Source organism: Longispora albida DSM 44784 (assembly GCF_000379825.1).
GTDB lineage: Bacteria > Actinomycetota > Actinomycetes > Mycobacteriales > Micromonosporaceae > Longispora > Longispora albida.
In genome coordinates this window covers 1-110,762 of record NZ_KB903837.1, presented here as the reverse complement: position 1 = coordinate 110,762, position 110,762 = coordinate 1, and the positions used below count along the sequence as shown (strand labels likewise).

Genomic DNA, 110,762 nt, shown 5'->3' with positions numbered 1-110,762 from the left:
CCGAGCCCGAGGCGGTCACCGAGCTGGCCGGGCTGTGCGGCGGGCTGCCCCTGGCCCTGCGGATCACGGCGGCGCAGCTCGCCGAGCAGCCGGGCATGACCGTCGCCGGACACGTCCGGCGGCTCCGAGACGGCGACCGGCTGGCGGCGCTCGACCTCGACGAGGACCTGTCGGTGCGGGTGACCTTCGAGCACTCCTACGCGGTGCTCAAGCCCGAAGCCGCCCGGCTCTTCCGGCTGCTCGGCCTGCTGCCGGGGCCGGACTTCAGCGCCAGGGCCGCCGCCGCGCTCACCGGGCAGGCCGGCGCACGGGCCGACGCCGAGACCTCGCGGCTGCTCGGGCTGCTCGTCACGGCACACCTGCTGGAACGGCGCGACTCCGGCCGGTACGCCTTCCACGACCTGATCCGGCTCTACGCGAGCGCGCTGGCCGAGACGGATCCCGAGCGGGAGGCGGCGATCGGGCGGTACTACGAGTGGTACGTCCGCTCGGCCGACGCCGCGGCGTGGCTCCTGTCCCCCGACCGGTTCGCACTGTCCGTTCCGGACAGTTTCCGGAGGGAGGGCCAGGTCGAGCACGCCGATCACGTTGAGGCGCTGGCGTGGTGCGACGCCGAGGCAGACTCGTTTCTCGCCGCCGCTGTCTCGCCGCCGCCCGGCACGGATCCCCAGTACATCTGGCTGCTGGTCGAGAGCGTCCGGTTCTATTTCCTTTACCGGCGGCTCCTCGCTGCTGGCCTGACCCTGTCAGAGGCCGGCCTCGCCGCGGCACAGCACACGGACGATCCGCAGGTACGTGCGGCGATGCACTACAGCGTCTCCGTGAAGTACCAGCTCCAGTACCGGTTCGCCGAGGCCGAGCCGCACTTCCTGGCCGCGCTGGAATGGATCAGCAGGACCCAGCTCACGACAGCCAAAGCCATCTACCTCAAGGCGCACGGGATCAGCCTCTACCTCCAGGGCAGGCTGGCCGAAGCCGCCGAAAGCCAGAGTCAGGCGATTCCCCTGTTCGCGATGAACGCGGAGGATCGCGACGGGGTGGCCGTCACCGAGAGCGTCCTGGCTTTCACGTACACGTTCCTCGGCCGGTATGCCGAGGCCATCCCCTTGGCCGAACACAGCATCCGGGTCATCTCCGAGCTGCGCCCCCAGCTCCTGCCCTCCCACGCCGCGATGCTGGCCCAGATCCACATGGAGGCCGGCCGTTCCGGCGAGGGCATGGCCTGGCTCGCCCGGGGGCTCGCTGCGGCCGAGCAGTTCGAGAACAGCACGGCGGCGACCGTCGCCATGGTCTCGATGGCCGCCTGTCATGTCCGGGACGGCAGACCGGAGGAAGCTCGCCGCGTCCTGGAGGGCATTCTCGCCCAGGAGGCCCGGTCGCGGAGCCTGGTCACCGATTCGGAGGCGCGCACGGCTCTGGCGAAGGCCCTCTTCGCCCTGGGCCAGCCGGAGCAGGCCGTGGCCCAGGCCGAGGAAGCTGTCCAGGTCACCATCCACAACCCGGTGTTCCAGTGCGTGGCCCGGGCCGCGCTGGCCGGGATCCTGCTCGGGACGGGGGACCGGGAGCGGGCCGCCGAGCAGGCCAGGCTCGCTGTCGAGCACCAGCGGGTCACCGGGCACCGGATCGGCCTCGCCCAGAGCCTCGTCGTGCTGGGCGAGGCGACCGGCGACCAGTCCTGTGTGGAGGAGGCGCGGGCGATCTGCGCGGAGATCGGCGTGCCGTTCTCGACCGCCCGCTGGGCGCTGCCGGGCGCCGTTCAGACGGAGTAGCGGGCGCGCTGGCCGATCACGTCGTAGCCGAGGGAGCGGTACAGGGCTTCGGCGCCCGGGTTGTTGGTGGCGACCATGAGCAGCACGGAGGTCTCCCCCGCCGCCAGCATCCGGTTGTGGGCTTCGAGGAGGAGTGCCCGGCCGAGGCCGTGGCGGCGCCAGCCCGGTACGACGCCGGCCTGGCTGATCGCGGGGTCCGGCGAGCAGGCGACGAACCCGGCCGGCTCGCCCCCGGGCGACCGGGCCAGCAGCGACCAGGCCGGGGCGAAGTCGTCGGGATCGCTGATCCAGTCGATCCAGTACTCGGCGGTCCAGCCGGGGAAGCCTGGCCGGTCGGCGAACGAGTTCGTGTAGGCGTGGAAGAAGTCGTGTTCCCGGCCCGGCTGCCATTCCTCGAAGGTGACGCCGGCCGGGACGGATACCGGTTGCTGGGCGGTGAGGGCGCAGGTCATCACGAGCTCGCCGAAGGTACGGGTCAGGCCATGCCGCTCGAAGAGCTGGCCGGCCTCAGGGGTCCACGCCTCCGTCTCGGCGACGCCGGGCAGGCCCCAGGCCATGATGTGGCTGCCGAGCCCGGTACCGCGACGGGCCGGGTCGACCTGCCCGGTGAACCCCGCCGGGCGGGCACCGGCCGAGGCCACGAGTTCCGGGCCGTCGAAGGCTCCGATGGCCCGGCCGCCGTCCGCGAAGTACCGGCTGCGGAGGAAGCCGGGGTCCGCAGACATCGGCAGCCCGCCGTCGGCCGCCAGGCAGCGGCTCGTCAGCGAGGCCAGGGCCGGGAGGTCGGCAGGGGTGAGCGTGCGCCACTGAGCGGTCATGCCGGGCACGCTAGGCGAGCGGGCTGCGGCCCGCGACTGGTTTCCGGGCCGGCTCCGAGGGGAAACAGCAATCTGATCGTGACCGGGGTGACGGGAACGTGATCGAGGCCAGCCGTTCACGTGACCCTCGGCTCATAGGCTCGGCCCCAGTACGAGGACACCGGCACGCGTTGGGAGGTGCAGCCCATGCTCCGCATCCTGTTCACCGTCGCCGACCTGGCGGCGGTCAGTGTCGCGCCAGAGCCGGACCCGGCGATCGAGGCGCACTACGCCCGGCGGCTGCTGGCCGAGCCCGGCCCGACACCGCTGGACGCGTGGCGGAGGCGGCTGCGCTCCGGCAGGTACGAGAAGAAGGATTTCTGGCCCCAGATCCAGGCGAGAGTGGCGGCAGACCGTGGCACCCGCACCCGTGCCCTGCTGGACGGCGGCGTGGCGCAGCTGCTGCGCACCCTGCATCCGATGGTCCGGTGGACCTCGCCGGAGCTGTGCGTGCCCTCGCCCGGCGGCGTCTACCGGGAGATCCAGCTGACCGGCGGCGGCCTGCTGCTCCAGCCCTCCGTGTTCTGCTGGCGGCAGCCTGAGCTGTCCGGCGACGGCACGCTCGTCTACCCGGCCAGCGCCGAACCGGCCAGCGAGGCTGCGGGGCTCAGCGGCCTGATCGGCCGGACCAGGGCCGTCATCCTCGGCATCCTCGCGGCCGGCGGGGCCAGCACCACCGAGCTGGCCCGGCAGACCGGCATGTCGGCGGCCTCGGCGAGCCAGCACGCCGGCATCCTCCGCGCGGCGGGAGCGATCAGCACCCGCCGGGCCGGCCAGTCGGTGCTGCACACCCTGACACCGCTCGGCGAGGCGATGGTCAACTCCGCCGACCGGCGGTAACTCCACTCCGGACACGAACGGACCCCCTCCGGCTCCTGGCCGCTGGAGGGGGTCCGTCCTGAGAGGAGATTACCGTCTGACGCCTTACGCGTTACGCCTTGACGTAGACCTGCGTGAGGTTGACCTGGTTGTACAGCGGGCTCAGGTACGCGCCGCCGACCTTGGAGCCGACCAGCTTGTAGCACTGGGTGTACGTGAGCGGCACGACCGGGGCGTAGTCCTTCATGAGCTTCTGGTCGAGCGCGGCGTACTTCGGGGCCGCGGCCTTGCGGTCCGCCTCGAGCGACAGCTTGGCCAGCTCGTCGTTGATCTCCGGCACGTCCAGGTACGAGAGGGTCTGGTTGCCCTCCGCCCGGATCTGCTTGCCGTCGAACAGCACCCGCAGGGTGGCCGCGCCGTCCGGGAAGTCCTGCGCCCAGCCGTTGGAGATCAGGTCACACTTGGTGTCCTTCTTGCCGACGGTGTCGGAGTAGGTCTTCGTGTCGATCGGGTTGAGCACGATGTCGAAGAGGCCCTCACGGGACAGGCTTTCCTTGATCGTGTTCGCGGCGATGGTACCGGTCGGCGTGTTGCCGAAGCACAGCGACAGCTTCTCGACCTTCTTGCCGTTCAGCGCCTGCTTGGCCTTCGCCAGGTCGCCGCTGACCCCGCCGTCGTAGGCGTTGTAGTTCTGGTAGCCGGGGACGATCGGGGCGAGCAGGGTCGTGGCGGGCTTGGCGACCTTCACGCCGCCCAGCGCCTTCACGTAGGCGTCACGGTTCATCGCGAAGTTCATGGCCCGGCGCACGTTCACGTCGGGTACCCGCTGGGTGTTGATGTACATGTAGGTGACGAACGGCGTCGGGCCGTCGATCACGCGCTTGGACATCTCGGGGTCGTTGGCCACCGTCGTGATGTCGGCCTGGTTGACCTGGGAGGACATCACCGCGAAGGCGTCCTCGCCCTGGCTGGCCTTGATCCGGTTGGTCTGGTTCTGCCGGTTCGGCGTCCAGTCGAACTTGAACTGGTCGACGTACTGGTGCCGGGCCGGGTCGGTCTTCGGGTCCCAGTGCGGGTTGCGCTCCAGGATCATGTACTGATCCTTCTTCGCTTCCTTGCGCTTGTACGGGCCGGAGGCCACCCAGGTGTCCTCGTACTTCTCCTTGGTGTCCTTGCCCTGCGGAGTCGGCGCCGTCGACGGGTACGCCGCGATGAACGGGAACTCCGGGTGCGCCTCGGGGAAGGTGAAGATGATCGTCTTGTCGTCCGGGGTCGCGATGCCCGGCACGTTCAGGTTGCCGTCAGCCGGGCCCTTGTACTCACGCTTCGGGTCGAGGGCGTCCGGGATGTACTGCATGCCCTGCGCGCCCTGCGCCCCGAACTGCCGGGCGATGCCGTACTTGATGTCCTTCGAGGTGATCGGCGTGCCGTCCTCGTACTTGATGCCGTCGCGGAGGGTGTAGGTCCACTTCTTGCCACCCTCGGACTGGACACCGGTGTTGGTGGCCAGGTCGCCGACCAGCTTCAGCGGGCCGCCGCCCGGGTCCTCGACGAAGGTGGTCAGCATCCGGTACATCAGGTGGGTACCGACGGCCAGCTCGTCGGAGGAGTACATCTGGTTGGGGTCGAAGTGCGAGAACTCGCCGTCCTCCAGCCAGAGGATCGTGCCGCCCTTGGTGGCGCCCTTGACGTCCGGGGCCGGTGTGACGGCCTCGCCCTTGGTGTCGATGATGATCGGCTCGGCGTTCGGGTTGGGCTTGTTGTTGCCCTTGCCGTCGTTCGTCGTGGTGCCGCAGGCGCTGGCCGCGAGACTCACGGCCAGCAAACCCACGGCGAGGATCTTGGAGCTGTGCCGCATCGCGGCCCTCCCTGGTTCTCGGTGACGTTGACTTCTGTCACTGAATCTAGGGAATCACCAAGGTGGACAGAAAGACCTTTCACTCCCAGCCTTACTGTCAATAGTGCATAACGTTTAGCCGTCCAAGATGGACTCGATGCGGCGCCGGGGAGATCTCAGGGGCGTGCCACTTCGATAACGGCCTCCTTGTCGGTCACGTTCTGCACGGTGACCTTGAAGCCGGCGACCTCGGTCTGCTGGGAGACCGGCATCGAGACCTCCTGGCCCGCGACGCTGACGGTGGCCTTCTCGTCCTTGACCCCGACGAACTTGACCTCGATGCCCAGCACGCTGGCGGTGGCGTCGACCCCCCGGTCGAAGGTGATTTTGCACTTGTTCAGATCACAGCTCGTCTTGGCACCGTCGGTGGAGGAGCTGCACGCGGTCAGGGCGAGGATGGTGGCGGCGATTGCTGCGGCCATGGCTACACGTGTCTTCACCCAGCCCAGCGTAAGGTACGAACGTGACAGCCCGCACCGAGCCGACCAACGTGCGGCTGCCGGTCCCCGAGATCAGCCCGCTGCGCAGGATGGGCAGGCGGGTGCTGCTCGCCCTGTTCCTGCTGCTCCTGATGTTCGTCACTGTCGCGCTCGACCGTTCCGGGTACAAGGACAGCGCCGACGGGGAGGTGTCGCTGCTCGACGCCCTCTACTACGCGACGGTGAGCCTGTCGACGACCGGGTACGGGGACGTGGTGCCGGTCAGCGACACCGCCAGGCTGGTCAACATCCTGATCGTCACCCCGCTGCGGGTGATATTCCTTGTCGTCCTGGTGGGTACCACGTTCGAGGTGCTCACCGAGCGGACCCGCCAGCAGTGGCGGCTCGACCGGTGGAGGGGCACGTTGCGCGGGCACACGATCGTGATCGGCTACGGCACCAAGGGCCGCAGTGCGATCGACACCCTGGTCAGGGACGGCGCCGACCCGGGGAGCGTCGTCGTGGTCGACAGCAGGCACGAGCTGGCCAAGGAGGCCGCCGCGCAGGGCTACGCTGGCGTCACCGGGGACGCCTCCCGGTCGTCGGTGCTCCGGCAGGCCGGGATCGAGGACGCCTCCAGCGTCATCGTCGCCACCGACCGCGACGACACGGCCGTCCTCGTCACCCTGACCGCGCGGCAGCTCAACCCGAAGGCCGTGATCGTGGTGACCGTCCGTGAGGCGGAGAACGCTCCGCTGATCCGGCAGAGCGGCGCGACGTCCGTCATCACGTCCTCGGAGGCCGCCGGGCGGCTGCTGGGCACCGCGATGCTCAGCCCGGAGATCGCCGACACCGTCGAGGACCTGCTCATCCCCGGCATCGGCCTGGACATCGTGGAGCGCGACCCGCGCGCTGACGAGGTCGGCCGCTCACCTGCCGACTGCCCCGCGCTGATCGTCGCGGTGATCAGGGAGGGCCAGCGCTTCCACTACAACCAGGTCGAGACCATCAACGCCAGGGACCAGCTCGTGGTCATCACGGCGTAGGACCATCTTTCGTGTACCGGAGCAGGAGCACGTCGCCGTCGGCCAGCGCGTGGGCGAGGCGCAGGCCGTAGGGGGCACCGGGGGCTCCGGCGGTGATCCGGCCCGAGCCGGGGCCCGCGAGCTGCGGCGACAGGGTCAGGCACAGCTCGTCGGCCAGCCCTGCCGTGGTCAGCGCGCCCATCAGCTGCGGCCCGCCCTCACAGAGCACGGCATGGCCGCCCAGGTGTTCCATCGCCGCCGGCCACTCCACACTGGACTCTCCGCACGGCACCACGTCAGCGGTACGGGACAGCGCGGCGCGCCGGGCGGCCGGTGCCGCCTCGTGGGTGAGGACGAGGGGCCGGACGGGGGCCTCGGCGAAGGCCGGCAGGTCCGGGTCGAGGTCGAGGCTGTTCGACACGACGACGAGGCGCGGGTACTCGACCAGGCCGTGGTCCTGCCGCCACGTCCGGCGGGCCGGGTCGAGCCGCAGCGCACGGTACTGCTCGCGCCGCAGCGTACCGGCGCCGACGAGCAGCAGGTCGCACACCATCCGCAGCACCCTGAACACGCGCTTGTCGGCCGGGCCGGACAGGCCGAGCGAGGACCCCTCGACGTCGACGGCCCCGTCGAGGCTGCTGACGAAGTTGACCCGGATGCCGGTCCGCCGGGGGTAGAGCTCCGCGAGCCGGGTGTCGGTGATCTCCTCACCGGGGACAAGCATGTGCATTCCGAGCATTGTGCCAGGCTGGCCGGCCGGAACGACCCGAGCTGGGTAAAGATGATCACATGCATGTGACCCATGAGCCCGATGTCGGGCGCTTCGCCGGGCAGGTACTCCCCTGGCTCGGCCAGGACCCCGTCCGCAACAACGTGGCCTCCGTGATCGTCCAGAGCCGTGCGGAGGGGCAGGTACCGGTCGAGAACGGCGCGGTGTGGCTGTCCGTCCGCGACGGGGCCGGCGAGCTGGCGGCCGTCGCGGTCCGTACGCCGCCGCTGCACCTGCTGATCTCTGGCTGGTCCGAGGCTGCCGCCGGCCCGCTGGCCGAGTGGTACGCGGCTTATGACCCGGCGCTGACCGCCGTGGGCGGGCCGGTCGAGTTGTCCGATGCCTTCGCGCTCCGGTGGAACGAGCTCACCGGGGCCGTGGCCGGCAACCCGCAGAACTATCGCGGCTTCCGGCTCGACGAGGTGATCACGCCGAAGAACGTGTCCGGCACCCTGCGTAAGGGCGAACTGTCCGAAGAGGAGCTGATCCTGGGCTGGGTCGGCGGGTTCTTCGCCGAGGCCGCCCCGCACGAGGACCCTGCGGGCCTGCTGTCGACGGTCCGGCGCAAGCTCGAAACCGGGGCAATCGAGATCTGGGAGGACGGCGGCGAGCCGGTCTCCATGCTGTGGACCAGCGCACCGGCCGCCGGCGTCGTCCGGATCAGCGGGGTGTTCACCCCGGCCGCGAACCGTGGCCACGGGTACGCGAGCGGGATGGTGGCCGCCGTCAGCGAGCAGGTACTCGCCAGCGGGCACGTGCCATCGCTCTTCACCGACCAGGCGAACCCGACCAGCAACAAGATCTACCAGGCGATCGGGTACCGGCCGGTCATGGACACCCGGCTGTGGATGTTCAGTGGGCGCTGAGTACGCGCGACGCGAAGCCGGACCCGCCGACATCCGGGCCATGCAGGCCGCAGCGCAGCGGACGTGGACTCCGGGGCAGCGGCGGCACATCGGCGACCTGGCGTGGGGGCTCCGGTACCTGGGCCGCGCCGCGCTGTGGACGGCGGCGGACGGCGAGGTCGCCGCGTGGGCCATCGCCGGCGACTCCCTCTACGCCCCGGCCGGACTCGCCGGGGAGGTGATCGGCTGGCTCGGCGAGCCAGAGATCACGGTGCTGGAGACGGAGGAGCACCTGACGGCGGCGCTGGAGGAGGCCGGGTACGTGCGCCGGGACGGCGGCCCGTTCTTCCTCCACTGTGCGGTGGAGCTGGACGGGCTGCCGGAGCTGACAGTGCCGGAGGGGTACGAGATCCGTGCCGTGCGGCCGGACGAGGCCGGACAGCGCGCCGCCGCGCACCGGGCGGCGTGGCGGCCTGCCCGGATCGGTGCGCTCATGGTGCCGCCTGCCGACCTCGGCGCCGGCGAGTCCTCGATGACCACGGAAGCCTGCCAGTCCGTCATGGACACCTGGCCGTACCGGGCGGACCTCGACCAGGTGGCCGTCGCACCGGACGGCTCGTTCGCGGCCTTCGCGCTGGGCTGGCTGGACGAGGTGAACAAGGCCGGCGAGCTGGAGCCGGTCGGCACAGTACCCGGCCACACCCGGCGCGGCCTCGCCTCGGCGGTCAGCCTGGCGAGCCTGCACGCGATGCGGGCGGCCGGCGCGACCCGTGCCGTCGTGTACCCGCGCGGCGACGAGGCGTACCCGGTCGCGCGGAAGGTCTACTTCGGACTCGGTTTCGAGCCGGTGGCGAGGACGGTCACCTACGTGAGGGCTACGTGAGGGCCCAGAGTTCCCAGCCGGACGGGTAGCCGGTGCTCACCTGGTACACGATGAAGGGGTTGAGCTTCTCCTCGCCGTGGAACACGATCGGCAGTGAGCGGATCGCCAGGCCTGCCCTGGTGAGGCGGTAGGGGCGGCCGGGAGTGAACCACCCGCCGCCACTCACCACCCAGCCCCGGCCGTCGTGGCTGATCCGGTACATCTCGCCGGGGGTCATCCAGTAGACGTAGGCCCCGTCGCCGTCCAGCCGGAGGCCGGAGATCCGGTCGCGCTCGCCGTCCGTGAGGGTGTCGAGGGTGCCGAGGGCGGTGGCAGTGCTCAGCATGGCTCCTCCTGGTGCCGCAGGTGCCCCGGGGGCGATGGTGGCCGCCCCCGGGGCTGTCGCTGACGCGCTGGCGCTAGAGCGTGATCGACCAGGTGTCGAGCACGCCGTAGTCGCCGGGGCCGTAGTCGGTGACCCGGAGCTGCCAGGTCCCGGCCGCGGCCGAGCTCACCGGCACGCTGTACGTCCTCGTGCCGCCGAACGGGTTGCAGGGGTAGTTACCGGTGCCGGCGTACTTGACCGCGTAGGCCACGCCGTTCGGCGCGATCAGGCTGATCCCGAGGTCCTCGGCACAGGTGTGCTGGATGGTGACGGACAACTTGACCGGCGAGGTGGCCTGGCCTGTGGCGTTGGACGTGACGGGGCTGAAGATCCGGTTGTCGAGGATCTGGTAGTCCGTCGGGTTGGTGAACGTCCGGCCGCCGCCGGTGCCGTTGACGGTCAGGCTGTATGCGGCCGAGCGGGTCACCGACCCGGTACCGGTCACCGTGATGCTGTAGGTGCCCTGCGCCACGCCCGCTCCGACCTGGACGGTCATCGTCGAGCTGCTGCCCGACTGGACCTGGGCCGGGTTGAAGCTCACCGAGACGCCGGACGGGGCGCCGCTGGCCGACAGGTTCACGGTCTGCGGGTTGCCGGAGGTCGTCGTGGTGCTGACGGCCGACGTCACCGACGCGCCCGGGTTCGCGCTGCCCGAGGTGGGGCTGAGCGCGACCGAGAAGTCGTTGGTGGGCGTCGTGCCCGTCACCGTCAGGCTGTAGGTGGTGCTGTGGTCGGCCGTGCCGTCACCAGCGATGGTGATCGTGTACGTGCCGGAGGCCACCGACGATCCAACCTGGACGGTCATCGTGGAGTTGGCACCCGACTGGATCGACGACGGGCTGAAGCTGACCGTCACGCCGGACGGCTGGCCGGAGGCCGACAGAGCGACCGTCTGGGCGCTGCCGGACGTGATGACCGTCTTCACCGTCGACGTCACCGAGGAACCGGCGTTGACACTGCCGGACGACGGGTCCATCGAGATGGAGTAGTCGTTGGCCGGGTTCGGGTTGGTGCCGACCGCCGTCTTCCACAGCGTGTACGCGATGCCGTCCGCGCTGCGGTTCAGGTGGGTGGCGCTGATGTTGTTCGTGGTGTCACAGGACTGGTGGTAGCAGGGGTCGTACGCGGCGTTGGCCGTGCCGCCCCACTTGCTGGCCTGAGCGCTGGTCTTCCGGGCGCTCGCACCCGCCGCGTACCCGGAGGACGGGATCCCGGCGTTCTTGAACGAGGCGTCGTCGGAGCGGCCAGCGCCCTCGACGTTCTCCTCCGGCTGGAGGTTCAGCGAGTCCCAGTACTCCTTCATCGGCGCCGACTGCGTCGTGCTGATGTTGTTGATGAAGTACCCGCCGTTGGTCGAGCCGATCATGTCGAAGTTGTAGTACGCCTTGATCGCGGTCCGCTGCGCCGACGTCAGGTTGTTCACGTAGAACTCGGAACCGTTGAGGCCCTGCTCCTCGTCCGTCCACCAGCCGAACCGGACGTGCTTCGTCATGGTCGGGTTGGCGGCAGCCAGGTTCAGCGCGACCTCCAGCAGCGCGGCGGAACCGGACGCGTTGTCGTTGATGCCCGGCCCGGCCGACACGCTGTCCAGGTGCGCGCCGAACATGATGACCTGGTCGGACGGGCCACCGGGCCAGTCGGCGATCAGGTTGTTCGACGGGTAGGTGCAGCCGCTGTTGCAGTACTGCTCGGTGACCGTGAAGCCTGCGGCTTCGAGCTTCTGCTTGATGTAGGAGACGGAAGCTGTGTAGCCGGCCGAGCCAGCCCGCCGGTTACCGCCGTTGTTGCTGGCGATCGTGCTGAACTGGGTCAGGTGCGCCTGCACCTTCGCCACGTCGATGTCCGGCGCGCCCGGGTTCGGGTTGCCGTTGCCGACCGTCAGGCTGTACTGGACCGTCCGGGTCACGGAACCGGTACCGGTGACCGTGATGGTGTAGGTCCCGGCTGCCGCGCCCGATGTCGTCGAGACGGTCATGGTTGAACTGTTACCGGACTGCACCGACGTCGGGCTGAAGCTCACGGAGACGCCAGAAGGCGCGCCGCTGGCCGACAGGTTCACCGTCTGCGCCGAACCGGAGACGGTCGAGGTGTTCACAGTGGACTGAACGGAGCTCCCCGGCTGCACCGTACCCGAGGACGGGCTCAGCGACATCGAGAAGTCGTTCTGGTTCGCCGTGCAGGTCGCCTCGCCGGACTGGGCGCCGAGGCTCACCGCGTCCCAGGCCGCCTTCACCTTGGCGTGCCAGGCGCAGGTCGAGTCGAGGTTCTTGGCGGCGGCGAGGGTGTAGAGCCGCCACTTCTGGTACGTCATGCCGGAGGTCTTCGACAGCATCGCGTTGTAGAAGATCTTGCCGGCGTTCTGGATGCCGATACCGGTGACGGAGCTGCTGTTACAGGTCGGGCTGTTCGGCTTGCCGTTGCCCGGCGCGCTGCCCTCGGCCAGCAGGTAGAACCAGTGGTTACCGACGCCGGCCGCGGCGTGCACGGAGGACGGCAGGCTGCTGGAGTAACAGTTCGGGTGGCCGGAGATCTTCGCCGGCTCGTACATGTACCGGATCGGGCCGTTGCCCTGGAGGTTGATCTTCTCGCCGACCTCGTAGTCCGGGGTGTCGTTCGGGTTGTTCAGGTAGTGCTCGGTCAGCGCGCCCCACACGTCGGCGACGAACTCCTGCGAGGGGTGCCCGGAGATGCCGCCCGGCGTCTTGGCGTCGAGGCCGTGGCCGTACTCGTGGGCCACGACGTCGATGCCGGTGATCCACTGGTTCTGGTTGTTGTAGCCGAAGACGACACCGTCGGAGTTGCTGGAGTGGCCCCAGTACGCGTTGATGTCGTTCAGCCCGACCTCGGCGTCGGCCCACGAGCCGTTGCCGTCGAGGCCGTTGCGGCCGTACCAGTTCTTGAGCATGTCCCACTCGCCGGCGCCGGCGTACATCACGTCGACGCAGCCGGAGACCTTGTCGGTCTTCGAGGACGAGCCCCACACGTCGTCGGAGTCGGTCATGACGGCGCTGGTGCTGTAGTCCGCGCACTCCAGCTTGGGGCGGTTGGGGTCGGTCATCCGGTACGAGCCGCCGGAGTTCGTGGTGCCGATGGTCAGGTTCGAGCCGTTCCACGCGCCGGTACCGGTGCCGCCGGCCACCAGCTCCTGCTCGTGCGCGACCTTGCCGGACTGGGCGTCGACGTAGACGTACTTGTGGCTGGAGGCCAGGTGCGTCTCCTCCTTGCCGTCACCGTGGTCGTGGTCGGCCTTGCCCTCGCCCCAGACCTCCACTTCCCAGGCGAGGACCGGCTGCGGCTGGTTCGTGGCCAGCACGACGAGCTGAGGGGTGCCCGCCTGCTGGACCTTGACCAGCTTGCCCTTCGCCGTGGCGGACGCCTGCCCGCCGGCCACCTTCGGGGTGACGCCCACGTTGATCGCGGCCTCGCTCGCCGAGGCGGTGCCCAGCACCTTGCCCTCGCCGTCCGTGGTCACGACCGCGTCGCCGCCGACCACGCGCAGGCCGCGGTAGGACCGCTCGTACGACACGTAGTACAGGTCACGGCTGGCGCTGCCGCTCCGGGCGACCCCCCGCCGGTCGAACTGCTCGTGGATGCCCTTGCGCAGCGAGTCAAGCCCGCTGGATGCCGCCCGGTCAGCGGCCGACACGGCGACGGTCACCGGGTCCGGCACCGCGATGGCCGCAGCCGGCGTACCCGTGTTCAGGGTGAACGCCGCTGCGCCGCCCGCGACCACTGCCAGGGCTAACCCGGCAGTGGCCGCGGATACCACGGCTTTGCGTCTCATGTGCGTGCTCCTTCAGCTCATACCGCATTGGGTACGGTTAGCTGGAGCTAACAAGAGATCGAACATTGCCGAAACGGGGAAAACCCTTGCCCCACCCTTGTTCCGGGCGTGTACGGAGAGTGTTGAGCCTCCCTTAAGGACCGCTTCAGCGAATCCTATGGATACCGGCTGGTACGACCCGGTTGGGCGGTGCAATCACTCGCACCGGCCCGGCCTGCGGGCGACGGATCTTGCACGGAGAGTGATGGGAGTTGTTCCGCCCGGGCCCACTCCCGGCGCATCACGCCTGCCAGGCTCGCGTTCACCACGAGGCGGAACGCTCCGGCGATCAGGAACGGTGCCGCCAGGCCCAGCCAGCTCGCCAGCAGCCCGCCGAGCAAGGACCTAGCTACCCTGATGGCATGCAGCGACGGATCTGGATACCTGTGGTGGTGCTCGTGGCTCTCGTCGCCGGGGCTGCCGGTGCCGTGTACGCGCGGGTTCCGCAGTGGATCGTCTCCGGGCACGCGTGCAGTGACGCCGAGGCCGCGTTCGCCGCGTCGCTCGGGCGTGATCCGATCCTCGTCCAGCCCCCACAGGGGATCTCGCCGATCCGGCAGCAGCCGCACGAACGGTCCTTCCAGCCGTGCGAAGGCAACGCCGACAACCGGTACTACGGCGGCGCCAGCCTCGGCTTCGACCTCCCGAAGGGCGCCAGCCCCTCGGTCGCGGAGATCGAGTACCACTACCGGAGCCTGGCGACAGCGCACGGCTGGCAGGTCACCAGGCCAGCCCCCGGCGAGCTCACCGGCCAGAAGACGATCGACGGCACGGCTGTCGTCTTCCACGTCCTCGGCCTGACCCCGCCCGGGAGCCGCAAGCCCCACGAGACGGCGTACTGGGTCGAGCTCCGCTACGCCGGTCTCGGCTCGACCCGGTACCTGCTGACTCTCGAGGACACGTTCCGCTGAGCCTGAGCACCGGGTCAGCGGCGGACCACCCAGTCGCGGTCGCTCTCCCGGCCGTTGCCAGCGACGACGAGCAGCAGTGTGGAGTCCACCGGGCCGAACCTGGTACCGGAGACGAGCGTGCAGCGCAGCACCCGCGCGCCCAGCAGATCCCGGTAGTGGACGAGGACCTGCGCGTCGAAGGCTCCCGTCGCGTCGGCCGTCACCTCGACCGGGGTGGACTGGCCGGCGGACCAGGCCAGCCGGACCTTCGCCCCTGGCGGGAACTGGCTGCCGATCCCCCGTACGACCTCACCCGGCTGAGCCACGCCGGCCGAGAGCTTCAGGACGGGCTGGAGGACCACGACGGGCGTGCTGGCCGAATTGTTGGCGGGCACCGGGTCTGGAGTCACCGACGTCACCGACGCGGTCAGCACGGTGTCCACAGCGGACGATGCTGGCAGTGTCACGGTGAAGGTCCGGGCCTCGTCCGGTGCCATCGTGCCGAGGTCGCACAGGGTCGCCGTGCAGCCGGGCGGGAGCACGGGCGGCGTCAGACCCGGCGGGAGGGCCAGCGTCAGTCTCACGCCCTCGAACGGGATCTGCGAGCCGTTCCGGACGGTGATGGTCACGACGATCGGATCGCCGCCGACGTAGCCAGGCTTCGGGACTGCCGGGGTCACGCTCACCGCGAGATCCCGGGTCGGCGGGCCGACCGTCACGCGGGTCTGGGCCGAGTTGTCGGACGGGTCACCGTCCTCGAAGGAGCTTCGCGCGGAGCCGGCGACCGGATGCACGCCTTCGAGGATGCCGGAGACGGTGATCCGGACCGTGACGGCCGCGCCGGGCGGGATGGTGCCCACGGCGCAGGTCAGGCCGGTGCAGGCGCCCTGGGTCGGTACGACCATGATCTCTTTGAGGCCGGTCGACGGCAGGGTGATCGTCGCGACTGTCGCCGGTGCCGGGATCAGGCCACGGTTGGTGATGGTCAGGGTCACCGTGCTCGTGCCGAAGAACGGGATGCTCGGCGGGTCGGGCGTGATCGTGGTGTGCAGGTCGGCCATCCGCCGGTACGCGGGCTGGCTCGCGCCGCCCTGCCAGGTGCTCCACCGGGCAGGGGTGCCGCCGCTGGCGGGTACGAGATAGATCGTGGCGCTGGACGCACAGCCATCGCGCGGGGCGGCAGCGACGGCGGCCCCGTCCGCTCGCAGGCCGCAGCTCGGATAGCGGGTGAAGGCGATGTCCTGCCCGTCGGGTGACCAGGCCGGCTCGGAGGCGTTGGAGAACTCGCCGCCGAACGGCTGCCGCGCGTCCGTGCCGTCCGGCTTGGTCACGCAGAGCAGCTCGTCGCCGTAGTCGAGCGCGTAGACGATGCGCTGGGCGTCCGGCGACCAGGCCGGGTTGATGTCGTTCTCGGCGGCCCCGGGGCAGCCGTCGCCGTCGACCAGGATGCCGATGTCGCGCTGCTCGTTGACCGTGATCAGGTCAGAACTCACCCTCGTCAGCGTCGCGACCCAGAGGTGCTGGCTGGAGTACGTGCTGCGGTAACGGACGCGGATCACGGCCGTGGCGCTCGTGCCGTTGCGGTTGGTACAGCTGACGACGGTGCTGCCGATCGGGAACACGGAACCAGCGGGCTTGTCGCAGGTCGCGGGCTGGTTGACCTCGTAGTGGACGGCCATGCCGCGCGGGTCGTCGGTGAGATAGTCGCCGGCGTAGATGAGGACCTGGTCCTCGCCGACGTTCCGGTCGGCGACGGAGATGGTGATGAGCTGCGAGTACTCCCGGTCCTCGACACCATTGACCAGATACGTCAGGCGGCAGTGCAGGATCGAGCCCACCACGGCCGGCTCCGCCAGCCGCAGCCTGGGCGTCATGGTGACGGTCTCACCCGGGTAGACGTTGCCGATCTCCGGCGGGTGGAACGTGACGGTGAGGCCGTTGTCGCAGTACGAGACCCTGCCGGTGATCGTGCTCCCGGGGGCCGGCGTCGGCGCCGCGCGCTTCGTCACGTCACCACCGCCGCCGTCCGGCAGGCTGATCCGGGTGATGACCTCGCCGGTTCCGCCCTGGGAGACGTACCGGCTGGCTGCTGGCGGGTCGAGATAGGTGTCCGAGCTGGAGTACGTCCGGCGGATGAACGCGATCCGGGTACCGTCCGGCGACCAGGCCGGCGAGAAGTCGCCGTCGTAGCGGAGGTACTCCGGCGGGTACGGGACCTCGCCCAGCACCTTCTTGTCGGCCACCCGGATGATCTGCACCACCGATGGCAGGCCGCTGTTGCCGCCGATCGTGTACGCGATCATCGTGCCGTCCGGCGACCAGGACGGGTCGCGCTCGTTGCGCTCGTAGTCGGCCGGGACGCCGGTCAGCGGCACGGGATTGCGGCCGTTGGCGTCGGCGACCATGATCCGGTACGCCTCACCCGGCGTGTCCTCCGTGTAGGCCAGCCGCTGCCCGTCCGCCGACCAGTCCGGGTCCTGCTCGTCGAGGCTGGGCCGCTGCGTGTGGTTCCGCTGGTCCCTGGCACGCGGATCGGCGCTCCAGATGTCACGGTTGTCGCCGGAGGTCTCCTCTGTGTAGGTGACCTCCTCGAACTCCATGCCATACCACCAGCGGATCTGCCAGGCCGGGCTGTGCTCGGCGGCACCGGCCCGCTCGGAGATCACCCGCCGCGTCACACCGTCCACTGTGGTCGACCAGATGTCGCCGGCCGGGTCCTTGGCCCGGCTCACATAGGCGATCTCACCCTTGGTCGGAGCCCACGACGGCTGCTCACCCGTCACGACCTTGGTGACGGCCCCGCCTGCGGCCGGCATGGTCACGACGTCGGCACCCCGGGTGAAGGCGATCCGCGCGCCGTCCGGCGACCACGACGGCTGCCCCTCCGGCGCGATGTCACTGGTCAGCCGGGCCGGCACCAGCGGAGTGGCCGCGAAGGGCGCGACGGTGAAGAGATCACCGCCAAGGTCCTGCCGGGTGCTGGCGAACACCAGTTTCGTACCGTCTGGAGACCACGACGGCCAGCTGTCGTCCCCGGGATCCTGCGTGACCTGCCGGCGCTGCTCCGGGTTGGCCACGTTGACCAGCCAGATCTCGAAGTTGCCCGTGGCGTCGGAAGAGTAGGCGACCCACCTGCCGTCCGGGGACAGTTCCGGGTGCCGCTCGATCGAGTCGTTGTTCGTCAGCCGCCTGGCCGGGCCCTCGACGGTGTTGAACCACAGCTCGCCGTCCCGCTCCACCCCGCCGTCCGGCACGCGCCCGGACACCCACACGAGCCCCGCCCGTCGCCACGAACCCTCCGCATCGGGCGTGCCGAAGCTGTAGCCCACGACACCGTTGCCGTCCTCGGCCCGCAACTGCGTCGAGGCGTAACTGGTGTAGCCGAGCCGGTACGGAGTACCCACCACGTCCGCCGCCCTGGCAGGCCTGGCCGACGGCGGGAGCAGCGGAGCGGCCACGAGGGACGCCAGCATCGCGGCGGCGATCACCATTCGTGTCCGGCGCATGGGCCACCCTCCCGCTTCTCCCAGTACGGCACGCTCATGCTGCACTCGGATCACGGGCCGGACAGGGGGCGACGGGACGGCCCTTGGGGTACCACCTCCTGCCCCTCCGGGCAGAGCTGGCTGGGGTTGGGTGGAGCCGTCCTTAGGCAGGTTCGCTTTGGCGTTCCGGCGCGGGGCGCCTCCACGCCAAAGCGAACCGGACGGCTCCACCCAACCCGTGCCCGGGCGCCGTTGGCCGCACGACGCCTGCCGGCGCTTCACGGTCAGCCCTGTGGTGGCTGGGCTGGGGGCCTGTGGTGGCTGCTATCCCAGCATCTTCGCTGCTTTGTCCAGGTAGGACGCTGGGTCGGCCTCGTGGTAGCCGCGCTCGGACGGTTCGATGCGGTCCAGGAAGCCGGCGTAGATCTGGGCCTGGTGGAGCGGGGCCACGGGGCGGAGGAGGTCCAGGGCCCGTTCGGGCTCGCAGCCGGGGACCGCAGCGCGCCAGGCTGCCGACCACGCGGCGAGGATGGGCTCGGGGTCCGGTACGTCCTCTGTCATCCGGAGCGCGTCGAAGCCGGGGTGGCCGACGAAGCTGTCGCCCCAGTCGAGGACGATGTCGTCGCCGCTACCGCCGCGCAGGTTGCCCGGGTGGAAGTCACCGTGCACGAGCGTCTCGGGGATGCCGCAGTCCACGACGGCGGCCAGGCGCTCGTCGAGGCCGTCCAGGAGGCTGAGGTCCCCGTCCGGCAGGCCGGCCTGGGGGCCGTACTGGGTGGTGGCCGCCCGGATGCGGGCGGTCAGCGGGGCGCTCCGCCGGTCGGGTACTCCGAGTTCCAGCAGCTCGCCGGCCTGGCTCGCGGCGCGGGCCTGCATCGTGGCGTGCCGGGTCAGGAAGGCGGCCCGGTCGGCGGCGGTCGCGCCGTACCTGTCCTCGCCCGCCACGTCAGCCAGCAGCATCCGGCCGGCGTCGGCCCCGATCAGCTCCGGCCCGTAGCCGGGCTGGTGCCTGGCGAGCCAGCCGAGCACGGCTGCCTCGTGGTGGAAGAAGGTCGGTACCTCTTTCAGCCAGACGCGCCCGGCTCCGGCCACGCTGTCCAGGCGCCAGATGCTCGACAGGTTCCAGGTGCGCATCTGGGTGGCCTCGAAGCCGCCGATCAGGTCACGAGCCCAGGTCAGCGAGCGGGCCGGGCCGCCGGGCCTGGCGTAGGGCGCGCGCAGCGGATGGTCGGACACGTCGATCTCCACCGGGGTCAGCCCGTCCGGCCGGGGCGAGGAGCAGGCGGCCAGGTAGCTGACCTCGCCGCCGGGCTGGGCCGGGCCGTGGCTGAGCAGCCGGAGGATGGTGACGTCGAGCCCGTGGAGCTCCCTGGCGGCCGCGACGGGTTCTGTGACCTCCTGCCACCACGGCATGACGGTCTCGAAGGGCGGCAGCGCGCCCCAGGGTTCCCCGTCGAGCGCGGCCAGGATCAGCGTGACTGTGCGCGTCATGGCCGCTGACGCTATCGGCTCCGGGGGCTCGTGTGCAGCAGTGTTTCGGCTCGGAGTTCCCCGGGCAGCGGGGCGTTCCGATGAACGTGGTACCGGTTTGGCACGATGGGGCGATGACGGAGAGCGAACCGGTCGGCCTCGTCCTCGGCACCGCCGACGCGACACCACTGACCTTCTGGGTGGCAGTGCAGCCGGGGGCGTACCTCCAGCTCGACGATGTCGTGGTCACCCGGCGTGAGGTGCCAGGCAGGGATCCGGTCGCGATCTCCGGGGTGGTCACGCAGGTCAGGGCCCGGCACGAGGGCGCGCAGTTCGAGTCGGACGTGTTCGCGATCTCCGCCGGGCAGCTGCCGGCCGAGGTGCAGGAGGCTGCCGAGATCACGACGACGCGGGTCGAGCCGGAGGTGTACGTGCCGCCCCGCCCCGGCAGCACCGTGTTCCGCGCGACCGGCGACGAGCGCGCCTCGGCCCTGTACTTCGACCGGATGGAACGCCGGATCCCGATGGGCCTGGGCCGCGACGGCGCCCCGGTGTACCTGAACGCCGACTTCCTGGACGGCACACGCGGCGCACACGTCTCCATTTCCGGCATCTCGGGCGTGGCGACGAAGACGAGCTTCGCGACCTGGCTGCTGTACTCGGTGTTCCACTCGGGCGTGCTCGGCGCCGAGGCGGTCAACACGAAGGCGCTCATCTTCAACGTCAAGGGCGAGGACCTGCTGCTCCTCGACCACCCGAACGCGAAGCTCGACGACGAGGCGAGGTACGCGGCGCTCGGGCTCAGGCCCGGCCCGTTCAAGTCGGTGGCCGTGTTCGCGCCGCCGCGCGCCGGGTCGGCGGCCGGCACGCCGGACGTGGCCTGCCGGACGACCGGGGTGGATGCCTTCTACTGGACTCTCGAGGACTTCTGCACGTCCCGGCTGCTGCCGTTCGTGTTCGCGGACGCTGATGACGAGCGCCAGCAGTACACGATGGTGGTGCATCAGGTGACAGCCCACCTCGCGCGGTCAGCGGTGCCGGCTGACGGTGGCATCGTGATCGACGGCCAGCGGCTCGGGTCCTACGAGGACCTGGTCGACTACATCTGCTCGCAGCTGTCCGATGAGGACGCCCGCGGGACGTGGGCCGGGTCGGCTGTCGGGCTGGGCACGGTCAACGCGTTCAGCCGCCGCCTGATCGGCAGCAAGAAGGACCTGTCCCGGCTGATCCGCGGTGACCTGCCGCCGCGCCGCGCGCACGGGATCGACACGACCGACGCGCAGGTCAGCGTCGTCGACCTGCACAATCTCCCCGACCGGGCGCAGCGGTTCGTCGTGGGTGTCACGCTGCGGACCGAGTTCGAGCGCAAGGAGAAGGCAGGCACGGCCAAGCCGCTCCAGTTCGTCGTGCTGGACGAGCTGAACAAGTACGCGCCGCGCGAGGGCACCAGCCCGATCAAGGAGATCCTGCTCGACATCGCCGAGCGTGGCCGGTCCCTCGGCGTGATCCTGATCGGCGCGCAGCAGACCGCGAGCGAGGTCGAGCGGCGGATCGTGGCCAACTCGGCGATCCGGGTGGTCGGGCGGCTCGACCCGGCGGAGGCCTCGCGGCCGGAGTACGGCTTCCTGCCGGCCTCGCAGCGGCAGCGGGTGCTGCTGGCCAAGCCGGGCACGATGTTCGTGGCCCAGCCGGAGATCCCGGTGCCGCTGGTCGTCGAGTTCCCGTTCCCGTCGTGGGCGACCCGGCCGAGCGAGGCCGGTTCCCCGCCGGAGACCACGCACCGGTCAGCCACGCAGAAGGCCGATCCGTTCGCCCTGGCCGGCGACAGCACCGACGACATCCCGTTCTAGGCATCGCACAGCGACGGCCCGGCTCCAGGAGAGCCGGGCCGTTTGCTGGTCGCTACGGCCTGCCGCAGGCCTTGCATGGCTGGCGGGTGTCGAGGTTGTACCCGATGGCGGCGATCCCCAGGCCGACGCCCCACGCCAGGTACCCGGGCACGGCCACCCAGAAGAACGCCAGCGGGAACGGGTCGGCCACGAAGCTGCCCGAGACGGTCTCGACGGTCAGGTAGCCCAGTACGACGGTGAAGTAGACGGTGATCCCGCCGGCGAGGGCGTAGGCCGGGCCGAGGACGAGCCAGCGCTGGACCTTCCGCCCAGCCAGGAACGGTACCCACCGGGGCCAGACCCGCCCGAAGTCGTGCACGAGCGCCAGCGGCAGCAGGGTACCGGCGAGCACGAACCCCACCTCGAACACCACGAGCGCCACACCCTGCTCCAGCGGGATCTCGCCCCACCCGACCACGACCTGTGCCGCGATCCGGACGAAGCAGGCCGCGATGGCCCCGTACGCGCCCCACCACGCCCACCTCGGCCGGCGTTCCCTGACGACGGCGCGGCGGCTGCACGCGGCACAGTGGACGCGGGCGTGCTGGATGGCGGCCCTGGCCAGCAGGCCAGCCCCGATCAGGCACGCGGCCCGGCTGGCGGCGGCGAGCGGGTCGATCTCGGGGCCGAGGCCGGGGATCAGCCCGTACACGACGTCGAGCAGGAACAGCGGGCAGGAGAAGACGAGCGCGGCGACGAGGGTCCACGCGACCGGCCGCGCCGCCCGGTACCGGAGAAGAAACGCCGACGTGGCAGCTGCCAGGCACAGGCCAGCGGCCCACCAGCCCCGCGCCAGCAGCAGGTCGCCGTCCGGCCGTGCCACCAGCACGGCGGCGTATCCGGCGAGCCAGCAGCCCGCCAGCAGGTCTCTCTTCGCGATCATGCTGTCAGCCTGCCGGGACGGCGGCACGAACTGATCACCCTGAGCAGGGGCACTGTTCCCCCGGAGGAGGGAGCCCGTCCATTGACTCGGGTGGATCGGCTACGGAACCATCGGTGCCGGTTCGGGGGACTGACGAAGACAGCCGAGGAGCACCATGTCCCTCCACACAGCACTGAGGACGTTCGTCTCGCTCGCGGTGATGGTGGCCGCGACGGTGACAGTGGGCGTGTTCACTGCCGGCACCGCGCACGCCGACGCCTGCTACACCTGGAACAGGACCCTCACGCAGGGCACGTCCGGCGGCGACGTCACCACCCTCCAGATCCGCGTGGCCGGCTGGATGAGCTACGGCGAGGTCCTGTCGATCGACGGCTCGTACGGCCCGGCGACCACCAACGCCGTCCGGCGCTTCCAGGCGGCGTACGGGCTGGCGGCCGACGGCGTCGCGGGCCCAGCCACCTTCGCGAAGCTCTACGAACTCCAGGACGACGACTGCACCCCGGCACACTTCGCCTGGTCCGAAGTGGACGGTGGCTGCGGGCAGGGCGGCTACTCTGGCGGCAGTGTCAGCGCCGCCACCGTCCAGTCGAACCTGATGCGGGCTATGTGGCGGGCTGAGGCACTGCGCAAGCAGCTCGGCGGGTACCCGCTGACGGTCACGTCCGGCTTCCGCAGCAAGGCCTGCGACGCCTCGGTGGGCGGCTCCGGCAGCGGGCAGCACACGTACGGCACGGCTCTCGACCTGGTGTCGGGCAGCGTCACGCTGTGCCGGATCGCGCAGCAGGCCCGGTACGCGGGCTTCAACGGCATCTTCGGCCCCGGATACCCGGACCACAACGACCACGTCCACGTCGATATCCGGTCGAGCCGGTCCTGGTCGGCACCCAGCTGCGGGATCTGATGACGATGCGGTGCCGCCTGACACCCCGGTCAGGCGGCACCGCATCGTTTCATCGCACCGCGCCGACGTGGCGAGCGATCCGCTCGGCGAGTTCCTCTTCTGCTCCAGGCGACGGATGATTGGCCACTGCGAAGCTCGCCAGCAGGACGAAGCCGGAACACGTCACCCATCCGGATCAGGGGGAGCTGCAAACACTGCTGAGCACGACAGCTCCATTCCCGGCCAGATATTCAACGAGACTCGCATACTCACTCTCCGTGATCTCTCCTCACACGTTGCGGGGGCGGACTCCCACCGGGTAGCGGAGTTCGACCTCGTCGAGTTTGGTGTGGGCTGCCTCGTGCAGGTCGATGCCGAGCCGCATGGCGAGTTGCGAGAGGTAGATGAAGACGTCGGCCATTTCGGAGCTGACCCGGGCCGCGGCCTCCGGGTCGGTCATCACGGCCGCCGACTTCTCCGGGCTGAGCCACTGGAATTCGGCCACAAGCTCGCCCGTCTCCCCCGCGAGCGCCATCACCAGGTTCTTCGGGGTGTGGTACTCCTCCCATCCCCGGTCGGCGGTGAAGGCGCGCAGCCGCGCGTGAAGGCGCTCGGTGTCGGTCATGTACCGATCTTCCGCCACGGGTACGCGCGGCCGCACGGCCGGGGTCCGATCATGTGTTCAAAAAACATCGGCGTGCCTGCCGATGGTGATCGACACCGATACGGCACGATGGCAGGCATGAGGCCGGTATCCGCATGAAGATCCTCCACACCTCCGACTGGCATGTCGGGAAGGTCCTCAAGGGCAACCCCCGGGCCGAGGAGCACATCCGGGTACTCAAGGAGCTGGTCGACCTGGCCGACGCCGAGCGGCCCGACCTGGTGATCGTCGCCGGCGACCTCTACGACACCGCAGCACCGAGTGCCGAGTCGCAGCGGATCGTCATCCGGACGCTGAGCGCGCTGCGCAGGCGGGCCGGCGCGGTCGTCGCCATCGCCGGCAACCACGACAACGGCGCTGAGCTGGAGGCTCTGCGCGGCTGGGCCACGGCGGCCGGGATCGACATCCGGGGCGCGGTCAGCCGTGACCTCGTCGTCACGGGTATCACGGAGGGCGGCGAGCCGTGGCGGTGCCTGGCGCTGCCGTGGCTGTCGCAGCGGTTCGCGGTACGGGCGACGGAGATGTTCGACCTGACCAGCGCGGAGGCCGACCAGCTCTACGCCGACCACGTGGGCCGGCTGATCACGGAGCTGACCAAGGACCAGACCGCCGACTCGGTGAACCTGATCACCGCGCACCTGACCGTCGTGGGCGGGCGGCTCGGCGGCGGGGAGCGGGAGGCGCACACGATCGCGCAGTACGCGGTCCCGACCACCCTCTTCCCCGCGAGTACTCATTACGTCGCTCTCGGTCACCTGCACCGCCGCCAGGAGGTACCCGGACCGTCGAAAGTGCACTATTCGGGCAGCCCGCTGGCGATCGACTTCGGCGAGGCGGACAACACGCCGGGTGCCGTGATCGTGGAGGTCACGCCCGACACCCCGGCCAGGGTCCGCGCGGTACCGATGACGCAGGCCAGGGAGCTGCGGACCGTGCGCGGCACGCTCGAACAGCTCCGCGAGCTCGACACGGCCGACGCCTGGGTGCGGGTATTCATCACCGAGAAGCCCCGGGCCGGCCTGCGCGAGGAGGTGCAGGCCATGCTGCCGAACGCGCTCGACATCCGGATCGACCCCGAGGTGCTCGCCGACGCGGCCCGCACCCAGCGGTCCGTCCGGGCCGGGCGGAGCGCGCGTGAGCTGTTCCGCTCGTACCTGACGGAGCAGAACCACGACGACCCGGCCGTCGCGGACCTGTTCGACAAGATCTACACGGAGATGCACTGATGAGGCCGCTGCGGCTCGACGTGGCGGGCTTCACCGTGTTCCGCGAGCACGCGACCCTCGACCTGACCGGGGCCGACCTGTTCGCGCTGGTCGGCCCGACCGGCTCCGGCAAGTCCACGCTTCTCGACGCGATCTGCTTCGCGCTGTACGGCACGGTGCCGCGCTGGCCGCGCAAGAGCGTGTCGGGCGCGCTGGCCCCGTCGAGCGCCGAGGCCAGGGTGCGGCTCGTCTTCGAGGCGGCCGGGCAGCGGTACGTGGCCTCGCGGGTCGTGCGGCGGGTCGGCAAGCAGGTGCAGACCAAGCACGCTGGGCTGGAGCGGCTGCATCCCGGCTTCGATCTGTCCACTCTCGACACCGGGCTGACGGACGAGCAGCTGGGCGAGGTGCTGGCCGGCACGCCCGCCGAGATGGACCGGGCTGTCGAGCAGGCTGTCGGGCTGCCCTTCGAGCAGTTCATCACGTGCGTGCTGCTGCCGCAGGGCGCGTTCGCCGAGTTCCTGCACGCCACGCCGGCCACCCGGCAGCAGATCCTGGTCAACCTGCTCGGCCTCGGGGTCTACGACGAGATCCGCGAGCGCGCCAACAGCCGGGCGCAGGAGGCCGACGCCAAGCTGCACGCGATCGACTCAGTGCTGTCCGGCGACGTGCCGGGCGACGACCAGATCGCCCAGGCCACGGCGAGGCTCGCCCAGCTCAGCATGCTCGCGGCTGAGGTCGACACCGCGCTGCCGGCTCTCTCGACCGCCGAGCAGGCGGCCACCACAGCAGCTCAGGACCTGCGCAGGGCAGAGGAAGAGCTCCGGGCCGTCGGCGGCATCCAGACCCCGCCCAACCTGACCCATCTGGATGTACGCGCGACGGAGGCCATCGAGGCCCTGCGGCGCGCCGACCGCGAGGTCAGCGGCGGTGAGGCGGCCGAGGAGGAGCTGCTCCGCGCCCGGGACACGGCCGGCGACCCCGCCGTCCTCGCGAAGCTCCTCGACGCCTACGACCGGGCCGACGAGATCCCGGGTGAGATCGACCGGCACGCTGCCGCTCTCGCGGTCGCCGAGCAGGCACATGGCGCCCGGGTGTCCACAGTGGAAGAGGCAGCCCTCGCGGTCCGGCAGGCCGAGGCGGCCCGGGACAAGGCGCGGGACGCCGAGCTGGCCGCAGCGCTGCGCGGGCACCTGGTCACGGGCGAGGACTGCCCGGTATGCGCGCAGCCAGTGCACTCTCTGCCGCAGGTACAAAACAGTGAGAGGCTGACCGAGGCTGACCGCAGGCTCTCAGCGGCCCGGGCCGCGCACGGCGAGGCCGAGCGGGTGCTGCGGGAGTCGGACCGGGAGCTGACCACGCACCGGGCGAATCTGGCCGGGGCGCGGGAGCGGATGGCGAAGGCCGAGGCCTGGTTCGCGGGCAAGCTGGACCGGGCCAGCGCGGCCGAGGCTCTGGCCGCCGCGCAGGATCTGGCCAAGCGGCTGGAGGCGTCCGGCGTCGAGCTGCGGAAGCTGCGGTCCTACCGGCAGGCTGCCCAGAACGAGGCTGACGGCGCGCGCGCGGCCGTGCAGCGGGCCTGGGGCGACTACGACCGGGCCCGGGACTCGGTCGCGCGGTACGAACCCCCGGCACCCGATCGCGAGAACCTGCCCGGCTCCTGGCAGTCGCTGACCGCCTGGGCCGCCGACCGGACCACGGGACTGACCGCGATCCGGGAGGCAGCCCTGGCCGCGTCCGGCTCGGCGGCCGAGACCCTGACGGCGGCACGCTCCACAGTGGAGGACCTGTTCCGGGCGGCGGCGGTGCCGACGAGCGGGCAGTACGTCCGGGACGCGGCCGTCGCCGTCGAACGCGCCTCGGCCGCCGTCGACCGGCTCACCGAGGCGGCCGAGCGGGCCAGGCAGCTCCGCGAGCAGCGGGCCGGGCACGAGGCCGAGGCCCGCACGGCCCGGGCCCTCGCCCAGCACCTCACGGCGACCAACTTCAAGCGCTGGCTGCTGGAGGAGGCGCTGGACCAGCTGGTCGACGGGGCTTCGGCGCTGCTGCTGGAGCTGTCCGGCGGGCAGTACGAGCTGGGCCACGACAAGGGCGAGTTCTTCGTCGTCGACCAGTTCGACGCCGGCCTGCGCCGGACCGTGCGCACCCTGTCCGGCGGCGAGACCTTCCAGGCGTCCCTCGCCCTGGCCCTCGCGCTGTCCGAGCGGCTGTCCGGCATGTCGGAGACCTCGGCCGCCCTGGGCTCGATCATCCTCGACGAGGGCTTCGGTACCCTCGACGCGGCCACACTGGACACTGTCGCCGCGACCCTGGAGAACCTCGCGGCGCGCGGGGACCGGCTCGTCGGCGTCGTCACGCACGTACCCTCGCTGGCCGAGCGGATCCCCGTCCGGTTCGAGGTCAGCAAGTCAGCTGTCAGCGCGACCGTGAAGAGGGTCGGATGAGCCTGTACGTCGACACCTGGGACCCCTCGTACGGCTCGTCGCTGTCCGGCGACGAGCGCTCGGCCTCGGAAGTCCGGGTCGACACCGAGGTCGAGGAGGTGGAGTGGGAGCCGGTCAGCCCGCCGTCCGTCGCCGAGGCCCGGCTCATCCGGCTCGTCGACGGCGTCCGGCGGATCGACGGCCGGGTCTGGCGGGACGCCGGTGACGGCGGGCCGCCCCACCTGGGCATCGCCGCCTCGTACGCGGCGGGCGTCGTCACGTGCGACCTGGCAGCCGGTAGTGCCACGCTCGGCACGCCGCTCCTCGAACGCGGCGTGTTCTCGGCGGCCCAGCTCGACATCCCGCCGATCCGTGGCGCCGTCTACACCTCGTACCCGGCCAGCAACGGCGACCAGGAGTACCTGGTCGCCGCCATCCAGGACCGGCTGCGCAAACTGGAGATCAAGGCGGCTGCCGACGCCGGCTCCGACCACGACCTGATCATCGTGGACGGCCCGCTCGGCGGGCGGGCGGCGCTGCACCGGGCCCTCGGGTACATCAAGACGCACCGGACGCAGTACCTGCCACCGGCCCAGGTGGCCATCGTCGGGCGGCTCACGCCCGGCCAGCGGACCCCGATCTTCAAGCTGTCCGGCGTGTGGGAGCGCTACACCTGGTACCTCCAGCTGCCCGGCGGCGACGGTTCCCCGTGGGCCGGCGTCGTCCGCGTCGAGTGCCAGCCTGGCCTCCCCGTCGCCGACGTCGTCGAGCTGGCCGGCCTGTCGGCGGTCACGCTGCCCAAGCTGGCGTCCAGCCCGTACAAGGATCCGCGCGCCCCGCAGAACCTCCTGCCGATCGGCGGGCTCGAACGCCGGCTGCGCGCCCTGCTCGGCGACGCCCGGCTCCTGCACCGTTCCCTCCGCCTGGCCGTCCAGCAGGCAGGCTGAAAAGGGTCACCAGGAGGGGTCGACCGGCTCGTCCGAGCGCCAGACCACGGGGCGGGTGGCGGCAGGTTTACCCAGAAGCAGGACCGCCGCGAACACGCCGATGGTGATCAGGAACGCCAGAGGGCCACGGGACAGCTGCGCTTTCGTACCCTGGCTCGGGATGCGTTCCAGTTCTGGGTCGACGATCAGGGTGATCCGGTCCCCGACCGGGGTATCGCAGTCGCTGACGCGCTTCGGGTGCATGCGCCCGTCCGGCAGGCGGACCACACACTGCCGGACCCGGATGGTCTTGCGGCGCCCGGCTGCCTCGTCACCGCCAGCGAGGTGGAGATACCAGTCGCTGACCACCGTCGCCTCGACCTGGACGCCACGGTCCAGCAGAACCTGCGCGCGTAACGCCTCGGGCGCCAGGACGAGTATCAGGATCATCAGCAGCCATGCCACGATCACCTGGCCACCGCTGCTGGTCACAGCATCCAGCAGCTTCGTCAGTACCCCGGCGGCGCAGAGGCCTGCGACGATCGCCAGGAGCTTGGAGACGTACACGAACAGGCCAGCCTCGGCCGCCGCAGCCGCCAGCACGCCACACAGCACCCCGACCCGGGCCAGGAACCACATCTAGGACCTCACTGGGACCTTCGCGCCGACCGTGCGGTTGCGGCCGGTGTCCTTCGCCTCCAGTACGGCGATGCTGGCCTGCTCGACGGCATCGGTCACAGTGGACGGCTGGCTGGCCTCCACCACGCCGACGCACACAGTCACCACGCCGCTCGGGTTGCCGCAGTGCTCGATGCCCAGCGCCTCGACGGCCAGCCGGACCTGCTCGCCGGCCGCCATCGCGCCGGGCAGCCGCGTGCCGGGCAGGAGGACGGCGAACTCCTCCCCGCCGTAGCGGTACGTCCTGGCCGCCGGGACGGCCTGCCGGATCGCCTGGCCGACCTTCCGGAGCGTCTCGTGGCCCGCGAGGTAGAGGTAGTGCGCGTTGTAGGAGTGGAAGAGGTCGAGATCGATGAGCAGCAGGCTGTACGGCTCTCCGGCGTCGTGCGCCCGCGCGTGGTCCGCGTCGAAGGCCGCGCTGTTCGGCAGGCCGGTGCGCTGGTCGGTGAGGGCGGCCCTGGCGAGCCGGCGGTTCTCCGACTGGAGCTGCTCGACCTGGGCGGCCAGCCGGTCGGCCTGCTGGTGGCGCGCTTCCTCCCAGTCTTCGAGGCCCGGGTCGTAGACGACCGTCCTGGAACGGCCGAGGGCCTTCGCCCGGTACATCGCGAGATCCGCCTCGCGCAGCAGCTCCTGCGGCAGGCGGCGGGGGCGCACGAGCGCGACACCGGCCGACATGGCCGGACTGAACTCCTCACCCGGCTCACCCGGCAGGCGGAGTGGCACGCTCACCGCGCTGAGGATCTCGTCAGCCGCAGCCCTGGCCTCCTCAGCGTCCGACCGGTCAAGCAGCACCAGGAACTCGTCGCCACCGAACCGCGCTGCTGTGCCCCGGCCGTCGACAGCCCCCGCGATCCGGGCGGCGATCTGCCTCAGCACCTCGTCACCGGCCACGTGCCCGTGATGGTTGTTCACGTACTTGAACTGGTCGAGGTCCAGGAACATCAGCACCGGCCCCGGCCCCGACTCGTGTGCACTGTGGATCGCCTGCTCCAGCCGGGGCAGGAACCCCATCCGGTTGGCCAGGCCGGTGAGCGGATCGGTGTTCAGGCGGTCGCCGAGCCGGTCGGCCAGCTCGGCCCACGCCGTCACGTCGGAGGCGGTGACCACCAGCCCGCCGATCTCCGGATCGGCGCTCAGGTCACGGATCACGAGATCCACGCGGCGGTCGGCGGAGCCGCCGACCGGCACCGCGCACGTGCACCGCGAGACCTCGCCCCGCCCGGCCACCGCCATCAGCAGCGTGGCGACCCGTGCGGCGTCGGCGGCCACGACCAGCTCCGGAAACCGGCCGGAGACACCGCCGGGTAAGCCGAGCAACCGGCCGGCCGCAGGCGAGGCCCACCGCACCCCCAGGTCACCGGGGTCGACGACCAGGACGGCGGCATCACCGGCTTCGAGGACTGCGTGATGGAGACCCGGCATCACACCAGTCTATGGATGGACCGCCACGACCGTCCAAGGTCGACACCGCGCGCCGCCCGTGCGTAACAAAAGGTACAAGTAACCTAAGTTTGGGAAACGTACGCGTAAAGTTGTGCCCACGATTGCCGTCACCTTCGCGCCATCATGTCGTTTCCCAATTTGGGAGGTACATCATGTACGCGTTCGTGCACCACGACAACCACGGCCACTTCCTCGACGTCCGCACGGACTGCCGGCGCTGGCAGATCCCGCTGGACGACACCGAGTCCGACTGCATCTCCGCCGTCCTCACGGGGGTGTACCCGCCCCCGCCAGCCGACCTGACCGGCCTGCGCCAGCTGCTCTTCGACGTGACCGGCCGCGACCCGCTGCGCTGACCACCAGCAAGATCTCCACCAAGATCTTGAACCATCGTCCGAAGTGGAGGACGCGCCCACGGTCCCGGGCGCTCCACCTTCCTCCAGGACGGCACGACAACGCGTGGCGTGAGACCCGCCGTGGCCAAGGCCAGGAAACGGCAGGTCCCGCTGATACCTTCTCCCAGGTGAGACCCCGTTCCGCACGGCCGGGCCGCCTGTCGCCGGGCCGCCGCATGGCCTGCCTGCTCCTCGTCGCCGCGCTCGTGGCTGGCTGCACGAGCGCACCTGACGCCCGGTGGTCCGGCCCGCGTGAGCCGGGCGCGCCGCTCGTCTGGGGCCCGTGCCGCGACATCCGCCAGGTACGCAACGCGACCGTCGAGTGCTCGACGCTGACCGTCCCGGCCGACTGGTCCCAGCCGGGCAGCGGGCAGATGCTGCACATCGCGCTGATCCGGGCCAGGGTCGCCGGGCAGCGGGACCGGATCGGCTCGCTCGTGATCAACCCGGGCGGGCCCGGCGCGTCGGGAGTGGACTACGCGGCGTACTTCGCCTCCGCGGCCCCCGAGGAACTTCTCCGCCGGTTCGACATCGTCGGCTTCGACCCGCGTGGCGTCGGCCGGTCCTCGCCGGTCACGTGCCTCCCGGACCGGTTCAAGGACGAGTCGGCGGCCGCCGAGCCGGACCCGGTGACCCAGGCGCAGTTCGACGAGGCCGTCCTGATGGCCCGGCAGGTCGCCCGGTTGTGCGCACCAGTGGCCGGGCGCAGGTACTCGACCCGGCAGACCGTGTACGACGTGGAGGCGATCCGGGCGGCCCTCGGCGACGAGAAGCTCACCTACCTCGGGTACTCCTACGGCACGCTGCTCGGGGCCGTCTACGCGCACCAGTACCCGTCGCGGGTCAGGGCTGCCGTGCTCGACGGGGCCGTGGATCCCGGGCAGGACTTCGTCACCGCCAGCGAGGGGCAGGCGGCAGGCTTCGAGCGGGCGTTCACCAACTTCGCGGCCTGGTGTACCGAGACTGCCGTGTCCTGCCCGATCGGGCCGGACGCCAAGGCCGCCACGATCGCGCTCATGGACTCCGCCCGCCGGAAGCCGTCCGCCCATCAGGGCAGGCAGGCCACCGCCGGCTGGATCCTGCTCGCCGTCCTCGCTTCCCTGTACCAGCGGGCGGACTGGCCCATCCTCGCCCGTGCCCTGGCCGACCTGCGAGCCGGCGACCCGGCCCGCCTTTTCCGGATCGCCGACACGTTCTACAGCCGCGACCCCAGCGGCCGCTACACCAACCTCATCGACGCGAACCTGGCCATCAACTGCACCGACGAGGGCCAGTCGTCCACAGTGGAGGACATCCGGCGGCTCCAGGGTTCCTGGCGGGCCAAGTACCCGCTGTTCGGCGCGAACCTCGCCGTCAGCCTGCTGCCCTGCGCCCTCTGGGGCCCCGGGCGCGATCCCTACGAGGCCGGGCCGGCCGCCGGAGCCCCGCCGATCCTGGTGATCGGGACGAAGGGCGACCCGGCGACGCCGTACGAGCAGACGGCCAGCCTGGCCGCGCTCCTCGGCACCGGCCGGGTGCTCACCTGGGAGGGCGAGGGCCACACCGCGTACCCGGAGACCGCCTGCGTCAACGACACCGTCCACCAGTACCTCATCGATCTCACCGCCCCGGCCAGCGGCAGGTCCTGCCCGGCCCGGTGAGGCCGCCCAGCTCCCGATAGGCTCAAGATCATGATCTTCCGTGACGCGGTACCCGCCGATCTGCCAGCCATCCTCGCCCTCATGGCCGACGACATCCTCGGCGCCTCCCGCGAGATACCGTGCGGCCCGCAGCACAAGAAGGCCCTCGCCGACATCACCGCCGACCCGCGCAACCGGATGATCGTGGTGGAGCGCGAGGGCGAACTGATCGGCTGCGCCCAGCTCACCTACATCCCCGGCCTGAGCCGCAACGCCTCCGAACGCGCGCTGATCGAATCCGTCCGGATCCGCTCCGACCTGCGCGGCCAGGGCCTCGGCCAGCAGCTCTTCGAGTGGCTGATCGCGGAGGCCACCGCGCACGGCTGCACCCTCGTCCAGCTCACCACCGACAAGAGGCGCACGGACGCCCACCGCTTCTACGACCGGCTCGGCTTCACCAAGAGCCACGAGGGCTACAAGCTCACAGTCGGCTAGCCGACAGCCAGGGCCCGTGAGCACATGAGACAGTGCTCGGTAGCACGTCCACAACTCCATCGTTCGTGATCACAACGGATGGCCCTCACTTCTGGGGGAGAGGTCTGTCCGCATCACGGCCGATGGAGAGGAACGACGTGAAGAGAACAACCGCACTGCTGCACATTTTCCAGGGCTCCGCACTACTCGGCGGGCTCACCGGCCTCGCCTCGTGGGTGCGCGACCACGACGCCGTCTCCGCGGTCATCGTGACCGGCGGGACGACGGGCAGCGCCATCCTCCTCGGCCTGGCCATCGCGGCCTTCCTCGCCGGGGAGACGAGATAGCACCACCAGCGACCGCCCCCGGCCCGGCGCCGGGGGCTCGCCGCTTCTCGCCCCCACCCCATTCAGCTGCGCGGCCGATTCCGGATTCCGCCACCGCGGCTATCCTCCGGGGATGAGTTCAACCTTTGTCCTAGATGGAGTGACGCCGGTCAGCCGGCTCGGATACGGCGCCATGCAGATCACCGGCCCGGGCTGGTACGGCGAGCCCGCCGACCGGCCGGAGGCCATCCGGGTGCTCCGTCGCGCGGTCGAGCTGGGCGTCAACCTGATCGACACCGCCGACTCGTACGGGCCGCACATCTCCGAGGAGCTGATCGCCGAGGCCCTGCACCCCTACCCGGAGGGCCTGGTGATCGCCACCAAGGGCGGGCTGACCCGGCCCGGCCCCGGCCAGTGGGCCCGGCACGCCCCGCCCGGCGAGCTGCGCGGCCTGGTCGAGGGCAGCCTCCGCCGCCTCAAGCTGGAGCGCATCGACCTGTACCAGCTGCACCGGATCGACGTCCGCTACCCGGCGGAGGCCCAGTTCGAGGCGCTGGCCGAGCTGCGCGCCGAGGGCAAGATCGGGCACATCGGGCTCTCCGAGGTCACGGTGGCCGAGATCGAGCTGGCCCGCTCCATCGTCCCGATCGCGACCGTGCAGAACATCTACAACCTGCTCCAGCGGGACTGGGAGGACGTTGTCGACCACTGCGCCGCCCACAACATCGGCTTCTTCCCCTGGCACCCGATCGCCACCGGCGAGCTCGCCCGGCCGGGCGGCCCGCTCGACGCCATCGCCAGGGAACACGAGGCCACCCCGGCCCAGGTCGCCCTCGCGTGGCTGCTCCAGCGCACGCCGGTGATGCTGCCGATCCCCGGTACGTCCAAAGTGAAGCACCTCGAGGAGAACATGGCCGGCGGAGATCTCAAGCTCTCGGCCGCGGCGGTCGAGACGCTCGACAACCTCTGAGCCAGGTTCGCGGCCCGGGCTGTTGTCCCGGGCCGCGCAAGGTCATACTCGCGGGCATGGCGATTCGCGCGCAGTTCACGATTGCCCTGCTGCTGCTCGCTTTCGGCACGGCGGTGCTGGCCATGCCGGCGAGCGTCGAGGGCACGGCCGTGCTCAGGATCAGCCCCGGTCATGAGATGTCCGTTGTGGACGCGATCGGCATCGTCCCGCTCGCCGTCGGCGGTACGTGGCTGGAGGTCCTGATCGTCCTCCGCTTCCCCCGGCTCCACCTCGGGCCCCGGACGACCCTGACACTGGGCTTCCTGGCCGGCCTCGGCCTCGGCCTGGTCCTCGCCTCCGTCTACCAGGGCTTCTGGTGGTGGGCACTGGGCGCGGGCCTCTTCGCCGCCGTACTGGCCGGCCTGACAGCCCGGGCGCTCACCACAAGCGAGCCACCCGCTCCGGCGGAGCCACCACAGCCGGAACAGGCGGCAGAGGAAGACACCGATTCCCCGGTACAGGAGGAAAAGCTTTTGACCTGAGTTCGTGGCTTTTGTTCTGCTGGCTGGACGGAACCTTCCAGCGAGACGCTGGGGTCGCCGGCCTCGGGATCTTGCGCTAGATTCCCGCGGTGGCTGAATTCGTACTGGTGGCGGGCGCGTGGCTGGGATCGTGGGCGTGGAGCGAGGTGGTTCCCGAGCTACGGGCGGCGGGCCACGGCGCGCACGCGCTGACGCTGTCGGGGCTCGCCGACAAGCGTGGCGTACCCGCCGGGCAGCAGACCCACGTCCAGGACATCGTTGACCACGTCGAACGGCTGGACCTGCGCGACGTCGTCCTTGTGGGGCACAGCTACGCCGGCATCCCCGCCGGGCAGGCCGCCGAGCTGATCGGCGATCGCCTCACCCGGGTGGTCTTCGTCGACTCCAACGTCCCGGCTGACGGTGCTTCGTTCGCCTCCAGCTGGTCAGAACGCGGGCAGGCGATGCTGACGGCTTCCCTCGCCGGGAACGGGGGCTTCTGGCCGCCGTTGACCGAGGCCGACTTCGACGGGCAGGGCCTCACCGGCGAGCAGATCACCCGGATCGTGGAAGGTTCGACGCCGCAACCGGGTGCCACCCTGACCGAGGCGGCCAGGTTGCCACGGCCGCTGGGCGAGTTCGCGGTGACATACGTCAAATGCCTGCTCAGCGGAGCGGCACCGAGCGACGACGTGGCAGAACTGCTGGCCAGCGAACACTGGCAGCTGGTCACGATGGACACCGGTCACTGGCCGATGTTCTCCCAGCCACGCGAACTGGCCAAGCTCCTCGTGGACGCGGCCGATGCGTGACTGGTGCCTGTAGGTGAAGGCCGGGGGCGTAGCCTGCCCCCGGCCTTCGTGATGCCACCCAATTGCGCACCCCAGCACGTTTAAACGCGCGGATCAGTCTGCTCATACGCCGCGTCTTACCGTTGAGACCATGCGCCCCTGTGGCGGGCGCGGTAGGAGTCGAACCTACATCTCGGCGTCAGTGAGTCCTCGCGTGCTCGATCTGGAGTTCGGCGGCGAATGCTGAATCTGGAGCGATAGTCTGAGTTTCATCACGGCCGCCTCTACCGGCTTGGGCTACTCAGGCGTGGAATGCCCGAGGGTGGAGTCGAACCACCAGCTGACACCGTGTCTGGTCAGGCTGAACGTCTCAGTTTCAGCTTGCTGGCCGCCAGTCCGGCGGCCCTGCCCCGCGCTCCCGCGGGGCGTCCATATCGGACTACCTGAACAGGTACCCGAAAACCTTCTCGCCGACCTGGCGGTCGGTGACCTCCGTGTTGTTCGCCTCCTCACGGGCGAACTTGACGGCGTGCTGGAGCTTCTCGACCCGGTCGAGCAGCTCGGAGACCCGCTTGGCCGGCAGCGCACCGGAGAACTTGACCGTGGTCCAGTACCCGACGGCGATGTCCTCGTAGTACACCTCGACCTGGGCCGGGTGCTTCTCGGTCGCCTCGGCCTTGACGTGGTTACGCGGCACCTTCTTGGTCCGGATCGTCTTCACCGGCTCGGTCGACCAGCAGTCGGCGGAGTCGTTGAACGACCACGACTCGGCGGCGTCGAGCACCGGCAGCTTCTTCACGAACGTGTGCAGGTCGGTGAGCTGCTTCTCCAGGAAGAGCAGGTAGGTGACCGGCACGTCCGACAGCAGGACGCGGTCGTCGACACGGACGTCGGCCCTGGCCACGGCGTTGGTCGCGTCCTTGGAAGCCGTCACGTCGAAGAGCTTGGCCAGCCCGGCCCCGACCTGGCGGAGCACGTCCTCCGCGCGGGTCTGCACCTTGGTCGACTCCGGCGGAAGCTGCTCGCCTTCCTCATCCTTCGGCTGGTACGTCCGGGAGATGCCGGACAGCAGAGCCGGCTTCTGCACCGCGTGGTGGGCCTCGGTGAGGTCATGAAAGGACTTGCTCTTGATGCCCTTTTCAACGGCGATGATCTGATTCAGCTTTGCCACGCCCGGAACCCTAGGCGACACATCCCTTACCCCGCAACGGAAATCAGCTCAGCGCCCGGCGGCCCGGGGCCTTGCGGGCCGCGCGGAGCACGTTCCAGATCATCGACGGTCGCTTGAGGACGGACGGCGGAAGCACCATCTGCTGCACGCCGGTGAACGCCTTGCGGACATCGAGGTCGACCTGTGCGGCGAGCTGGATCTGACGGGAGTACTTGTTGAGCAGGCCGATGCCGCGCGGGCGGTCGCCAAGGGTCTCCGGGTACGCGAAGTCGCCGCCGGACGCGAACTGCCACGGGGTCGCGATGATCTCGGCTGCGCGGCGGTAGAAGGCGGCGGACAGGGCCGGTGACGGGGAACGGTACTCGTCGAGCAGCTCGCCGAGCGCCACCGCCTCCAGAGCCGCGCAGGTCATGCCCTGGCCGTAGATCGGGTTGAAGCTGCAGATCGCGTCGCCGAGGGCCACGTACCCGCCCGGGACCCGGGTCACGTCCTCGAAGTGGCGGCGGCGGCTCGACGGGAAGGAGTAGCAGGTCAGGTCGGACAAGGGTTCGCAGGAGCCGAGGAGGCGGGCCGGTGCCGGGTGCGGCAGGCTGCTGGCGTGCTCGGCGAAGCCAGCCTCGTCCTTCGGGTACGCGCCGTGCCAGCCGCCCAGCGAGATCAGCCAGCGGTCGCCCTCGATCGGCAGGACGAGCCCGGCGCGCTTGCCGCCCGGCGCGGTCGGCATGACGAACACCGCCTCGCCCTCGTGCAGGTCGCCGGGCGAGCGGCGGTAGAGCTGCGTGGCGTACCCGACGCCGATCTTCACCTCGGAGACGGCCGGGCCCCGGTACCCGAACGCGGCCAGCCACCGGTCCGACCGGCTGCCCCGGCCCGAGCAGTCGACGACCAGCTCGGCTGGCAGGACACTGCCGTCGTCGAGCCGGACGCCGGTCACCTGGCCGGACTCGCCAGCCACCAGGCCGGACACCGCGACCTCGGAACGGATCTCCACCTGGGAGCCCTCCAGGAGCCGCTCGCGGAGGGTCAGCTCCAGCAGCGGGCGGCTGAAGGACAGCAGCCGCATGCCGGTGGCCGCACGGGGCCAGATGATGCCGTACCGGTAGATCGACAGGTCCTGCCCGGGGTCGAAGTCTGTCGCTCCCTCGCGTACCAGGAAAGAAAGCAGGCCGGGGAAAAGACCGTCGAGAGCGCGCTGACCGGCCAGGAGCAGCACATGCCCGTGCGCGCCCTGCGGGACGCCGCGCCGGGGCACGGCCTCGGCCGGCAGCGTGTCCCGGTCGAGCACGACGACCTGGTCGAACCGGTCTGTGAGCACCCTGGCTGCTGCGAGGCCGGCGATGCCAGCTCCGATAACGACTGCCGTCCGCATCGGTCCATCTTAGAGCGAGCGGAGGCAGGCACAGGCACCCGCGCGAGGGAGCTGCGCGGGTGCCTGTGCCGCCGGTTCCTACTTGTGCTGCGGGCCCAGCACGCCGGCCTTGTGCGCCTTGAGCACGGCGTCTGCCTCGGCCTGGGTCAGCTTGCCGCTGGACACCGCCGCCTTGAGCCGCTCGTTCAGCTTCTCCTCGCGCTTGGCGTCGTGCTGGCCCCTGAGCTTCTCCAGCGCCGCCTTGAGCTGGTCCTCGGTGACGCCGAGTTCCTTGGCGAGGTTCTTCAGGTGCTCCTCGCGATCGCCCTTGCGGATGTTCTTCATCGCCGCCTGGACCTTGTCCTTGTCGATCCCGAGGGCCTGAGCCAGCGCCTCGGCGTCCGCGCCGCCACCCTTACCCGGCCGGCGGTGCTCGGCCGCGATGCCCGGCTTGGCCGCCGGCCGGTCGCCGTCCGCTGACCAGGCCACGGCCGGGACCGCGAGCGCCGCGGCGGCAACTGCGCCAATACCTACCGTTACCAGGATCTTCTTCTTCATATCTCTCCCTGGGTGAGCGTCCTGCACTCATCGTGACCCGGGTGCCTGTGCCAGGCCTGAGCCGAACCTGGGAACTTTCTATGTGCGCTCCCAGCCTCCTGGAGGGGCCCCGACCAGCGCTTTCAGCACCGGCGAGCAGTCAGTACCCGCTGGAAGATCACTGACCTGACCGTCCCCGACCTCGATCACGCGCCACCGGCCGTCAGAGTGCTGGGCGACATCCGTGGTCACGAACCGGCGGCCGAAAACCTGGACACAGTCACCGATCGCGGCGAGCTCCGGCACAGGATGACCGGCTGGCGTGTCCGGGTGCGGGCCGACCAGAACCGGCTCCCCGTCGACCCACCACACGCGGGCCTCAGCCGCCCGGCCGCGCTCCCCGCGCAGATCCTCGAAGACCCGGAGCACCAGCCCACCGGCCAGGTCACCGGCCTGCAACTCCAGGAACCGGGCAGCTGTCCCCCGCACGGCCCCGCCGTCTCGGAGGTCGGGAATGAAGCAGGCCGCCGCCCACTCGTGCTTGCGGGACTTCACGTAGTCCTTGACCAGGCCAGGGCCGGGCGGGAGCCGCAGGGCGAGCGCTCCAGCCTCCCCTGCGGTCACTGGCGCCGGCAGCCACACGCTGGCCGGCGTGACATCCGCGAAGGTCTCGTACCAGCCGGGCAGCTCGTGAGCGGCCTGGTAGCCGGCGGGCGTGACGACGAGGCGGCCACCCAGAGCGGCGTCGAGGCCTGCGTAGCGAGCCGAGGGGACCATCCAGCCCCGGTACCAGAACGGGCCGGTGCCGGCTGGGACCCGGCGGATGGCGGCTCCGGGATCGCCGGACAGCAGCGCGTCGTGGTCGACCAGGTGAACCGTGCCGCCGAGGTCACGGACGGCGGCAGCCTCCGCCGCGAAGTGGGGGTCGGTGCGGCGCGGGTTGAGCGGGTCGGCGCAGTACAGGAAGGTGCCTGGCATGGCGGCCAGGATAGCCGCGGAGCGCGAGTTCCGAAGTGGACCTCCAGGCGGGGCGGCGTTGCGGGGGGAAAGTGGATCTAGTAGGTTTCCGGGCACGCCGTTGAGTGAGAGAGGAGGTCAGAACAATGTCCGATGTTCTGCGCCCCTCCCGCGTTCCGGCGTCTACGCGGATCTGACCGGGGCGTTCGCTTTCCGGAGGTTCCACCATGACCGAACTCGTCATGCCCCACGCCGATGTTGTTTTCCGCCAGCTGGCCGCTGGTGAGGAGGATCTGTTCGACTCCATGCCCGATCCGCTGCCCGAGCTGCGGCAGGTGGGATACGCGGACGGGATCGCCGGCGGCGGGTACGTGCCCGAGCGGACCTGGGTCGCCATACGCGATGGCAAGGTCGTCGCCAGGGCCGCGTGGCTCCTGCCGCCTGGTTCGTCCGGCTCGCCGTGGCTGGAACGCTTCGACCTGGCCGCCGAGGCCGAGGTGGGCGCGGCGTTGCTGCGTAGGGCACACGAGGCGCTGGGCGGCCCGCAGAAGTACTACGCCGCCCTGCCCGCCCACTGGCGACGCCGGCCCGAGGTGCTCGCCGTCGCGGGTCCCCGGCTGGAGGCCGCCCGGCTCGCTGGGCTGACCGAGGGCGGGGAGCGGGTGCGGTTCTCGTGGGCTGGTACGCCGCTGCCGGAGGCTTCGGGCCGGTACACGGTCCGCCCGGCCACCGACGCCGCCGAGATCAACGCGCTGGTCGCCAGGATCGCCGAGCCCGACGTACTCACCGGAGCCGAGATCGCCCAGGCTGCCGGCGGCGTCGACCTGGCGGCCGATCCGCTGGCCTGGTTCAGGGGGCCGGTCGGCAACTGGCTCGTCGCCCTCGACGGCGGGGAGCCGGCCGGCCTGGCCGGGACGGCGGGAGACGTCTGCTATCCGATGCTCGGGTACCTCGGCCTGCTCGATCCGGGTGCGCGCGGCGACCTGCTGGTCGAGGCGGTCAGGGTGCTGGAGGCTGGTGGCGCCCGGGAGGTCGTCGCCGACGTGGACGCGCATCGCGTGCGGGTACTGGCCGAACTGGAAAGGACCGGATTCCGGCGGCTGCGCTGCCGCATCCTCTTCGAACCGGCCGAAGTCCACTAGGGACTAATCGCGAAGGCAGCCGCGGCCTGGCCACGGCTGCCTTTCCCCGTGCTGCGGGGTCAGCGCAGTCCTGACGTGTGGTCGCGGTGGCCCTGGCCAATGCGGACGTTAATGGGGAAATCGCGACAGAAGTCCCGCATGCGGCGGGCGGGGACCCGGCTATTCCGGTGCCGCTATTCCGTAGCCTCTTCAGCCGGTACCAGCGTCAGGCTGATCGAGTTGATGCAGAAGCGCTGGTCGGTCGGCGTGGCGTAGCCCTCGCCCTCGAAGACGTGCCCGAGGTGCGAGTCGCAGGTGGCGCACCGGACCTCGACGCGCCGCATGCCGTGCGAGGTGTCCTCGATGTAGCGCACCCGGTCCTCGGCGAGCGGGGTGTAGAACGACGGCCAGCCGCAGTGCGAGTCGAACTTGGTCTCGCTGGTGAACAGCTCGGCACCGCAGGCCCGGCAGCTGTACACGCCGCGCGTCTTCGTGTCGGTGTACTCGCCGGTCCACGGCGCCTCCGTACCCGCCTGGCGGAGCACCCGGAACTCCTCCGGGGTGAGCCGCTCACGCCATTCAGCTTCAGTACTCGGCAGTTTGTCCATACCCACAACCGTATGCGACGCGGCCACCAGAATCCTTACGTGCCGGTGAAGGCCCTGCGGTATGCCGAGGGCGAGGTGCGCAGCGCCCGGGTGAAGTGGTGACGGTACGTGACCGGGGACTCGAACCCGACCATCGCCGCGATCTCCTCCACGCCCAGGCCCGGCGACTCCAGCAGCGGCAGGCTCGCCGTGATCCGCTGGGCGATCAGCCACCGGATCGGGCTGGTGCCGGCCCTGGCCGCGAACTGGCGCTGGTACGTGCGCGGCGCCAGGCACGCCACCCTGGCCATGTCGGCGAGGGTCAGCGGGCTGGACAGCCGGCCCAGTGCCCAGGCCATGCTGGCGGCGATCGGGTCGCCGGGGCCGGGCTCCGGTACGGCGGACTCGATGAACTGGGCCTGGCCGCCCTCCCGGTGCGGCGGGATGACCAGGCGGCGGGCGACCGTGTTCGCGAGCTTCGCCCCGTGGTCCTTGCGGACGATGTACAGGCAGACGTCCAGCCCGGCGGCGCTGCCGGCTCCCGTGATGACGTCGTCCTCGTCGACGTAGAGGACGCCGGGGTCGACTGTCACCTGCGGATAGCGGCGGGCCAGCAGGTCCGCGTACCGCCAGTGGGTCGTGGCCCGGCGGCCGTCCAGCACCCCGGCGCCGGCCAGCGCGAAGGCACCCGAGCAGATCGACACCAGCCGGGCCTTCGTGGTCCGGAGGGCCGCGACGAGGGCGGGGTGCGGGTCGGCGCGCACGTCGGGTACGCCGGGAATGATGATCGTGTCAGCGGCGGCCAGCACCTCCGGGCCGTGATCGGCGGTCAGGGCGAATCCGCCGACCGCCCGCATCGGCTGGCCGGGCGTGGCCGAGCAGACGTCGAGGCTGTACCAGGGGCCGCCGATCTCCGGCCGGGGCAGCCCGAACACCTCCACCACCACGCCGAACTCGAAGGGCGTCATCCCTTCGTACGTCCACACGGCGACCCGGTGCGGCCTGCTGCTGATCTTCATGTGGCCAGATGTTAGCGGTACCGGGCGTTCGCGCCACTGTCTGGCCGCCCGGCCGCCCGGAAGACTTCCCGGTATGACGACACCGGTTACCGCACACCCCGCCGCCGCTCCCGCCGACGCCTTCCGTCACTTCGCCGGCAAGCTCGCCTACGAGACCGACCCGGCCGACGTGGCCCAGGCGCTCAAGAACGGCGAAACCGACTTCGTCCTCGTCGACACCCGCGCGAAGGGCAACTACACGAAGTCACACCTGCCGGGCGCGATCCACCTGGGCGAGATCACCGAGGAGAGCCTGGCCGCGATCCCGGCCGGCACGCTGATCGTCACGTACTGCTGGGGCCCGGCCTGCAACGGCTCGACCAAGGCCGCCATGAAGATCGCGGCGCTGGGCCGCCCGGTGAAGGAGATGATCGGCGGCTTCGAGTACTGGGTACGGGAGGGCTGGGCGACCGAGGGCAAGCGCCCGCTCGACGCCCGGGCCAGCACGCCGAAGCCCACCGACCTCGGCCTGTACTGCTGATCGATCTTCGCAGTCCCCGGTTTGTCGTAGGTGGCCACTAGGCTTTCCCGCATGGATCGCAGGACGGGGATCGGCCAGACCATCATGGACAACGTCGCGCTCAACCGGGCGCTGCTGGCCCGCCAGCTGCTGCTCGGCCGGGCGGAGCTGCCGGTGCTGACGGCTGTCGAGCGGCTGGCGGGCCTGCAGGCCCAGGCTCCCAACCCGCCGTACACCGGGCTGTGGGCGCGGCTGGCGGGCTTCCACCAGAGTGATCTGTCCACTCTGGTGGAAAGCAAGGAGATCGTCCGGCTGACGCTGATGCGGGGCACGATCCATCTCGTCTCCGCCGCAGACGCGCTGGCCTGGCGGCCGCTGATCCAGCCGGTGCTGGACCGGGCCTTCCGGTCGACGTACGGGAAGTTTCTCGAGGGCATCGACTGGGATGACATCGCGGCCGCGGCGCGGGAGCTGGTCGAGGAGCAGCCACGGACCATCGCCGAGCTGGGCCCGCTGCTGGGGCGGCGCTGGCCGGACCGTGACCACCGGGCGCTGGCCTCCGCGGCCCGCGAGCGGCTGGCGCTCGTGCAGGTCCCGCCGCGCGGGCTGTGGGGGGTCAGCGGCCAGGCCGCCTTCACGACCATCGAGTCCTGGCTTGGCAAGGCACCCGAGGCCGGTTCGCTGGACGACATGGTCCTGCGCTATCTCGGGGCATTCGGCCCGGCGACGGTGAAGGACGCGCAGGCCTGGTCGGGGCTGACCAAGCTCAAGGAGGTCTTCGACCGGCTCCGGCCACGGCTCGTGACGTTCCGGAGCGCCGAGGGGGCCGAGCTGTTCGACCTGCCGGACGCGCCACGGCCGGACACAGCTCCCCCGGTGCTGTTCCTCGCCGAGTTCGACCAGATGCTGCTCGCCTACGCCGACAAATCACGGATCATGGCCGACAGGTACCGGATGCCGATCTTCGGGAAGAACGCTGTCATCCGCGCGACGTTCCTGGTGGACGGCATGGTCAGGGGCATGTGGCGGCTGACAGGGAAGAAGGGCCTGGCCACGCTGCTCGTCGAGGCGTTCGAGCCGCTGACGGCCGGCCAGGAGAAGGCACTGGCCGCCGAGGGCGAGCGGCTGATCGCCTTCGCCGCGCCCGAGGCCACCACGTCCGAGATCGTGTTCACGGAGGCGTCGTCATGACTGTCCTGATCGCTGTCGCTGGTTCCGCACCGGGTATCGGGAAGACGACCTTGTGCGACGGGCTCGCCGCGCACTGGTCCGGGCTCGGGCTCCGCGTCGATCATTTCCGCGAGGAGGAGATCCTCAGCCGGCCAGAGTTCGCGGCGCTCGCCGCCGAGTTCAGGGAGACGGGCCGGATCGCGCCTGCCACGATCCTGTCCGCGATGGCCGGCCATGTCGAGGCGGTGCTGGCCGACCCGCCCGACGTGCTGCTGACCGACGCGCTCGCGCCCTTCACGGCCTCACTGGTCGCGTGGGGGCACTCCGAGGCCGCGATCAGCAGCTTCCTGTCCAGCCTCAGCTCACTGCTCACCCCCTTGAAACCCGCCATCGTGTACCTGGACGGGAAGCCGCCGGCCGCCCCGGCCCGCGCGATCGAGCGCGAAGGCGACGGCTGGTGCGAGGCCCTCGAACGGGAGCGGGCGATCACGCTGGCAGGGCTGCGCGCCCAGCCCTGGGAGCTGGTCGTCGTGGACAGCACGGCAGGCGACCCGCTCGGGACGGCCGCCGGTGCCCTGGTCTCCCACGTCACCGGCACGACCGACTTCTACTGCGACGAGGCGCTCAGCGGCCGGACACCCGTGAAGGTCGTCGCCGAGACGGACGACGTGCTCGCCTTCCACCACACCCGGCCGTACTGGCCCGTGCACATCGTCGTCGTACCGAAGCGGCACGTCCCGTCCCTTGTGGACCTTGGTGACGCCGGAGACGAGGGGCTGCTCGCCGTCCTCGCGGTCGTCCGGCAGGTCGCCGGCCAGGTCAACCGGGAGCACGGGGCGGCGTCGGTCCAGACGAATCTGGGCAGGTACCAGGATTCCAAGCACCTGCACTTCCACGTCAGCTCCGGCGCGCCGATCCGTTAGCTCTCCAGCAGCGCGAGGAGCTTGGTGACCGTGTTCCAGTTGCGGGCCGTGGCGACCACGCCGGGGGCGTAGCGCTTCTTCTGGCCGACCAGCTCGGAGAGCTTCGTCGCGCTGATCCCCTCCGGGTACCAGGAGTAGATCTCGCGGGTGCCGAAGGCGAAGGTGTTCGGCAGGTACTCGTCGCGGTCGATGTCGGCGAAGCGCTCCGGCTCCGGCGGGGCCGACAGGAAGGTCACGAGGTACCGGGAGCCGTTCTCGGCGGCCTTGTCCGGCATCGGGTTCGCGTCGATGACCCGGTGCAGGTCGGCTGCTGTGAGGACGAGGCAGCCGACCTCGTGGCCGAGTTCGCTGGCGATGCCCTTCTCCAGGGCCGCGGCGAGCCTGGCCGGGTCGGTCTCCTCGCTGCCGAACACCGCGTTGCCGCTCTGGAGCAGGGTGGCGGGCTCGGAGTACCCGAGGGCGGCCAGCAGCCTGCGCAGGTCAGCCATCGCGATCTTCTTGTTGCCGCCGACGTTGATGCCCCTGAGCAGGGCCGCGTACCGGGTCATCACTTGATCGTAATCGGGGTCTTCTTCTCGTCGAACCAGTAGTTGCCGGTCCACTCGTTGCCGTTGCCGTGCTCGTACGAGGTGACCGGCCCGTGCCGGCCGCACTTCGGGAAGGGCTCGACGCCCATCTTCGAGAAGGCGTTGTTGAGGTACCGGACGTTCTTCGCGTACGGGAAGGGCTTGCTCTGCACGCTGCCGGCGTAGGTGCAGTAGGAGCCGCCGTGGAAGTAGTTGTCCTCGACCAGCACGTCCTCGACGAGCTCGAAGTTCCCGTACAGGGACAGGGCCGCCGAGCAGCCGTCGACCGGGCACTCGACCCGGTTGTGCCGGATGACCATGCCCTTGCCGCCGTGGAAGCCGATCCCCGACAGGTGCCGTCCCTCGGACGAGCCGCCGGGCGAGGTCGTGATGATGTACGAGTCCTCGATGACCGTGTTGGACCGGGGGTGCGCGCCGGAGAACCCGCCGTGCAGGTAGCAGCGGCGGCAGGTGAAGCCGGTCCAGCCGATCAGCCACAGCTTCAGGTCGCCCTTGCCGTCGATCTCGACGTCCTCGACGAGCACGTTCTTGTAGGTGCCTTCGAGGTCCGTCTTGACGCCGCATCCGACCGCGTTGATCTTCGTCTTGCGGATCGTCACGTTGCTGGTCTTGATGGTGATGCAGCCGGTGACCTCAAGGCCTTCGATCACGGTGCCGGACTTGGTGACCGTGATGCTGCCGGAGGGCTTGAGCGCCGTGCCCTTCGGGACTCCGGTGTTGGCCTCGCTCGGCCAGTAGTCCAGTGCGGACGCCGGGGGCTTGGCCGTGCCGGAGGGCTTGGGGGAAGTACTGGGCTTCGTGCCCACCGAGCCCTTGCCCGACTCGGAAGGCGCGGGGGCCGCGCCGTTGCCCGGCCGGCTGTCCGGTGTGACGGTGGCCGACTCGGCCGCACCGGGCAAACCCGTGGAATCATCTTTCAGTACCAGATAAACACCCGCCGTCGCGGCGACTGCGAGAATCGCGGCGACGGCGCTGGCCCAGATCCAGAAATTCCGGCTTTTGCGGTCTCTGTGCGCCGGCGGCGGCTCGCTGGCGGGGTCTCCGTTATCACCGGCGTGAATTTCACTATCCACGGCCGCCAAGCCTACGGCACACCCGCCAGATCAGCGAAGCTGCTGCTTCTGGACTTTACCGAGTGCGTTCCTGGGCAGGTCAGCGACGATGCGGACCTTGCGCGGCCTTTTGTGTACCGACAGCTGGCCGGCCACGAAATCGATCAGTTCCCTTTCTGTCACGTCCTCGCCGACCACGTACGCGACGATGGCCTGACCGAGGTCGTCGTCGGGTACGCCGATCACGGCCGCCTCGCGCACCCGGGGGTGGCAGAGGAGCGCGTTCTCCACCTCTCCGGCCCCGACCCGGAAGCCACCTGTCTTGATCAGGTCGGTGGAGGCGCGGCCGACGATCCGGTACTGCCCGTCCTCCACCGCCGCGATGTCCCCCGTCGGGAACCAGCCGTCCACAGTGAACGGAGACGGCCGGTTCAGGTACCCGCCGAACAGCGTCGGCCCGCCGATCTCCAGCTCGCCCTCGGCGGTCAGCCGGGTCAGCACGCCGGGCAGCGGGGTACCGACGTGGCCGGGGCGGCGGTCGCCGTCAGCCCGGGCGCTGATCGTGATCAGGGTTTCCGTCATGCCGTACCGCTCGACGGGCCGGTGGCCGGTCAGCCCTTCGAGCGCGGTGAACACAGTGGACGGCAGGGCGGCGCTGCCCGACACGAGCAGCCGGGCCGGGCGGAGTGCCGCAGCGGCGGAAGGCTCGGCGCAGACGCGGGACCACACCGTGGGTACACCGAAATAGAGGGTGCCCTGGGCCTGGGCGTATGCCTGCGGCGTGGGCTTGCCGGTGTGCACGAGCCGGGAGCCGGTACGCAGCGCGCCCAGCACACCGAGGACCAGGCCGTGCACGTGGAAGAGCGGCAGTCCGTGGACGAGCGTGTCGCCGGCGGTCCACTGCCAGGCCCCGGCCAGGCCGTCGAGCCCGGCGGCCAGCGCGTCGAGGCCCAGCCGCACGCCCTTGGGAGCGCCGGTCGTGCCGCTGGTGTAGAGGAGCAGCGCGGCGTCCGGATCTTTCCCGCCGGGCAGCTCGGTCACCTCGGTGCCGTCGATGAGCAGGCCGGCTCCGGAGTCGGTGAGGATGTGCTCGCGTTCGAGCGGGCCGGAGTCGGGCGGGATCGGCACGACGGCGACGCCGGCCAGGATCGCGCCGGTGATGGCGGCGATGGTGTCCAGATCGGGGCGGGCGATGACCGCGATGGCCGGCGCGAGCGGCGTGCGCTCGGCGCGCTCCCGCAGCCGCGCCCAGGAGACCTGCTCACCCCCGGCCCGGACGGCGTCCGGCTTGTCAGGGAACGTCCCGTTCAGGGCGGGCAGGAAGTACTCTCGGCTCGTGATCATCAAGACCTGCCTCTTCGGGGATCTGGACCCCTACATTCTGTACTCCGTGCTCCGGCTGCGCTCCGCCGTGTTCGTCGTCGAGCAGAACTGCGTCTACCTGGATTTCGACGGCCGCGACACCGAGCGGGGCACCCGGCACGTCTACGCGGGCGAGGCCGGGGAGATCGCGGGTTACCTGCGGGTGCTGGAGGAGCCGGACGGGACGCTGCGGATCGGCCGGGTCGTGGTCGATCCGGCGTGGCGGGGCAAGGGCGTGGCCGACGGGCTGATGGAGGCGGCGCTGGCGACGGGGCCAGGCCGGACTTTCGTCCTCAACGCGCAGACCGGCGCGGTCAAGCTCTACCTGCGGCACGGTTTCACCGTCTGCGGGCCGGAATTCCTGGAGGATGATATCCCGCACGTTCCCATGATCAGTAATGCGCCCAATGTGGACAGCCTCACAATCGCTCCGTCCTTTTAGGACTTGACCACTGGATCGATGCCTGTAAGGGTCCGGCCGGCATCCTGGCCGGGGTCGTGACCACAGCCGCCGGGCTGCTGCTGTTCGGCAAGGGGCACGGGGCCTCGGTCAGTGCCCCGCCGTGGGCGGCCGTCCGGCCCTACGCGATCGTGCTCGGGCTGGTGTTCCTGATCCGGATGCTGCCGTTCGCAGGCGTTCCGGTGTCGGCTCTGGCGATCAAGGCCGGCGGCGTGTCCTTCGCCCCGCTGAGCTCGCCGGGGCTGGCGCTCGGCGCGACGGTGCTGATCCTCGGCGGGGGCAGGCTGGCCGGGCCGGCGTTGAAGGCGACGGTCCTGCGCGGGTACAAGCCGGTGCTGGCCCTGGCCGGATTCACGGTGATGGCCCAGCTCATGGTGGGCAGCGGCATGATCCAGGCGATCGGGGCCGCGCTGCCGTCGTCGAGCGTGCTGGCGCTGGCCGGGGCCGCGCCGCTGCTCGGCATGGTGTCCGGCTACCTCACCGGGTCCAATGTGGGTGGTAACGCGCTCATGATGACCATGCAGACCACACTTGGTACCGGGGTGGGCGAGCCGCTGGCCTTCGCCGCCATCCAGAACAGCACCGCCGGGCACGCCGTGTTCGCGTCGATGCCGATCGTGCTGCTCGTGCTGGCCATCTCGGGCGGCGCGCGGGACGGCGAGGAGCCGGAACTCGTCCGGTACGGCCTGCGGATGGCCGCCCTGGTCGCCGCCGTGACCGTGGCGGCCAGCCTGGCGCTCGTGACGCTCGGCTGACCGCCCCGGGTCCGCTACGGAAGAGCCGCGACGATCTCGGCCAGCGGGCGGCGCCGGCCGGTGTAGAACGGGATCTCCTCACGGACGTGACGGCGCGCGTCCGAGGCCCGCAGGTGACGCATCAGGTCGACGATCCGGTGCAGCTCGTCGGCCTCGAACGCCAGCATCCACTCGTAGTCGCCGAGCGCGAAGCTGGCCACGGTGTTGGTCCGGACATCCGGGTACTCACGGGCCATCTTGCCGTGCTCGGACAGCATCGCCCGCCGCTCGTCGTCCGGCAGCAGGTACCACTCGTAGGAGCGGACGAACGGGTACACGCAGACGTACTTGCGCGGCTCCTCGCCCGACAGGAACGCCGGGATGTGGCTCTTGTTGAACTCGGCCGGCCGGTGCAGCGCGAACTGCGACCACACCGGGGTCAGCACCCGGCCCAGCTTCGTGTGCCGGAACGCCGCCCACGCGTCCTGGATGGTGTCGCTGTCCGGCGCGTGCCACCAGACCAGCAGGTCGGCGTCGGCCCGCAGCCCGGAGACCTCGTACGTGCCCCGGATGGTCAGATCCTTCTCCGCGAACTGCGCGAAGACCTCCTCCACCTCGGCGGCGGCTTCCTCACGGAAGGCCGGCAGCGGGGCGGTGGCCTTGAACACCGACCAGGCGGTGTACCGGATGGTCTCGTTGAGTTCCTTGATCCGGGAAGCGTTCGGGTTGGTCATACCCCCATCTTGCCCGGTACGCCCCGGCGAGCCCCCGCCGCCTCGCCCCGCTGTGACGCGGCGGCTCAGGTACGCAGCGCGGCGAGCATCCAGTCCCAGTGGTCGTGCCGGGACTCGCGGGGCGGCCAGCCGTTGATCCGGCTGATCAGCCGCCAGTACCGGTCGACCCGCTGGTCGGAGCCCTCCTCGATCTGGCAGGCGAGCCAGGCCCGGAACTCGGGCGTGTCCTGGCCACCGTGCCCTTCCAGGAACAGCGCGACCAGCTCGGTGACGATGGCCTGCCCCTCGGGGCCCGCCGGGTCGACGCCTGCCTCGACAGCGGCGACGCTGCGCTCGCCGAGCTGGGCACCGGCCCTGGCGCAGCCCTCGTACGCCGCCTGGTGCTCGCCGGACTTGCGGGTGTCGTTGTGGACCTGCGCCATCCGCCGGACCCGCGCCCGGAAGCCCGGGTCGGCGACCAGCTCTGCCAGCTCGATCCACGCCTCGGCCTGGTCGGCGGTCGGGTCGTCGGGCAGCTCCGGCACGACCCCGCGGAACTTGGCCGCGAAGTCGGGGTGGATGTCGAGACCGTCGAACGTCTCGTCGTGGAAGTTCTCGATGATCCGCTTGCGTTCCACAGCGGACAGCTGAGCCAGCTTGCTCATGAGGTTGATCTCCTTCGGGTCTGATCCCCGCTTGGCGACCGCCCGCAGCACGGCCCGGCGCAACCGCAGCACGTTGATCTGCGCGCCGATCGCCTCGGCGTGCAGTGCCGCGACCTCGGCGATACTCCGCTCCCGGTCGAGCACCGTGCGGATGTCGGCAAGGCCGAGGCCGAGCTCCCGCAGGGTGCGCACCAGGTCGAGGCGCGCGAGGGCGTCCAGGTCGTACCGGCGGTAGCCAGCGTGGCTACGGCCGGCCGGCGGCAGGAGCCCGGTATCGGAGTAGAACCTGATCGTCTTGACCGGCATGCCGGTCCGCCGGGCCAGGTCCCCGATGCTGTAGAACTCCTGCTCGCCGTCCATGCGACCACCCTCCGGTCTCCCGCCGGTGGAGAGTCAACACCATCCTCAGTGGAGAATCTGCTCGGCTGCCCTCCCGGCCGACCGGACGCAGGCCGGGATGCCCACTCCGTCGTACGCCGCGCCGGCCAGGGCCAGCGGCAGGCCGGCCAGAGCCTCGCGGGCCCGGCGGACCCGGTCGAGGTGACCCGGGGCGTACTGCGGCAGCGCCCCGCCCCAGCGCCGGACGGTCGCGTCGACCGGTACCGGGAGGTCGCGGCCCAGCAGCACGGCCAGTTCGGTGCGGACCAGGCTGACCAGGTCCCCGTCGGGGCGCTGGAGGACCCGCTCGTCGCCGTACCTGCCGACCGAGGCCCGGACGAGCGCCAGGTCCGGGGCCGCCAGATGCGGCCACTTCTGGTCGATGAAGGTGACGGCCTTGGTGGCGAAGCCCTCCGGCGCCGGTACGAGGAAGCCCGACAGCTCCGGCATGACCACCCCGGGCAGCGCCAGAGCGACCAGCGCGACGCTCGCGTAGTCGAGTACGCCGACCTCGGCGGCCGCCTCCGGGCTCACCTCGTGCAGTAGCCGGGCGGCCGGGCGGGCCGGGACGGCGAGGATCACGGCATCGGCTTCGAGGGTTTCCGGGGACCGCGTGGCCCCGATCACGAGCCGCCAGCCGCTGGCCGTCCGATGCAGGCCGCGCACCGGCAGGCCGAGGCGCAGATCGGCGCCGGCCGCGTCCACCAGGGCGCTGACCAGGGCAGACATCCCGCCCTCGATCGTCCCGAAGATCGGCTTGGGGCTCGGTGCCGCCCCGGCTCCCGCAGCGAGGCCGGTGGCCGGGCCTGCACTCGTACCCAGCGCGGCGCGCACGGCACCGGCCAGCGTGTCATGAGTCCGGGCGGCAGCCGCCAGCGTGGGCAGCGTGGTCGCGAGGGAGAGCCCGTCGGCCCGGCCCGCGTACACGCCACCGAGCATCGGGTCGACGAGCCGGTCGACCACCTCCGAGCCGTACCGCGCCCGGACCAGCTCCCCCACCGACACGTCCTGCCCGGCCGCGAGCAGCGGGCCGGTCGTCGCCGGCTCCGGCGTGGCAGTGGCCACATCCCCGAGTGCCGAAGTGTCCGCGGGCACACCGACGAGCGTCCCGGCCGGGATCGGCAGCAGCCGGCCACCGAGGGCGAGCGCCGCCGGTACCCGGGCCGGGTGCACGACCGCCAGGCCCAGCTCGGCCGCGAGGTCGGCGACCGCAGGGTCCCGTACCAGGAAAGCCTCGGCACCAGCCTCGACACGCACCCCGGCCAGCGAACCCGCCCGCAGCTTCCCGCCCGGCTCGGGCGCCTGCTCGATCAGCGTGATCCGGCACCCGGGGTCGCGCTGGCGGAGCCGGTAGGCGGCCGTCAACCCGGCGATACCCCCGCCGATGACTACGACGTGTGCCAACCCGACCTCCTCGCGTAACGAAAAGCCACTAGCCGACCGCCCTCGGATGGATCAGACTCGGAGTGTGAATATCGCAGCTCTAGCCCATGATCCATTGACGCCGGCCGCCGAGCTGGCCGCCGCGGTCTATTCCTGCGAAGACCCTCTGGAGCTCCCCGTCATCCTCGGCCTCGCCGAGCACCGGGACGCCCAGGTCCGCCAGGCCGTCGCGGCGCAGCTGCCACTGCTCGCCGACCCCAAACCACAGTCCGTGATCACCGCGCTGCTCCGCCTGACCAGCGATCCGTCCCCCGACGTGCGGGACTGGGCGTGTTTCGCCCTCGGTACGCAGTGTCCGGACATCGACACCCCCGAGCTGCGCGACGCCCTCGCCGCCCGGCTCACCGACCCCGACAACGAGACCCGCTGCGAGGCGCTGTTCGGCCTCGCCCAGCGCCGCGACTCCCGCGCGCTGCCCGCCCTGCACAAGGCCCTGGCGGGCGACAGCGTCTGGCTGATGGAGATCGAGGCCGCCGGAGCGCTCGGCGACCCCAGCCTGCACACCCCGATCCGCGGCCACCTCGACGGCTGGGCCCCGGCCGACGTCGGCCGGGTCTGCGCGGCCCTGCGGCTCACCGACCCCGACGGGCCCGGCGAGGACCTGGTCGAAGGACTCGCCGACTGGTATTCCCACGGTGGCCCCCACCCCGACGAACCCCAGCCCTACTGGTGGGGCATCGCCCTCACCATGCTGAACCTCGCACCGCACCGCTCCGTCGAACTCGCCACGGCCGTGGCCCGGAAGCTGACCGGAGACGAGGCGGGACTGCACGCCCTGCACAACTCCGGCCTGGCCTCCGACGCCAGGGAACACGGCTGGACCTGAGGCCTTACAGCCCGGCGTGGACCAGGTCCACGACCCGCTTGAGCACGTCAGGATCGTTGTCCGGCATCACGCCGTGACCGAGGTTGAACACATGCCCCGGCGCCTTGGCGCCCTCAGCGAGCACCCGGCGGACCTCGCGCTCCACCACGTCCGCCGGAGCGAACAGGACAGTGGGGTCCAGATTTCCCTGGACCGCGTATCGGCCGCCCAGCCGGGCGCTGGCGACATCCAGCGGAGTACGCCAGTCCACGCCGACCACGTCCGCGCCAGCCTCACCGATCGCTTCCAGCATGTGCCCGGTGCCCACTCCGAAGTGGATACGCGGCACGCGCAGGCCGTCGAGCACCGCCGCCGAGTGCGGCATCGCGAACTGGCGGTAGTCAGCCTCCGACAGCGCGCCAGCCCACGAGTCGAACAGCTGGATCGTCCGCGCGCCCGCAGCGATCTGCGTTTCCAGGAACACCCGCGCCATCCGGGCCAGCTTCGCGCACAGCGCGTGCCAGACGTCCGGAGCGCCGTACATCAGCGTCTTCGTGTTGACGTACGTCCGGGACGGGCCGCCCTCGACCAGGTAGCTGGCCAGGGTGAACGGGGCGCCGGCGAAACCGATCAGCGGGGTGTCCTCGCCCAGCTCACGGACGAGCAGCCGGACAGCCTCCGTGATGTACGGCAGGTCCTCGGGGCTCAGCTCACGGATCGCCTCGACGTCGGCCATCGTGCGGACCGGGCTGTCGAGCACCGGCCCGACGCCGGCCTTGATGTCGATCGGCACCCCGGCCGCCGCCACCGGCACGACGATGTCGCTGAAGAAGATCGCGGCATCGACACCGTACCGCCGGACCGGCTGCAAGGTGATCTCCGTGACCAGCGCGGGGTCCCGGCACGCGTCGAGCATCCGGTTCCCTGACCTGATCTTCTTGTACTCCGGCAGCGAGCGGCCAGCCTGGCGCATGAACCACACCGGGGTGTGCGAGGCGGGCTCGCGGCGTACCGCGTTCAGGAAAGCACTCATCCCGGCCATCGTCGCATGAGCCGCCCGCGTCGGCGCGGCGTGCCCCCGGCCGGCCGTGGCGTACGCCTATGCTGCGATTCATGGCGCAGACGACCGCGCTCCCCGATCCGTTCCGCCGGGCGGTCGAGGGGCTCAGAGCGGTACACCCCCGCGCCGAGATCCTGCTCGAGGAGATCGTCGCTCCCAAGAAGCTCGCGCCGTACGCCTTCGCGCTCAGCGCGACCGTGCTCCGCAAGGACGAGGAAGTGGCGACCGGCAGGCTCGTGCTGCTGTACGACCCGGCGGGTCACCCGGCATGGGAAGGCCAGCTCCGGCTGGTCAGTTACGTGAGTGCCGACGTCGAACCGGAGATCGCGGCCGATGTCCTGCTCCCGGAGGTGAGCTGGAGCTGGCTGATCGACGCCCTGACGGCCGCCGGGGCCGGGCACGTCGCGGCGGGCGGGACGGTCACGCAGACCCTCTCCACCCGGTTCGGCGACCTGGCCGGTGAGCCGCCGGCCGCCGACGTCGAGCTGCGGGCCTCGTGGACGCCGCTCGACCCGGACGGGCTCGCCTCGCACCTGGAGGCGTGGTGCGTGCTGCTGGCCTCGACGGCCGGGCTGCCGCCGCCGGGGGTCGCCTCGCTGCGGTGAGGCCCGGGGTACCCGTGTGATGTGCGGCACAGCGCGCTGATCGTCCTAGGGGGCTGGGGTGATCGCGGGCTGGACGGCAGCCGGGGCCGGTCGGATCCGGGTACAAAATTCGTAGTTAATGACAAACGGGCCGCGCCGGGAGGTCCGGCAGCGGCCCGAAACGGTCTGGGGCTGGTATTACTTCAGGAAGCTGTAGCCGGCGTCCTTGCAGGGCTTGTCGAGATCCACCAGGATCTGGGCCGCCTTGCCGTCGGTGCCGCCGAGGGCAGCGAAGAAGTCGTCGACGAGCTTGAGGCACTTCTCCTGCCCCTCGCTCTTCTTCTGCGCCTTCTCCAGCTCGGACTTGGCGGTGCTGAGCTGGCTGGTCAGCTCGCTGACCTTCTTGTCACGCTCGGAGATCGTCGTCTTCTGGGCCGCGATCTCCTTCTGGGCCTTCGAGTTCGCGTCGGCCTTGGAGATCAGCAGACCGCCGAGCACCGCGACCAGGATGAACAGCAGGACGACGAAGCCGGCCAGGATCGGGGTGGCCTTGCTCTTCTGCGGGGCCAGCTGCCCGGGCGGTGCCGACATCGGGACACCGGACATCGGCACTCCGGACATGGGCGCAGCCGACATGGGCTGAGCGGACATGGGCGCGCCGGAGACGGGCGGGGCGGAGAACTGCTGGGGGAACTGCTCCTGCTGGTACTGCGGGTACTGCGGGGGGATCGGTGCCGGGCCAGGCTGGTACGGCTGCGGGGCCTCAGGCTGGGTCATGCTCAAGCTCCATTGTGGTGAGAGGTCGCGAGAGCGGATGGCCGCCGCTCCCCCGTGACGCTCATTAATGAGCGCACATCCGCCCGGCGCTGACAATAGCGCTTCTGGTTACCGACATTTTTATTTCGTGTACGGCTCCGCCTGATTGCACGGCGTGCGCATCTGGTCCAGGATCCCTTGCGCCGAAGCGCGCTTCGCTTCGTCCTGTGAGGTCACAGCGTCGAGGAACTGGAAAGTCAGCTTGAGGCAGGTCGCGACGACGCGCTTCTGCTCCTCCAGGTCCTTTCCGGTGTTCTGCGAGCCGGCCAGCTGCTGCTTCGTCTTTTCCAGATCACTCTTGGCCGTATTGAGCTGCCCGGTCAGCTCGGTGATCTTCTGTTCCTTCTGTGCGACGGTATCTGCCTTCTTCTGCGCCTCCGCCGCGTCGCCGGCCTTCACGAAGTACATGCCCGTCATGACGGCGGCGATCAGGAAGAACACCGCGCACAGGATCGCGAGGACGCCGGTCGCGCGGCTGCGGCCAGGCAGCCTGACCGCGGTGCCGTACCCGGTGACCGGGGTGCCGGAGATCGGCGGCCCGGAGTACATGGGCGGGGTGCTGGCGGTGGTGGGGACGCTGCTGGGCTTGCCCTTGCCGGCCGCCGGCGGGGTGCTCGCGGCCGGCGGGGTGACCGGCCACACGCCCGGCTGCTCCGGCGGGAAGACGGCCGCGCTGTCCTGGGCGGCACCAGCCTGGATCACACCCGCCGTGTTCACAGTGGACTGCTCGCTGTCGGCCCCGCCGGCCGGCACGTAGATCGTCGCCTGCTCCCCGCCCTCCCTGAGGAACGGGTGCCCCATCACCGCCAGGTCACCCTCCGAGGCCGGCGGCTTGCTGGCCTGGTAGATGGTGGGCTGCTCGGAGTCCTCCGGGCGGTAGATGGCCGGGGGCTCCGGGGTGTATCCACCGGCAGGCTCGGGCTTGGACATGGGGGCTCTCCAGACACACGACGGCACGCAGTGCGGGGCCACACCCTAACCACCCCGCGCAAGCCCCATAAACTGCTCGGATGGCCGATGACCACCCGTCCCCCACGTACCCGCACGACGCCGAGCAGCCCCACCACACCGCGCTCCTCACCGAGCCCAGGGACGGCACCCCGGAACCGATCACCGATCCGGCCGGTCTGGCGGCGTACGTGGCCAGGCTGCTGGCGGGCACCGGCCCCGTGGCGGTGGACGCCGAGCGGGCCTCCGGGTACCGGTACGGGCAGCGGGCGTACCTCATCCAGATCCGGCGGGCCGGGGCTGGCACCGCGCTGGTCGACCCGATCCCGCTGGCCGGGGACTTCGAGCCGCTGGCCGAGGCGCTGACCGGCGTCGAGTGGGTACTGCACGCGGCGAGCCAGGACCTGCCGTGCCTGGCCGAGCTGGGCCTTCGGCCGTCGAAGCTGTTCGACACGGAGCTGGGTGCGCGGCTGGCCGGGTTCGAGCGGGTCGGGCTGGCGGCGCTGACGGAGTCGCTGCTCGGGTACACGCTGGAGAAGCACCACTCGGCCGCGGACTGGAGCAGCCGTCCCCTCCCGGAGTCCTGGCTGACCTACGCCGCCCTCGACGTGGAACTGCTGGTCGAGCTGCGCTACGCCCTCGGTACCGAGCTGGAACGGCAGGGCAAGCTGGCCTGGGCAGAGGAGGAGTTCGCGGCCCTGGCCAGCGCGGCCCCGCCCGCGCCGCGTACCGACCCGTGGCGCCGCACCTCCGGCATGCACAAGGTACGAGGCGCCCGGGCGCTCGGCCGGGTCCGGGCACTGTGGACGGCCCGCGACACCCTGGCGGCGAAGCGGGACACCGCCCCCGGCCGGATCCTGCCCGACGCCGCGATCGTCGCCGCCGCGCAGCACGACCCGAAGAACGAGGCCGAGCTGTTCGCACTGCCGGCCTTCGGGGGCCGGGCGACCCGCAGGCTCGCCAAGCTCTGGCTGGACGCGCTGTCGGACGTGCGAGCGCTGTCCGACAAGGAGCTGCCGACGGCCGCCGTGCCGAACGACGCGCCGCCGCCCCCGCACCGCTGGGCCGACAAGGACCCGGAGGCGGCCGACCGGCTCGCCAGGGCGCGGGAGGCTGTCAGCCTGCTGGCCGGCGAGTACGGGCTGCCCCAGGAGAACCTGCTAACCCCGGACATCGTGCGCCGGTTGTGCTGGTCCCCACCGGAAGATGGTGATGTGCCCGGTTTCCTCCGCAGGCACGGCGCCCGGGAATGGCAGATCGAACTCACATCGCCAGCCCTGGTGACGGCGCTCATTACTCCGCAGTAACATCGTGGGCATAGGCCGACTCAAGGAGGCTCGCGTGCCCCGTTCTGTCCGGGATGTCGTCTTCATCGACGGTGTCCGTACGCCCTTCGGCAAAGCCGGCGGGATGTATGCGGAGACCCGCGCCGATGACCTGGTCATCCGCTGTATCCGCGAACTGCTGCACCGCAACCCGGCTCTGCCGCCCGAGAAGGTGGAAGAGGTCGCCATCGCGGCCACCACCCAGATCGGCGACCAGGGCCTCACGATCGGCCGGACCGCGGCCCTGCTGTCCGGGCTGCCCAAGACCGTCCCCGGCTACGCGATCGACCGGATGTGCGCCGGCGCGATGACCGCGGTGACCACGGTGGCTGGCTCGATCGCCTCCGGCGCGATCGACATCGCCATCGCCGGCGGCGTGGAGCACATGGGCCGCCACCCGATGGGCGAGGGCGTGGACCCCAACCCGCGCATCCTCGCCGAGAAGCTCGTCGACCCGTCGGCGCTGGTCATGGGCCAGACCGCCGAGAACCTGCACGACCGGGTGCCTGGCGTGACCAAGGAGCGGTGCGACGCCTTCGCCCTGGCCAGCCAGGAGAAGGTCGCCGCCGCGTACGCCGCCGGCAAGATCCAGCCCGATCTCGTACCGATCGCCACCCGCGACGACGAGGGCGGCTGGGGCCTGGCGTCGGTCGACGAGGCCCCGCGCTCCACCAGCATGGAGAAGCTCGCCTCGCTGCGGACCCCGTTCCGCCCGCACGGCAAGGTGACGGCCGGTAACGCGGCCGGCATCAACGACGGCGCCACCGCGTGCATCGTCGCCTCTGCCGAGACCGCGGAGGAGCTGGGCCTGCCGGTCGCCATGAAGCTGGTCGGCTACGCCTACGTCGGCGTGGAGCCCGAGGTCATGGGCTACGGCCCGGTCCCGGCCGCCGAGAAGGCGCTGGCCAAGACCGGCCTGTCGATCGAGGACATCGGCCTGTTCGAGCTGAACGAGGCGTTCGCCGTGCAGGTGCTCGCGTTCCTCGACCACTTCAAGATCGCTGACGACGACCCGCGCGTGAACCCGTGGGGCGGCGCGATCGCGATCGGCCACCCGCTGGCCAGCTCCGGTGTCCGGCTGATGACGCAGCTCGCCCGGCAGTTCGCCGAGCGGCCCGACGTCCGCTACGGCATGAACGCCATGTGCGTCGGCATCGGCATGGGCGCGGCTGTCATCTGGGAGAACCCGCACTGGGAAGGTGCTAAGTGACTGAGGTTGTAACCAAGGCGATCCTTCGCTTTGTCTCCGTCCCCGGCCTCGACGGCAAGGCCGCGCTGATCACGCTCGACAACGGGCTGGACTACCGCAAGCCGAACACGTTCGGCGCCGAGGGCCTGGCCTCGCTGTCCGAGGCGTTCGACGCGGCGGTCGCGGAGAACCCGGCGTTCATCGCGGTCACCGGCAAGCCGTACATCTTCTCCGTCGGCGCCGACCTGACCGGCATGCCGCAGGTCACCAGCCGGGAGCAGGCGCTGGAGATCGGCCGGCTCGGCCACCGCGTCTTCGCCAAGTTCAAGAACTCCGCTGTACCGACGTTCGCGTTCGTCAACGGCGCGGCGATGGGCGGCGGGCTCGAACTGACCCTGCACTGCCACTACCGGAGCATCTCGTACGGCGCGGCGGCCCTCGCCCTGCCCGAGTGCTTCCTGGGTCTCGTACCCGGCTGGGGCGGCACGCAGCTCCTGCCGAACCTGATCGGCCCGGCTAACGCCGCCAAGGTCATCATCGAGAACCCGCTCAGCCAGAACCGGATGCTCAAGCCGGCCGACGCGAAGAAGCTCGGCATCGCCGACGTCCTCTTCCAGCCGGCCGAGTTCCTCGAGCGCTCGCTCGCCTGGGCCGCCTCCGTGGTCAAGGGCGAGACCACTGTGGAGCGTGCCGAGATCGACCGCGGGCCGGCCTGGTCCGCCGTGATCAGCTACGCCCGTGGCCTCCTCGACGAGAAGCTGCACGGCGCCGCCCCGGCTCCGTACCGCGCGCTTGACCTGATGGAGCTGGCCCGGACGGCTTCCTTCGCCGACGGCACGGCTGCCGAGGACGAAGCCCTCGCCGACCTGATCGCCTCCCCGGAGCTCCAGAACGGCCTGTACTCCTTCGACCTCGTCCAGCGCCGGGCCAAGCGCCCCGCTGGCGCGCCGGACCCGGACGACGGCCGCGACGTCAACAAGGTCGGCGTGGTCGGCGCGGGCCTGATGGCCAGCCAGCTCGCCCTGCTCTTCGCCCGCCGCCTCGAGGTACCGGTGATCCTCACCGACCTCGACCAGGAGCGCGTCGACCGTGGCGTCGGCTACGTGCACGCTGAGATCGACAAGCTGGTCGCCAAGGGCCGGCTCGCCGAGAGCAAGGCCGCGAAGCTGCGCGGCCTGGTCAGCGGCTCGGTTTCCAAGGAAGCGTTCGCGGACGCCGACCTGGTGATCGAGGCCGTCTTCGAGAACCTGGCCGTCAAGAAGCAGGTCTTCGCCGAGCTGGAGGCCGTGGTCAGCGAGCAGTGCATCCTCGCGACCAACACGTCCTCCCTGTCGGTCACCGAGATGGCCGCAGACCTCAAGCACCCCGAGCGCGTGGTCGGCCTGCACTTCTTCAACCCGGTGGCCGTCATGCCGCTGCTGGAGATCGTCCGGGCCGAGAAGACCGACGAGGAGAGCCTGGCCACAGCGTTCGCGGTCGGCAAGGCGCTCAAGAAGTCGTGCGTGCTCGTCGCCGACGCCCCGGCGTTCGTGGTGAACCGGCTGCTCACCCGGTTCCTCGGCGAGATCCTCGGCGCGGTCGAGGAAGGCACGGACTTCGCCGTCGCCGACCAGTCGGTGGACGCGCTCGGCATGCCGATGCGCCCGCTGACCCTGGTCGGGCTGGTCGGCCCGGCCGTCGCGCTGCACGTCGCCGAGACGCTGCACGAGGCGTTCCCCGACCGGTTCAAGGTCTCCTCGAAGCTCGGCGAGCTGGTGAAGAGCGGCCTGACCGCGTTCTACACCGCCGACGGCGAGCTCGACCCGCGGGTCACCGAGATCTACGGCCCGCGCGAGGGCGGCCCGACCGGCGAGGAGCTCAAGGAGCGGGCCCTGGGCGCGCTCGCCGAGGAGATCAGGCTGATGCTGGCCGAGGGCGTGGTCGCCGACGCCAAGGACATCGACCTGTGCATGATCCTCGGGGCCGGCTGGCCGTTCCACCTGGGCGGCATCACGCCGTACCTGGCCCGCCAGGGCAAGCTCTGACCTGAACGACGAAAGAGCCCCGGAGTACTTGGTACTCCGGGGCTCTTTCGCGCAGGAGACTAGTCCTCGTCGTCGTCCTCGAACGGCTCGTAGTCCTCGTCCTCCTCGGCGGACCAGGTCGCCTCGACGACCTCGATGCCCTCGGTGCCGTCGAGCAGGCCGTCCAGGTTCACCACGAGGGCGACGGCGTCGGCGATGTCCTCGGAGGCGATCCGCTCCAGGGCCTCGGCGCGCTCCTCTTCCGGCATGTCGGTGGCGGCGTCCACGGCGGCACGGGCGGCGGCGCGCACGGCGGCCTCGTCGACGACCTCGACCACGATCTCCGCAGGAATCCGGACGTATCGGGTTTGCGTTGTTTCCACAGTCATGGCGCGAGCCTACGCCAGCCCGGACGCCAGCCCCGCCTCGGCCTCACGCTCACACCCGGCGGCAGCCGGGCTGGCCGGGGCCCGGTACCAGGTCAAGTTTGGGCAACAAGACGGCCGTGACCAGAGGAATCGGCCAGCGGCGATGACAGGCCCGGGGTTAGATTCGCGTCTCCCCCCGACGTAAGGACCTTCCTGTGCCCCGCACTGTCCGCATCGCCTTCCTGGCACTTCTCGGTATCGCCGTGCTCAGCCTCATCCTCGTCGCCTCCAGCTTCGCGGCCGTGGTCAAGCTGGAGGACATCCTGGAAGGCCTCCCGGAGAAACAGAGGTGGGAGCTCGAGTCGATCCTGGTCTACACCAGGACCAGCCTGTACGCGGGCATCGTCATGGCGTTGTCCGCGCTCCTTCTCCCGTTGATCCGCAGGGGACGGCTGCGCTGGCTGGTGCTCACCGGGCTCGGCTTCCTGACCGCCTACATGGGTGCCGTGATGTCCAGCGAGTCCGGCCACGTGTCTGCGGCCGGCACCGCCGACCCGGCAGGCATCAACGCGATCGAGGCGAAACTGCTGCACCCGGGCAAGATCGCGATCCAGTTCAGTACCGAGATCGGCATCATGGCGCTGCTCGTGCTCGCGCTCCTGATGCTGGTCCTGGAACCGTCGCGGGTCTACTTCTACGAGAAGACCCACCCCGTCCGGCGGGACTTCGCCTGAGCCGCCCGGGGCGCTGTGCCCCTCGTTCGGAGTGATCTAGGGGCGGTTGTACGGCACGCTCGCCGCGCCCCGGCTGATCGGGGTGGTCGCGGCCGCGGGTAGCAGTACGGTGACCTCCATGCCGCCGCCCGGCCGGGCCGTTGCCCGTACCGTCCCGGCGTGCGCGTCGCACACCGCGCGGACGATCGACAGGCCGAGGCCGGCGCCCCGGGAGCCGGTACGTTCCAGCCCGCCCCGGCGGAACGGCTCGAACAGCGATGGCACCTCGGCCGGTTCCAGCTCGGGGCCGGTGTTGGCCACCACGAGCCAGGCGTGCTCGGAGTTGACCCCGGTGCTGACCCACAGGTAGCCGGCCGGGGTGTTGTACCGGACGGCGTTCTCCACGAGATTCCCCGCGAGCCGGTCGAGCAGGCCGGGGTCGCCGACCACCGGGGCCGGGCGCAGCTCGGTGAGGACCTGGATGCCGAGCCGGGCGACCTCGCGCTGCACCGGGTGCAGTGCGCTGGTACAGGCCACGGCCAGGTCGACCGGTGCCTTGCGGGCCAGCCGCCTGCCTGCCTGTGCCTCGGTGCGCGCGAGCAGCAGCAGCGAGTCGACGAGGCTGTTGGCCCGGGTGGAGGCGTCGCGGAGCACCTTGGCCATCCGGCGGTACTCGGCGAGGTCGGCATCCGGGTCGGTCAGCGTCACGTCGACCTCGGTCCGCATGACGGCGAGCGGGGTACGCAGCTCGTGGGAGGCGTTGGCGACGAAGCGCTTCTGGCTGTCGAAGGCCCCGGCCAGCCGGTCGAGCATCGCGTCGAAGGTCGCGGCCAGCTCGGCGATCTCGTCGTCGGGGCCGGAGTACCGCAGCCGCTGGTCCAGCGTCTCCGTGGACAGCCGCCGCGCGGTCGTGGTGACCTGTTCGAGGGGCCGCAGCGCCCGCTTCGTGATCCAGTACCCGCCGAGGACCCCGAGGGTGCCCAGGATCGCCAGGGCGGCCAGCCCGGCCACCAGCATGACGGCCGAGCTGACTCCCGAGCGGGCCATCAGCCAGCTGAACAGGATCAGCAGGGCACCGGAGCCGATCAGCAGCAGGCCGTTGAGCAGGCTGATCCGGCGGCGCAGGGTCGGGCGGGGCATCCGGCTGCCGTTCCGGCCCGTGCCGGCGGAGCCGTCCGTGCGGCCATCGGTGCGGCTCACAGGCCAGCTCCGGCCCGGCTGACGGCACTCACCACGGGGTACGCCGTGCGGTTCATCGTGCGGTGATCCGGTAACCGGCGCCGACCACGGTCTCGATCAGCGGCGGGTCACCGAGCTTCTTGCGCAGGGTCATCATGGTGACCCGGACCGTGGTGGTGAACGGGTCGGCGTTGGCGTCCCAGACGCGTTCCAGGAGTTCCTCACTGGACACCACGGCACCCTGAGCCTTGATCAGGACCCTGAGCAGGCCGAACTCCTTGCGGGTCAGCTCCAGCGCCCGCCCGCCGCGTTCGGCGGTGAGCCGGGCCGGGTCGAGCGAGACGTCACCGGCGCGCAGGACGGGCGGCGCGACGGGAGTGGCACGGCGGCCCAGCGCCCGGACCCGGGCGACCAGTTCCTCGAAGGCGAAGGGCTTGCCGAGGTAGTCGTCGGCGCCGAGTTCCAGGCCCTCGATCCGGTCGGCGACGCTGCCGCTGGCGGTCAGCATCAGCACCCGGGTCAGGGCTCCGGAGGCGATCAGGTCGGCACACAGCGCGTCACCGGACATCCCGGGCAGGTCACGGTCGAGGACCAGCACGTCGTACCGGGTCGTCATCGCCTGGAAATGGCCGTCCTTACCGTCGTAGGCCACGTCGACCGCCATGCCCTGCCGGCGCAGGCCACGGGCGATGGCGTCGGCCAGGTGCCGCTCATCCTCCACCACCAGCACTCGCACTCGGGCGCCCTCCCGTCGACGTCTGCGTACCCCGCCGGATGGTAACCCGCGCGGGCGGATGACGCCCCCTTCGGTGGCAGTTCCGCCGGTATCGCATGCGTGAGGGCGCGAAAAGGGACGGGCCTGCACGAAGCAGGACCCGCCCCCAGATGCAGAACGGACTACGCGTTCAGCTCGCTCGTGTCCACGTCGGCGTCGAGGCCTGACAGCAGGCCGGTGATGTCACGGGCCACGTCCTGGGCGGTGAGGCCCAGGTCGGCGAGGATCTCGTTGCGGCTGCCGTGCGGGTGCCAGGCGGCCGGTACGCCGTAGACGCGCACCGGGGCGGTCACCCCGGCCTCGCGCAGCGCGGAGGCCACGGCCTCGCCGACGCCGCCGGTCTTCACGCCGTCCTCGACGGTGACGACGAGGCGGTGCTCGGCGGCCAGCTCCGCGATGGCCTCCGGCACGGGCCGGACCCAGCGCGGGTCGACGACGGTCACGCCGTAGCCGTGCTCGGTGAGCCGGCTCGCGGCCTCCATGCCGAGGTGGCCGAAGGCGCCGACCGCGACGATCAGGACGTCCTTGGACGAGCCCTCCGCGAGCACGTCCACCCCGCCTGCGCTTCGCACGGCGGGCAGCGCGGCCGGCACGGAACCCGTCGGGAACCGGACGATCGTCGGCCCGTCCGTCACGGCGACGGCCTCACGCAGCTCCTCGCGGAGGGTGGCCGCGTCACGCGGGGCGGCGATCCGGATACCCGGTACGACGCCGAAGACCGACATGTCCCAGATGCCGTAGTGGCTCGGCCCGTCCGGCCCGGTGATCCCGGCCCGGTCCAGCACGAAGGTGACCCCGAGCTTGTGCATCGCCACGTCCAGCAGCACCTGGTCGAAGGCCCGGTTGAGGAAGGTCGCGTACACCGCGACGACCGGGTGCGCCCCGCCCATCGCGAGACCGGCGGCCGACGTGGCGGCGTGCTGCTCGGCGATGCCGACGTCGTAGGCCCGCTCCGGGTACGCGCGCATGAGCTTCGCGATGCCGGTCGGCTCGGCCATCGCGGCCGTGATGCCGACGATGTCCGGCCGCTCGCCGGCCAGCTCGACCAGCTCGTCACCGAAGACGGAGGTCCACTTGAGACTGGGCGCGGCGGTGAGCTTGCCGGTCAGCGGGTTGAACGCGCCGGGGCCGTGCATCATGTCGGCCTCGTCGTCCTCGGCCGGGCGGTAGCCGTAACCCTTCTTGGTCACGGCGTGCACGATGACCGGGCCGCCGAAGCCCTTGGCCCGCTCCAGTGCCTTCTCCATCGCGGCGAGGTCGTGGCCGTCGACCGGGCCGAAGTACTTGAGCCCGAGGTCCTCGAACATCGCCTGCGGGGCGATCGCGTCCTTCAGCCCGCGCTTGACGGCGTGCAGGGCCTCGAACAGCGGCGGGCCGACGAGCGGCGTGCGGCCGAGGGCGTCCTTGACCAGGTCGAGGACCCGCTCGTACGAGGGGTTCAGCCGCAGCGTCGCCAGGTGGTCGGCGAACCCGCCGATGGTCGGCGCGTAGGAGCGGCCGTTGTCGTTGACGACGATCACGACTGACCGGTCGGTACCGGCGGCGATGTTGTTCAGCGCCTCCCAGCACATGCCGCCCGTGAGCGCACCGTCGCCGACGACGGCCACCACGTGCCGGTCCTCGCCCCGGAGCTGGAAGGCCTTGGCGATGCCGTCCGCGTACGACAGGGCGGTGGAGGCGTGCGAGTTCTCGATGAGGTCGTGTTCGCTCTCGGCCTGGCTGGGGTAGCCGGTGAGGCCGCCGCGCTGGCGGAGCTGGTCGAAGCCCTCCTGCCGGCCGGTGAGGATCTTGTGCACGTAGGCCTGGTGCCCGGTGTCGAAGAGGACCCGGTCGCGCGGCGAGTCGAAGACCCGGTGGATCGCGATGGTCATCTCCACGACGCCCAGGTTGGGGCCGAGGTGGCCACCGGTCTTGGAGACCTTGTCGACCAGGAAGTCGCGGATCTCGGCCGCCAGGGTGTCCAGCTGCGCGGGGGTCAGCCCGTGCAGGTCCCGCGGGCCGGTGATGGACGCGAGGACGCCCGTGCCTTCAGTGCTGCTCATAGCAAACCAGCCTAGCGTGCAAGGCCATCCCGGATCTTGTCGCGCCGACAACCTTCACAAGGTCTGCACGACCAGCGGCCCCGACGTGCAAAAACCCAAAACCATGATTTTGTACCTGCGGCCAGGCTCCCCGTTCCTCCCAGGGCTGAACGCACCGGGCGGCGTGGCCCGCGTCACCCCGATACGTTCGCCCCATGACGACGACACACGCCGCGTACGACCAGCACGCCGCCTGGTACGAGGACTTCGTCACAGGCAACCCCTACACCCAGCTGGTGTCCGCGCTGCTCACCGAGCTCCTCGGTACCGGCACCGGCCTGGCGGTCGAGCTGGGCTGTGGCACGGGCATCCACGCGGACACCGTCCGGGCCACGGGCCGCACGCCGATCGGGTTCGACATCTCAGCCGGCCAGCTGGGTTTCGCCGCCGGCAGGCTCCCGGTCGCGCGGGCGGACGTCGCGGCAATCCCGCTCCCCGACGCCTCGGTGAGCACGGTCATCGCGGTCCTGATCCACACCGACGTGCCCGACTACCCGGCGGCGCTGCGTGAGGCAGCCAGGATCCTGAAGCCGGGTGGCCGCTTCGTCCACATCGGCGTGCACCCCTGCTTCACCGGAGCCTTCTCCGACCGCTCCGACCCCGCCCGCGTGATCATCACCAGTGAGCTGTACGGCCACACCGGCGTCAGCTTCGAGTCCTGGTCCCCCAACGGCGTCCGCGCCCGCGTCGGCGCCCGCCACCTGCCCATCGCGGACCTGATCAACGCCACCCTGGCGGCCGGCCTCACCCTCACAACCACAGCCGAACGAGGCCAGGGCCCCCTCCCAGACCTGTTCGGCATAGCCGCGACCCGTTCTTGATCTTTGCTCTTGATCTCACACGAAGTGGCCCGCTGAGGGCGGATCTGGCAAGCGAAACGGCTTCCCTCGTACCGCAGTGTTGTACGTGGGAAGCCGTTTCGCGCAGTCCAGATTCGTCCTCAGCGGGTCCAAACGGTCAAGGTCTGAACAACGCTACGCATTCGACGTGGTGGGTCATCGGGAAGCAGTCGAAGGCGCGCAGGCCCGCCAGCTCCCACCGGTACGACCGGAAGGTCCTCACGTCCCGGGCCAGCGCGGCCGGGTCGCACGCGACGTAGGCGACGGCCCGGGCGCCTGTCGCCACGATCTCCTCGATCACGGCGGCTCCGGCCCCGGCCCGTGGCGGGTCGAGTACGACGATGTCGGCCTCGCCGAGCCCTTCCAGCACGCGCTCCACCCGGCCGGTGACCACGTGGACCTGCGGCAGGCCGTCCAGGAGCTTCGCCGCGCCCGCCGTACCGGCCGGGTCGGCCTCCACCAGCGTCACAGAGCCCGTGATGCCCACCGCCTCGGCGAGCGGCACGGAGAACAGGCCCGACCCGCCGTACAGGTCGAAGGCCCGCTCCCCCGGCTGCGGAGCCAGGAACTCGAGCACCGCGGCAGCCAGGGTGCCCGCCGACTCCGGGTGCACCTGCCAGAAGGCTTCGGCCGGCAGTTCCCAGGTGTGCCCGGCCGCCGACTCGTGTACCCGGGCCGGCCCCGACACCACCCTCGGGCGGCCACGGCCCAGGCGGGTGAGCACGGAAAGCTCACCGGCCGAGGAGCTGACCACCTCGACAGCGTCCACGCCGCGCCACTGGCGGCCGGTCACGGGGGCCTTGCGGATCGCCGGGGTCGCGATCAGGCACTCGCCGATCGGGATGACCTCGTGCGAGCGGGCCGGGTGGAAGCCGGGGTAGCCGTGCTGGTCCACCGCGTACTGGACGCGGGTACGCCAGCCCAGCGGCCCGCCCGGCAGTTCCTCCACGGTGACGTCCACGCCGGGCAGTCCGCCGAGGCGCGCCAGCTGCTCGCGTACGACATCGGCTTTGAGGTCGCGCTGCGCCGCAGGCGTGGCGTGCTGGAAGTCGCAGCCGCCGCACCCACCCGGGTGGGCATAGCGGCAGGGCGCTGGGACCCGGTCGGGGGAGGGCTGGAGTATCTCGATCGCGTCGGCCCGCAGGTAACCCTTGCGCTCCTCGGTGATCCGGGCGCGGACCCGCTCACCGGGCAGCGCGTGCCGGACGAAGACGACCAGCTCGTCCAGCCTGGCCACACAGTGCCCGCCATGGGCCACCGGCCCGATGTCGAGGACCACCTCGCGCGGCGCGTGCGCGTATCTCATTCGCTGTCACCCGGCCGCGGGCCGCGGACGACGCCCGCGCCGAGCCGCTGGTCGAGCTTGCGCAGATCCTTGTGCTCGCTGGACGCGAGCTGCCACGGCACGCTGGTCACCATCACACCCGGTTCGAAGAGGAGCCGGCCCTTGAGCCGCAGAGCGCTCTGATTGTGCAGGAGGTGCTCCCACCAGCGGCCGACCACGTACTCGGGGATGAACACCGTCACCACGTCACGCGGGGCGTCGCGGCGGAGCGACTTCACGTAGTCGACGATCGGCTTGGTGATCTCCCGGTACGGGGAATCGATCACTGTCAGTGGCACCGGGATGTCGTGCGCGCTCCACTCCGCCTGGAGGCCCCGCGTGTCGCGTTCGTCGATGTTGACCGTGACGGCGGTCAGGGAGTCCGGCCGCATGGCCCGCGCGTACTTCAGCGCGCGCAGCGTCGGCAGGTGCACCTTGCTGACCAGCACGATCGCGTGGTTGCGGGCCGGCAGGGTCATCGCCATGTCCTCCGGCGCGACCAGCTCGGCCGACACGCGGTCGTAGTGGCTGCGGATCGCGGTCATGATCACGAACAGGACAGCCATCGCGGCGATCGCGATCCACGCCCCGGACAGGAACTTCGTGATCAGCACGATGATCAGGACCACGCCGGTCAGCACGAGGCCGATCATGTTGATGATCCGCGAGCGGTGCATCCGGTTACGGGCTCCCGGGTCGCGTTCGGTGCGCAGCAGCTTGTTCCAGTGCCGGACCATGCCGGTCTGCGACAGGGTGAACGACACGAACACGCCGACGATGTAGAGCTGGATCAGCCGGGTCGGCTCGGCCTTGAAGGCCACGATGAGCACGGTGGCGAACACCGACAGGAAGAGGATGCCGTTCGAGAAGGCCAGCCGGTCGCCACGGGTGTGCAGCTGACGCGGCAGCCAGCGGTCCTGGGCCAGGATCGAGCCGAGCACCGGGAAACCGTTGAAGGCCGTGTTGGCCGCCAGGAACAGGATCAGCGCGGTCACGGCCGCCACGACATAGAGGCCGACCGACTCCGCGCCGAACACGGCGTCGGCGATCTGCGTGGTCACGGTCTTCTGCACGTACCCGGCGGGCGCCGCGCCCAGCTGGCTGCCCGGATCCTCCACGTACTGGAGGCCGATCTCGCGGGACAGGAAGATCATGCCGAGCAGCATGCTGATCGACAGCGTGCCGAGCAGCAGGAGCGTGGTCGCGGCGTTCCTGCTCTTCGGCGGCTTGAACGCCGGTACGCCGTTGGAGATCGCCTCCACACCCGTCAGCGCCGTGCAGCCGGACGAGAACGCCCGCAGCAGCAGGAACGCCATCGCGAACTGTGTCATGTTCTCGTGGTCCGGCTCGGGCAGCACCTGCACGCCACGCTCGACGGCGCTCTCGGCCAGCACCGTCTCCCCGAGAACGAAGATCTTGACGAAGCCGTAGCCGATCATGCCGAGGATCACGACCATGAACCCGTAGGTCGGGATGGCGAACGCGCTGCCAGACTCCTTGATCCCGCGCAGGTTCATCGCGGTCAGCACGACGACTGCCGCCACCGCGATGAACACGGTGTGCTCCGCGACCCATGGCACGGCCGAGCCCAGGTTCTTCACGCCAGACGACACCGACACGGCGACGGTGAGGACGTAGTCGACCAGCAGCGCGCTGGCGACGCCCAGCCCCCACTTAGGACCGAGGTTGACTGTCGCCACCTCGTAGTCGCCGCCACCCGAGGGGTACGCGTGGACGTTCTGCCGGTAGCTGGCGACCACGACGACCATCACGAGGGCGACGGCCAGCGCCATCCACGGCGAGTACACAAAGGCCGCAGCCCCGGCCACCGACAGGGTCAGCAGGATCTCGTCCGGGGCGTACGCGACGGACGACAGGGCGTCGGAGGCGAAGACCGGGAGGGCGATCCGTTTCGGCAGCAGGCTGTGATGGAGCCGGTCGGAGCGAACCGGCCGGCCGACAAGCAGCCGTTTCAGGAAGGACGTCGGGCTGGCCACGCCCGACAGCGTACGTTGTGGCTGCACACGATGCTGACCGACCGGCGAAGTGGCACGCCGACCGTGTAGCGTCCCTGGCGGGGAAACTCTCGCTGGAGGCACGAGTTGCGAATCGTGATCATGGGCTGCGGACGGGTCGGCTCGACCCTCGCCCAGAGCCTGGAGGAACGCGGCCACGAGGTGGCCGTGATCGACCAGAATCCTGAGGCCTTCCGGCGGCTCGGCCCGGACTTCAGCGGGCACACCGTCACCGGGGTCGGCTTCGACGCCCAGGTGCTCCGCCAGGCCGGGATCGACCAGGCCGACGCCTTCGCCGCCGTGTCCAGCGGCGACAACTCGAACATCATCTCGGCCAGGGTCGCGCGCGAGACCTTCGGCGTGCACCGGGTCGTCGCCCGGATCTACGACCAGAAACGCGCGGAGGTGTACGAGCGGCTCGGCATCCCCACCGTCGCCACCGTGCGCTGGACAGCCGACCGGATGCTCCGCCACCTCGTACCGGAGTCCACGCCCGAGCTGTGGCGCGACCCGACCAGCACCCTCGCCATGATCGAGGTACCGGTGCACACCGACTGGATCGGCCACCCGCTCCGCCAGCTCGAGGAGGCGGCCGGCACCCGCGTGGCGTACCTGATGCGGTTCGGCATCGGTACCCTGCCGACGGCCTCGACGGCCATCCAGGACGGCGACCAGCTGTTCATGCTGCTCACGGACGGCATGATCCCGGCGGTCACCAAGGTCACCGGCTCGGCACCCGAGGGAGCGCACTGATGCGGATCGCGATCGCCGGGGCCGGCAACGTCGGCCGGTCCATCGCCACGGAGCTGATCGACAACGGCCACCAGGTGCTCCTGATCGACAAGCAGCCGAGCATGCTCCGCCCCGAGCGCGTACCCGACGCGGAGTGGCTGCTCGCCGACGCCTGCGAACTGTCCTCTTTGCAGAACGCCGAGCTGGCCAGCTGCGACGTCGTGGTCGCAGCCACCGGCGACGACAAGGTGAACCTGGTCGTCTCGCTGCTGGCCAAGACGGAGTTCGCCGTGCCGCGCGTCGTGGCCCGGGTCAACCGCGCCGAGAACGAGTGGCTGTTCACCGAGCAGTGGGGCGTGGACGTGTCCGTGTCCAAGCCGCGCCTGATGGCCGCGCTGGTCGAGGAGGCGGTCACCGTCGGCGAGCTGGTCCGGCTGATGACCTTCCGGCAGGGCCAGGCCAACCTGGTCGAGATCACGCTCCCCGACGACGCGCCGTACATCGGCCGGCCCGTCCGGGACATCACCCTGCCGCACGACTCGGCCCTGGTCGCGATCGTCCGCGGGAACCGGGTCATCGCCCCCAGCCCCGACGACCCGCTCGAAGCCGGCGACGAGGCGGTCTTCGTCTGCACCGCCGAGGTCGAGGACGCCGTCCGCCAGGTCATGCTCGGCATCTGAGCCCCAGCCGGGGCTCTCCTAGCGCGGAGTCAGCCGGACCAGGGTCAGGTACGCCTCTGGAGCCTCCACAGTGGCCGCTTCCACGATGTACGTGCCGGGCTCCAGGTCGATCCGCAGGTGCTCCTCGCCCGCGATCTGGCCGGCCTCGTAGACGGAGTCGAAGAGGACCACCGGCCCGGGCACCGTCCACCACGTGTGTGACACCCAGTCGGCCTCCGGCAGCAGCTCGCCGACGAGCGCCGGAAGGTCCCGATCCACGTCAGCCGCCGTCACTCGCAGGAAGGTCCGGTGCTCCGGCAGGTACGTCGTCCGGGCCGGCTCCTCGCCGAGAACGAGTGCTTCGAAGCCGCCGACGTTGATCACGTCCACGTGGTCCTCGACGTCACGGGCCCGGCCGTAGTCCCCCGGCTCGTCCGCATACCCGTCGCTGGCTCCGCCCCACTCGCGGCAGGCCGGCTCCGGCATCACGATCAGCGGGCCGCCCAGCGACCTCACCCAGGCCGGGCTCACAGCAGGCTCAGGCGGTGGCCGGGTTGACCGGGCGGCCGGCCCGCCGGACAGCCCACGCCGTCACGGCCAGGCCCAGCACCCACGGCGGGTACCCGAGGCCGAGGCGCGCGATGCCCAGCGCCGTGGCGCTCGCGGCCTCCGAGGCCCAGAGCGCGTACTGGATGCCGCCCTTGACCAGGAACAACGCGGCCCAGAAGCAGGTGACCCAGCGGAACGTGCGGACCAGCTCCATCCGGGCGGACCAGTCCTGCTTGCCGCCGTTGGCGACGACAGCCCACACGTAACCGATGATGGGCTTGCCGACCAGCACCGAGCCGAGCAGGACGACGCCGTAGACGACGTTGGTGATGATGCCGGGCAGGTAGAAGGCCTTGGCGTCGCCGGTCTTCCACGCCAGGTACGCGCCGATCGCGATGCCGACGAGCCCGTTGACCGCGTGCCGGACGGTCTGCTTACGCCACAGCCGGTACGCGGCGATCACCAGGGCGCTGGCGACGGCGCACCCGATCGCCCAGTTGAGCGCGCTCGGCACCTTCAGATACCCGAAGAGCACGTTGCCCAGCACGAACACCACGACCGGAATGCCAGACTCGATCAGGCCGCGCACGCCGCCGAGCTGCTGGGCGAGCTGTTCGGAGAAGGGCGGAAGCTGCTCGGACCCCTTCTCCTGCTCCGAAATATCGGTCATGGGGTCTCAATCTCGTAGAACGGGTTGTAAATCACTTTACGGCCGTCCCGGATCGCGATCCGGCCCCGGGCCTCCAGCAGCCGCCCCGGCTCGATGCCGGCGATGTGCCGGCGGCCCAGCCAGACCAGGGTCACCACGTCGGTGCCGTCGTAGAGGTCGGCCTCAAGGGTCGGCAGGTTGGTCCGCGGCGTGTAGACGACGGTCTTGAGCCGGCCGGCCACGGTCGCGAGCTGCCCGCGCTGGCAGTCGCCGACCCTGTTCTCGCCATACTCGGCGGACTCGCGCTGCTGCTCCTCCGCCTCCAGCTCAGCCTCGCTGGCCGTCAGCCGCCGGAGGAACCGGCGCAACGGAGACTCCTGTGCCTGGGTCGCCATGACCTTGGTAACACCTCCCGGGGCCTCCAGCCTACCCGCCTCGGCCCCGGTAGCGGCGTTCATGAACCGTTGAGATCCTGCCGCGGGTGCGGCGAGGGCTTGCGCTGCTGCGCCTCAGCCTCAGCTGCCTGCTGGGCCTGCTGGGCGGCCGCCTGCTCGGCGAACTCCTTCGGCAGCCGCAGCGGCAGGCCGTCGCCGACCGGCCTGGCCTCGCGGTCCCGGACCACGACGACCTCACGCAGCGCGGCGACCAGCGGCTTGGCGGCCTCCTCGTCGTGCACAGCCTTGCCCTGGAACAGGCCGCGGAGGAACCAGCGCGGGCCGTCGACGCCGATGAACCGCAGCTCGGCGGGGCCCTCCGGGGTCGGAACGGTCGCCAGCAGCTCGACGCCGAACTCGCCCTCGCCCTCCTCTGCCTGGCCGCCCTGCGCGGCGATCGAGCCGGCGATGTCGGCCCGGGCCTCGTCCCAGATCTCGTCGGTGCGGGGCGCGGCGAACACGCCGAGCTGGAGGCCGCTGTCCTCAGTGGCCAGCACGACGGCGCTGATCTGGCCGTCGTCGGTGGCCTGCATCCGCAGCTCCAGGTCCGGCAGGGCCGGGACGAGCAGGCTGCCCAGGTCGAGACGCTGGATCCCGTCGTCCTTCGGCGCGGCGGCCGAGTCGTACGGGCCGCTACCCGGCTCCACGGCCGCGCCAGCCTCTGACTCCGCGGCACCCTTGTCACGCCGTCCGAACATGCTCACAGCTCCTACTCGTGTACGCCAGTCCGCTCCTACTCTGCCAGAGCGGAGTGCCCTCCGGTGGACCCGTGCCCGCCCGCGCCCCGGCTCGTGACGTCGAGGGTGTCGGTGACCGCGAACGCCGCCCGTTCCACGCGCTGGACGACAAGCTGCGCGATCCGGTCACCGCGCTCGATCTTCGCCGGGGCCGGGCCGTGGTTGATCAGGTTCACCCTGATCTCGCCCCGGTAGCCGGAGTCGACGGTGCCGGGCGCGTTGAGCACGGTGACCCCGAGCCGGGCCGCGAGGCCGGAGCGCGGGTGCACGAGCCCGACGTACCCGTCCGGCAGCGCGATCGCGATGCCTGTGCGGACGATCACCCAGCCACCGGCCGGGATCTCGGCGGCCTCGGCGGCGAGCAGATCAGCGCCTGCATCGCCCGGATGGGCATAAGCCGGTACTGGCAAATCAGGGTCAAGCATCATTAGCTGGACATCAATGGGCACCCCAGGACTCCTTCTAGTCACGCAGTACTCTCACAGAGTGGCGTCGCGATCAACACCCCAGTACCAAGAACGACTGTTCCTGCCCTGGTGGTTGTGGCTCGCCGCCGTCGGCCTCGCCGTCCTGCTGTCGGCCGAGCTGCACCTGGGCGCTCCTGGCCTGCGGGAATGGCTGCCGTACGCCATCATCCTCCCCCTGACCGTACTCGCGACGGCCTGGCTGGGCAGGCTCCGGATCCAGGTGGCCGACGGCGAGCTGCGCGTGGACGACGCCCGGCTGCCGGTGAAGTTCGTCGCCGAGGCCACGCCGCTGTCCCCGGCAGCCAAGCGTGACGCGCTCGGCGTGCACGCGCACCCGCTGGCCTTCGTCGTGCAGCGGCCGTGGATCAGGGACGCGATCCTCGTCACGCTTAACGACCCGGCGGACCCGACTCCATACTGGATCATCAGCACCCGCCGCCCGGAAGCGCTGGCCGCGGCGATCGCAGCCGCGCGACAGGGATAGTCCTCAGTAGCCGATCGCGCGGCGGCGCAGGTCCTTGCGGACCTCGCCGCCCAGTGACCTGGTCGCCTTCCGGTTGAGGAAGCCACCGACCGCCGCACCCGACAGCAGCGGGCCGAGCGTGGTCAGGCTGCGGCCGAAGCGCTTGGCGATCTGCTGGGTGAGCTGCTTGCGGGCGTTCGTACCCAGCACCACGGCCATCGCACGCGTACCGGTCATGAGCGTCACACCCCGCTGGGCCGCCCACGCCTGCAACAGGGCGACAGCGCGCTGCTTGCCGTTGCCGGGGACCGGCTGCCCGTACACCTCGTGCAGCTCGCCGATCAGCTTCAGCTCGACGGCCACCACGGCCAGCGTCTCGGCTGTGAGCAGGACAGGGGTACTGAGAAGGGTCGGCGGTGCCACCCACTCGACAGTGGCGATGCCACCTCCGGCGGCACCGATCGCCATGGTCACCCGGCCGGCGTTGCGGACCAGGCGCTCGGCCAGGGCGTCGCCATCCAGGCCTGGATAGTGCCTGCGCAGCGTCGCCAGGTCACGGATCTTGATGTGCGGGGCCACGTCGGAGACGGTGTCGGTGATCCACTCGACGGCCTTCTTCGGCCGCCAGACGTTCCGCCACGTCCTGCCCGTCTGCGCGGCCAGCCGCCGCAGCAGCTTGCGCCGGTCGGCCTGGCTGAGGTCCTCGGCTGTCAGCTCGGCGACCGTGCCCGCCAGCTCACCGTCCACCACGTTCGGGTCCGGACGCGCGGCCAGCCGGTCCAGCTCGTGCCGGACCGGCTCTTCGGCTCCCGGGGTTCGCCCGGGGACCGGGAAGCTCTCAGGCTCCCCGGTGGTGTCTCCCATAGCTGCCTACTTTATCGACCGCGCTCAGGCCGCGCACTCCTTGCAGACCAGCTCGCCGTTCTTCTCGTATGCCAGCTGGCTGCGGTGATGCACCAGGAAGCACTTCGAACAGCGGAACTCGTCCGCCTGCATCGGCAGGACCTTCACCGTGAGTTCCTCGTCGGCGAGGTCAGCCCCCGGCAACTCGAAGCTCTCGGCGACCTCGGCCTCGTCGACGTCAACGGCGCCGGACTGAGCGTCGGTCCGTCGCGCCTTGAGTTCCTCGAGGCTGTCAGCCCCGTCGGCTTCGACTTCGTCCCGACGCGGGGCGTCGTAGTCGGTGGCCATCGGTGTCACACTCCCATATCTCTTCCGAGCCCGGCATACCCGCCGGGCACCGCTCGTTCATGTGCCCTTGCACTATCCGTGGCGCCAAAGTACCCGCCTGGGCGTGGCACCTTACCGCTCCTTGCCCGAAGTTGTACGTCGAATACCCGTCAGACATTCCCGATGTGATCGAGGCGACATCAAAGTAGGGCGCAAGTTGCCTGACCCGGGGTCGGCACGCCGAGGCGGTCGCTTCGAAGTCCTGCGGCACGCGCTAACCTACCCGGCATGTCCAGCACGACGGGGAGCCGCACATGACCTTGTCCCGAGTACGCGCTTTCGCCGTCGTGGGTACCCTCCTGCTGGTCGCGGTCATCGTAGTCACGTGGGCACTCATGCACGACAAGCAGGCTGGCTCCACCAGTACGGCGAAGAGCTGTCCCAAGGGTTATGTGGCCGTGGACACCCGCCAGCCCCCGCCTGCCGACATCAAGGTGAACGTCTACAACGGAACCGACGAGACCGGTGTCGCGGCCAAGGCCGCCGACGGGCTGGCCAAGGAAAAGTTCAAGGTGCTGAAAACCGACAACGACCCGAAGCGCAAGACCGTGAAGGGTGTCGTCGAGTTGCGCTACGGCCCGAAGACGGTGGGTGCCGCGCACGTGCTGCGGGCCTATTTCCTCGTCGACGCCGACGCGCCGGCCGAGTTCGATCCGAAGCGGACGGACGACGTGGTCGACGTCGTGCTGGGCGCGCAGTTCAAGCAGCTCGGCAGCCCGACCGAGGTCAAGCAGAAGATCAGCGCGCTGCGCGAGCCCCAGCTCCCGGAAGGCACCTGCGCCGGCAAGTAGCCACCCGATCGAGAAATCCCCGCCTGGCAGCTCCGGGCGGGGATTCTTTTTTCCTGTGTACCCGGGTCAGGGTCCCCCGTCAGCGTCCAGCTCCACCAGGAGGGCGTGCAGCGCGTCGAAGATCGCAGCCGGGGCGGCGATCACCATAGACGGCCCGGGCGGGGCGCCACGCAGCCCGGAGACGACCAGCCCGGCCTCGGCGGCGATCAGGCCACCGGCGGCGTGGTCCCAGGCGTTGAGGCCCTTCTCGTAGTACGCGTCGACCCGGCCCTCCGCCGCGTAGCAGAGGTCCAGCGCCGCCGCGCCGTACCGGCGGATGTCGCGCACCAGCGGCAGCACCTCCGCCACCACCCGCGCCTGGTGCGCCCGCCGGTCAGCCGCGTACCCGAACCCGGTCGCCAGCAGCGTCATGCCCAGCTCGGTGACCTCCGAGCAGCGGATCGGCTCCCAGTTGCGCATGGCTCCCCGGCCGCGCACCGCCGTCCACTCCTCGCCGGTGACCGGGTTGTGCACCACGCCGGCCACGACCTGCCCGCCGATCTCGGCGGCCAGCGACACCGCGTAGCCGGGCAACCCGTACAAATAATTGACAGTGCCGTCGATCGGGTCCAGTACCCACCTGACGCCCGAACCGCCCTCGCTCGCCCCCGTCTCCTCGCCCAGTACCGCGTCACCGGGCCGCAGCTCGGCGAGCGCCGACACGACGAGCCGTTCCGCTGCCTGGTCGGCGGCGGTCACCACATCGGTGGCGGTGCTCTTGGTCGCCACGTCGCCGATGGCCTCAGCCCGGGTACGACGGGCCAGCTCCCCGGCCCGCCTGGCAAGATTCACGGCGAGTTCCAGCAGCTCAGCGGGGTCGGCATCGCGTATGTTCTGCTTCACTGGCTGAACCTATCTCGTGCTGTGTGCCGCCGTGACGAGCTGTCTGGCAGATCCGGCGTTACAATTCACGCTGCCCGTGCGCGCTGAACCGCCGCGGGGGCCAACAAGACAACCGCTCCATCCGCCGCCGGTCAGCCGTGAGGCTGTGCCTGCTGTGCCCGATCACCGCCACGGGAAGGTCATTCGTGACAGACGCCCGCCGCACCGGCGCCGATGTTCAGACACTCACCGACTCGCTGATCGCCCAGGCTAATGCCGCCGGCGGTCAGCTCGGAGCTGCCGAGCTCGCACGTGAGGTCGAGGCCGCGGGACTCAACCCTGCGCAGGCCAAGAAGATCCTCCGTGCGCTCGCCGAGGCCGGGGTCACCTTCGCCGTCGACGGCTCCGGTTCGACGCGGCGCAAGGTCGCCGCCGCCCGCAGCGGCAGCCCAGCTTCCAAGGCCACCACGGCCAAGGCCGCTCCCGCCGTGAAGAAGGCCGCCGTCAAGAAGGCCGAGCCAGCCGAGCCCGTCACGGTGGTCAGGAAGGCCGCCGTGAAGAAGGCCGTACCTGGTGAGGACGGCCCGGAGGCCGGCCTGGTCGCCGCGACCGCCCCGGCCGCCGCGAAGAAGGCCGCCGTCAAGAAGGCCGCAGCTCCCGCGAAGAAGACCGCGGCCAAAAAGGCAGCCGACCCGGCCAAGAAGGCCGCTGGCAAGGCTGGCGAAGAGCCGCAGGCCGGCCCCGGGGAAGAGGAGCCGGACGAGGAGGACTTCGAGTGGGATGACGAGGAGTCCGAGGCCCTGAAGCAGGCCCGCAAGGACGCCGAGATGACGGCTTCCGCCGACTCGGTGCGGGCCTACCTCAAGCAGATCGGCAAGGTCCCGCTGCTCAACGCCGAGCAGGAGGTCGAGCTGGCCAAGCGGATCGAGGCCGGGCTCTACGCCGCCGAGCGGCTGCGCGCGGTCGAGGAGGACGGCGAGAAGATCACGCCGCAGCTGCTCCGCGACCTCAAGTGGGTCAACCGTGACGGCGAGAAGGCCAAGAACCACCTGCTCGAGGCCAACCTCCGGCTCGTCGTCTCCCTCGCCAAGCGCTACACCGGCCGTGGCATGGCCTTCCTGGACCTGATCCAGGAGGGCAACCTGGGCCTGATCCGCGCCGTGGAGAAGTTCGACTACACCAAGGGCTACAAGTTCTCGACGTACGCCACCTGGTGGATCCGGCAGGCGATCACCAGGGCGATGGCCGACCAGGCCCGGACGATCCGGATCCCGGTCCACATGGTCGAGGTGATCAACAAGCTCGGCCGGATCCAGCGCGAGCTGCTCCAGGACCTGGGCCGGGAGCCCACCCCGGAGGAGCTGGCCAAGGAGATGGACATCTCCCCGGAGAAGGTGCTGGAGATCCAGCAGTACGCCAGGGAGCCCATCTCGCTCGACCAGACCATCGGTGACGAGGGCGACAGCCAGCTCGGTGACTTCATCGAGGACTCCGAGGCGGTCGTGGCTGTGGACGCGGTCAGTTTCTCGCTGCTCCAGGACCAGCTCCAGTCGGTGCTGCAGACGCTGTCCGAGCGTGAGGCCGGCGTGGTCCGGCTGCGCTTCGGCCTGACCGACGGCCAGCCGCGCACGCTCGACGAGATCGGCCAGGTCTACGGGGTGACCCGGGAGCGGATCCGGCAGATCGAGTCCAAGACGATGTCCAAGTTGCGGCATCCGTCCCGTTCGCAGGTTCTGCGGGACTATCTCGACTAAGTAACGATCAGCCCCTCCCTCAAACCGGGAGGGGCTTTCGTTCTCATACGTCTTTGTGACAAAAATCGCCTGTCCCGGCCTCGGGAAGGCATCGGCCCCGCCCGGTGTTGGACGATGAGTGCGTAACAAAGACTTGCCCCTGCGGCCGTGGGGGTGTTCCCTTGGACGCACCGGTGAAGCAGAGGAGGATGAGGCATGACCCCGACCCTCACGCCGCCCACTGAGTCGGCGGCCCCGCCCGCCGCCAGTGAGCGCTGTGATCGTTGCAGTGCCGCGGCGAAGCTCCGGGTCGTGCTTGCTGGCGGAGGTGACCTGCTGTTCTGCGGTCACCACGCGAACAAGTACGCCGAGGATCTGGTGAAGATCGCCGTGGATTTCGCTGCGGAGCCGGAGTTCACCTGGCGCGGTGCGGTCCTGAAGAAGTAGTCCCAGTTCTAGGCGTAAGCATCGAAGTGCCCCGGAGTCAGCTGACTCCGGGGCACTTCTCGTTGTCTGGTACCCGACTCTCTTACCAGGACTGCAGGGTCGCGATGCGTTCCTCGAGCTGCTCGATGGTGGCCTGGGCGCTCGGCGGGCCGCCGCAGAGCCGGCGCAGTTCCGCGTGGATCTTGCCGTGCGGCTGGTTGGTCCGGTGGTGGTGCGCGCCGACCAGGTCGTTGAGCTGACGGCGGAGCAGGATGCGCCGCTCAGCCGGGGTACGCGGGGCGGCGGGCTGGCGGGGCGCCACGGGCTCCACGGCGGCCGGTGTTGACCTGCGGGCCGCCTTGACCTGCTCGGCCTGCCGCTTGGCGAGCAGCACCGACACCTGGTCGGGCGTGAGCAGGCCCGGCAGTCCGAGATAGTCCTCTTCCTCCTGCGAGCCGGACTGGACCGGGGTGCCCCAGGAGGCCCCGTCGTAGATCACCTGGTCGAGCTCCGCGGTCGCGGACAGCGCCGTGAAGGTCTGCTCCAGCTCGCCGCTGGCCTTCTCCGAGCGTTCGGCCCGCTCGGCGAGCAGGACGTCCTCGTCCTTCTTCTTCACGTCGCCGAGGACGTGGTCGCGCTGGACCTCCATGTCGCTGGCCAGCTCGAGGAGGTTCGGCACGCTCGGCAGGAACACCGAGGCGGTCTCCCCCGGCCGTCTGGCGCGCACGAAGCGGCCGATGGCCTGCGCGAAGAACAGCGGGGTCGAGGCGCTGGTCGCGTACACGCCGACGGCCAGGCGGGGGATGTCGACGCCCTCGGACACCATCCGGACCGCGACCATCCACCGCTCGTCCGACTCGGCGAACTCGGCGATCTTCTTCGAGGCCCCGGGGTCGTCGGACAGGACGACGACCGGCTTCTCCCCGGTGACCAGGTGCAGCAGCTTCGCGTACGCGCGGGCGTTGTTCTGGTCGCTGGCGATGACGAGGCCGGCGGCGTCGGACATGCCGCCGCTGCGGACGATCTGGAGCCGCGCGTCGGCCGCCCGCAGGACCTGGGGCATCCAGTCGCCCTTCGGGTCCAGGGCTGTCCGCCAGGCCTGCGCGATCAGGTCCTGGGTGAGTGGCTCGCCGAGCCGGGCCGCGAGCTCGTCGCCCGCGGAGTTGCGCCAGCGCGTCTCGCCGGAGTAGGCGAGGAAGATCACGGGGCGGACGACGTTGTCGGACAGCGCGTCGGCGTAACCGTAGGTGGTGTCGGACCTGGACTTGCTGACCCCGCCGCCGAGCTGTTCGTACTGCACGAACGGGATCGGGTTCTCGTCGGAGCGGAACGGCGTGCCGGTGAGCATCAGGCGCCGCACGGCGGGCTCGAAGGCGCTGCGGACGCCGTCGCCCCAGCTCCGTGAGTCGCCGGCGTGGTGGATCTCGTCGAGGATGACCAGGGTCTTGCGGGTCATCGTCCGGCGGCGGTGCACGTCGGGCGCCATACCGACCTGGGCGTAGGTGAGGACCACACCGTGGAAGTCGCTGGACGTGTGCACGTCGGAGTTACGGAAGCCCGAGTCGAGCGCGATGCCGGCCCGGGCTGCGGCCCGCTCCCACTGGACCTTGAGGTGCTCGGTGGGGGTGACGACCGTGACAGCGTCCACAGTGCCGTCCAGGATCAGCTCAGCGGCGATCCGGAGCGCGAACGTGGTCTTGCCGGCACCGGGCGTGGCGACGGCGAGGAAGTCCTCTGAGCGGCGGCGGAGGTAGGTCACCAGTGCCCGCCGCTGCCAGTCCCGCAGCGGCGACAGCGCTTCGATGTCGGGGCGGGGCGGGGCCACGCGTGTCCTCCTCACATGACAAGACCTCCGCGGGTTCGCCCGCGAAGGCATGGTGCAGAGCTTAGTCCGTCCGGCCGCCGGGGGCCGAATTTCCCCGCCTGCGGCGCAGGGGCCGGTACTCGCGCTCCTCGGCGACCGGCACCTGCCACGAGCTCTTCAGGAACCCGAGGCGCAGGGCGAAGACCAGGACCGCGGCGAGCACGGTGAGTACCGGGGCCTTCGGCAGCTGCCACTCGATCACGGCCACCGCCGCCGCGCCGACCAGCGAGGCCAGCGCGTACACCTCCCGGCGCAGGACGACCGGGATCTCGCCGGTCAGCACGTCGCGCAGGAGCCCGCCGCCGATACCGGTGATGGTGCCGAGCAGGATGGCTCCGACGGCTGGTACGCCGGCGTCGAGGGCCTTGAGGGTGCCGGTGACGGTGAACAGGCCCAGGCCGGCCGCGTCGAGGACGAGCACGGTACGGCGGAGCCGCCTGACCGCCGGGTGCAGCCAGAACATCGAGATCGACACGGCGACGGCCACGGCCACGTACCGCCAGTCGGCGAAGGCCAGCGGCGGGACCTGGTTGATGACGAGGTCACGGATCATCCCGCCACCGAGCGCTGCGACCATGCCGATCATGGCCACGCCGAACAGGTCGAGCCGTTTGGCCACGCCGGCCGACGCACCGGAGGCCGCGAAGACAGCGACCCCGATCAGGTCGAGAAGGAGCAGACCGGCCGCGGAATCCATGCACGCACAGTACGCCGCCGGAACAGGGGCACAGCGGGCTATTCGGCCATCGACTCGTAGATCTCCTTGCACGCCGGGCAGACCGGCGAGCCAGGCTTGGGGGCCTTCGTCACAGGGAAGATCTCGCCACACAGCGCCTGGACGAAGTTACCCATCACAGCGCTCTCGGCGATCTTGTCCTTGAGGACGTAATGGAACATTTCGGGGCCGGTGTCGGCATCCTTGAGCTCGGGACGCTCGAGTACTTCAGTGCTCACCCAGACAGTGTGCCACGGCCCGCTGACGGCCGGCCTGGCCAGCTTCCGTGCCTTTCGTGACCCTCACAGCCCCTCCGGGCTAACCCTGCCCCTGGCAGTTGGCGGGGCCGGAGGTGGCCATCGTGCGCAGGTCGAAGGACACCTCACGGGTACCCCGGTGGTCGGTCACCAGGACGGTGCTCTCGCCGGCGAAGCGCGCCTCGACGTCGGACGGGCGCTCGCTGCCCTCGCCGCCGGGGAAGGGCACGCCGGTGACGCAGGCCAGCGGCTCGTGGCTCTGCCTGCTGAACACACCGGCCCTGGTACGCACGACGATCGTCTGCTTGAAGTCGTGCATGGTGTCGTAGCTGGTCAGGACCAGCTCGGCCCGGCCGTCCGGCGAGACGGCGATCGTGCGTTCTGTCTCGCTGGCGCTGAAGAACCTGATCGCGCCGAAGAACAGCGCCGGAGCCAGGAACACGAGCGCCAGCGCCCAGGTCACGGCGAGCACGGACTGGCCCCACGGCTTGCCGTCAGCGCGGATGTTGCACCCGAACCCGGCCAGCAGCAGCACACCCAGCGCCGCCGCCCACGGATGGCCGAACAGGAGGGCGAGGTAGAGGTAGTTACCCGGATTCCACGTACCGAGGACGGCGGCCGGCACGATCAGCGCTGCGAGCCCGAACATCCCCCACGACACCCACAGCCGCCACCGGGCCACCTGGAGATCCCAGGGGTCGGCGGGCGCGAACTCCCCGAAGTCGAGCACTGTGGGCTGCGGCACGCCCTCGATGATCGGGGGAAGGCCCGAGCGCTGCAACCCTGTTACCGGCCGTGCCGGGAGCCCAGTTACAGACCTGCGATCCTGTCCAGCCACCGGGCCCGAGGTGATCATGCACACGGAGATGGTGGAGCAGGGAGCGGCCGGACAGCTTGCAGGCATACGCTCGCAAGGGTGAACGGCTTCGAGATTTCCTATGGTCCCGAGGTGGCTGCCGCTCGTACGGCAGGCGCACCTATCGTCGCGCTGGAAAGCACGATCATCTCGCACGGGCTGCCGAGGCCGGACAACCTGGCGATCGCCCGGCAGATCGAGGAGACGGTCCGGGCGCAGGGCGCGGTGCCGGCCACGATCGGCATGATCGGCGGCAGGCTCGTGGCAGGCCTGGACGACGAGCAGCTGACCCACCTGGCCACCAGCGACGACGTGGTGAAGCTGTCGGTACGGGACCTGGCGATCGCCGCAGCCTCCGGTGCCGACGGCGCGACGACCGTGGCGAGCACGAGTGCTGTGGCCGCCGCCGCCGGGATCGGCGTGTTCGCGACCGGCGGGCTGGGCGGGGTGCACCGGCTGGCGAGTGAGAGCTTCGACGAGTCCGCAGACCTGGTGACCCTGGCGCGTACCCCGATCTGCGTGGTCTCGGCCGGCGTGAAGTCCATCCTGGACGTCGGGGCGACGCTGGAACGGCTGGAGACGCTGGGTGTTGGCGTGCTCGGGTACCAGACGAAGCGGTTCCCCGGGTTCTATCTGACCGACTCGGGTTTCGCGCTGGACTGGTCGGCCGACTCGCCGGAGCAGATCGCCCGGGTACTGCACGCGCGCACGGCGCAGCAGGCCAGCCAGAGCGCCCTGGTCGTCGCGAACCCGCTGCCGGTCGACCAGCAGCTCGACCCGAAGCTCCACGACCAGGTACTGGCCGAGGCGCTGCACGAGATGAAGCTGCACAACATCTCCGGGAAGGGCGTGACGCCGTTCCTGCTGGCGTACTTCCACGAGCACACTCTGGGCGCGAGCCTCGACGTCAACGTGCGGATCATCCTCCGGAACGCCGAGCTGGCGGCGCGGATCGCCGTCGCGGCAGCAGCCGTCCGGTGAGGATCGTCGTCGTTGGTGACCTGGTCACCGACGTGCTGGCCTCGCTGTCAGGGCCGCTGACGCTGGGCTCGGACACGACGGCGGCGATCAGGGAGACCGGCGGGGGTTCCGCCGCGAACACTGCCTGCTGGCTGGGTTCGCTGGGGGCGCCGACGTCGCTGGTCGCCGTCGCCGGTGACGACGCGGCCGGGCGGGCCCGGGTGGCCGAGCTGAGCTGCGACTCCGCCGTGCGGTTCGCGCCGGAGGCTCCGACCGGGACGGTGATCGTGCTGTCCACGGCCGACGAGCGCAGCATGGTCACCGATCGCGGGGCGAACGCCCTGCTGAACGCGTCCGATGTGGACAGTGCGCTGCCGGGTGCTGGCCACATGCACCTGTCTGGCTATGTGCTGTTCGATCCGCGTACCGCTGCCGCCGGCCGTCATGCGCTGGCCGCTGCCCGGAGCGTGGGCGCCAGCACGTCGGTGGACGCCGGGTCCGCTGGCCCGCTGCGGATGCTCGGTCCCGAGCGGTTCCTTGACTACGTACGCGGTACCGACCTGCTCCTGGCCAACCTCGACGAGGCGTACACCCTGGTCGGGACCACGCCGGGCGTGCCGGGCATGGTGGCTCCGGCGGAGCTGGCCGAGTTCGCCGCACGTCCGGAACCGGAGGAGCTGGCGCGGCGCCTCGCCGCGTACGCGGTGCACGCTGTGGTGAAGCTCGGGGCCGCAGGCGCGGTGTGGGCAGGACCGGACGGAACTGTCGTCCGGGTGCCCGCGGTACCGGTGGAGCCGGTCGACCCGACGGGCGCCGGAGATGCCTTCGCCGCCGGGCTGCTGGCGGCATGGCTGGGCGGCGCGGAACCGGGGGCGGCGCTGGCGGCAGGGGCCGAGCTGGGCGCGCGGGCTGTCACGCAGGTGGGCGCCCGGCCGTGACCCTGGTCTTCTCCCGGTCGGCCGTCGAGGCGGCCCTGGATGCCGGCGAGGCTCTCGGCCTGCTGGCGGAGGGCTTCCGGGTGGCCGGGAGCGATGGGCAGCGGCACCGTGGGGAGCTGCCCGGGCCGGGTACGGCGATGTGCCTCATGCCCGGACTGCTGCCAGGCATTCCCGCCTACACGGTCAAGGTGAACGCGAAGTTCCCCGGATCGACTCCGGCCCTGCGTGGCGTCGTGTGCCTGTTCGACCTGGCCACCGGGGAACTGCTCGCGTTGCTGGACTCGGCCAGCGTCACGGCCTGGCGGACCGGGCTGGCTGCGGCGCTGGCGATCCGCGTACTCGGGCCCGAGCGGCCGGAGACGATCGGGTTCGTCGGGGCCGGGGCACAGAACGCGATGGTCCACAGGGGACTGGCTCACGCGGGTACACAGGAAAAGGTTGTGGTCTGGGATCTGGACCCGGCGAAAGCTGCGGCCTTCGCGGCCGGAGCCGAGGTCGCCGACCCGCTGCCCGTGGCGGATGTCGTGGTGTGCGCGACATGGGCCCGCGAACCGATCGTGCGCGAACGGCGACCAGGCCAGTTCCTGGTGAGCCTGGGAGCAGACGAACCCGGCAAGATCGAAATCGGGTTGGACGTCCTGGCCTCGTCACGCGTGATCGTGGATGATCTGGCGCTCGGCGTGCCCGGTGCGGCCGGGACGCTGGGGCAGGTGCTGCGCGGGGAGATCCCGGCGCGCGCCGACGTGTATCTGCCGGTCGGCCTGCCGTGGCAGGACCTGGCCCTGGCCTGGACCGTGTACCAGACCAGGGCCGGGACCCCTATTGACCTGCTGAGCTGACCGTCCACGCGCGCTCGGCGGTCATGTGCTTCGCACGGAAGGCCTCGTCCCGGACGGCCGTGGTCGTGTCCGTGACGACGGCACGGAGCTTGTGGCTACCGGTGAGGTTGAGCGTGACCGCTGACCGCCCGGCCCACGCCGCGACCTCGGTGCCGTCGAGGTACCAGCGGACGTCCAGCTGGTACGGCAGGCCGAGGTCCACTGTGGAGGTGCCGGTGACCGCGCCCTCGGCGTTCGGCTTGAGCAGCGGGGCCTTCTGGTAGAACGCCATGATCATGGCTTCGCGGCCGGGCAGGTTGAACTGCCTGCCGAGGCTGCGCATGATCGAGTTGCTGGTCGGCCGGTAGATGCCCCTGACGGAGTACCTGCCGCCCTCGTAGGCCCCCACGACGCCGCCGTCCGGGGACTGCTCGCCCAGCCAGCGGGACCACTTCGCCGCGCCGGTCGGGTCGACCGTGACGTTGACCTCCGACGGCTCGTTGCTGCCGTAGGTCTCGGGGCCGCCGTACTCGTACTCGTCGGCCAGCCCGCCCAGCGAGTGCCCGAGCTCGTGGATCGCGATCTGCCCGGCGAGCGCGTTACCGCCGGCCGCGGTGGCGATCCGGCCGCCGGCCCCGCCGTACTTGGTGGTGTTGGCCAGCGCGAGGACCTGGTCGGCGGCCGGGGCGCGGGTGGCGTACGAGTTCGCCTTGCCCTCGTTCGCGCACAGCAGCCGCTCGATCCCCGCGCACCAGAAGTTCATGTCGAGAGCGGTGTCGCGGAGCACCCCGACGGCGGGATCATTGTCCACACCGGACTCGGCGGACACGACGTTGACCTGCCAGACGTTGAACAGGTTCCGGTAGGAGCGGAACGGCTCGACGGCTGCCAGTTCCTCCCACTTGCTGACGACGTGCTGGTGGTAGAGGCCCAGGTCGGCAGCCGTGTACCCGTCGCCGACGAACACCAGGTCGATCCGCTCCGAACTCGGCCCGGTCACCTGGACCGGCGTGACCGTGGTGTGCCCGACGGAGGCCGCGCCCGCACTGGACGAGGGCTGCACCGGGGGGGCCATCCGGGTGATCGAGCCGTCGGGCGAGAAGACCTCGCGCCACTCGCGCGGGCTGTCAGCCTGGGCCGGGGCCGGAAGAAGAGCTGCCCCGGTGATCAGGGCAGCGAGGAGGGTTGCCGTGCGCCGCATGGTTCCGTCCTGGGGGTTGGTCGGATGTGACGCATGACATATCGGTACCGGGCCGGTGCTCGTTACCCGCCAGCCACACAGGCGGTGCGGTTACTCGTCCGGGGTGATGATCTTGCCGCCGTGCGGGGTGGCCCCCAGCTCGGCCTGGCCCGGCTGCGGATCGACGGCCCGGTGCTGGCGGGCGAGCTTGCCGCGCAGGGTGTGCTCGCGCTTCGGCGGCCGGTCGTTGGCGATCAGGACGGCCATCCACGGCAGGAACACCATGCCGGCCAGGCACAACGGCAGCCACAGCCACAGCATCGGCGCCTCGTTCATCACGAGCACTGTCGCGACGATCAGGCAGACGATCCGCAGGCCCATCATGCTCGCGTACCGGATCTGGCGGGAACGGAGCTGGTCGTCCGCGCTGCGCTCGGCGTCGGTGATGAGGACAGGCCGGTTCTTCACCCCTCCATCCTCCCACGGTGCCCCGTCCGGGCCATGCGCCAGCAGCCGCCAATGTGATGCGCGAGGATGTCCGGGTGCAGATCACACCGCTTCTCCAGCCCGCCGGGATCGACCGGCTCCGCGCGGCACTCAGCGCGGCCAACTACACCAGGCAAGGCGTCGAGGACCGGCTCGGCCACGAGGCCCAGGACGCGCTCAGCCGCAACGACTTCCGCCCGGCCCTGCGCATCCTCGGCGACGAGCCCCTCGACGTCCTGATCAAGCTGTACGTGTGCGGGCAGACCTGCGACCGCGACGCCGTGGAGCGGGCGCTGCCGGTCGCCGACTGCGTGGAGGGCGGGCTGCTCGAACCGGTACCCGGCGGGCTGCGGGCCGGGGTCGACCTGCATCCGTACGAGGACTGGTGGCTGATCGCCGACGCACCGGAACTGCTCCGCCCCGGCCAGCCGCTCCGGGCCGACCACGTGCTCGGGGTGGGCGGCGCGTCCAACACGCTGGCGCTGGCCACTGTCCGGCCGAAGGTGGCCACGGCGCTGGACCTCGGTACCGGCTGCGGGGTCCAGGCACTGCACCTGTCCACCCACGCCCAGCACGTGACCGGCACCGACCTGTCGGAGCGGGCGCTGCGCTTCGCCGCCACCACGGCAGCCCTGAACGGGATGGACTGGGAGCTGCTGTACGGGGACATGACGAAGCCGGTGGCCGGCCGCCGGTTCGACCTGGTGGTCAGCAACCCGCCGTTCGTGATCGGCCCCGGTGAGGGTTCGCACATCTACCGCGACTCCGGCCGGCCCGCCGACGGGATCTGCGCCGAGCTGGCCGGCCGGGCCGACGAGCTGCTGACCGAGGGCGGGCACCTCCAGTTCCTCGCCAACTGGGCGCACGTCGAGGGCGAGCCCTGGCAGGAGCGGGTCGCGTCCTGGCTGGCCGGTACCCATGTCGATGGCTGGGTCATCCAGCGTGAGGTGACCGACCCGGTGTCCTACGTGCAGCTGTGGCTGCGCGACTCCGGCGACCAGTTCGACGCGCAGCGGGCAGCCGCCTGGCTGGACTGGTTCGACGAGCAGCGGATCGAGGCGGTCGGCTTCGGCATGATCTCGCTGCGGAAGCGGAGCACCGGCGGCTTCCCCCGGGTCCGGATCGAGGACCTGCACCAGGAGATCGAACAGCCCTTCGGGGCCAGGGTGCTGGACTGGTTCGACCGGCAGGACTTCCTGCGGACCACTCCCCTGCTGGGCGCCCGGTTCACCGCCGCGCCGGACCTGCGGCTGTACTCCGAGGCCGAAGCCGGCCCGGAAGGCTGGGAGACCGTCCGGCGGACCCTCGCCCAGACCAGCGGCCTGCACTGGACCGAGGCCGTCGACGAGGCGACAGCCGCGCTGGTGGCCTCGTCCACGGGGGACCTGACGCTGGCCGACCAGCTGGGCCTCCTCGCCGTCGCCCACGGGCTCGACGAGGAGGAGCTGGCGGCCGCCGCGGTGCCGGTCGTGGCGAACCTGGTCGAACGCGGGTTCCTCGACTACAGCTGACGCGTACTTGGCTACGGCTGACGCGCGTAGGAGATGCGGCGGCCGGTCTCGGTGAAGCCCGCGCGTTCGTAGACGCCGGCCGCGCCGCTGCCGTTCGCGCTGTCCACCATGAGCCGGGCCGAGGCGTGCCCGGCCTGGCGGGCGGCGAGGATGGCCGTGCCGATCAGTGCCGAAGCGATGCCCCGGCCCCGCCACGCCTTGCGGGTGCCGATCGTGGAGATGAGGACGGGGTCGTCGTGGTTGTACGAGATCAGGTACCCGGCGACCTCGTCACCGTCACAGGCCAGGAAGGTCAGGTCGGGGCGGAACTCCGGGTTGCCCATCGACCGGCCGCTCCATTCCTCGTACGTGCTCGGGTACCAGGCGAAGTGGCCGGTGAACGCCTCCATGTGGGCTGCCCAGAGAGCACGGGCGAGTTCGGGGCGGAAGGGCGTGATCGACAGGCCGTCCAGAGTGGACACTGAGACCGGCGTCGCCGTGTCGCGGGCCATGGTGATGTAGTGGCGCTCGGGCACGAAGCCGTAGCGGGCGTAGAGCCGCGCGGCCGGCTCGTCGGCGGCGTCGGTGCCGAAGACCGGGAACCAGCCTTCCGGCACCTGGCTGAGCTGCCATTCCACCATCCGCCGGCCCACGCCGAGCCCCTGCCACGCGCGGAGCACTGCGCCGGGCAGCTCCATCCGGCGCTCCGGGCCCGCCGGGTTGCCCAGCAGGCCGTAGGCGACCGGCTCGCCGTCCGGGGCGAAGGCCAGGCGGACCCGCTCGGGCCGGGTCCTCGTCCGCCAGAAGTGCTCGACCAGGTCAGGTGTCGCCTCCCGGCCGAAGCCGGTCTCCGCGTGCAGCCGGTTGAGGAGCCGGCTCGCGGCGGGAGCATCGGCCGTCGTCGCGGTCCGCCAGGTGAGGTCATTCACGTCAGCCATCAGCCGATCCTGCCTGGCCGACGCGCTGACCTGCCACAGGATAAAAACAAAGACCAAGATCTTTGATGTGTTACCGGCGGCGGCGCGCCCCGGCTGCCCTGCGGTTCCAGCCTTGTCCACCCCGCAGGGCCGCAGGCTCACCCGGGCCGGCCGCCGCGCCCGGACGTCACACCGCGTGCACCAGCCCCCGCCCGCCCGGTACCTGGAGCCGCCCGCGCCGCGTCCCGGTGTCCGGAGCCAGCCATTCCACGCCCTCCGCGTCGGACAGGTAGAGCAGCTGGCCCGGCCCGTCGAGCTGTAGCCCGGTCAGCTCCCGTTCCAGCTCACGGCGCTCGGCCGCCTGGTAGTTCCGTATCCGCTGGAGGGTACGCCCGGCGGCCAGCCAGGCGCCGCCCTCACCAGCGGCGGCCAGCCAGGCCGGCCGGTCGGAGACGGGCAGGCCGGTCAGCACCGTGGGTACGGTGAGGTTGGTGGTGTCGACCACCGCGATCCGCCCGTGCGCGGCGTCGGCGACGTAGAGCGTCCCGCCGTTCGGGGACAGTGCCAGGGCGTGCCCGGCGGGCGGTCCCTCGCCGAAGGGTGCCGGCAGGTCCACGCAGTACGCCCAGCCCTGGGCGAGGTTCAGCGTGTGCACGAAGGCGTGTACGCCGCCTGGCCGGCCCGCGACCAGATCCCGGGTGTGCTGGTGCTCCGGCTGGTGCGTGTACAGGGTGTACAGGACCTGCCCGTCCGGGCTGACGACCGCCTGCCGGCCCTGGCCGCGCATCTCCTCCTCGGCCCTCGGCGGTACCGGGAGTTTCGCCCTGGTCAGCAGCGGGTTCACCTGCCCGCTGGCCAGGTCGAGGCTGCGGACGCGGTAGCGGTCGGGCGCGGCGGGTGGCAGCCAGTCCAGGACGAACAGTGAGCTGTTGTCCGTGGCGAAGGCTTCCGGCTCGATCCGGCCGTCCAGTTCCAGCCGCCGGGGGCCGGCCGGGCCGATCAGGGTCAGGGTGGTGCGGCTGCCGGTCTCCCCGTCCGAGGTGAGCACGACCGGCCCGCCCAGTGGGGCTGCGGCCTTGACCCGCCACCGGCCTTCGAGCGTGTGCGAACCGATCACTGTGGAGGCTGCGAGGTCGTGACGCTCCACTATGGTGCGGCCGCCGTCGGGGCGGGCGGTATGCGCTGTCCTGCTGTCCAGCGCGAGAACACCCGCGCCGAGTACCTTCCGCTGGCCGTCAGTGAGCAGTACCAGGCCCTCGGCGGAGTCGAGGATCAGGCGGCCGGGCAGCGGGTCGGGCTTCCGGCCCGGGCTGGCCGGTCCAGCGGCGGGAGTCTCCCGGCAGCCGGTCAGCGCGGCGGCCAGTCCAAACGCGAGCAGGGTACGTCGAGTCGTCATCATGCCCTGGGGACACCGCTGCCGCCCGAGAAGTTCCACTGGATCCGATGGTTGCGCGGTGGTGTCATTACGGCGTGGACGAGACCGAGCGGATCGCGGCTGCCCGGCGCGGCGACGAGGCCGCGTTCGAGGACCTGGTACGGGAGCACCGGCCGGCGGCCCGCCGGTGTGCCGAGCTGCTCGGCGCCGGTACCGAGGCCGAGGATGTCGTGCAGGACGCCCTGGTCAAGGCGTACCGCAAGCTCGGCACGTACCGGGGCGACGCGGGCTTCCGGTCCTGGCTGCTGGCCATCGTCGCCAACGAGACCCGTAACCTGCACCGCTCGCGCAGCCGCCGGGGCGCCGCCCACGCCCGGCAGGCAGCGCTCGCCGGCCGCCCGCCGGAGGAACCGCTGCCCGCCGAGGACCGCGAACTGCTGCTCACCGCGATCCGGGGCCTCAGCGCACCCGACCGCGACGTCCTCACGTACCGCTACCTGCTCGACCACAGCGAAAGCGAGACCGCGGAACTGCTGGGCTGGCCGAAGGGCACCGTGAAGTCCAGGACCAGCCGGGCACTGGACCGGCTGCGCGGCAGGCTCGGCATCGCGCTCGCCCTGCTGGTGGCGGCGGCGGTCGTACTGGCCGTCCCGCCAGCCCGGCGCGTGGTCGCCGACGTCTTCGAGCGGATCATCCGGATCGGCGGGGTCGTCGTGCACCGGGGCGCGCCCGGCCAGCCGTCGGGCTCCCCCGGCCCGGTATCCGCCTCCCCGAGCGAGTCGCCGATGGCCGTTCCTCCCTGGGTCGCGACGCCGGCGGCCCTCGGTACCCCGGAGCGGGCCGTGGCGCTCGACCCCGACGCGCAGGGCCGCCCCAGGGTGGTCTCGCTGTTCTACCGGGGCGGGACGGTCCGGGTCGACGTCTTCGACGGCCGGGGCGTCTTCGAGAAGCACGTGTACGGCCAGGCCCAGCGGGTCGCCGTCCGCGAGCTCGACGACGCGCTCTGGCTGCCCGGACCGCACGACCTCCTGTACTTCGACCGCGCCATGACCCAGCGGACCGGTGTCGCGCGGCTGGCCGGCCCGACCCTGATCTGGGTCCGGAGCGGGATCACCTACCGGCTGGAGGGGGTCGGCGGCCGGGACGAGGCTCTGGCGATCCTGCGGAGTGTTCCGTGATCTCGCCCCGGTGCCGTCGAGCCTGCGGTCCTGCGGGGTGGACCCGGCTGGGTACTGACGGGCCGCGGGGGCTCCGTCTCGGGTAACAAATGAAGATCTTGATCTTTGGGTCAGGAAGCTCAGGTCAGGAGCAGGGCGAGGGTGGGGACGGCGAGCAGCAGCGCGGCACCGGAGTAGGCGGCCAGGCGGATCAGCGGCGAGGGCGCGGGTGGCTCCAGCAGGCGGTGCACCCGGGCGACCGTGGCTCCTCCCCCGGCGGCCAGGGCACCGGCGGGCGCGCCAGCCGAGCCGACCCGGGCCAGAGCAGTGGCGAGGGCCGCCCGGTCGCAGACCATGCACGCCCGGTCGTCAGCCAGCATCTCGATGAGCGTGGTCACAGCGGAACGGGCCTTGCGGGCACCCGGCAGGCCGGGCAGCGCGGCAGTCCACGCCGTGAACGCCAGCACGACGAGATCATGCCGCTCGGCCAGGTGCGCGCGCTCGTGGGCGACGACCGCGAACAGTTCAGCCTCGTCGAGCAGATCGAGCGCTCCGGAGCTGAGAACGACGCGCGGATCGGCGCCGGGGACGCAGTAGGCGACGGCCTGCGGGTGGGACAGCACCCGGCCGTGCGCGGGGTCGCCGCCGAAACCCTCGCGCGTCCCGGAGCCCGGACCGCCGTCCTTCACCGGCCAGGGCTCGGCCACGAGGTCGAGCAGCTCGCGGTGACGGCGCTGAGTGAGGACAGTACGGACAAAACGGTGAGCGAGCACCCCGGTGAGCCAGGCCCCGAGCCCGAGGGCCACCGCGAGCAGGCCAGCGTGCGCCCAGGACAGCCCGGCCATGCCCCGCGTGAGTACTGTGTGGAGCCCGCCGAACAGCCCCTCGCGGAGCGGGGCCAGGGCGATGGCGAGCGCGGCCCCGACGAGCGCCAGCCCGCCGGCCAGCCCGAACGCCTGCCAGAGCACGAGCGCGGCCCGGGGCTCACGGTGCGGCCAGCGCGCCCTCGCCAGCAGCAGCGGGGCGGGCCAGAGCAGCACCAGCGCGAGCACGACCAGGGCCAGCCAGGTCATGGCGACTCTCTCGTGTCTCTCGTGGTCATGACTACGTTCTCGCGGCTACGGCACCGAGCGGCGGCGGACGGCCTCGGCGAGGGCCGAGGCGAGCGCCGCCGCGTCGTCCGGGTCCACCTGGTCGGCGAACCGTGCGAGAGCAGCGCCCCGGTCGGAGGCCCCGTCGAGCGCCTCACGCATCAGGGCGGCGACGTGGTCCTCCCGGCCGGCCACGGCACGGTACCGGTGGGCCCGGCCGTCGCGGTCCCGCCCGACCAGGCCCTTGCGTTCCAGCCGGGACAGGACGGTGAGGACCGTGGTCGCGGCCAGCTCCGGGCCGGGCAGCGCGTCGAGGATCTCGCGGGCCGTGCAGGGACCACCAGCCGACCAGAGCACCTCCATCACGGAGTGCTCGAGTTCGCCGAGCCGGGCCATCAGCAGACAACTCCTCGGGTGCATCGCTCAACAGGACACGTCGCCGGGATTCTACAACTCGTAGAAAGCTCCCGGATTCGTGCCACCTCCCGGCCGGCCTTACCCCCACTTCACGCCCGAGGGTCCAGTCTTGTGGCCACAGTCAAGTAATCCCGCCGGACGCCGGCCCAGCCGGCAGCGCGGGACCCACCCTTCAGGCATCAACTTCGGGGAGACGAGCACGTGATGGAGCCGCAGACCGGGACCACGAGCGACCTCGTCCGGGCCTATCTGAACGGCATTGGCAAGATCAAACTGCTCACTGCCGTCGAAGAGGTCGAACTGGCCAAGAGCATCGAAGCCGGGCTGTTCGCCGAGGAGAAGCTGACCAGGGGCGAGACGGACTTCGACCTGGTCATCGTCGCCAACGACGGCAAGCGCGCCAAGCAGCGGCTGCTGGAGGCCAACCTGCGCCTCGTGGTGAGCATCGCCAAGCGGTACACGGGCAAGGGCCTCGCCTTCCTCGACCTGATCCAGGAAGGCAACATCGGCCTGATCCGGGCCGTGGAGAAGTTCGACTACACCAAGGGCTACAAGTTCTCGACGTACGCCACGTGGTGGATCCGCCAGGCACTCAGCCGGGCACTGTCCGACCAGGGCCGCACGATCCGGATCCCCATGCACATGGTCGAGCAGCTGGCGCGGCTGACCCGCACCCAGCGCGCCCTGACCACGGAGCTGGGCCGCGAGCCGAGCATGCAGGAGCTGGCCGTGGCGCTGGAGGTCGAGACGCACAACGTGCTGGAGCTGCTGTCGTACAACCGCGAGCCGGTAAGCCTCGACCAGCCGGTCGGCGAGGACGGCGCGAGCTGCCTCGGTGACCTGCTGGCCGTGCAGGCCCCGGTGGTGACCGAGTCGGCGGCCGAGCAGGAGCTGCGCTCGGAGATGGCGATCGTGCTGTCCACGCTCTCCCAGCGGGAGCAGGCCGTCATCCGGCTGCGCTACGGCCTCGACGACGGCCGCCAGCGCACGCTGGAGGAGGTCGGCAAGGAGTTCAGCCTGTCCCGCGAGCGGATCCGCCAGATCGAGCAGGAGACGCTGAAGAAGCTCCGGCAGCCGGAGCGCGCCGACCGGCTGATGTCCTACGCCTGATCGTCAGCGCGACCGCCCGGTTCCACTGTGGAGCCGGGCGGTCGCGCTGTTGACGGGGGCTGTTTTCGCTTGACGAGGCCCGGAGCATGGACGGCGTGCGAGAAGAGCTGCTGACCGGCACGGGGCTCCTGCTGCGCCGCTGGTCCGAAGAGGACGCCGGAGCCGTGCTGGAGGCCTTCGCCCCGGCCGAGATGCTCCGCCAGTCGGGCGGGACACCGATCAGTACCCGGGAGGCCGCGCTGGCCTGGATCGCCGCCCGGCGCGCCGCCTGGGACGACGCGACCGGGTACGCGTGGGCGGTCACCGGCCCGGCGGGCGTGCCGATCGGCAACGTCGCCGTCACCTCCATCAACCGGGCCCACGACACCGGCTGGGTCTCGTACTGGACCACGCAGTCGAGCCAGGGGCTGGGCGTGGCCAGCGCCGCCACCCGGGCCGTGGCCGCGTGGGCCTTCACCGATCTCGGTCTCTACCGGCTCGAACTCGGCCACCGGACCGGCAATCCCGCCTCGTGCCGGGTGGCCATCGCCGCCGGGTTCGCCGTCGAAGGCCTCGAACGGGCGAAGCTCCGCTACGGCGGCACCCGGTACGACGTGGAACTCCACGCCCGCCTGGCCGACGACGCGGTGACGTGAGCCGGGCTAACGGGATGGTGGTTTGCGGCGGGCTCGGCTGATGGCGGCTTTCCTGCGGTCCTCGGCGGCTGCCGCACGGTCCGCCTGCGCGGCGGCCCGGTCCTGGGCGGCGGCGACCCGGTCGGCCGCGCCGGGGCCGCCGGGTTCGGGTCGCCCTGGGGATGCGGTGTCCGATGTTTCGGTGTCCGATGTTTCGCGGTCGACGGCGGCGCGGTCACGGGCGTCGGCGGAGTCGTCGCGGGCTTGCGCGGCTTCGTCCCGCCAGCGGGCCGCCTCGTCGCGGAAGGCGGCCTCGTCGTCACGGGAGAAGCTGCCAGACTCTGGCGAGTTCATCTGGGTTCCTCAGTCTTTGGGCTTGTGGCGGGGTGGCATGCCTCGTGCCTTGCGCCACCCCACCGGGCTACGACGTTCGTAGCCTGCGGGCTGCGCGGGTGTGGCCGGCTGCCCGGCGGCACCGGGCTGGGGGATCCAGGAGCGCCTGGCTGCAGCCAGCGTGGAGGCGATGACCACGGCGGCGACGGTCCACGGGCGGCGGCGTCGATAGTGCCGTACGGGGACGGCTGGGGCGGGTGTGGTCATGATGCTCGCTCGTCTCTGAGATGGCCGCCTTCGGTTTCCCAGGTGTTCTCCCGGGCCGAGGCGGCATCGTTCCGCCGGGCGGAGAGGGCGCTGAGGATGTCGGCGGCCTGGATGTGGTTGCCGGGGCTGGCTGCGGTGTTCATGGCATTGCCGGCGTCCCGCTCGCTACTGGCTGGCGGGACGATGAGCAGGTCGACCCTCTTGTCACGCCCGTAGATGGCGGTGAGGAGCTCGGCAGGCTGGGACGTGAAGTAGCCGAGACGGACCCGGCGGCCGTCGACGTCGATGTTCCGGGGCTGGCCACTCCAGCGCGCCGCGGCGAGGATCAGGTAGGTGATCGGGCCGTAGCGGGTGGTGAGGGCCCGTACCAGGCCGGGGAGTTCCTGCTCGGGGCTGGCTGACCGTGGCCACCAGCCGCCGTCCAGCAGAACAGGCGAGGGCAGCGCTGACTGCAGGCGCAGCCGGGGTGCCGTCTCGGGAATCGTGCTAGTCATGATCGGCTTCTTTCCTCACTGAACCGTCCCGGCGGTTCCGGCCGCTTCGCCGGAAGCCTGGAGGACGGTGGTGATGGTGGTGGCGGCAGCCTGGGGCCCTGCCCCGGCTGCCACAGGGACCCGGGCAGGCGGCAGGCCGCGTGTCCAGGACCGGGGCGGCGGGACACGGGCGCCAGGAATGAACGGGGTGGTGACATGGTTGCCGGTGGCCGCTATCGCCATAGCCGCCGCGCCACTGGCCTTCCCCGCGCCGGGAGCCACGACGACGAGGTCGATGCGTTCACCGGAGCCACAGAAGGCGGTGATCAGCTCCGTCGGCTGGGTGGCGAAGAAGCGCAGCGGGATCACCCGCCCGCGGACGCGGACCTGAGCCGGGTGCGTCTCCCAGCCCCCCGAACCGAGATTCAGGCTGGTGACGGGTCCCCGCAGGACGTCGAGGAGCACGACGAGCCTTGGTACCTCGGCTGCGGGATCACTCGACCACGGCCACCAGCAGCCATCGAGAAAACAGCCGTGGGCAGCCGTGGCGCGTATCCGGAGCCGGAGAACGGGGCGCGCCGCCTGCGTCGCTGGCAGCAGGTCACGGGGCGTCAGATCACGGGGCGTAGTGCGGAATCCGGGTGACAGGGTGGGCATCATGGCCCCCAGCTCGAGCCGGCCTGTTGGCACCTCAAGGTGGGATGTCCTTACCCGGATATTCCCATCGTACTCCTATTCCGGAGAATACCCAGAACGCACGGAACACCCGAACTGCACGGCTGGCGCAGCCTGCCCGGTTCTCACCCGGCTACCAGCGCCCAGTCGCCGAGCCACTTGTGCGCATCATCCGCCGACGATGCGGACATCCGCGCCGGGCAGGCCTTTGCGCCACCAGTGGTGGTAGTACCGGTACACGGCCGGGTCGCGGTCGGCGAGGAAGCCGCGGAGGGTGGCGGCCTCGGTGGCCAGGCCGTCCCACTGTTCGCGGCTCAGCTGGTGAAACGCGGTGGCCTCGATGCCCTCGTCGACGAGGCGCCAGACGCCGGCCACGTAGCCGTCGACGAGCAGGGCCGGCAGGACGTCGCCGTTGCGCCGGATGACCGTCGCGCGGTACTCGGGCGGGAGGATCCGGCTCCGGTCGTCGTACGCGAGCAGGGTGCTGTCCCACATCGGCAGCAGGCGGGGCGGCGCCGGGGTGTCGCCGGCCGGGTACTCGCCGCCGGGGATGTCGTAGAGCGTCGAGCCGCCCGGGCCGGCCACGCCGGTGACCCGGGATCCGAGTGAGGTGAGCGCCTCGCGGACGACGGTGCGTTTCAGCAGCGTGAACTGCGCGATGTCGGCGGGCAGTGCTGGGCCGAAGGCCGCCAGGTACCGGAGGATCAGGCGCTGGACACCTTCGCCCGCCGACGGAGACGGGGGCGGCGAGCCCGGAGCGGCCAGATAGGACGGTGACTTCTGGAACGACCAGGGGCCGCCGGTCGGCGCGTGGTGCAGGGCGGCGTAGGTCCGCAGCGCCCACCACAGCCCTTCCCGGTGCCCGCCCAGCCGCCCGGCCAGCATCGCCTCGACGTCAGCGTTGGTACGGGGCTGCGAGCGCGTGAAGTCCGCGAGGTCCGGCAGCAGCGCGTCGGCTTCCAGAGTGGACAGTCCGCTGACCGTGAACCGCTTGTCACTCAGGCGCGGGGCGCGCAGGGCCGGCAGCATCGCCGCGTGGAAGTACGGGTAGTCGCTGGCGTGGACGGCGTGCAGCGTGACGCGCATCAGGGTCGCCTTGACGACTTCCCGGTTCGCGAAGGCCGCTGTGAGCTCAGCGGGGTCGAAGTCCGCGAGGCGGTTCCAGAGGGCCAGGTACGGCGAGGCCGGCTCCTGGGCCTGGAGGGCCGCCAGGGTACGGACGGCCTCGGCGGCTGGCAGGGCCGCGCGGCGCAGGAGCAGCTGCCGGTCGAGGGTGGCGCGGTTGAGCTGCCGGGCGCTGAGGGCCACGCTTTCTCCGTCCGGGTCGGGGCGGCCCGGAGCCGGTACGCCTAAGAACTTGATCTTATCGGCGCAGCACGGCGAGACCCGGTTACCGCCCGGGCCGGAAGGATGCCTCGCGGGCCGTGTGACGGAACCCGAGCCGTTCGAAGAAGGCTGTGGACCCGGCGACCAGCGCGTCGAACGTGACATCGACGAGCGTGTCGTCCGTGTCTTCGGGATACTGGGCGTCCACTTCGGCCTGATAGTGCGCTGACGCGCCGAGGACGAGCGCCCGGCCTAGGCCGCGCCGCCGCCACTGGGCAGCGGTTGCGGCCTGGTAGATCGTGCCTTCGTATGCCAGGACGATGGCGGCCGGGGTGCCGTCGGGGGCATAGGCGAGCAGCGAGGAGTGGATCTCGTCCTCATAGGTGCGGGACAGGACGAGTTCCCAGCCCTTCCACACTTCCGAGGCCGCCGCGCTGTCATCCCCGGTGAAGATCGTGGTGTGCGCCATCCAGAACTCACTGGCCGTCCCGTCGCGCCATCGCCTGAGCGTGAACCCGGCGGGCAGTTCCGGCGCGGCCATCGGCGCGGACCTGGTCAGCGTGAGCGTCATCGTGTCCTCGGCCGTGGTCAGCGCGAATCCACGGCTCTCGAACAGCGCCTGCGCGCCGGGTGTGAGCACTCGCGTCTGGATCTCCGAGGCCCCACCGGCCTCCCGCAAGCCCCAGTCCAGCACGGCCCCGCCCAGGCCCCGGCCACGGTAACCGGGATCGACGTACCCGATGACCGGCTGGTAGGACGCCGCAGGCACCACAGTCACCGCCGCCACCAGCTGTTCGCCGACGAAGCCGCCGATCGCGGCACAATGTTTGCTGCCGAAGCGGTGCGCCCCGAACGTGGACACCGCCGACGGGCCGGCGTCGGCCGCGTGGCAACGCTCGACGAGCGCCTCGGCGGCCGCCTCGTCGGCAGGGGTGAGCCTGCGCCAGGTCAGCCCGTACATCTCCAGCTCCGGCATCCGCCGCCTGCTCCAGAACCCCATGCCACCAGGACAGCACGAGCCTGGCCAGCGTGTCTGCCCCGGAAGATCAGGGGAACGTCAGCCCATCCGGCGCGGCCCGGTGTCGCCGCGCGGCTCGGCCGTGCCCAGCTGGACAGCCGCGTGCAGGGCCACGACTCCCGACGCGCCGACGATCACCGGGTTGAGTTCGAGGCGGCGGAGTTCCGGGGTGGCGTCGGCGAGCTGGCCGACCCGGACGAGCAGGTCGGTGAGGGCTTCGAGGTCGACGGGCGTGCCTCCGGCGTGGCCGAACAGCAGCGGCGAGGCCAGCGGTGCCCGGATCAGCTGCTCGGCGTCGGCCCTCGACAGCGGGACGGCCCGCCAGGCTCGGTCGCCGAGGAGCTCTGTCGCGAGCCCGGCCAGTCCAAAGCCGACGATCGGCCCGAACGACGGGTCCTCGGCCACCTCCACCACCACCGCCACGCCCGGCAGGGCCATCGGCTGCACGATCAGCGGCTCCGCGGGGCCGAAGCGCTCCGCCAGCTCGGCGACGGCACGCGACACCTCGGCCGACGTCGCGAGATTCAGCCGGACAGCACCCAGATCCAGGCGGTGCCGCAGCTCCGCGGACGCGATCTTCACCGCGACCGGATAGCCCAGGTCCTTCGCCGCCGCCAGCACCGCTGCGCCACCCCGGGCCGTGCGGGCTGGCAAAACCCTGATTTTGTACTGGCTGAGCAGGTCCCCCGGCGCCCCGCTCCCGTCCACGTCCACCCCGGAGGGCGGGCTCGCCGGTGTCCGCCGCCAGTCCGCGTACCGGGCGACCCGGCCCAGCGCCGCGACTGCGGCCTCCACCGACTGGTAGTGCGGGACGACGCCCTCGGCATGGTGGTCGAGCACGCCCTCGGCCACGAACGCCGCGACGATCGGCTTGCCGTCGGCCTCCTCGCTGAGAATGCTGGCGTACTCGGCAGCCGTCCCCACGACCGGCGGCACGAACACGCCGATCAGCGCGTCGACGGCCGGGTCGGCGTTCGCGGCCCGGATCGCCTTGACCAGCTCGGCCGTCTCCGCCGGGCACCCGGGGGCGACGGTCAGGCCCGCCTGCGCGCACGCCTGCTCGGCGACGAGGCCGAGGGCCGCGCTGTTGCCGACGATCGCCACGCCCGGCCCGGCCGGGAGCGGCTGCCGGGCCAGCAGCAGGCCGGTGTCGAACAGCTCGGCCACCGTGTCGACCCGGATCACGCCGGACTGGGCGAACAGTGCCTCGACGCCGCGCTCGTCCGGCCCCGAGTCGCTGCGCCGGGCGGCGACGGCCACGATCGGCTTGTCCCGGCCCATGCTGCGGGCCAGGCGCGCGAACTTCCTCGGGTTACCGAAGGTCTCCAGGTACAGGAGGACGACGTCGGTGCCGGCGTCGGCATGCCAGTACTGGAGAAGGTCGTTGCCGGACACGTCGGCGCGGTTACCGGCGGAGACGAAGCTGGACAGTCCCAGGCCCCTGCGCCCGGCCTCGGCGAGCAGCGCGACACCCAGCGCGCCGGACTGGCAGAAGAAGCCGACCCGGCCCGGCTCCGGCAGCACGGGTGCGAGGGTGGCGTTGAGCTTCACGGCCGGGTCGGTGTTGGCGATGCCCAGGCAGTTGGGGCCGATGATCCGCATGCCGCGCAGCCGGGCCTCGCGGACGATCTCGCGCTGGGCCTCGACGCGTTCCGGGTCGCCGGTCTCGGCGAATCCACTGGAGACGATCACGAGCCCGTGGACGCCGACCGCCGCGCAGTCCTCGACGATCTGCGGCACCGACGCGGCCGGCACGGCGACGATAGCGAGGTCTACGGGGCCGGGCACATCACGCACCGAGCGGTNCGCCGTCAGCCCCTGCACCGTCCGCGCCCTCGGGTGGATCGGATAGATCTCCCCCGTGAACCCGCCGGTCCGCAGGCTCCTGAGCAGGGTGTACCCGATGCCGGGCACGCGGGTCGAAGCCCCGAACACCGCGACCGCACCCGGCGTCAGCAGGCGCGCGATCGACACCGACTCCGTCCGGGCCTCCCGTTCCCGCGCGACGGTGATCGACGCCTCGGTGGGGGCGTTGTCGAAGACGAGGTGGACGACGCCGTCGGCGTACGAACGGTCGACGGAGTACCCGGCGTCGGAGAAGACGCGGAGCATCGAGCCGTTCTCCGGGAGCACCTCGGCGACGAACTGCTCGATGCCTTCCTCGCGGGCGGCGGCCGCCAGGTGTTCGAGCAGCACCGAGCCCAGCCCGCGCCCCTGGTGCTCGTCCTGCACGACGAACGCGACCTCGGCGGCCCCGTCCGGCAGCCGGTCGTACCTCGCGACGGCGATGATCTCCTCACCGAGCGCCGCGACCAGGGCCTCCCGCGCGTGGTGGTCCACTGTGGTGAACCGCACGAGATCACGGTCCGGGATCCTCGGGTACGGCGAGAAGTAGCGGAAGTACCTCGTCCGCTGGGACAGCTTGCTGTGCATGGCCCGGATGGCCGGCCCGTCGGCGGGCCGGATCGGGCGCAGGTGGACGGTGCCACCGTCGGCGAGCAGCACGTCGGCCGCCCGGTGCTGGGGATACTCCCCGGCACCGGGCTCACTGCTGTCCCTAGTCTCGTGCATCCAGCGGGTCCAGCCCGTGCAGCGGATACACGGCCTGCCGGCTCGCGAGGATCGCCCGGTCGAGCGGGTCTGGCGTAAGACCCGGCTGCCACGGCAGGTACTTCTCCGAGCCGTCGTCGGTCATCCTCAGCGGCAGCTCGTCGTGCGGGCGGCGCTGGGCAGCCAGCTTGCGCCACTTCGGCGGGATCGGCGTGGCCGGGTCGAGCGGGATGCCGGTGGCGGTGGCGAGCAGGTGGGTCCAGGCCCTGGGTACCGCGTTGGCCAGCGAGTACCCGCCGCCGCCTGTCGCGACCCACCGGCCCTCGCACAGCTCCTCCGCCAGGTCACGGAGCGCCAGCTGCGCCGCGCGCTGCCCGTCCACTGTCATCCGCAGGTCGGCCAGCGGGTCCAGCCGGTGCGGGTCCGCCCCGCACTGCGTGATCAGGATCTGCGGCTTGAACGCGCGGAGCACGCCCGGCACGACAGCGTGGAAGGCCCGCAGCCAGCCGGCGTCACCGGTCTCCGGCGGGAGCGCCACGTTGACACTCGTGCCCTCCGCGCCCGGCCCGCCGGTCTCCGCGGCGAACCCGGTGCCGGGGAACAGCGCGTACCCGGTCTCGTGCAGGCTGACCGTCATGACCCGCGGGTCGTCGTAGAAGATCGACTGCACGCCATCACCGTGATGCACATCGATGTCGATGTACGCGACGCGCTCCGCGCCGAGCTCCAGCAGGCGGGCGATCGCCACAGCCGGGTCGTTGAACACGCAGAACCCGGCCGCCGACGCGCGGAACGCGTGGTGCAGGCCACCGGCCAGGCTGACCGCCCGGCGGAACTCCCCCGACCACACCGCCTCGGCCGCCATCATCGTCGCGCCGGACACCAGGGCGCTCGCCTCGTACATGCCGTCGAACAGCGGGTTGTCCGGCGTGTTCAGCCCGTACCCGGAGAAGTAGATCTCGTCCGGCGCCCGGCGTACCGCGCTGAGGTAGTCCTGGGAGTGCACCCGGAGCAGGTCCTGCTCGCTGGCCGCCACGGCCGGGCGGATCACCACGCCCGGCCGGTCCAGCACGCCGAGCTGCCCGGCCAGCGCCCAGGTCAGCTCCAGCCGGACAGGGTCGAGCGGGTGCTCGCCAAGGTCGTAGGACCGCAGGTCCTCGCTCCAGACCAGTAACGTCACCTGGCTAGTCTCCCACCGCGACGGGCCGCTGCGGGTCCGTGATCCACCCACTCCACGAGCCGACGTACACGACCGGCTGTTCGAACCCGGCCACGACCGCTGCCAGCGCCGCGCGGGCCGCGGTCACGCCGGAGCCGCAGTACAGGCCGAAGGGCTCGTCCCTGGGCAGGTCGGCAGGCAGGTCGCCGGGGGCGTTCCGCGCACCGGGGATGTGCCCGGCCACCGGGTCGATCGGCTCCGTCTCGCCACGGAACCGCTCCGGGGCCCGCACGTCGAACAGCTTGCCCTGCCGGGCCAGCTCCAGAGCGCCCTCGGCGTCGACGACCGGCATGCCGCCCGGCTTGACGACCAGCTCACTCGGCTCGACCACCGGAACGTCGGCGCTGACCGGGCCACCGGCTGCCTCCCAGGACGGGAAGCCACCCTCGAGCACGTACACCTCGGTCAGGCCGGCCCAGCGCAGCGTCCACCACGCCCGGCCGGCCCCGAGGCCGTCACCACCGTCGTAGACCACGACCGGGACATCCGGGTGGATACCGGCCCGGCGCAGGGATTCCTGCAGGTCAGCCGGGTCGGGCAGCGGGTGGCGGCCACCCGGGCCCGGCGTGCCGCACAGGTCGGCGTCGAGATCGAGGAAGACGGCGCCGGGGATGTGCCCGGCCTCGTAGTCACCCCGGCCGGGCGGGCCGAGCAGCCGGTAGCGGACGTCGACGATGGTCACCTGGGAAAGGCCGGCGAGCTGGCCGGCGCTCAGCAGAGGGCTCACTCGGACAGTTTGTCGTACGTCGCGGGTAACATGATCGGACGGGAGGGCACAAGCCGTGAAAGAGCCGGTGGGCACCTCTTCATCCGGGAGGCCCCTCGCGGAGTTTCCCGTCAGTCGCCGGAAGAGGTGAGAACGATAAACGAGCTGGTTGACACCACTGAGATGTATCTGCGCACCATCCTCGAGCTGGAGGAGGAAGGTGTTCCGGCCCTGCGGGCCCGGATCGCCGAGCGCCTGCACCAGAGCGGCCCGACCGTGAGCCAGACCGTCGCCAGGATGGAGCGGGACGGTCTCCTCCAGGTCCAGGACGACCGGCACCTGGAGCTGACGTCGGAGGGCCGCGAGCACGCCGTCGCCGTCATGCGCAAGCACCGGCTCGCGGAGCTGCTGCTGGTCGACGTGATCGGCATGCCCTACGAGGAAGCCCACGAGGAAGCCTGCCGCTGGGAGCACGTCATGAGCGACGCCGTCGAGCGCCGCGTCTACGACCTGCTCAAGCGCCCGACCCGCTCGCCCTACGGGAACCCGATTCCGGGCCTGGAGGTCTTCGGAGCCCACGCCGAGGAGACCACGGCCGAGCGCAACCTGACCACAGCCGGGCTGGTCGGCCCGGTCAAGGTCACCCGGATCTGCGAGAGCGTCCAGGTCGACGGCGAGACCCTCCGCGAGCTGCACAGCGCGGGCATCAACCCGGGGGCGATGGTCACGGTCACCGGGGACCGCAGCGGGGTGACGGTGGTCGCGCCGAAGGCGACGCTCAAGCTGACCAGAGACACAGCGTCCAAGGTCTTCGTTCTGTAGTGCCGACCCGCTGAGAACGAATCTGGACTGCGCGAAGCGGCCTCCCACGTACAACACCGGTACGAGGGAGGCCGCTTCGCTTGCCAGATCCGCCCTCAGCGGGCCACCTCGCCTTAGAGCAAGATCAAGATCAAGGGCCAACTTCTCTGCTCAGTACCTCGTCGAGGAGGGTGGCCGAGGTGGCCAGGGCTGCCATCTGGGTGTCCAGGCGGGCGCGTTCGGCGCGCAGGTCGGCGACGAGGACGGGGCAGGTGGGGGCCAGCCGGTCCGGCGTGCCGGCCAGGCAGGGCAGGGCCTTCGCGATGAGCGTCGTGGACAGGCCGGAGGCGAGCAGCGCCCGGATCCGGGCCACGGTCGCCAGGTCGTCCTCTGTGTACTCCCGGTAGCCGTTGCCCGAGCGGGACGGCGCGAGCAGGCCCTGCTGCTCGTAGTACCGGAGGAGGCGTTCGCTGACGCCTGACCGGTGTGCGAGTGCTCCGATGCGCACGGGTGACCGCCCTCACTCGGCGTTGACCCTGACACTGGTGTCAGGCTTTAGCGTCGAGCGTATGACACCTCGGTACGTGACGACGAGTCAGGTGACGGCTGATCCGGCCGAGTTCCTGGCGATCACTGACGCGCTCTACCGGTTCGGGCTCGGGCAGGACCTGAAGGACTGGGACCTGTTCACCTCGGCGTTCACTGAGGACGCCGTGCTGGACTTCCGGCCGGTCGGCGAGAAGCTCGGGTTCCCGGCGGAGCTGATGAGCGGGCGGGACACCATCGTGGCCGTGATCAGTACAGTGCTGGCCACGATCGGTACCACGCACACCGTCACCAATCCACGGGTCGAAGTGGACGGTGACCGGGCATGGCTGACGGCCCTGGTGGAGGCCCAGCACGTGACGGAGGGCGGAGAGCAGGTACTGCTCAAGAACCTGTACGCCACGGAACTCGTGCGGGACGGCGCGCTGTGGCGGCTCGCGCACGTGCACATCGCGAACGTGTGGCACACGGGCAAGCCCTCAGCCGTGTTCGGGCAGTCCTGAGTGATCGTGGGACCCCTCATGTCGTTATAGCGACATGAGGGGTCCCACAACGCTACTTCTTCGCGTCGACCTGCTTGGCGAGGTCCACGAGCTTCGGGGTCAGGCCCCCGGCCGCCGCCGCGTCCCCGCCAGCGGGCAGCGTGAACTGGACGGTGAGCATCCGGCCGTTCGCGGACAGCCAGCCGACCTCGATGCCGGCCCCGGCCGGGCCCGCCGGGGCGAGCGCCCGGCTGTACGCCGACTTGCCCAGGCCGGACACCGGCGCCGAGCCCTTCGGGGTGACCGTGCTCGCGTACACCTTGGCGTCGGCCTTGGTGGGGGCGACGGCCAGGGTCAGGTCCGGGTACCGGCTGTCGGACTGCTTGAGGACACAGGTCTGGGCCTGAGCCGTGCCGCCGGCGACGGCCACGTGGAACTGCACGCCCAGCGCCGAGGCGACGCCGGCGTAGTCCAGCAGGCTGCACGCTCCGCCGGCCGCCGACGCTGGCACGGCGGGGGGCGAGGCTGGCTGGGTCTGGGCCGCCACGGCCTTCGGCTGGGCCGCCGACTCCGCCCGGCCGGCGTCGGCCGAGGAGCCGCCGGTCGCCTTGCCCGGCTCGTCGCTACAGGCCGTGAGGGCCAGCAGAGCGGCCAGTGATACCACGGCCGCGCGCTTCCGAGTGGTCATCAGCGCACCTTACCCCGCCAGGTACACACCAAAAATTGATCTTGATTTGGCTCTTGATCTTGATCTAAGGCGAGGTGGCCCGCTGAGGGCGGATCTGGCAAGCGAAGCGGCCTCCCTCGTACCGGTGTTGTACGTGGGAGGCCGCTTCGCGCAGTCCAGATTCGTCCTCAGCGGGTCGGCAGCACGCCTCAGCGGGTCGGCAACGCCGAAACGATGTGCTTGGCGATTTCCAGGGACGCCGTGGCGGCCGGGGACGGTGCGTTGAGCACGTGGACCTGGCTGCCCCTGGCGACGATCAGGAAGTCGTCGACCAGCTCACCGTCGCGCTTGACGGCCTGGGCGCGGACGCCGGCCGCCGACGGCACCAGGTCGGCCTCGGTGATCTCCGGGACGAGCCGGGCCAGGCTGGCGGCGAAGAGCGACTTCGACAGCGAGCGGCGGACCTCGGTGATGCCGTACTTCAGGTGACGGCGGGCGATCTGCCACAGGCCGGGGTAGGTGAGGGTGCCGGCCAGTTCCGCGAGGTTGATCTTGCCCCACGTGTAGCCCTCGCGGGCGAGGGCGAGCACGGCGTTCGGGCCGGCGTGCACGCTGCCGTCGATCATCTTGGTCAGGTGGACGCCGAGGAACGGGAACTGCGGGTCCGGGACCGGGTAGATCAGCCCCTTCACCAGGTCGGTGCGGTTGTGGGCCAGCTCGTAGTACTCACCGCGGAACGGGATGATCCGGGCGGGTGGCTTGATCCCGCCGAGCTGCGCGATCTTGTCGGCGTGCAGGCCGGCACAGTTCACCAGGACGTCGGCGGCGAACTCGCCGGACGTGGTCTCCACCATCACGCCCGTGCCGTTCGGGCGCAGTCCGGTGACCTTGGTACCGGTACGCAGGTCCGCGCCGGCCTTGGCCAGCAGCTCGGCCAGCTTCACGCAGACCTGGCCGTAGTTGACGATGCCGGTCGAGGCGACGCGCATCGCGGCGACGGCGGCCACGTGCGGCTCGTACTCGCGCGCCTCAGCCTGGCCGATCATCTTCACCGGCAGGCCGTTGGCCAGCGAGCGCTCGTGCAGCGCGTTGAGCCGGGGCAGCTCGTCCTCACTCGTAGCGACGATCAGCTTGCCGCACACGTCGTACTCGATGCCGTGCTCCTGGCAGAACTCGACCATCGACTCGCTGCCGGCCTTGGCGAAGCGGGCCTTGAGGCTGCCCGGCTTGTAGTACACCCCGGCGTGGATCACGCCGCTGTTGTGGCCGGTCTGGTGCGCGCCCCAGCCGGTCTCCTTCTCGATCACCGTCACCTGGGCGTCCGGCCGGTCCAGGATGATCCGGTGGGCGGTGGCCAGCCCGACGATACCGCCGCCAATTACTACATACTTGGTCACAGTGCCTCCGATAGCGTGCCGGTCGCCCCGAATCCTATGCCGCCCCTGGTCATCGACGGATAGTCACCTAGACTGCTTGGCGGTTATCAGTCTTGGTGAGGAGCGCTCCCGTGTCCGACGTCGTACTTCTTGGTCAGCCAACAGTCGGTGAGGAAGAAATCGAGGCCATCCGGGAGGTCTTCGCCTCCGGCTGGCTCGCGGGCGCAGGCCCGGCGTGCAAGCGTTTCGAGGAGAAGTTCGCCGCCGTCGCGGGTGTCCCGCACGTCGTCGCCACCTCCAACTGCGGCTCGGCGCTGCACCTGGCCATGCTGACCCTCGGGGCCGGCCCCGGCGACGAGGTCATCGTCGGTGACTACACCTTCCCGGCCACCGGCCACTCGGTGATGTACAACGGCTCCAAGCCGGTCTTCGCCGACGTCCGCCCGGACAGCTGGACCATCGACCCGGCCTCCGTCGAGGCGCTCATCACCCCGCGCACCAAGGGCATCATCGCCGTGGACGTGGCCGGCCAGCCCGCCGACTACGCCGAGCTGCGCAAGATCGCCGACAAGCACGGCCTGTTCCTGGTGGAGGACGCCGCCTGCGCTGCCGGCGCCACGTACCAGGGCCGCCCGGCCGGCTCGCTCGCCGACGTCGCCGTGTTCAGCTTCCACGGCCGCAAGGGCATCACCGCTGGTGAGGGTGGCGCGTTCGTCACCGCCAACGCCGAGATCGCCGCGCACGCCCGCAAGCTGCACACCTACGGCATCGCTCCCGCCGTGGACCGCGCGGCCTCGACGACGCTGCCGATCCCGGAGTTCGACGAGCTGGGCTACAACTACCGGCTCTCCGACATCCAGGCAGCGATCATGAGCGTGCAGGTCGACCGGCTGCCGGCCCTGCTCGCCGCGCGTACCCACGCCGCGAACCGCTACCAGGAGCTGCTCGGCGACTTCGACCTGCTGGAGCTGCCGGTCGCGCTGGCCGACCGTACCCACCCGTGGCAGGCCTACATCGTCACGCTGAACCACGGCATCGACCGCGGCGAGGTGGCGATGCGCCTGCGCGAGCGCGGTGTGCAGTGCAACTTCGGCACCTACGCCTCGCACGTCCAGCCGCTGTACGGCCAGACGTCGCCGTGCCCGGTCTCCGCGGACGTCTTCGCCCGCCACCTGGCCATCCCGATGCACGCCAACCTGACCGACGCCGAGGTCGAGACGGTGGCCGCCGCTGTCCGCGAGGTCGTCACGGCCGTCGCCAAGGGCTAGTTCCTTCCCCCCTGTACCAGCTGAACGTTTTGTGAATTTTGGAGACTTTCCCCATGTCTGACCAGAAGACTGTTCTGTTTACTGGTGGTGCTGGTTTCATCGGCCTGCATGTGATCCCGATCCTGCTGGACAAGGGCTACAAGGTCCGGATCTTCGACAACATGGCCCGTGGTGACCGCGCGGCCGTCAACGCCCTCATCGCCGGCGGGAACGTCGAGCTCGTCGAGCAGGACGTCCGCTACGGCGGCGCCGTCCACAACGCCATGGCCGGCTGCTCCCACGTCATCCACTTCGCCACCGTCTCCATCAACAAGTCCGTCGCCGACCCCTACGAGTCGATCGACATCAACATGACCGGCAACAACAACGTCTTCGCCGCCGCCGCCGACCACGGCGTCAAGCGCCTCGTGTTCGCCTCCACCGCCTCCGTCTACGGCGACCCCGAACGCCTCCCCATGCACGAAGACGACAAACTCGCCCCCCTCACCCCCTACTGCATCACCAAACGCGCCGGCGAAGACCTCCTCGGCTTCTACCAGCGCACCAAGGGCCTGTCCTGGAACGCCCTGCGCTTCTTCAACGTCTACGGCCCCGGCCAGAAGATCGAGGCCTACTACACCAGCGTCATCAACACGTTCATCCAGCGCATCCGCTCCGGCCAGGCCCCCACCATCGACGGCAAGGGCGAACAGTCGATGGACTTCATCCACGTCACCGACCTCGCCAAATCCGTCGTCGCCGCCCTCGANTCCGAACACGACTGCAAGCCCATCAACATCGGCACCGGCATCGACACCTCCATCGCCACCCTCGCCAAAATCCTCATCCAAGCCCTCGGCGCCAACGTCGAACCCATCTTCGTCCCCCGCGACGTCCTCGTCACCCGCCGCGCCGCCGACATCACCCGCGCCAAAAACATGCTCGGATGGGCACCAGAAATCACCGTCGAAC

Annotated in this window: 110 protein-coding genes (1 of these 110 running past the window's edge); 48 read left to right on the top strand and 62 right to left on the bottom strand. The window is 70.9% G+C overall.

What is annotated here, in order from left to right; genetic code table 11:
• Positions 1–1,769, top strand: partial view of an AfsR/SARP family transcriptional regulator gene (locus A3G1_RS37315; RefSeq protein WP_018352953.1) — the 3' portion only. 1,300 nt of this gene lie to the left of the window's left edge; 1,769 of the gene's 3,069 nt are visible here — the last part of the coding sequence; its start codon lies off the left edge, out of view; its stop codon occupies positions 1,767–1,769.
• Here the strand turns inward: A3G1_RS37315 and A3G1_RS0128680 are convergent.
• A complete protein-coding gene (locus A3G1_RS0128680; protein WP_026212628.1) occupies positions 1,757–2,587 on the bottom strand; it encodes a GNAT family N-acetyltransferase in 831 nt (276 codons plus the stop codon). The two genes, A3G1_RS37315 and A3G1_RS0128680, sit on opposite strands and share 13 nt — an antisense overlap.
• A gap of 186 nt (positions 2,588–2,773) precedes the next feature.
• Here A3G1_RS0128680 and A3G1_RS37310 point away from each other — a divergent pair, with 186 nt between their 5' ends.
• On the top strand, positions 2,774–3,466 hold the full coding sequence (locus A3G1_RS37310; RefSeq protein WP_018352951.1) for an ArsR/SmtB family transcription factor: 693 nt from the start codon (positions 2,774–2,776) through the stop codon (positions 3,464–3,466).
• Positions 3,467–3,557: 91 nt separating this feature from the next.
• Here A3G1_RS37310 and A3G1_RS0128670 read toward each other — a convergent pair whose 3' ends face one another.
• Together A3G1_RS0128670 and A3G1_RS0128665 are read right to left on the bottom strand one after the other, a co-directional pair.
• A complete protein-coding gene (locus tag A3G1_RS0128670; RefSeq protein ID WP_018352950.1) occupies positions 3,558–5,303 on the bottom strand; it encodes an ABC transporter substrate-binding protein in 1,746 nt (581 codons plus the stop codon).
• 155 nt (positions 5,304–5,458) lie between these two features.
• Complete coding sequence (locus A3G1_RS0128665; RefSeq protein WP_157641465.1) at positions 5,459–5,782, bottom strand: hypothetical protein; 324 nt, start codon at positions 5,780–5,782, stop codon at positions 5,459–5,461.
• A gap of 23 nt (positions 5,783–5,805) precedes the next feature.
• Here A3G1_RS0128665 and A3G1_RS0128660 point away from each other — a divergent pair, with 23 nt between their 5' ends.
• Positions 5,806–6,807 (top strand): potassium channel family protein, encoded by a 1,002-nt coding sequence (locus A3G1_RS0128660; RefSeq protein WP_018352948.1) that lies wholly within the window; start codon positions 5,806–5,808, stop codon positions 6,805–6,807.
• Here A3G1_RS0128660 and A3G1_RS0128655 read toward each other — a convergent pair.
• Positions 6,797–7,510, bottom strand: coding sequence for a pyrimidine reductase family protein (locus tag A3G1_RS0128655; protein ID WP_018352947.1), 714 nt, complete (start codon positions 7,508–7,510; stop codon positions 6,797–6,799). The genes A3G1_RS0128660 and A3G1_RS0128655 overlap by 11 nt on opposite strands.
• 65 nt (positions 7,511–7,575) lie before the next feature.
• Here A3G1_RS0128655 and A3G1_RS37305 point away from each other — a divergent pair, with 65 nt between their 5' ends.
• A complete protein-coding gene (locus A3G1_RS37305; protein ID WP_051110703.1) occupies positions 7,576–8,421 on the top strand; it encodes a GNAT family N-acetyltransferase in 846 nt (281 codons plus the stop codon).
• Entirely contained in the window at positions 8,411–9,283 is an 873-nt protein-coding gene (locus A3G1_RS0128645) for a GNAT family N-acetyltransferase (protein WP_018352945.1), read from the top strand. Before A3G1_RS37305 ends, A3G1_RS0128645 begins: the two co-directional genes overlap by 11 nt.
• Here the strand turns inward: A3G1_RS0128645 and A3G1_RS0128640 are convergent.
• The gene (locus tag A3G1_RS0128640) at positions 9,276–9,608 is read right to left on the bottom strand and encodes a hypothetical protein (protein ID WP_018352944.1); all 333 of its coding nucleotides are present in this window, start codon (positions 9,606–9,608) and stop codon (positions 9,276–9,278) included. The two genes, A3G1_RS0128645 and A3G1_RS0128640, sit on opposite strands and share 8 nt — an antisense overlap.
• 73 nt (positions 9,609–9,681) lie before the next feature.
• The gene (locus tag A3G1_RS37300; protein WP_083937164.1) at positions 9,682–13,431 is read right to left on the bottom strand and encodes a M28 family peptidase; all 3,750 of its coding nucleotides are present in this window, start codon (positions 13,429–13,431) and stop codon (positions 9,682–9,684) included.
• A gap of 401 nt (positions 13,432–13,832) precedes the next feature.
• On the opposite strand from A3G1_RS37300, the gene A3G1_RS0128630 reads away from it, so the two are divergent.
• Positions 13,833–14,381, top strand: coding sequence for a hypothetical protein (locus A3G1_RS0128630; protein WP_245563615.1), 549 nt, complete (start codon positions 13,833–13,835; stop codon positions 14,379–14,381).
• Positions 14,382–14,395: 14 nt separating this feature from the next.
• On the opposite strand, the gene A3G1_RS0128625 is transcribed toward A3G1_RS0128630, so the two are convergent.
• Positions 14,396–17,866, bottom strand: coding sequence for a DUF11 domain-containing protein (locus A3G1_RS0128625; protein ID WP_083937163.1), 3,471 nt, complete (start codon positions 17,864–17,866; stop codon positions 14,396–14,398).
• Between the two features lie 303 nt (positions 17,867–18,169).
• A complete protein-coding gene (locus A3G1_RS0128620; RefSeq protein WP_018352940.1) occupies positions 18,170–19,336 on the bottom strand; it encodes a phosphotransferase family protein in 1,167 nt (388 codons plus the stop codon).
• A gap of 113 nt (positions 19,337–19,449) precedes the next feature.
• Here A3G1_RS0128620 and A3G1_RS0128615 point away from each other — a divergent pair, with 113 nt between their 5' ends.
• The gene (locus A3G1_RS0128615) at positions 19,450–21,165 is read left to right on the top strand and encodes an ATP-binding protein (RefSeq protein WP_018352939.1); all 1,716 of its coding nucleotides are present in this window, start codon (positions 19,450–19,452) and stop codon (positions 21,163–21,165) included.
• A 52-nt stretch (positions 21,166–21,217) separates the two neighbouring features.
• Here the strand turns inward: A3G1_RS0128615 and A3G1_RS37295 are convergent, their stop codons facing one another.
• On the bottom strand, positions 21,218–22,087 hold the full coding sequence (locus A3G1_RS37295) for a hypothetical protein (RefSeq protein ID WP_157641464.1): 870 nt from the start codon (positions 22,085–22,087) through the stop codon (positions 21,218–21,220).
• Between the two features lie 154 nt (positions 22,088–22,241).
• Here A3G1_RS37295 and A3G1_RS42195 point away from each other — a divergent pair, with 154 nt between their 5' ends.
• Positions 22,242–22,988: a M15 family metallopeptidase gene (locus A3G1_RS42195; protein ID WP_018352937.1), complete on the top strand. Its 747-nt coding sequence runs from the start codon at positions 22,242–22,244 to the stop codon at positions 22,986–22,988.
• A gap of 268 nt (positions 22,989–23,256) precedes the next feature.
• Here A3G1_RS42195 and A3G1_RS0128600 read toward each other — a convergent pair whose 3' ends face one another.
• On the bottom strand, positions 23,257–23,592 hold the full coding sequence (locus A3G1_RS0128600; protein ID WP_026212625.1) for a nucleotide pyrophosphohydrolase: 336 nt from the start codon (positions 23,590–23,592) through the stop codon (positions 23,257–23,259).
• A 134-nt stretch (positions 23,593–23,726) separates the two neighbouring features.
• Between A3G1_RS0128600 and A3G1_RS0128595 the strand changes: the two genes are divergently transcribed.
• From A3G1_RS0128595 to A3G1_RS0128585, 3 genes are read left to right on the top strand one after another with little or no spacing between them, the layout of a single operon-like run.
• A complete protein-coding gene (locus tag A3G1_RS0128595) occupies positions 23,727–24,857 on the top strand; it encodes an exonuclease SbcCD subunit D (RefSeq protein WP_018352935.1) in 1,131 nt (376 codons plus the stop codon).
• Positions 24,857–27,277, top strand: coding sequence for an AAA family ATPase (locus A3G1_RS0128590; RefSeq protein ID WP_018352934.1), 2,421 nt, complete (start codon positions 24,857–24,859; stop codon positions 27,275–27,277). Before A3G1_RS0128595 ends, A3G1_RS0128590 begins: the two co-directional genes overlap by 1 nt.
• Positions 27,274–28,203 (top strand): DNA double-strand break repair nuclease NurA, encoded by a 930-nt coding sequence (locus tag A3G1_RS0128585; RefSeq protein ID WP_018352933.1) that lies wholly within the window; start codon positions 27,274–27,276, stop codon positions 28,201–28,203. Before A3G1_RS0128590 ends, A3G1_RS0128585 begins: the two co-directional genes overlap by 4 nt.
• A gap of 6 nt (positions 28,204–28,209) precedes the next feature.
• Here A3G1_RS0128585 and A3G1_RS0128580 read toward each other — a convergent pair whose 3' ends face one another.
• Both A3G1_RS0128580 and A3G1_RS0128575 read right to left on the bottom strand, forming a co-directional pair.
• Positions 28,210–28,821: a hypothetical protein gene (locus tag A3G1_RS0128580; protein WP_018352932.1), complete on the bottom strand. Its 612-nt coding sequence runs from the start codon at positions 28,819–28,821 to the stop codon at positions 28,210–28,212.
• Positions 28,822–30,282, bottom strand: coding sequence for a sensor domain-containing diguanylate cyclase (locus A3G1_RS0128575; protein WP_018352931.1), 1,461 nt, complete (start codon positions 30,280–30,282; stop codon positions 28,822–28,824).
• A 173-nt stretch (positions 30,283–30,455) separates the two neighbouring features.
• On the opposite strand from A3G1_RS0128575, the gene A3G1_RS0128570 reads away from it, so the two are divergent.
• The 7 genes from A3G1_RS0128570 to A3G1_RS0128540 all read left to right on the top strand — a co-directional run bounded on the left by A3G1_RS0128570 (position 30,456) and on the right by A3G1_RS0128540 (position 35,399).
• Positions 30,456–30,659, top strand: a complete 204-nt coding sequence (locus A3G1_RS0128570; RefSeq protein ID WP_018352930.1) for a hypothetical protein — start codon at positions 30,456–30,458, stop codon at positions 30,657–30,659.
• A gap of 215 nt (positions 30,660–30,874) precedes the next feature.
• A complete protein-coding gene (locus A3G1_RS0128565; RefSeq protein ID WP_018352929.1) occupies positions 30,875–32,338 on the top strand; it encodes an alpha/beta hydrolase in 1,464 nt (487 codons plus the stop codon).
• A gap of 30 nt (positions 32,339–32,368) precedes the next feature.
• Positions 32,369–32,812: a GNAT family N-acetyltransferase gene (locus A3G1_RS0128560; RefSeq protein WP_018352928.1), complete on the top strand. Its 444-nt coding sequence runs from the start codon at positions 32,369–32,371 to the stop codon at positions 32,810–32,812.
• A 137-nt stretch (positions 32,813–32,949) separates the two neighbouring features.
• Complete coding sequence (locus tag A3G1_RS0128555; protein WP_157641463.1) at positions 32,950–33,138, top strand: hypothetical protein; 189 nt, start codon at positions 32,950–32,952, stop codon at positions 33,136–33,138.
• 112 nt (positions 33,139–33,250) lie between these two features.
• Entirely contained in the window at positions 33,251–34,087 is an 837-nt protein-coding gene (locus A3G1_RS37290; RefSeq protein ID WP_040480098.1) for an aldo/keto reductase, read from the top strand.
• 56 nt (positions 34,088–34,143) lie between these two features.
• On the top strand, positions 34,144–34,608 hold the full coding sequence (locus A3G1_RS0128545; protein ID WP_018352925.1) for a hypothetical protein: 465 nt from the start codon (positions 34,144–34,146) through the stop codon (positions 34,606–34,608).
• Between the two features lie 89 nt (positions 34,609–34,697).
• Positions 34,698–35,399: an alpha/beta fold hydrolase gene (locus A3G1_RS0128540; RefSeq protein WP_018352924.1), complete on the top strand. Its 702-nt coding sequence runs from the start codon at positions 34,698–34,700 to the stop codon at positions 35,397–35,399.
• Between the two features lie 418 nt (positions 35,400–35,817).
• Here the strand turns inward: A3G1_RS0128540 and A3G1_RS0128535 are convergent, their stop codons facing one another.
• The 4 genes from A3G1_RS0128535 to A3G1_RS0128520 form a co-directional block, all read right to left on the bottom strand.
• The gene (locus tag A3G1_RS0128535) at positions 35,818–36,549 is read right to left on the bottom strand and encodes a DUF7873 family protein (RefSeq protein WP_018352923.1); all 732 of its coding nucleotides are present in this window, start codon (positions 36,547–36,549) and stop codon (positions 35,818–35,820) included.
• Between the two features lie 43 nt (positions 36,550–36,592).
• A complete protein-coding gene (locus A3G1_RS0128530; protein ID WP_018352922.1) occupies positions 36,593–37,918 on the bottom strand; it encodes an NAD(P)/FAD-dependent oxidoreductase in 1,326 nt (441 codons plus the stop codon).
• 78 nt (positions 37,919–37,996) lie between these two features.
• Positions 37,997–38,455 carry a Clp protease N-terminal domain-containing protein gene (locus A3G1_RS0128525; protein WP_018352921.1) on the bottom strand — a complete coding sequence of 153 codons (459 nt, stop codon included), beginning with the start codon at positions 38,453–38,455 and terminating at the stop codon, positions 37,997–37,999.
• Positions 38,456–38,533: 78 nt separating this feature from the next.
• The gene (locus A3G1_RS0128520) at positions 38,534–39,412 is read right to left on the bottom strand and encodes an ATP-grasp domain-containing protein (protein ID WP_018352920.1); all 879 of its coding nucleotides are present in this window, start codon (positions 39,410–39,412) and stop codon (positions 38,534–38,536) included.
• A gap of 206 nt (positions 39,413–39,618) precedes the next feature.
• Between A3G1_RS0128520 and A3G1_RS0128515 the strand changes: the two genes are divergently transcribed.
• Positions 39,619–40,533: a hypothetical protein gene (locus A3G1_RS0128515; protein WP_018352919.1), complete on the top strand. Its 915-nt coding sequence runs from the start codon at positions 39,619–39,621 to the stop codon at positions 40,531–40,533.
• 173 nt (positions 40,534–40,706) lie between these two features.
• On the opposite strand, the gene msrB is transcribed toward A3G1_RS0128515, so the two are convergent.
• Together msrB and A3G1_RS0128505 are read right to left on the bottom strand one after the other, a co-directional pair.
• Positions 40,707–41,126, bottom strand: a complete 420-nt coding sequence (gene msrB / locus A3G1_RS0128510) for a peptide-methionine (R)-S-oxide reductase MsrB (protein WP_245563614.1) — start codon at positions 41,124–41,126, stop codon at positions 40,707–40,709.
• Between the two features lie 29 nt (positions 41,127–41,155).
• The gene (locus A3G1_RS0128505) at positions 41,156–42,118 is read right to left on the bottom strand and encodes a helix-turn-helix domain-containing protein (protein WP_018352917.1); all 963 of its coding nucleotides are present in this window, start codon (positions 42,116–42,118) and stop codon (positions 41,156–41,158) included.
• A gap of 73 nt (positions 42,119–42,191) precedes the next feature.
• Here A3G1_RS0128505 and A3G1_RS0128500 point away from each other — a divergent pair, with 73 nt between their 5' ends.
• From A3G1_RS0128500 to A3G1_RS0128485, 3 genes are all read left to right on the top strand, one after another.
• A complete protein-coding gene (locus A3G1_RS0128500) occupies positions 42,192–42,638 on the top strand; it encodes a rhodanese-like domain-containing protein (RefSeq protein WP_018352916.1) in 447 nt (148 codons plus the stop codon).
• A 51-nt stretch (positions 42,639–42,689) separates the two neighbouring features.
• The gene (locus A3G1_RS0128495; RefSeq protein WP_018352915.1) at positions 42,690–43,808 is read left to right on the top strand and encodes a winged helix DNA-binding domain-containing protein; all 1,119 of its coding nucleotides are present in this window, start codon (positions 42,690–42,692) and stop codon (positions 43,806–43,808) included.
• Between the two features lie 554 nt (positions 43,809–44,362).
• The gene (locus tag A3G1_RS0128485) at positions 44,363–44,710 is read left to right on the top strand and encodes an HIT family protein (protein WP_026212667.1); all 348 of its coding nucleotides are present in this window, start codon (positions 44,363–44,365) and stop codon (positions 44,708–44,710) included.
• Here the strand turns inward: A3G1_RS0128485 and A3G1_RS0128480 are convergent.
• The 3 genes from A3G1_RS0128480 to A3G1_RS0128470 all read right to left on the bottom strand — a co-directional run bounded on the left by A3G1_RS0128480 (position 44,707) and on the right by A3G1_RS0128470 (position 47,693).
• Complete coding sequence (locus A3G1_RS0128480; protein WP_018352913.1) at positions 44,707–45,258, bottom strand: DUF1697 domain-containing protein; 552 nt, start codon at positions 45,256–45,258, stop codon at positions 44,707–44,709. The two genes, A3G1_RS0128485 and A3G1_RS0128480, sit on opposite strands and share 4 nt — an antisense overlap.
• Positions 45,258–46,196 carry a right-handed parallel beta-helix repeat-containing protein gene (locus A3G1_RS0128475; protein WP_018352912.1) on the bottom strand — a complete coding sequence of 313 codons (939 nt, stop codon included), beginning with the start codon at positions 46,194–46,196 and terminating at the stop codon, positions 45,258–45,260. Before A3G1_RS0128475 ends, A3G1_RS0128480 begins: the two co-directional genes overlap by 1 nt.
• A gap of 204 nt (positions 46,197–46,400) precedes the next feature.
• Positions 46,401–47,693 (bottom strand): AMP-binding protein, encoded by a 1,293-nt coding sequence (locus tag A3G1_RS0128470; protein ID WP_018352911.1) that lies wholly within the window; start codon positions 47,691–47,693, stop codon positions 46,401–46,403.
• Here A3G1_RS0128470 and A3G1_RS0128465 point away from each other — a divergent pair.
• Both A3G1_RS0128465 and A3G1_RS0128460 read left to right on the top strand, forming a co-directional pair.
• The gene (locus A3G1_RS0128465; RefSeq protein ID WP_051110702.1) at positions 47,686–48,153 is read left to right on the top strand and encodes a GNAT family N-acetyltransferase; all 468 of its coding nucleotides are present in this window, start codon (positions 47,686–47,688) and stop codon (positions 48,151–48,153) included. The two genes, A3G1_RS0128470 and A3G1_RS0128465, sit on opposite strands and share 8 nt — an antisense overlap.
• 56 nt (positions 48,154–48,209) lie before the next feature.
• Complete coding sequence (locus A3G1_RS0128460; protein WP_018352909.1) at positions 48,210–48,926, top strand: L-lactate permease; 717 nt, start codon at positions 48,210–48,212, stop codon at positions 48,924–48,926.
• 14 nt (positions 48,927–48,940) lie between these two features.
• Here A3G1_RS0128460 and hemQ read toward each other — a convergent pair whose 3' ends face one another.
• From hemQ to hemG, 3 genes are all read right to left on the bottom strand, one after another.
• Positions 48,941–49,639, bottom strand: coding sequence for a hydrogen peroxide-dependent heme synthase (hemQ, locus tag A3G1_RS0128455; RefSeq protein WP_018352908.1), 699 nt, complete (start codon positions 49,637–49,639; stop codon positions 48,941–48,943).
• Between the two features lie 65 nt (positions 49,640–49,704).
• Complete coding sequence (locus A3G1_RS0128450; RefSeq protein ID WP_018352907.1) at positions 49,705–50,643, bottom strand: MerR family transcriptional regulator; 939 nt, start codon at positions 50,641–50,643, stop codon at positions 49,705–49,707.
• 45 nt (positions 50,644–50,688) lie between these two features.
• The gene (gene hemG / locus A3G1_RS0128445; protein WP_018352906.1) at positions 50,689–52,065 is read right to left on the bottom strand and encodes a protoporphyrinogen oxidase; all 1,377 of its coding nucleotides are present in this window, start codon (positions 52,063–52,065) and stop codon (positions 50,689–50,691) included.
• A gap of 64 nt (positions 52,066–52,129) precedes the next feature.
• Between hemG and A3G1_RS40925 the strand changes: the two genes are divergently transcribed.
• On the top strand, positions 52,130–52,930 hold the full coding sequence (locus tag A3G1_RS40925) for a HEAT repeat domain-containing protein (protein WP_169437621.1): 801 nt from the start codon (positions 52,130–52,132) through the stop codon (positions 52,928–52,930).
• A 4-nt stretch (positions 52,931–52,934) separates the two neighbouring features.
• Here the strand turns inward: A3G1_RS40925 and hemE are convergent, their stop codons facing one another.
• Positions 52,935–53,951 (bottom strand): uroporphyrinogen decarboxylase, encoded by a 1,017-nt coding sequence (gene hemE / locus A3G1_RS0128435; protein WP_018352904.1) that lies wholly within the window; start codon positions 53,949–53,951, stop codon positions 52,935–52,937.
• 71 nt (positions 53,952–54,022) lie between these two features.
• Between hemE and A3G1_RS0128430 the strand changes: the two genes are divergently transcribed.
• Entirely contained in the window at positions 54,023–54,574 is a 552-nt protein-coding gene (locus A3G1_RS0128430) for a DUF3000 domain-containing protein (protein WP_018352903.1), read from the top strand.
• Positions 54,575–54,751: 177 nt separating this feature from the next.
• Here the strand turns inward: A3G1_RS0128430 and A3G1_RS0128425 are convergent, their stop codons facing one another.
• The gene (locus A3G1_RS0128425; RefSeq protein ID WP_026212623.1) at positions 54,752–55,330 is read right to left on the bottom strand and encodes a hypothetical protein; all 579 of its coding nucleotides are present in this window, start codon (positions 55,328–55,330) and stop codon (positions 54,752–54,754) included.
• A 120-nt stretch (positions 55,331–55,450) separates the two neighbouring features.
• Positions 55,451–56,299, bottom strand: a complete 849-nt coding sequence (locus A3G1_RS0128420; RefSeq protein WP_018352902.1) for a tropomyosin — start codon at positions 56,297–56,299, stop codon at positions 55,451–55,453.
• Between the two features lie 80 nt (positions 56,300–56,379).
• Between A3G1_RS0128420 and A3G1_RS0128415 the strand changes: the two genes are divergently transcribed.
• The 3 genes from A3G1_RS0128415 to A3G1_RS0128405 are packed head-to-tail and all read left to right on the top strand — an operon-like array spanning position 56,380 to position 60,855.
• Entirely contained in the window at positions 56,380–57,624 is a 1,245-nt protein-coding gene (locus A3G1_RS0128415) for a ribonuclease D (protein WP_018352901.1), read from the top strand.
• Positions 57,625–57,658: 34 nt separating this feature from the next.
• The gene (locus tag A3G1_RS0128410) at positions 57,659–58,852 is read left to right on the top strand and encodes a thiolase family protein (RefSeq protein WP_018352900.1); all 1,194 of its coding nucleotides are present in this window, start codon (positions 57,659–57,661) and stop codon (positions 58,850–58,852) included.
• Positions 58,849–60,855 (top strand): 3-hydroxyacyl-CoA dehydrogenase NAD-binding domain-containing protein, encoded by a 2,007-nt coding sequence (locus A3G1_RS0128405; protein ID WP_018352899.1) that lies wholly within the window; start codon positions 58,849–58,851, stop codon positions 60,853–60,855. Before A3G1_RS0128410 ends, A3G1_RS0128405 begins: the two co-directional genes overlap by 4 nt.
• Before the next feature lie 59 nt (positions 60,856–60,914).
• Here A3G1_RS0128405 and A3G1_RS37275 read toward each other — a convergent pair whose 3' ends face one another.
• Positions 60,915–61,223, bottom strand: a complete 309-nt coding sequence (locus A3G1_RS37275; protein WP_157641462.1) for a hypothetical protein — start codon at positions 61,221–61,223, stop codon at positions 60,915–60,917.
• Between the two features lie 194 nt (positions 61,224–61,417).
• On the opposite strand from A3G1_RS37275, the gene A3G1_RS0128395 reads away from it, so the two are divergent.
• On the top strand, positions 61,418–61,936 hold the full coding sequence (locus A3G1_RS0128395; RefSeq protein ID WP_018352897.1) for a hypothetical protein: 519 nt from the start codon (positions 61,418–61,420) through the stop codon (positions 61,934–61,936).
• A gap of 36 nt (positions 61,937–61,972) precedes the next feature.
• Here A3G1_RS0128395 and A3G1_RS0128390 read toward each other — a convergent pair whose 3' ends face one another.
• The 3 genes from A3G1_RS0128390 to dxs form a co-directional block, all read right to left on the bottom strand.
• Complete coding sequence (locus tag A3G1_RS0128390; RefSeq protein WP_040480163.1) at positions 61,973–63,055, bottom strand: sensor histidine kinase; 1,083 nt, start codon at positions 63,053–63,055, stop codon at positions 61,973–61,975.
• A gap of 112 nt (positions 63,056–63,167) precedes the next feature.
• Positions 63,168–63,830: a response regulator transcription factor gene (locus tag A3G1_RS0128385; RefSeq protein ID WP_026212622.1), complete on the bottom strand. Its 663-nt coding sequence runs from the start codon at positions 63,828–63,830 to the stop codon at positions 63,168–63,170.
• Between the two features lie 161 nt (positions 63,831–63,991).
• Positions 63,992–65,911: a 1-deoxy-D-xylulose-5-phosphate synthase gene (dxs, locus tag A3G1_RS0128380; RefSeq protein WP_018352894.1), complete on the bottom strand. Its 1,920-nt coding sequence runs from the start codon at positions 65,909–65,911 to the stop codon at positions 63,992–63,994.
• A 194-nt stretch (positions 65,912–66,105) separates the two neighbouring features.
• Between dxs and A3G1_RS0128375 the strand changes: the two genes are divergently transcribed.
• Positions 66,106–66,771 (top strand): class I SAM-dependent methyltransferase, encoded by a 666-nt coding sequence (locus A3G1_RS0128375; protein ID WP_018352893.1) that lies wholly within the window; start codon positions 66,106–66,108, stop codon positions 66,769–66,771.
• 136 nt (positions 66,772–66,907) lie between these two features.
• Here the strand turns inward: A3G1_RS0128375 and A3G1_RS0128370 are convergent, their stop codons facing one another.
• Together A3G1_RS0128370 and A3G1_RS37270 are read right to left on the bottom strand one after the other, a co-directional pair.
• Complete coding sequence (locus tag A3G1_RS0128370; protein WP_026212621.1) at positions 66,908–68,095, bottom strand: class I SAM-dependent RNA methyltransferase; 1,188 nt, start codon at positions 68,093–68,095, stop codon at positions 66,908–66,910.
• Positions 68,092–70,110 carry an APC family permease gene (locus tag A3G1_RS37270; protein WP_018352891.1) on the bottom strand — a complete coding sequence of 673 codons (2,019 nt, stop codon included), beginning with the start codon at positions 70,108–70,110 and terminating at the stop codon, positions 68,092–68,094. Before A3G1_RS37270 ends, A3G1_RS0128370 begins: the two co-directional genes overlap by 4 nt.
• A gap of 105 nt (positions 70,111–70,215) precedes the next feature.
• On the opposite strand from A3G1_RS37270, the gene A3G1_RS0128360 reads away from it, so the two are divergent.
• On the top strand, positions 70,216–70,881 hold the full coding sequence (locus tag A3G1_RS0128360) for a potassium channel family protein (RefSeq protein WP_026212620.1): 666 nt from the start codon (positions 70,216–70,218) through the stop codon (positions 70,879–70,881).
• Entirely contained in the window at positions 70,881–71,540 is a 660-nt protein-coding gene (locus A3G1_RS0128355; protein ID WP_018352889.1) for a potassium channel family protein, read from the top strand. The genes A3G1_RS0128360 and A3G1_RS0128355 overlap by 1 nt, the downstream gene beginning before the upstream one ends.
• Positions 71,541–71,558: 18 nt before the next feature.
• Here A3G1_RS0128355 and A3G1_RS0128350 read toward each other — a convergent pair whose 3' ends face one another.
• The 5 genes from A3G1_RS0128350 to dut are packed head-to-tail and all read right to left on the bottom strand — an operon-like array spanning position 71,559 to position 74,337.
• The gene (locus A3G1_RS0128350) at positions 71,559–72,050 is read right to left on the bottom strand and encodes an Imm21 family immunity protein (RefSeq protein ID WP_018352888.1); all 492 of its coding nucleotides are present in this window, start codon (positions 72,048–72,050) and stop codon (positions 71,559–71,561) included.
• A gap of 7 nt (positions 72,051–72,057) precedes the next feature.
• Positions 72,058–72,738, bottom strand: a complete 681-nt coding sequence (locus tag A3G1_RS0128345; protein WP_018352887.1) for a DUF3159 domain-containing protein — start codon at positions 72,736–72,738, stop codon at positions 72,058–72,060.
• Positions 72,735–73,112: an OB-fold nucleic acid binding domain-containing protein gene (locus A3G1_RS0128340; protein ID WP_026212619.1), complete on the bottom strand. Its 378-nt coding sequence runs from the start codon at positions 73,110–73,112 to the stop codon at positions 72,735–72,737. The genes A3G1_RS0128345 and A3G1_RS0128340 overlap by 4 nt, the downstream gene beginning before the upstream one ends.
• Before the next feature lie 59 nt (positions 73,113–73,171).
• Positions 73,172–73,849: a DUF3710 domain-containing protein gene (locus A3G1_RS0128335; protein WP_018352885.1), complete on the bottom strand. Its 678-nt coding sequence runs from the start codon at positions 73,847–73,849 to the stop codon at positions 73,172–73,174.
• 35 nt (positions 73,850–73,884) lie between these two features.
• Positions 73,885–74,337 carry a dUTP diphosphatase gene (dut, locus tag A3G1_RS0128330; protein WP_018352884.1) on the bottom strand — a complete coding sequence of 151 codons (453 nt, stop codon included), beginning with the start codon at positions 74,335–74,337 and terminating at the stop codon, positions 73,885–73,887.
• Here dut and A3G1_RS0128325 point away from each other — a divergent pair.
• Positions 74,330–74,839 (top strand): DUF3093 domain-containing protein, encoded by a 510-nt coding sequence (locus A3G1_RS0128325; RefSeq protein ID WP_051110700.1) that lies wholly within the window; start codon positions 74,330–74,332, stop codon positions 74,837–74,839. The two genes, dut and A3G1_RS0128325, sit on opposite strands and share 8 nt — an antisense overlap.
• Positions 74,840–74,842: 3 nt before the next feature.
• Here the strand turns inward: A3G1_RS0128325 and A3G1_RS0128320 are convergent, their stop codons facing one another.
• Both A3G1_RS0128320 and A3G1_RS0128315 read right to left on the bottom strand, forming a co-directional pair.
• Positions 74,843–75,682, bottom strand: coding sequence for a hypothetical protein (locus tag A3G1_RS0128320; RefSeq protein ID WP_018352882.1), 840 nt, complete (start codon positions 75,680–75,682; stop codon positions 74,843–74,845).
• Between the two features lie 24 nt (positions 75,683–75,706).
• Positions 75,707–76,009, bottom strand: a complete 303-nt coding sequence (locus A3G1_RS0128315; RefSeq protein WP_018352881.1) for a DUF4193 domain-containing protein — start codon at positions 76,007–76,009, stop codon at positions 75,707–75,709.
• Positions 76,010–76,302: 293 nt separating this feature from the next.
• Here A3G1_RS0128315 and A3G1_RS0128310 point away from each other — a divergent pair, with 293 nt between their 5' ends.
• Complete coding sequence (locus tag A3G1_RS0128310; protein ID WP_026212617.1) at positions 76,303–76,839, top strand: LytR C-terminal domain-containing protein; 537 nt, start codon at positions 76,303–76,305, stop codon at positions 76,837–76,839.
• Between the two features lie 66 nt (positions 76,840–76,905).
• On the opposite strand, the gene A3G1_RS0128305 is transcribed toward A3G1_RS0128310, so the two are convergent.
• Positions 76,906–77,721: an inositol monophosphatase family protein gene (locus A3G1_RS0128305; RefSeq protein WP_018352879.1), complete on the bottom strand. Its 816-nt coding sequence runs from the start codon at positions 77,719–77,721 to the stop codon at positions 76,906–76,908.
• Between the two features lie 185 nt (positions 77,722–77,906).
• On the opposite strand from A3G1_RS0128305, the gene A3G1_RS0128300 reads away from it, so the two are divergent.
• Both A3G1_RS0128300 and A3G1_RS0128295 read left to right on the top strand, forming a co-directional pair.
• Positions 77,907–79,454 (top strand): RNA polymerase sigma factor, encoded by a 1,548-nt coding sequence (locus tag A3G1_RS0128300; protein WP_018352878.1) that lies wholly within the window; start codon positions 77,907–77,909, stop codon positions 79,452–79,454.
• Between the two features lie 195 nt (positions 79,455–79,649).
• A complete protein-coding gene (locus A3G1_RS0128295; protein WP_018352877.1) occupies positions 79,650–79,880 on the top strand; it encodes a DUF7455 domain-containing protein in 231 nt (76 codons plus the stop codon).
• An 82-nt stretch (positions 79,881–79,962) separates the two neighbouring features.
• On the opposite strand, the gene A3G1_RS0128290 is transcribed toward A3G1_RS0128295, so the two are convergent.
• From A3G1_RS0128290 to A3G1_RS40185, 4 genes are all read right to left on the bottom strand, one after another.
• Positions 79,963–81,735, bottom strand: coding sequence for a DEAD/DEAH box helicase (locus tag A3G1_RS0128290; RefSeq protein ID WP_083937161.1), 1,773 nt, complete (start codon positions 81,733–81,735; stop codon positions 79,963–79,965).
• Between the two features lie 10 nt (positions 81,736–81,745).
• On the bottom strand, positions 81,746–82,420 hold the full coding sequence (locus A3G1_RS0128285; RefSeq protein ID WP_018352875.1) for a trimeric intracellular cation channel family protein: 675 nt from the start codon (positions 82,418–82,420) through the stop codon (positions 81,746–81,748).
• Between the two features lie 38 nt (positions 82,421–82,458).
• Positions 82,459–82,677, bottom strand: a complete 219-nt coding sequence (locus tag A3G1_RS0128280; protein WP_026212615.1) for a DUF3039 domain-containing protein — start codon at positions 82,675–82,677, stop codon at positions 82,459–82,461.
• 79 nt (positions 82,678–82,756) lie between these two features.
• The gene (locus A3G1_RS40185; RefSeq protein WP_157641461.1) at positions 82,757–83,440 is read right to left on the bottom strand and encodes a hypothetical protein; all 684 of its coding nucleotides are present in this window, start codon (positions 83,438–83,440) and stop codon (positions 82,757–82,759) included.
• A 171-nt stretch (positions 83,441–83,611) separates the two neighbouring features.
• On the opposite strand from A3G1_RS40185, the gene A3G1_RS0128270 reads away from it, so the two are divergent.
• The 3 genes from A3G1_RS0128270 to A3G1_RS0128260 are packed head-to-tail and all read left to right on the top strand — an operon-like array spanning position 83,612 to position 86,288.
• Positions 83,612–84,532, top strand: a complete 921-nt coding sequence (locus A3G1_RS0128270) for a pseudouridine-5'-phosphate glycosidase (protein ID WP_018352872.1) — start codon at positions 83,612–83,614, stop codon at positions 84,530–84,532.
• On the top strand, positions 84,529–85,449 hold the full coding sequence (locus A3G1_RS0128265) for a carbohydrate kinase family protein (RefSeq protein WP_018352871.1): 921 nt from the start codon (positions 84,529–84,531) through the stop codon (positions 85,447–85,449). The genes A3G1_RS0128270 and A3G1_RS0128265 overlap by 4 nt, the downstream gene beginning before the upstream one ends.
• Positions 85,446–86,288, top strand: coding sequence for an ornithine cyclodeaminase family protein (locus A3G1_RS0128260; RefSeq protein ID WP_018352870.1), 843 nt, complete (start codon positions 85,446–85,448; stop codon positions 86,286–86,288). Before A3G1_RS0128265 ends, A3G1_RS0128260 begins: the two co-directional genes overlap by 4 nt.
• Here the strand turns inward: A3G1_RS0128260 and A3G1_RS0128255 are convergent.
• Together A3G1_RS0128255 and A3G1_RS0128250 are read right to left on the bottom strand one after the other, a co-directional pair.
• On the bottom strand, positions 86,269–87,468 hold the full coding sequence (locus A3G1_RS0128255) for a M64 family metallopeptidase (RefSeq protein ID WP_018352869.1): 1,200 nt from the start codon (positions 87,466–87,468) through the stop codon (positions 86,269–86,271). The two genes, A3G1_RS0128260 and A3G1_RS0128255, sit on opposite strands and share 20 nt — an antisense overlap.
• A 90-nt stretch (positions 87,469–87,558) precedes the next feature.
• Positions 87,559–87,915, bottom strand: coding sequence for a DUF3099 domain-containing protein (locus A3G1_RS0128250; protein ID WP_018352868.1), 357 nt, complete (start codon positions 87,913–87,915; stop codon positions 87,559–87,561).
• A gap of 74 nt (positions 87,916–87,989) precedes the next feature.
• Here A3G1_RS0128250 and A3G1_RS0128245 point away from each other — a divergent pair, with 74 nt between their 5' ends.
• Positions 87,990–89,444, top strand: a complete 1,455-nt coding sequence (locus A3G1_RS0128245; RefSeq protein ID WP_018352867.1) for a DUF7782 domain-containing protein — start codon at positions 87,990–87,992, stop codon at positions 89,442–89,444.
• A gap of 11 nt (positions 89,445–89,455) precedes the next feature.
• Here A3G1_RS0128245 and A3G1_RS39140 read toward each other — a convergent pair whose 3' ends face one another.
• Both A3G1_RS39140 and A3G1_RS37260 read right to left on the bottom strand, forming a co-directional pair.
• Positions 89,456–90,361, bottom strand: a complete 906-nt coding sequence (locus A3G1_RS39140) for a GNAT family N-acetyltransferase (protein WP_018352866.1) — start codon at positions 90,359–90,361, stop codon at positions 89,456–89,458.
• 166 nt (positions 90,362–90,527) lie between these two features.
• Positions 90,528–91,739, bottom strand: a complete 1,212-nt coding sequence (locus A3G1_RS37260) for a YncE family protein (RefSeq protein ID WP_018352865.1) — start codon at positions 91,737–91,739, stop codon at positions 90,528–90,530.
• Between the two features lie 71 nt (positions 91,740–91,810).
• Between A3G1_RS37260 and A3G1_RS41530 the strand changes: the two genes are divergently transcribed.
• Positions 91,811–92,893 (top strand): RNA polymerase sigma factor, encoded by a 1,083-nt coding sequence (locus A3G1_RS41530; protein WP_018352864.1) that lies wholly within the window; start codon positions 91,811–91,813, stop codon positions 92,891–92,893.
• Positions 92,894–93,012: 119 nt separating this feature from the next.
• Here A3G1_RS41530 and A3G1_RS0128225 read toward each other — a convergent pair whose 3' ends face one another.
• Positions 93,013–93,945: a M56 family metallopeptidase gene (locus A3G1_RS0128225; protein WP_018352863.1), complete on the bottom strand. Its 933-nt coding sequence runs from the start codon at positions 93,943–93,945 to the stop codon at positions 93,013–93,015.
• Between the two features lie 45 nt (positions 93,946–93,990).
• Complete coding sequence (locus A3G1_RS0128220; protein ID WP_018352862.1) at positions 93,991–94,359, bottom strand: BlaI/MecI/CopY family transcriptional regulator; 369 nt, start codon at positions 94,357–94,359, stop codon at positions 93,991–93,993.
• Between the two features lie 225 nt (positions 94,360–94,584).
• On the opposite strand from A3G1_RS0128220, the gene A3G1_RS0128215 reads away from it, so the two are divergent.
• Both A3G1_RS0128215 and A3G1_RS0128210 read left to right on the top strand, forming a co-directional pair.
• On the top strand, positions 94,585–95,490 hold the full coding sequence (locus A3G1_RS0128215) for a sigma-70 family RNA polymerase sigma factor (RefSeq protein WP_018352861.1): 906 nt from the start codon (positions 94,585–94,587) through the stop codon (positions 95,488–95,490).
• A gap of 86 nt (positions 95,491–95,576) precedes the next feature.
• Positions 95,577–96,125, top strand: coding sequence for a GNAT family N-acetyltransferase (locus A3G1_RS0128210; protein ID WP_018352860.1), 549 nt, complete (start codon positions 95,577–95,579; stop codon positions 96,123–96,125).
• Positions 96,126–96,131: 6 nt separating this feature from the next.
• On the opposite strand, the gene A3G1_RS0128205 is transcribed toward A3G1_RS0128210, so the two are convergent.
• From A3G1_RS0128205 to A3G1_RS0128170, 8 genes are all read right to left on the bottom strand, one after another.
• On the bottom strand, positions 96,132–96,458 hold the full coding sequence (locus tag A3G1_RS0128205; RefSeq protein ID WP_018352859.1) for a hypothetical protein: 327 nt from the start codon (positions 96,456–96,458) through the stop codon (positions 96,132–96,134).
• Between the two features lie 242 nt (positions 96,459–96,700).
• Positions 96,701–97,198: a DUF5994 family protein gene (locus A3G1_RS37250; protein ID WP_018352858.1), complete on the bottom strand. Its 498-nt coding sequence runs from the start codon at positions 97,196–97,198 to the stop codon at positions 96,701–96,703.
• 15 nt (positions 97,199–97,213) lie between these two features.
• Positions 97,214–97,837 (bottom strand): DUF5994 family protein, encoded by a 624-nt coding sequence (locus A3G1_RS0128195; RefSeq protein ID WP_157641460.1) that lies wholly within the window; start codon positions 97,835–97,837, stop codon positions 97,214–97,216.
• Between the two features lie 183 nt (positions 97,838–98,020).
• The gene (locus A3G1_RS0128190) at positions 98,021–99,160 is read right to left on the bottom strand and encodes a winged helix DNA-binding domain-containing protein (RefSeq protein ID WP_018352856.1); all 1,140 of its coding nucleotides are present in this window, start codon (positions 99,158–99,160) and stop codon (positions 98,021–98,023) included.
• Positions 99,161–99,242: 82 nt separating this feature from the next.
• A complete protein-coding gene (locus tag A3G1_RS0128185; RefSeq protein ID WP_157641458.1) occupies positions 99,243–100,178 on the bottom strand; it encodes a GNAT family N-acetyltransferase in 936 nt (311 codons plus the stop codon).
• Between the two features lie 57 nt (positions 100,179–100,235).
• On the bottom strand, positions 100,236–102,767 hold the full coding sequence (locus A3G1_RS0128180; protein ID WP_245563612.1) for a bifunctional acetate--CoA ligase family protein/GNAT family N-acetyltransferase: 2,532 nt from the start codon (positions 102,765–102,767) through the stop codon (positions 100,236–100,238).
• Positions 102,754–103,926: an acetoin utilization protein AcuC gene (locus A3G1_RS0128175; protein WP_018352853.1), complete on the bottom strand. Its 1,173-nt coding sequence runs from the start codon at positions 103,924–103,926 to the stop codon at positions 102,754–102,756. Before A3G1_RS0128175 ends, A3G1_RS0128180 begins: the two co-directional genes overlap by 14 nt.
• Positions 103,927–103,930: 4 nt before the next feature.
• Complete coding sequence (locus A3G1_RS0128170) at positions 103,931–104,692, bottom strand: sulfurtransferase (RefSeq protein WP_018352852.1); 762 nt, start codon at positions 104,690–104,692, stop codon at positions 103,931–103,933.
• Positions 104,693–104,827: 135 nt separating this feature from the next.
• Here A3G1_RS0128170 and A3G1_RS0128165 point away from each other — a divergent pair, with 135 nt between their 5' ends.
• Positions 104,828–105,493 carry an iron-dependent transcriptional repressor DtxR gene (locus A3G1_RS0128165; RefSeq protein WP_026212611.1) on the top strand — a complete coding sequence of 222 codons (666 nt, stop codon included), beginning with the start codon at positions 104,828–104,830 and terminating at the stop codon, positions 105,491–105,493.
• A gap of 130 nt (positions 105,494–105,623) precedes the next feature.
• Here the strand turns inward: A3G1_RS0128165 and A3G1_RS0128160 are convergent, their stop codons facing one another.
• Positions 105,624–105,980, bottom strand: a complete 357-nt coding sequence (locus tag A3G1_RS0128160; RefSeq protein ID WP_018352850.1) for a MerR family transcriptional regulator — start codon at positions 105,978–105,980, stop codon at positions 105,624–105,626.
• Positions 105,981–106,041: 61 nt separating this feature from the next.
• On the opposite strand from A3G1_RS0128160, the gene A3G1_RS0128155 reads away from it, so the two are divergent.
• The gene (locus tag A3G1_RS0128155) at positions 106,042–106,521 is read left to right on the top strand and encodes a nuclear transport factor 2 family protein (protein WP_040480093.1); all 480 of its coding nucleotides are present in this window, start codon (positions 106,042–106,044) and stop codon (positions 106,519–106,521) included.
• A gap of 52 nt (positions 106,522–106,573) precedes the next feature.
• Here the strand turns inward: A3G1_RS0128155 and A3G1_RS37245 are convergent, their stop codons facing one another.
• Both A3G1_RS37245 and lhgO read right to left on the bottom strand, forming a co-directional pair.
• A complete protein-coding gene (locus A3G1_RS37245; RefSeq protein ID WP_018352848.1) occupies positions 106,574–107,188 on the bottom strand; it encodes a hypothetical protein in 615 nt (204 codons plus the stop codon).
• A 188-nt stretch (positions 107,189–107,376) separates the two neighbouring features.
• Positions 107,377–108,564 carry an L-2-hydroxyglutarate oxidase gene (gene lhgO / locus A3G1_RS0128145; RefSeq protein WP_018352847.1) on the bottom strand — a complete coding sequence of 396 codons (1,188 nt, stop codon included), beginning with the start codon at positions 108,562–108,564 and terminating at the stop codon, positions 107,377–107,379.
• Positions 108,565–108,674: 110 nt separating this feature from the next.
• Between lhgO and A3G1_RS0128140 the strand changes: the two genes are divergently transcribed.
• Together A3G1_RS0128140 and A3G1_RS0128135 are read left to right on the top strand one after the other, a co-directional pair.
• A complete protein-coding gene (locus A3G1_RS0128140; protein ID WP_018352846.1) occupies positions 108,675–109,811 on the top strand; it encodes a DegT/DnrJ/EryC1/StrS family aminotransferase in 1,137 nt (378 codons plus the stop codon).
• Positions 109,812–109,864: 53 nt separating this feature from the next.
• On the top strand, positions 109,865–110,762 hold an 898-nt coding region (locus A3G1_RS0128135), incomplete at its 3' end, for an NAD-dependent epimerase/dehydratase family protein (protein ID WP_018352845.1).

Excerpts from the sequence above, each read along its gene's own strand:
- A3G1_RS0128315 (WP_018352881.1), bottom strand. The coding sequence starts at position 76,009 with ATGGCCACCGACTACGACGCCCCGCGTCGGGACGAAGTCGAAGCCGAC.
- A3G1_RS0128570 (WP_018352930.1), top strand. The coding sequence starts at position 30,456 with ATGTACGCGTTCGTGCACCACGACAACCACGGCCACTTCCTCGACGTC.
- A3G1_RS0128545 (WP_018352925.1), top strand. The coding sequence starts at position 34,144 with ATGGCGATTCGCGCGCAGTTCACGATTGCCCTGCTGCTGCTCGCTTTC.
- A3G1_RS0128595 (WP_018352935.1), top strand. The coding sequence starts at position 23,727 with ATGAAGATCCTCCACACCTCCGACTGGCATGTCGGGAAGGTCCTCAAG.
- A3G1_RS0128450 (WP_018352907.1), bottom strand. The coding sequence starts at position 50,643 with ATGGACGGCGAGCAGGAGTTCTACAGCATCGGGGACCTGGCCCGGCGG.
- A3G1_RS37260 (WP_018352865.1), bottom strand. The coding sequence starts at position 91,739 with ATGATGACGACTCGACGTACCCTGCTCGCGTTTGGACTGGCCGCCGCG.
- A3G1_RS0128495 (WP_018352915.1), top strand. The coding sequence starts at position 42,690 with ATGGATCGCAGGACGGGGATCGGCCAGACCATCATGGACAACGTCGCG.
- A3G1_RS0128525 (WP_018352921.1), bottom strand. The coding sequence starts at position 38,455 with ATGAAGAAGAAGATCCTGGTAACGGTAGGTATTGGCGCAGTTGCCGCC.
- A3G1_RS37275 (WP_157641462.1), bottom strand. The coding sequence starts at position 61,223 with ATGACTGTGGAAACAACGCAAACCCGATACGTCCGGATTCCTGCGGAG.
- A3G1_RS0128620 (WP_018352940.1), bottom strand. The coding sequence starts at position 19,336 with ATGACGCGCACAGTCACGCTGATCCTGGCCGCGCTCGACGGGGAACCC.
- A3G1_RS0128325 (WP_051110700.1), top strand. The coding sequence starts at position 74,330 with ATGGGCACCCCAGGACTCCTTCTAGTCACGCAGTACTCTCACAGAGTG.
- A3G1_RS0128220 (WP_018352862.1), bottom strand. The coding sequence starts at position 94,359 with ATGGCCCGGCTCGGCGAACTCGAGCACTCCGTGATGGAGGTGCTCTGG.
- A3G1_RS0128470 (WP_018352911.1), bottom strand. The coding sequence starts at position 47,693 with ATGATCACGAGCCGAGAGTACTTCCTGCCCGCCCTGAACGGGACGTTC.
- A3G1_RS0128565 (WP_018352929.1), top strand. The coding sequence starts at position 30,875 with ATGGCCTGCCTGCTCCTCGTCGCCGCGCTCGTGGCTGGCTGCACGAGC.
- A3G1_RS37295 (WP_157641464.1), bottom strand. The coding sequence starts at position 22,087 with ATGATCGCGAAGAGAGACCTGCTGGCGGGCTGCTGGCTCGCCGGATAC.
- A3G1_RS37310 (WP_018352951.1), top strand. The coding sequence starts at position 2,774 with ATGCTCCGCATCCTGTTCACCGTCGCCGACCTGGCGGCGGTCAGTGTC.
- A3G1_RS0128585 (WP_018352933.1), top strand. The coding sequence starts at position 27,274 with ATGAGCCTGTACGTCGACACCTGGGACCCCTCGTACGGCTCGTCGCTG.
- A3G1_RS0128335 (WP_018352885.1), bottom strand. The coding sequence starts at position 73,849 with ATGTTCGGACGGCGTGACAAGGGTGCCGCGGAGTCAGAGGCTGGCGCG.
- A3G1_RS0128320 (WP_018352882.1), bottom strand. The coding sequence starts at position 75,682 with ATGGGAGACACCACCGGGGAGCCTGAGAGCTTCCCGGTCCCCGGGCGA.
- A3G1_RS0128225 (WP_018352863.1), bottom strand. The coding sequence starts at position 93,945 with ATGACCTGGCTGGCCCTGGTCGTGCTCGCGCTGGTGCTGCTCTGGCCC.
- A3G1_RS0128670 (WP_018352950.1), bottom strand. The coding sequence starts at position 5,303 with ATGCGGCACAGCTCCAAGATCCTCGCCGTGGGTTTGCTGGCCGTGAGT.
- A3G1_RS0128285 (WP_018352875.1), bottom strand. The coding sequence starts at position 82,420 with ATGGATTCCGCGGCCGGTCTGCTCCTTCTCGACCTGATCGGGGTCGCT.
- A3G1_RS0128355 (WP_018352889.1), top strand. The coding sequence starts at position 70,881 with ATGCGGATCGCGATCGCCGGGGCCGGCAACGTCGGCCGGTCCATCGCC.
- A3G1_RS37300 (WP_083937164.1), bottom strand. The coding sequence starts at position 13,431 with ATGAGACGCAAAGCCGTGGTATCCGCGGCCACTGCCGGGTTAGCCCTG.
- A3G1_RS0128530 (WP_018352922.1), bottom strand. The coding sequence starts at position 37,918 with ATGCGGACGGCAGTCGTTATCGGAGCTGGCATCGCCGGCCTCGCAGCA.
- A3G1_RS0128520 (WP_018352920.1), bottom strand. The coding sequence starts at position 39,412 with ATGCCAGGCACCTTCCTGTACTGCGCCGACCCGCTCAACCCGCGCCGC.
- A3G1_RS0128575 (WP_018352931.1), bottom strand. The coding sequence starts at position 30,282 with ATGCCGGGTCTCCATCACGCAGTCCTCGAAGCCGGTGATGCCGCCGTC.
- A3G1_RS0128600 (WP_026212625.1), bottom strand. The coding sequence starts at position 23,592 with ATGACCGACACCGAGCGCCTTCACGCGCGGCTGCGCGCCTTCACCGCC.
- A3G1_RS42195 (WP_018352937.1), top strand. The coding sequence starts at position 22,242 with ATGTCCCTCCACACAGCACTGAGGACGTTCGTCTCGCTCGCGGTGATG.
- hemE (WP_018352904.1), bottom strand. The coding sequence starts at position 53,951 with ATGGCCGGGATGAGTGCTTTCCTGAACGCGGTACGCCGCGAGCCCGCC.
- A3G1_RS0128615 (WP_018352939.1), top strand. The coding sequence starts at position 19,450 with ATGACGGAGAGCGAACCGGTCGGCCTCGTCCTCGGCACCGCCGACGCG.
- A3G1_RS0128680 (WP_026212628.1), bottom strand. The coding sequence starts at position 2,587 with ATGACCGCTCAGTGGCGCACGCTCACCCCTGCCGACCTCCCGGCCCTG.
- A3G1_RS0128310 (WP_026212617.1), top strand. The coding sequence starts at position 76,303 with ATGACCTTGTCCCGAGTACGCGCTTTCGCCGTCGTGGGTACCCTCCTG.
- A3G1_RS0128480 (WP_018352913.1), bottom strand. The coding sequence starts at position 45,258 with ATGACCCGGTACGCGGCCCTGCTCAGGGGCATCAACGTCGGCGGCAAC.
- dxs (WP_018352894.1), bottom strand. The coding sequence starts at position 65,911 with ATGAGCAGCACTGAAGGCACGGGCGTCCTCGCGTCCATCACCGGCCCG.
- A3G1_RS0128215 (WP_018352861.1), top strand. The coding sequence starts at position 94,585 with ATGGAGCCGCAGACCGGGACCACGAGCGACCTCGTCCGGGCCTATCTG.
- A3G1_RS0128505 (WP_018352917.1), bottom strand. The coding sequence starts at position 42,118 with ATGAAGATCAGCAGCAGGCCGCACCGGGTCGCCGTGTGGACGTACGAA.
- A3G1_RS0128390 (WP_040480163.1), bottom strand. The coding sequence starts at position 63,055 with ATGCCCCGCCCGACCCTGCGCCGCCGGATCAGCCTGCTCAACGGCCTG.
- A3G1_RS37290 (WP_040480098.1), top strand. The coding sequence starts at position 33,251 with ATGAGTTCAACCTTTGTCCTAGATGGAGTGACGCCGGTCAGCCGGCTC.
- A3G1_RS0128580 (WP_018352932.1), bottom strand. The coding sequence starts at position 28,821 with ATGTGGTTCCTGGCCCGGGTCGGGGTGCTGTGTGGCGTGCTGGCGGCT.
- A3G1_RS0128655 (WP_018352947.1), bottom strand. The coding sequence starts at position 7,510 with ATGCTTGTCCCCGGTGAGGAGATCACCGACACCCGGCTCGCGGAGCTC.
- A3G1_RS0128560 (WP_018352928.1), top strand. The coding sequence starts at position 32,369 with ATGATCTTCCGTGACGCGGTACCCGCCGATCTGCCAGCCATCCTCGCC.
- A3G1_RS39140 (WP_018352866.1), bottom strand. The coding sequence starts at position 90,361 with ATGGCTGACGTGAATGACCTCACCTGGCGGACCGCGACGACGGCCGAT.
- A3G1_RS0128500 (WP_018352916.1), top strand. The coding sequence starts at position 42,192 with ATGACGACACCGGTTACCGCACACCCCGCCGCCGCTCCCGCCGACGCC.
- A3G1_RS0128345 (WP_018352887.1), bottom strand. The coding sequence starts at position 72,738 with ATGACCGATATTTCGGAGCAGGAGAAGGGGTCCGAGCAGCTTCCGCCC.
- A3G1_RS0128515 (WP_018352919.1), top strand. The coding sequence starts at position 39,619 with ATGACCGAACTCGTCATGCCCCACGCCGATGTTGTTTTCCGCCAGCTG.
- A3G1_RS0128255 (WP_018352869.1), bottom strand. The coding sequence starts at position 87,468 with ATGCGGCGCACGGCAACCCTCCTCGCTGCCCTGATCACCGGGGCAGCT.
- A3G1_RS0128425 (WP_026212623.1), bottom strand. The coding sequence starts at position 55,330 with ATGACCCAGCCTGAGGCCCCGCAGCCGTACCAGCCTGGCCCGGCACCG.
- A3G1_RS0128415 (WP_018352901.1), top strand. The coding sequence starts at position 56,380 with ATGGCCGATGACCACCCGTCCCCCACGTACCCGCACGACGCCGAGCAG.
- A3G1_RS0128290 (WP_083937161.1), bottom strand. The coding sequence starts at position 81,735 with ATGCCTTCGCGGGCGAACCCGCGGAGGTCTTGTCATGTGAGGAGGACA.
- A3G1_RS0128295 (WP_018352877.1), top strand. The coding sequence starts at position 79,650 with ATGACCCCGACCCTCACGCCGCCCACTGAGTCGGCGGCCCCGCCCGCC.
- A3G1_RS0128185 (WP_157641458.1), bottom strand. The coding sequence starts at position 100,178 with ATGGGGTTCTGGAGCAGGCGGCGGATGCCGGAGCTGGAGATGTACGGG.
- hemQ (WP_018352908.1), bottom strand. The coding sequence starts at position 49,639 with ATGACCAACCCGAACGCTTCCCGGATCAAGGAACTCAACGAGACCATC.
- A3G1_RS37245 (WP_018352848.1), bottom strand. The coding sequence starts at position 107,188 with ATGACCACTCGGAAGCGCGCGGCCGTGGTATCACTGGCCGCTCTGCTG.
- A3G1_RS0128340 (WP_026212619.1), bottom strand. The coding sequence starts at position 73,112 with ATGGCGACCCAGGCACAGGAGTCTCCGTTGCGCCGGTTCCTCCGGCGG.
- A3G1_RS0128210 (WP_018352860.1), top strand. The coding sequence starts at position 95,577 with ATGGACGGCGTGCGAGAAGAGCTGCTGACCGGCACGGGGCTCCTGCTG.
- A3G1_RS0128625 (WP_083937163.1), bottom strand. The coding sequence starts at position 17,866 with ATGCGCCGGACACGAATGGTGATCGCCGCCGCGATGCTGGCGTCCCTC.
- A3G1_RS37305 (WP_051110703.1), top strand. The coding sequence starts at position 7,576 with ATGCATGTGACCCATGAGCCCGATGTCGGGCGCTTCGCCGGGCAGGTA.
- A3G1_RS0128155 (WP_040480093.1), top strand. The coding sequence starts at position 106,042 with ATGACACCTCGGTACGTGACGACGAGTCAGGTGACGGCTGATCCGGCC.
- A3G1_RS0128375 (WP_018352893.1), top strand. The coding sequence starts at position 66,106 with ATGACGACGACACACGCCGCGTACGACCAGCACGCCGCCTGGTACGAG.
- A3G1_RS37250 (WP_018352858.1), bottom strand. The coding sequence starts at position 97,198 with ATGACTAGCACGATTCCCGAGACGGCACCCCGGCTGCGCCTGCAGTCA.
- A3G1_RS0128205 (WP_018352859.1), bottom strand. The coding sequence starts at position 96,458 with ATGAACTCGCCAGAGTCTGGCAGCTTCTCCCGTGACGACGAGGCCGCC.
- A3G1_RS0128430 (WP_018352903.1), top strand. The coding sequence starts at position 54,023 with ATGGCGCAGACGACCGCGCTCCCCGATCCGTTCCGCCGGGCGGTCGAG.
- A3G1_RS0128590 (WP_018352934.1), top strand. The coding sequence starts at position 24,857 with ATGAGGCCGCTGCGGCTCGACGTGGCGGGCTTCACCGTGTTCCGCGAG.
- A3G1_RS0128195 (WP_157641460.1), bottom strand. The coding sequence starts at position 97,837 with ATGATGCCCACCCTGTCACCCGGATTCCGCACTACGCCCCGTGATCTG.
- A3G1_RS0128630 (WP_245563615.1), top strand. The coding sequence starts at position 13,833 with ATGCAGCGACGGATCTGGATACCTGTGGTGGTGCTCGTGGCTCTCGTC.
- A3G1_RS0128640 (WP_018352944.1), bottom strand. The coding sequence starts at position 9,608 with ATGCTGAGCACTGCCACCGCCCTCGGCACCCTCGACACCCTCACGGAC.
- A3G1_RS0128420 (WP_018352902.1), bottom strand. The coding sequence starts at position 56,299 with ATGTCCAAGCCCGAGCCTGCCGGTGGATACACCCCGGAGCCCCCGGCC.
- A3G1_RS0128370 (WP_026212621.1), bottom strand. The coding sequence starts at position 68,095 with ATGAGATACGCGCACGCGCCGCGCGAGGTGGTCCTCGACATCGGGCCG.